This window comes from Allobosea sp. 10N428 (genome assembly GCF_056394545.1).
This window is the reverse complement of sequence record NZ_JBFTIC010000003.1, coordinates 334,418-449,760: the sequence shown is the minus strand read 5'-3', so window position 1 is coordinate 449,760 and position 115,343 is coordinate 334,418. Positions and strand designations below refer to the sequence as shown.

Annotated in this window: 97 protein-coding genes, 2 other RNA genes and 2 pseudogenes (2 of these 101 running past the window's edge); 62 read left to right on the top strand and 39 right to left on the bottom strand. The window is 66.1% G+C overall.

Features of this window, described 5'->3' with window-relative positions:
• On the bottom strand, positions 1-1,092 hold the beginning of the coding sequence (locus AC1DDA_RS12405; RefSeq protein WP_476795963.1) for a glycoside hydrolase family 3 N-terminal domain-containing protein. It extends 1,095 nt beyond the left edge of the window; only the first 1,092 of its 2,187 coding nucleotides appear in the window; its start codon is at positions 1,090-1,092; its stop codon lies off the left edge, out of view.
• Between the two features lie 705 nt (positions 1,093-1,797).
• On the opposite strand from AC1DDA_RS12405, the gene AC1DDA_RS12400 reads away from it, so the two are divergent.
• The 8 genes and pseudogenes from AC1DDA_RS12400 to AC1DDA_RS12365 all read left to right on the top strand — a co-directional run.
• Positions 1,798-2,697: a DnaJ C-terminal domain-containing protein gene (locus AC1DDA_RS12400; protein ID WP_476795962.1), complete on the top strand. Its 900-nt coding sequence runs from the start codon at positions 1,798-1,800 to the stop codon at positions 2,695-2,697.
• The gene (locus AC1DDA_RS12395) at positions 2,697-2,972 is read left to right on the top strand and encodes a chaperone modulator CbpM (RefSeq protein WP_476795961.1); all 276 of its coding nucleotides are present in this window, start codon (positions 2,697-2,699) and stop codon (positions 2,970-2,972) included. The genes AC1DDA_RS12400 and AC1DDA_RS12395 overlap by 1 nt, the downstream gene beginning before the upstream one ends.
• Before the next feature lie 41 nt (positions 2,973-3,013).
• A complete protein-coding gene (locus AC1DDA_RS12390) occupies positions 3,014-3,244 on the top strand; it encodes a hypothetical protein (RefSeq protein WP_476795960.1) in 231 nt (76 codons plus the stop codon).
• Between the two features lie 306 nt (positions 3,245-3,550).
• Entirely contained in the window at positions 3,551-3,805 is a 255-nt protein-coding gene (locus AC1DDA_RS12385; RefSeq protein WP_441512199.1) for a DUF2171 domain-containing protein, read from the top strand.
• Between the two features lie 28 nt (positions 3,806-3,833).
• Entirely contained in the window at positions 3,834-4,067 is a 234-nt protein-coding gene (locus AC1DDA_RS12380) for a hypothetical protein (RefSeq protein ID WP_476795959.1), read from the top strand.
• A 93-nt stretch (positions 4,068-4,160) separates the two neighbouring features.
• Positions 4,161-5,228 (top strand): Dyp-type peroxidase, encoded by a 1,068-nt coding sequence (locus tag AC1DDA_RS12375; protein ID WP_476795958.1) that lies wholly within the window; start codon positions 4,161-4,163, stop codon positions 5,226-5,228.
• A pseudogene (locus tag AC1DDA_RS12370) lies at positions 5,221-6,026 on the top strand (family 1 encapsulin nanocompartment shell protein). The gene AC1DDA_RS12375 and the pseudogene AC1DDA_RS12370 overlap by 8 nt, the downstream one beginning before the upstream one ends.
• A pseudogene (locus AC1DDA_RS12365) lies at positions 6,023-7,107 on the top strand (NAD(P)/FAD-dependent oxidoreductase); the annotation flags it as partial. The pseudogenes AC1DDA_RS12370 and AC1DDA_RS12365, both read left to right, overlap by 4 nt.
• A 370-nt stretch (positions 7,108-7,477) precedes the next feature.
• On the opposite strand, the gene AC1DDA_RS12360 reads toward AC1DDA_RS12365, so the two are convergent.
• From AC1DDA_RS12360 to AC1DDA_RS12325, 8 genes are all read right to left on the bottom strand, one after another.
• Positions 7,478-9,157 carry an ArnT family glycosyltransferase gene (locus tag AC1DDA_RS12360; protein WP_476795957.1) on the bottom strand — a complete coding sequence of 560 codons (1,680 nt, stop codon included), beginning with the start codon at positions 9,155-9,157 and terminating at the stop codon, positions 7,478-7,480.
• Between the two features lie 48 nt (positions 9,158-9,205).
• Positions 9,206-9,568 (bottom strand): DMT family transporter, encoded by a 363-nt coding sequence (locus AC1DDA_RS12355; protein WP_476795956.1) that lies wholly within the window; start codon positions 9,566-9,568, stop codon positions 9,206-9,208.
• Between the two features lie 15 nt (positions 9,569-9,583).
• The gene (locus tag AC1DDA_RS12350; protein ID WP_476795955.1) at positions 9,584-11,113 is read right to left on the bottom strand and encodes a UbiA family prenyltransferase; all 1,530 of its coding nucleotides are present in this window, start codon (positions 11,111-11,113) and stop codon (positions 9,584-9,586) included.
• Between the two features lie 505 nt (positions 11,114-11,618).
• Positions 11,619-11,759, bottom strand: a complete 141-nt coding sequence (locus AC1DDA_RS12345; RefSeq protein WP_476795954.1) for a hypothetical protein — start codon at positions 11,757-11,759, stop codon at positions 11,619-11,621.
• A gap of 229 nt (positions 11,760-11,988) precedes the next feature.
• A complete protein-coding gene (locus tag AC1DDA_RS12340) occupies positions 11,989-17,685 on the bottom strand; it encodes a LamG-like jellyroll fold domain-containing protein (protein WP_476795953.1) in 5,697 nt (1,898 codons plus the stop codon).
• 195 nt (positions 17,686-17,880) lie between these two features.
• Positions 17,881-19,905: a preprotein translocase subunit SecA gene (locus tag AC1DDA_RS12335; RefSeq protein ID WP_476795952.1), complete on the bottom strand. Its 2,025-nt coding sequence runs from the start codon at positions 19,903-19,905 to the stop codon at positions 17,881-17,883.
• 9 nt (positions 19,906-19,914) lie between these two features.
• Complete coding sequence (locus AC1DDA_RS12330; RefSeq protein ID WP_476795951.1) at positions 19,915-22,068, bottom strand: efflux RND transporter periplasmic adaptor subunit; 2,154 nt, start codon at positions 22,066-22,068, stop codon at positions 19,915-19,917.
• Positions 22,069-22,077: 9 nt separating this feature from the next.
• Positions 22,078-23,997, bottom strand: a complete 1,920-nt coding sequence (locus AC1DDA_RS12325) for an efflux RND transporter periplasmic adaptor subunit (protein ID WP_476795950.1) — start codon at positions 23,995-23,997, stop codon at positions 22,078-22,080.
• A 246-nt stretch (positions 23,998-24,243) separates the two neighbouring features.
• Between AC1DDA_RS12325 and AC1DDA_RS12320 the strand changes: the two genes are divergently transcribed.
• Both AC1DDA_RS12320 and AC1DDA_RS12315 read left to right on the top strand, forming a co-directional pair.
• Positions 24,244-25,197, top strand: a complete 954-nt coding sequence (locus AC1DDA_RS12320) for an efflux RND transporter periplasmic adaptor subunit (RefSeq protein ID WP_476795949.1) — start codon at positions 24,244-24,246, stop codon at positions 25,195-25,197.
• A gap of 355 nt (positions 25,198-25,552) precedes the next feature.
• Positions 25,553-25,813 (top strand): PsiF family protein, encoded by a 261-nt coding sequence (locus tag AC1DDA_RS12315; RefSeq protein WP_476795948.1) that lies wholly within the window; start codon positions 25,553-25,555, stop codon positions 25,811-25,813.
• 232 nt (positions 25,814-26,045) lie between these two features.
• On the opposite strand, the gene AC1DDA_RS12310 is transcribed toward AC1DDA_RS12315, so the two are convergent.
• Positions 26,046-26,606: a type 1 glutamine amidotransferase domain-containing protein gene (locus AC1DDA_RS12310; RefSeq protein ID WP_441514513.1), complete on the bottom strand. Its 561-nt coding sequence runs from the start codon at positions 26,604-26,606 to the stop codon at positions 26,046-26,048.
• Between the two features lie 609 nt (positions 26,607-27,215).
• Here AC1DDA_RS12310 and AC1DDA_RS12305 point away from each other — a divergent pair.
• The 10 genes from AC1DDA_RS12305 to AC1DDA_RS12260 all read left to right on the top strand — a co-directional run bounded on the left by AC1DDA_RS12305 (position 27,216) and on the right by AC1DDA_RS12260 (position 39,203).
• Entirely contained in the window at positions 27,216-28,010 is a 795-nt protein-coding gene (locus AC1DDA_RS12305; protein WP_476795947.1) for an IclR family transcriptional regulator, read from the top strand.
• A 4-nt stretch (positions 28,011-28,014) separates the two neighbouring features.
• A complete protein-coding gene (locus AC1DDA_RS12300) occupies positions 28,015-30,078 on the top strand; it encodes a hydantoinase/oxoprolinase family protein (protein WP_476795946.1) in 2,064 nt (687 codons plus the stop codon).
• A 41-nt stretch (positions 30,079-30,119) separates the two neighbouring features.
• A complete protein-coding gene (locus tag AC1DDA_RS12295) occupies positions 30,120-31,022 on the top strand; it encodes a hydantoinase B/oxoprolinase family protein (protein WP_476795945.1) in 903 nt (300 codons plus the stop codon).
• A complete protein-coding gene (locus AC1DDA_RS12290) occupies positions 31,015-31,893 on the top strand; it encodes a branched-chain amino acid ABC transporter permease (protein WP_476795944.1) in 879 nt (292 codons plus the stop codon). The genes AC1DDA_RS12295 and AC1DDA_RS12290 overlap by 8 nt, the downstream gene beginning before the upstream one ends.
• Before the next feature lie 28 nt (positions 31,894-31,921).
• A complete protein-coding gene (locus AC1DDA_RS12285; RefSeq protein WP_476779054.1) occupies positions 31,922-32,254 on the top strand; it encodes a cupin domain-containing protein in 333 nt (110 codons plus the stop codon).
• A 391-nt stretch (positions 32,255-32,645) separates the two neighbouring features.
• Positions 32,646-33,659, top strand: a complete 1,014-nt coding sequence (locus AC1DDA_RS12280; protein ID WP_476795943.1) for an ArsR/SmtB family transcription factor — start codon at positions 32,646-32,648, stop codon at positions 33,657-33,659.
• Positions 33,659-34,570 (top strand): methylenetetrahydrofolate reductase [NAD(P)H], encoded by a 912-nt coding sequence (metF, locus tag AC1DDA_RS12275; protein ID WP_476795942.1) that lies wholly within the window; start codon positions 33,659-33,661, stop codon positions 34,568-34,570. Before AC1DDA_RS12280 ends, metF begins: the two co-directional genes overlap by 1 nt.
• A 5-nt stretch (positions 34,571-34,575) precedes the next feature.
• Positions 34,576-38,328 (top strand): methionine synthase, encoded by a 3,753-nt coding sequence (gene metH, locus AC1DDA_RS12270; RefSeq protein WP_476795941.1) that lies wholly within the window; start codon positions 34,576-34,578, stop codon positions 38,326-38,328.
• 122 nt (positions 38,329-38,450) lie between these two features.
• The gene (locus AC1DDA_RS12265) at positions 38,451-38,759 is read left to right on the top strand and encodes an alkylphosphonate utilization protein (RefSeq protein WP_441513861.1); all 309 of its coding nucleotides are present in this window, start codon (positions 38,451-38,453) and stop codon (positions 38,757-38,759) included.
• A 12-nt stretch (positions 38,760-38,771) separates the two neighbouring features.
• Positions 38,772-39,203 (top strand): N-acetyltransferase family protein, encoded by a 432-nt coding sequence (locus AC1DDA_RS12260; RefSeq protein WP_476795940.1) that lies wholly within the window; start codon positions 38,772-38,774, stop codon positions 39,201-39,203.
• Between the two features lie 18 nt (positions 39,204-39,221).
• On the opposite strand, the gene AC1DDA_RS12255 is transcribed toward AC1DDA_RS12260, so the two are convergent.
• The 6 genes from AC1DDA_RS12255 to AC1DDA_RS12230 all read right to left on the bottom strand — a co-directional run bounded on the left by AC1DDA_RS12255 (position 39,222) and on the right by AC1DDA_RS12230 (position 45,595).
• Positions 39,222-40,163 carry a sensor domain-containing diguanylate cyclase gene (locus AC1DDA_RS12255; RefSeq protein WP_476795939.1) on the bottom strand — a complete coding sequence of 314 codons (942 nt, stop codon included), beginning with the start codon at positions 40,161-40,163 and terminating at the stop codon, positions 39,222-39,224.
• Between the two features lie 80 nt (positions 40,164-40,243).
• Positions 40,244-41,476 (bottom strand): ABC transporter permease, encoded by a 1,233-nt coding sequence (locus tag AC1DDA_RS12250; protein WP_441513858.1) that lies wholly within the window; start codon positions 41,474-41,476, stop codon positions 40,244-40,246.
• On the bottom strand, positions 41,473-42,237 hold the full coding sequence (locus AC1DDA_RS12245; RefSeq protein WP_476795938.1) for an ABC transporter ATP-binding protein: 765 nt from the start codon (positions 42,235-42,237) through the stop codon (positions 41,473-41,475). Before AC1DDA_RS12245 ends, AC1DDA_RS12250 begins: the two co-directional genes overlap by 4 nt.
• Before the next feature lie 10 nt (positions 42,238-42,247).
• Entirely contained in the window at positions 42,248-43,909 is a 1,662-nt protein-coding gene (locus AC1DDA_RS12240; RefSeq protein ID WP_476795937.1) for an efflux RND transporter periplasmic adaptor subunit, read from the bottom strand.
• Between the two features lie 107 nt (positions 43,910-44,016).
• Positions 44,017-44,835 carry an N-acetylmuramoyl-L-alanine amidase gene (locus tag AC1DDA_RS12235; protein ID WP_476795936.1) on the bottom strand — a complete coding sequence of 273 codons (819 nt, stop codon included), beginning with the start codon at positions 44,833-44,835 and terminating at the stop codon, positions 44,017-44,019.
• Positions 44,836-44,845: 10 nt separating this feature from the next.
• A complete protein-coding gene (locus AC1DDA_RS12230) occupies positions 44,846-45,595 on the bottom strand; it encodes a TerB family tellurite resistance protein (protein ID WP_476795935.1) in 750 nt (249 codons plus the stop codon).
• A gap of 428 nt (positions 45,596-46,023) precedes the next feature.
• Here AC1DDA_RS12230 and AC1DDA_RS12225 point away from each other — a divergent pair, with 428 nt between their 5' ends.
• Both AC1DDA_RS12225 and rnpB read left to right on the top strand, forming a co-directional pair.
• Positions 46,024-46,623: a lytic transglycosylase domain-containing protein gene (locus tag AC1DDA_RS12225; protein WP_476795934.1), complete on the top strand. Its 600-nt coding sequence runs from the start codon at positions 46,024-46,026 to the stop codon at positions 46,621-46,623.
• 56 nt (positions 46,624-46,679) lie between these two features.
• An RNA gene (gene rnpB, locus AC1DDA_RS12220) (RNase P RNA component class A) lies at positions 46,680-47,085 on the top strand.
• 62 nt (positions 47,086-47,147) lie between these two features.
• On the opposite strand, the gene AC1DDA_RS12215 is transcribed toward rnpB, so the two are convergent.
• Positions 47,148-47,570: an organic hydroperoxide resistance protein gene (locus AC1DDA_RS12215; protein ID WP_441513852.1), complete on the bottom strand. Its 423-nt coding sequence runs from the start codon at positions 47,568-47,570 to the stop codon at positions 47,148-47,150.
• A 147-nt stretch (positions 47,571-47,717) separates the two neighbouring features.
• Between AC1DDA_RS12215 and AC1DDA_RS12210 the strand changes: the two genes are divergently transcribed.
• From AC1DDA_RS12210 to murD, 9 genes are all read left to right on the top strand, one after another.
• Positions 47,718-48,182, top strand: coding sequence for a MarR family winged helix-turn-helix transcriptional regulator (locus tag AC1DDA_RS12210; protein ID WP_476795933.1), 465 nt, complete (start codon positions 47,718-47,720; stop codon positions 48,180-48,182).
• A gap of 467 nt (positions 48,183-48,649) precedes the next feature.
• Positions 48,650-49,126, top strand: a complete 477-nt coding sequence (locus tag AC1DDA_RS12205) for a division/cell wall cluster transcriptional repressor MraZ (RefSeq protein ID WP_441513850.1) — start codon at positions 48,650-48,652, stop codon at positions 49,124-49,126.
• On the top strand, positions 49,123-50,154 hold the full coding sequence (gene rsmH, locus AC1DDA_RS12200; protein WP_476795932.1) for a 16S rRNA (cytosine(1402)-N(4))-methyltransferase RsmH: 1,032 nt from the start codon (positions 49,123-49,125) through the stop codon (positions 50,152-50,154). Before AC1DDA_RS12205 ends, rsmH begins: the two co-directional genes overlap by 4 nt.
• A 2-nt stretch (positions 50,155-50,156) precedes the next feature.
• Positions 50,157-50,555: a cell division protein FtsL gene (gene ftsL, locus AC1DDA_RS12195; protein ID WP_476795931.1), complete on the top strand. Its 399-nt coding sequence runs from the start codon at positions 50,157-50,159 to the stop codon at positions 50,553-50,555.
• Between the two features lie 26 nt (positions 50,556-50,581).
• Positions 50,582-52,330: a peptidoglycan D,D-transpeptidase FtsI family protein gene (locus AC1DDA_RS12190; RefSeq protein WP_476796189.1), complete on the top strand. Its 1,749-nt coding sequence runs from the start codon at positions 50,582-50,584 to the stop codon at positions 52,328-52,330.
• A gap of 27 nt (positions 52,331-52,357) precedes the next feature.
• Positions 52,358-53,812 carry a UDP-N-acetylmuramoyl-L-alanyl-D-glutamate--2,6-diaminopimelate ligase gene (locus AC1DDA_RS12185; protein ID WP_476796188.1) on the top strand — a complete coding sequence of 485 codons (1,455 nt, stop codon included), beginning with the start codon at positions 52,358-52,360 and terminating at the stop codon, positions 53,810-53,812.
• On the top strand, positions 53,809-55,233 hold the full coding sequence (locus AC1DDA_RS12180; RefSeq protein ID WP_476795930.1) for a UDP-N-acetylmuramoylalanyl-D-glutamyl-2,6-diaminopimelate--D-alanyl-D-alanine ligase: 1,425 nt from the start codon (positions 53,809-53,811) through the stop codon (positions 55,231-55,233). The genes AC1DDA_RS12185 and AC1DDA_RS12180 overlap by 4 nt, the downstream gene beginning before the upstream one ends.
• Positions 55,234-55,254: 21 nt before the next feature.
• On the top strand, positions 55,255-56,337 hold the full coding sequence (gene mraY, locus AC1DDA_RS12175; RefSeq protein WP_441513846.1) for a phospho-N-acetylmuramoyl-pentapeptide-transferase: 1,083 nt from the start codon (positions 55,255-55,257) through the stop codon (positions 56,335-56,337).
• A 10-nt stretch (positions 56,338-56,347) separates the two neighbouring features.
• Positions 56,348-57,802, top strand: a complete 1,455-nt coding sequence (murD, locus tag AC1DDA_RS12170) for a UDP-N-acetylmuramoyl-L-alanine--D-glutamate ligase (protein WP_476795929.1) — start codon at positions 56,348-56,350, stop codon at positions 57,800-57,802.
• Between the two features lie 9 nt (positions 57,803-57,811).
• On the opposite strand, the gene AC1DDA_RS12165 is transcribed toward murD, so the two are convergent.
• The 3 genes from AC1DDA_RS12165 to AC1DDA_RS12155 are packed head-to-tail and all read right to left on the bottom strand — an operon-like array spanning position 57,812 to position 61,083.
• The gene (locus tag AC1DDA_RS12165) at positions 57,812-58,441 is read right to left on the bottom strand and encodes an Isoquinoline 1-oxidoreductase subunit (RefSeq protein WP_441513844.1); all 630 of its coding nucleotides are present in this window, start codon (positions 58,439-58,441) and stop codon (positions 57,812-57,814) included.
• On the bottom strand, positions 58,441-60,621 hold the full coding sequence (locus AC1DDA_RS12160; RefSeq protein WP_476795928.1) for a xanthine dehydrogenase family protein molybdopterin-binding subunit: 2,181 nt from the start codon (positions 60,619-60,621) through the stop codon (positions 58,441-58,443). Before AC1DDA_RS12160 ends, AC1DDA_RS12165 begins: the two co-directional genes overlap by 1 nt.
• Positions 60,622-60,624: 3 nt before the next feature.
• Positions 60,625-61,083, bottom strand: a complete 459-nt coding sequence (locus AC1DDA_RS12155; protein WP_441513842.1) for a (2Fe-2S)-binding protein — start codon at positions 61,081-61,083, stop codon at positions 60,625-60,627.
• 202 nt (positions 61,084-61,285) lie between these two features.
• Between AC1DDA_RS12155 and AC1DDA_RS12150 the strand changes: the two genes are divergently transcribed.
• Positions 61,286-61,909, top strand: coding sequence for a TetR/AcrR family transcriptional regulator (locus tag AC1DDA_RS12150; protein WP_476795927.1), 624 nt, complete (start codon positions 61,286-61,288; stop codon positions 61,907-61,909).
• Positions 61,910-61,916: 7 nt separating this feature from the next.
• On the opposite strand, the gene AC1DDA_RS12145 is transcribed toward AC1DDA_RS12150, so the two are convergent.
• Positions 61,917-63,167, bottom strand: a complete 1,251-nt coding sequence (locus AC1DDA_RS12145; protein ID WP_476795926.1) for an MFS transporter — start codon at positions 63,165-63,167, stop codon at positions 61,917-61,919.
• 95 nt (positions 63,168-63,262) lie between these two features.
• On the opposite strand from AC1DDA_RS12145, the gene AC1DDA_RS12140 reads away from it, so the two are divergent.
• From AC1DDA_RS12140 to murB, 5 genes are all read left to right on the top strand, one after another.
• Positions 63,263-64,126, top strand: coding sequence for a LysR family transcriptional regulator (locus tag AC1DDA_RS12140; RefSeq protein WP_476795925.1), 864 nt, complete (start codon positions 63,263-63,265; stop codon positions 64,124-64,126).
• Positions 64,127-64,256: 130 nt separating this feature from the next.
• Positions 64,257-65,381 carry an FtsW/RodA/SpoVE family cell cycle protein gene (locus tag AC1DDA_RS12135; RefSeq protein ID WP_476795924.1) on the top strand — a complete coding sequence of 375 codons (1,125 nt, stop codon included), beginning with the start codon at positions 64,257-64,259 and terminating at the stop codon, positions 65,379-65,381.
• An 11-nt stretch (positions 65,382-65,392) separates the two neighbouring features.
• Entirely contained in the window at positions 65,393-66,496 is a 1,104-nt protein-coding gene (gene murG, locus AC1DDA_RS12130) for an undecaprenyldiphospho-muramoylpentapeptide beta-N-acetylglucosaminyltransferase (protein WP_476795923.1), read from the top strand.
• 15 nt (positions 66,497-66,511) lie between these two features.
• Positions 66,512-67,918 (top strand): UDP-N-acetylmuramate--L-alanine ligase, encoded by a 1,407-nt coding sequence (gene murC / locus AC1DDA_RS12125; protein WP_476795922.1) that lies wholly within the window; start codon positions 66,512-66,514, stop codon positions 67,916-67,918.
• Between the two features lie 163 nt (positions 67,919-68,081).
• Positions 68,082-69,008, top strand: a complete 927-nt coding sequence (gene murB, locus AC1DDA_RS12120) for a UDP-N-acetylmuramate dehydrogenase (RefSeq protein WP_476795921.1) — start codon at positions 68,082-68,084, stop codon at positions 69,006-69,008.
• On the opposite strand, the gene AC1DDA_RS12115 is transcribed toward murB, so the two are convergent.
• Positions 68,983-69,870, bottom strand: a complete 888-nt coding sequence (locus AC1DDA_RS12115) for an EamA family transporter (protein ID WP_476795920.1) — start codon at positions 69,868-69,870, stop codon at positions 68,983-68,985. The genes murB and AC1DDA_RS12115 overlap by 26 nt on opposite strands.
• A 118-nt stretch (positions 69,871-69,988) precedes the next feature.
• Here AC1DDA_RS12115 and AC1DDA_RS12110 point away from each other — a divergent pair, with 118 nt between their 5' ends.
• From AC1DDA_RS12110 to recN, 8 genes are all read left to right on the top strand, one after another.
• The gene (locus AC1DDA_RS12110; protein WP_476795919.1) at positions 69,989-70,486 is read left to right on the top strand and encodes a MarR family winged helix-turn-helix transcriptional regulator; all 498 of its coding nucleotides are present in this window, start codon (positions 69,989-69,991) and stop codon (positions 70,484-70,486) included.
• 92 nt (positions 70,487-70,578) lie between these two features.
• Complete coding sequence (locus AC1DDA_RS12105) at positions 70,579-71,493, top strand: D-alanine--D-alanine ligase (protein ID WP_476795918.1); 915 nt, start codon at positions 70,579-70,581, stop codon at positions 71,491-71,493.
• A gap of 5 nt (positions 71,494-71,498) precedes the next feature.
• Positions 71,499-72,461, top strand: coding sequence for a cell division protein FtsQ/DivIB (locus tag AC1DDA_RS12100; RefSeq protein WP_441513831.1), 963 nt, complete (start codon positions 71,499-71,501; stop codon positions 72,459-72,461).
• A complete protein-coding gene (ftsA, locus tag AC1DDA_RS12095) occupies positions 72,458-73,789 on the top strand; it encodes a cell division protein FtsA (protein ID WP_400506650.1) in 1,332 nt (443 codons plus the stop codon). Before AC1DDA_RS12100 ends, ftsA begins: the two co-directional genes overlap by 4 nt.
• Positions 73,790-73,886: 97 nt before the next feature.
• Positions 73,887-75,590: a cell division protein FtsZ gene (gene ftsZ, locus AC1DDA_RS12090; RefSeq protein ID WP_441513830.1), complete on the top strand. Its 1,704-nt coding sequence runs from the start codon at positions 73,887-73,889 to the stop codon at positions 75,588-75,590.
• 301 nt (positions 75,591-75,891) lie between these two features.
• The gene (gene lpxC, locus AC1DDA_RS12085) at positions 75,892-76,839 is read left to right on the top strand and encodes a UDP-3-O-acyl-N-acetylglucosamine deacetylase (RefSeq protein WP_476795917.1); all 948 of its coding nucleotides are present in this window, start codon (positions 75,892-75,894) and stop codon (positions 76,837-76,839) included.
• Positions 76,840-77,006: 167 nt separating this feature from the next.
• Positions 77,007-77,930 carry an outer membrane protein assembly factor BamD gene (locus AC1DDA_RS12080; protein ID WP_441513828.1) on the top strand — a complete coding sequence of 308 codons (924 nt, stop codon included), beginning with the start codon at positions 77,007-77,009 and terminating at the stop codon, positions 77,928-77,930.
• A gap of 61 nt (positions 77,931-77,991) precedes the next feature.
• On the top strand, positions 77,992-79,671 hold the full coding sequence (gene recN, locus AC1DDA_RS12075) for a DNA repair protein RecN (RefSeq protein ID WP_476795916.1): 1,680 nt from the start codon (positions 77,992-77,994) through the stop codon (positions 79,669-79,671).
• A 6-nt stretch (positions 79,672-79,677) separates the two neighbouring features.
• Here the strand turns inward: recN and aidB are convergent, their stop codons facing one another.
• Positions 79,678-80,496 carry an AidB family quorum-quenching N-acyl homoserine lactonase gene (gene aidB / locus AC1DDA_RS12070; RefSeq protein WP_476795915.1) on the bottom strand — a complete coding sequence of 273 codons (819 nt, stop codon included), beginning with the start codon at positions 80,494-80,496 and terminating at the stop codon, positions 79,678-79,680.
• A 360-nt stretch (positions 80,497-80,856) separates the two neighbouring features.
• Between aidB and AC1DDA_RS12065 the strand changes: the two genes are divergently transcribed.
• Positions 80,857-82,881: a DEAD/DEAH box helicase gene (locus AC1DDA_RS12065; protein WP_476795914.1), complete on the top strand. Its 2,025-nt coding sequence runs from the start codon at positions 80,857-80,859 to the stop codon at positions 82,879-82,881.
• 244 nt (positions 82,882-83,125) lie between these two features.
• Here the strand turns inward: AC1DDA_RS12065 and AC1DDA_RS12060 are convergent, their stop codons facing one another.
• Entirely contained in the window at positions 83,126-83,917 is a 792-nt protein-coding gene (locus AC1DDA_RS12060; protein WP_476795913.1) for a DUF2189 domain-containing protein, read from the bottom strand.
• 282 nt (positions 83,918-84,199) lie between these two features.
• On the opposite strand from AC1DDA_RS12060, the gene ligA reads away from it, so the two are divergent.
• Positions 84,200-86,368, top strand: a complete 2,169-nt coding sequence (ligA, locus tag AC1DDA_RS12055; protein WP_476795912.1) for an NAD-dependent DNA ligase LigA — start codon at positions 84,200-84,202, stop codon at positions 86,366-86,368.
• A gap of 18 nt (positions 86,369-86,386) precedes the next feature.
• Here the strand turns inward: ligA and AC1DDA_RS12050 are convergent, their stop codons facing one another.
• Both AC1DDA_RS12050 and AC1DDA_RS12045 read right to left on the bottom strand, forming a co-directional pair.
• Entirely contained in the window at positions 86,387-86,650 is a 264-nt protein-coding gene (locus AC1DDA_RS12050; protein WP_476795911.1) for a hypothetical protein, read from the bottom strand.
• A 119-nt stretch (positions 86,651-86,769) separates the two neighbouring features.
• Positions 86,770-87,744 carry an AraC family transcriptional regulator gene (locus AC1DDA_RS12045; RefSeq protein ID WP_476795910.1) on the bottom strand — a complete coding sequence of 325 codons (975 nt, stop codon included), beginning with the start codon at positions 87,742-87,744 and terminating at the stop codon, positions 86,770-86,772.
• A gap of 95 nt (positions 87,745-87,839) precedes the next feature.
• On the opposite strand from AC1DDA_RS12045, the gene AC1DDA_RS12040 reads away from it, so the two are divergent.
• The 4 genes from AC1DDA_RS12040 to AC1DDA_RS12025 all read left to right on the top strand — a co-directional run bounded on the left by AC1DDA_RS12040 (position 87,840) and on the right by AC1DDA_RS12025 (position 91,079).
• Entirely contained in the window at positions 87,840-89,084 is a 1,245-nt protein-coding gene (locus AC1DDA_RS12040) for an MFS transporter (RefSeq protein WP_476795909.1), read from the top strand.
• Between the two features lie 95 nt (positions 89,085-89,179).
• Positions 89,180-90,043, top strand: a complete 864-nt coding sequence (locus AC1DDA_RS12035; RefSeq protein ID WP_476795908.1) for an AraC family ligand binding domain-containing protein — start codon at positions 89,180-89,182, stop codon at positions 90,041-90,043.
• A 26-nt stretch (positions 90,044-90,069) separates the two neighbouring features.
• On the top strand, positions 90,070-90,783 hold the full coding sequence (locus AC1DDA_RS12030; protein WP_476795907.1) for an AzlC family ABC transporter permease: 714 nt from the start codon (positions 90,070-90,072) through the stop codon (positions 90,781-90,783).
• Positions 90,780-91,079 carry an AzlD family protein gene (locus AC1DDA_RS12025; protein ID WP_476795906.1) on the top strand — a complete coding sequence of 100 codons (300 nt, stop codon included), beginning with the start codon at positions 90,780-90,782 and terminating at the stop codon, positions 91,077-91,079. The genes AC1DDA_RS12030 and AC1DDA_RS12025 overlap by 4 nt, the downstream gene beginning before the upstream one ends.
• A gap of 458 nt (positions 91,080-91,537) precedes the next feature.
• Here the strand turns inward: AC1DDA_RS12025 and AC1DDA_RS12020 are convergent, their stop codons facing one another.
• Positions 91,538-93,373, bottom strand: coding sequence for an aminopeptidase P family protein (locus AC1DDA_RS12020; protein WP_476795905.1), 1,836 nt, complete (start codon positions 93,371-93,373; stop codon positions 91,538-91,540).
• A 397-nt stretch (positions 93,374-93,770) separates the two neighbouring features.
• On the opposite strand from AC1DDA_RS12020, the gene AC1DDA_RS12015 reads away from it, so the two are divergent.
• Together AC1DDA_RS12015 and AC1DDA_RS12010 are read left to right on the top strand one after the other, a co-directional pair.
• Complete coding sequence (locus AC1DDA_RS12015) at positions 93,771-94,016, top strand: hypothetical protein (RefSeq protein WP_476795904.1); 246 nt, start codon at positions 93,771-93,773, stop codon at positions 94,014-94,016.
• A gap of 54 nt (positions 94,017-94,070) precedes the next feature.
• Positions 94,071-94,199 carry a hypothetical protein gene (locus AC1DDA_RS12010; protein ID WP_441513813.1) on the top strand — a complete coding sequence of 43 codons (129 nt, stop codon included), beginning with the start codon at positions 94,071-94,073 and terminating at the stop codon, positions 94,197-94,199.
• 88 nt (positions 94,200-94,287) lie between these two features.
• Here AC1DDA_RS12010 and AC1DDA_RS12005 read toward each other — a convergent pair whose 3' ends face one another.
• A complete protein-coding gene (locus tag AC1DDA_RS12005; protein ID WP_476795903.1) occupies positions 94,288-95,235 on the bottom strand; it encodes a 50S ribosomal protein L11 methyltransferase in 948 nt (315 codons plus the stop codon).
• 151 nt (positions 95,236-95,386) lie between these two features.
• Entirely contained in the window at positions 95,387-96,142 is a 756-nt protein-coding gene (locus tag AC1DDA_RS12000; protein ID WP_476795902.1) for an SDR family oxidoreductase, read from the bottom strand.
• Between the two features lie 114 nt (positions 96,143-96,256).
• Here AC1DDA_RS12000 and AC1DDA_RS11995 point away from each other — a divergent pair, with 114 nt between their 5' ends.
• Complete coding sequence (locus AC1DDA_RS11995; RefSeq protein WP_476795901.1) at positions 96,257-96,676, top strand: winged helix-turn-helix transcriptional regulator; 420 nt, start codon at positions 96,257-96,259, stop codon at positions 96,674-96,676.
• A 4-nt stretch (positions 96,677-96,680) separates the two neighbouring features.
• Here AC1DDA_RS11995 and AC1DDA_RS11990 read toward each other — a convergent pair whose 3' ends face one another.
• Positions 96,681-97,103: a GNAT family N-acetyltransferase gene (locus AC1DDA_RS11990; RefSeq protein WP_476795900.1), complete on the bottom strand. Its 423-nt coding sequence runs from the start codon at positions 97,101-97,103 to the stop codon at positions 96,681-96,683.
• Between the two features lie 38 nt (positions 97,104-97,141).
• Positions 97,142-99,526, bottom strand: a complete 2,385-nt coding sequence (locus AC1DDA_RS11985) for an ATP-dependent helicase (protein WP_476795899.1) — start codon at positions 99,524-99,526, stop codon at positions 97,142-97,144.
• A gap of 482 nt (positions 99,527-100,008) precedes the next feature.
• Here AC1DDA_RS11985 and AC1DDA_RS11980 point away from each other — a divergent pair, with 482 nt between their 5' ends.
• Positions 100,009-101,643, top strand: a complete 1,635-nt coding sequence (locus AC1DDA_RS11980; RefSeq protein ID WP_476795898.1) for an acyl-CoA dehydrogenase family protein — start codon at positions 100,009-100,011, stop codon at positions 101,641-101,643.
• An 87-nt stretch (positions 101,644-101,730) separates the two neighbouring features.
• Here the strand turns inward: AC1DDA_RS11980 and msrB are convergent, their stop codons facing one another.
• Positions 101,731-102,162, bottom strand: a complete 432-nt coding sequence (msrB, locus tag AC1DDA_RS11975) for a peptide-methionine (R)-S-oxide reductase MsrB (protein WP_476779353.1) — start codon at positions 102,160-102,162, stop codon at positions 101,731-101,733.
• A gap of 204 nt (positions 102,163-102,366) precedes the next feature.
• On the opposite strand from msrB, the gene AC1DDA_RS11970 reads away from it, so the two are divergent.
• Positions 102,367-103,632: a BtaA family protein gene (locus AC1DDA_RS11970; protein ID WP_476795897.1), complete on the top strand. Its 1,266-nt coding sequence runs from the start codon at positions 102,367-102,369 to the stop codon at positions 103,630-103,632.
• Positions 103,629-104,300 (top strand): class I SAM-dependent methyltransferase, encoded by a 672-nt coding sequence (locus tag AC1DDA_RS11965; protein WP_476795896.1) that lies wholly within the window; start codon positions 103,629-103,631, stop codon positions 104,298-104,300. The genes AC1DDA_RS11970 and AC1DDA_RS11965 overlap by 4 nt, the downstream gene beginning before the upstream one ends.
• 94 nt (positions 104,301-104,394) lie before the next feature.
• Here AC1DDA_RS11965 and AC1DDA_RS11960 read toward each other — a convergent pair whose 3' ends face one another.
• Positions 104,395-104,961: a thioesterase family protein gene (locus tag AC1DDA_RS11960; RefSeq protein WP_441513803.1), complete on the bottom strand. Its 567-nt coding sequence runs from the start codon at positions 104,959-104,961 to the stop codon at positions 104,395-104,397.
• A 204-nt stretch (positions 104,962-105,165) separates the two neighbouring features.
• On the opposite strand from AC1DDA_RS11960, the gene AC1DDA_RS11955 reads away from it, so the two are divergent.
• Together AC1DDA_RS11955 and AC1DDA_RS11950 are read left to right on the top strand one after the other, a co-directional pair.
• On the top strand, positions 105,166-106,605 hold the full coding sequence (locus AC1DDA_RS11955; RefSeq protein ID WP_441513802.1) for an FAD-binding oxidoreductase: 1,440 nt from the start codon (positions 105,166-105,168) through the stop codon (positions 106,603-106,605).
• A gap of 136 nt (positions 106,606-106,741) precedes the next feature.
• Entirely contained in the window at positions 106,742-110,323 is a 3,582-nt protein-coding gene (locus tag AC1DDA_RS11950; RefSeq protein WP_476795895.1) for an AsmA family protein, read from the top strand.
• A gap of 59 nt (positions 110,324-110,382) precedes the next feature.
• Here the strand turns inward: AC1DDA_RS11950 and AC1DDA_RS11945 are convergent, their stop codons facing one another.
• The 6 genes from AC1DDA_RS11945 to AC1DDA_RS11920 all read right to left on the bottom strand — a co-directional run bounded on the left by AC1DDA_RS11945 (position 110,383) and on the right by AC1DDA_RS11920 (position 113,620).
• On the bottom strand, positions 110,383-110,625 hold the full coding sequence (locus tag AC1DDA_RS11945) for a ribbon-helix-helix domain-containing protein (protein ID WP_476779114.1): 243 nt from the start codon (positions 110,623-110,625) through the stop codon (positions 110,383-110,385).
• A complete protein-coding gene (locus tag AC1DDA_RS11940; RefSeq protein ID WP_476795894.1) occupies positions 110,622-110,924 on the bottom strand; it encodes a DUF4169 family protein in 303 nt (100 codons plus the stop codon). The genes AC1DDA_RS11945 and AC1DDA_RS11940 overlap by 4 nt, the downstream gene beginning before the upstream one ends.
• 13 nt (positions 110,925-110,937) lie before the next feature.
• A complete protein-coding gene (fumC, locus tag AC1DDA_RS11935) occupies positions 110,938-112,332 on the bottom strand; it encodes a class II fumarate hydratase (RefSeq protein WP_476795893.1) in 1,395 nt (464 codons plus the stop codon).
• A 10-nt stretch (positions 112,333-112,342) separates the two neighbouring features.
• A complete protein-coding gene (locus AC1DDA_RS11930; RefSeq protein ID WP_476795892.1) occupies positions 112,343-112,918 on the bottom strand; it encodes an SspB family protein in 576 nt (191 codons plus the stop codon).
• Between the two features lie 56 nt (positions 112,919-112,974).
• Positions 112,975-113,330, bottom strand: a transfer-messenger RNA (tmRNA) gene (gene ssrA, locus AC1DDA_RS11925).
• A gap of 38 nt (positions 113,331-113,368) precedes the next feature.
• Positions 113,369-113,620: a hypothetical protein gene (locus tag AC1DDA_RS11920; RefSeq protein WP_476795891.1), complete on the bottom strand. Its 252-nt coding sequence runs from the start codon at positions 113,618-113,620 to the stop codon at positions 113,369-113,371.
• Positions 113,621-113,978: 358 nt separating this feature from the next.
• On the opposite strand from AC1DDA_RS11920, the gene AC1DDA_RS11915 reads away from it, so the two are divergent.
• The 3 genes in view from AC1DDA_RS11915 to AC1DDA_RS11905 are tightly spaced (at most 3 nt apart) and all read left to right on the top strand, a layout consistent with a single transcriptional unit that may run on beyond the window.
• The gene (locus tag AC1DDA_RS11915; RefSeq protein ID WP_476779118.1) at positions 113,979-114,788 is read left to right on the top strand and encodes a thymidylate synthase; all 810 of its coding nucleotides are present in this window, start codon (positions 113,979-113,981) and stop codon (positions 114,786-114,788) included.
• Positions 114,785-115,267 (top strand): N-acetyltransferase family protein, encoded by a 483-nt coding sequence (locus AC1DDA_RS11910; protein WP_476795890.1) that lies wholly within the window; start codon positions 114,785-114,787, stop codon positions 115,265-115,267. The genes AC1DDA_RS11915 and AC1DDA_RS11910 overlap by 4 nt, the downstream gene beginning before the upstream one ends.
• A gap of 3 nt (positions 115,268-115,270) precedes the next feature.
• Positions 115,271-115,343: the beginning of a dihydrofolate reductase gene (locus tag AC1DDA_RS11905; protein WP_441513793.1), read on the top strand. It continues 443 nt past the right edge of the window; the window shows 73 of its 516 coding nt (coding positions 1-73); it begins with the start codon at positions 115,271-115,273; its stop codon lies off the right edge, out of view.

The window sequence follows — 115,343 nt, the reverse complement described above, 5'->3', positions numbered from 1 at the left end:
TTCCCGCGCCAGCGCGCGTCTGGCGGTTTGGACGCGGACTGCCGCGACTGCCTCGGGCGAGCCACATCGACGATAGGGATTGTCGAACAGGCCAAGGCGCAGCTTGAGCAGCAGCACGCGCCGTACGGATTCGTCGATCGTCGTCATGGTGACGAGGCCGCGATCGAGCGCTTCGGGCAGGCCGTCGAAATACGCGCCCTTGCCCATCATGTCGATGTCGACGCCGGCGTTCAGCGCAAGCGCCGCAGCCTCGGCCAGATCTGCCGCTACACCATGCACCAGCAGCTCGGCAACCGAGCTCCAATCGCTGACCATCACCCCTTCGAAGCCCCAGCGCTCGCGAACCAGCCGCCGCAGGAGCCGCGTGTGGATCGACATCGGTGTCCCGTTGAGGTCGATGAAGGCCGGCATGATGCAGGCGACGCCGGCCTCGACCGCTGCCTTGAAAGGGGGCAGGTAGACTTCGTGCAGCAGCCGTTCCGACATATCGACGGAGGCGTATTCCCGCCCGGCGCGGACAGCTCCATAACCGGCCAGGTGCTTTGCCGTCGCGGCGATCGCCGTCGGCGCGGCAAGGTCGGTCATCTGGTAGCCGCGTACCTTCGCCTGCGCGACCCGCCGGCCGACGAGAGGATCTTCGCCCGGCCCCTCGAGGGTCCGGCCCCAGCGCGGATCGCGGGCGATGTCGATCATGGGTGCGAAAGTCAGGTCGATACCCTCTACGGTGCATTCCTGCGCGGCGACGCGCGCCGTTGCTTCCCAGAGCGCCGGATCGAAGGCGGCCGACTCGCCGAGAGGGATCGGGAAGATCGTCCTCAGCCCGAAGAGAACGTCGAGCGAAAACAAGAGCGGGATCTTGAGGCGCGAGCCTTCGACGGCTTGCCGCTGCGCGTCCCGGATGCGGTCTGGCCCGACGAGGTTCAGAAGGCTGCCGACCTCGCCGTTCTTGATGGCATCGGAGGTGACGGGAGCCGATGCGGGGCCTGTCTGAACCAATTCCCCACTGAGCATGGTGAGTTGCCCGACCTTCTCCTTCAGCGTCATGGCGCCGATGAGCTTTTCAATATCCGGACGGTCGAAAGGTGCTTTCATCGATCACCTCCGAAGCGCGATCTCACACCGGCGCTCGTCGCTCCGGTTGGCTGGCGTACTGCTGGCACAGCGCGCCTTCACCGGCAGCTCGGATACGGCAAAGTCCAGAGCCGTTCGCATCCGCCAATCCCACGCCCAGCGGGAATACGATCAGCGCAGCGCCCGAAGCCGGCCGCTTCTCCAATCCGGAACGGCCCAGAGGCACTCAACGCTGGATAAAAACCGGGGGAGCGTCAACAACAGATCGCGAGGCTGCTCTGATCCCATCTCTATCGGCGCTTCGAGAGGGGGGCGCGGCCAAGCGAGCTCTTCCCGACACCGTGACGGGTGAGTGCCCTGCGCGCGGTGCGTCAGGCTGCTGCTTCGTTGCGACGCCGAATTGCGGCTTGAGATGTTGTCAGGAGAGCCCGAGTTTGTCACCGTGCACTTAGATAATTCAATTACTTAGACGAGACGGGGCGTTTTGATCCCTCACCGTGAGCGTTGAAACTGTCACCCGCGATCGGTGCCTCGGGCAAAAAAAGGCCCCGGTGAGCGCCGGGGCCGCTGATGAGCGGAATGTCGGGAAGGTGGGAGGCTGCGGCGGTTGCGGGGCGCTCGCAAAACAAGCCCTTCTGCGACGGGACACATGCCGCTATCAAATTCCATGCGAAGTGGTGGCAGTCTGTGCAAGCTTCGCCGTCGTACAGGCTTTCGGAGTAGCCCGTGAAAAATCCCTACGAGGTTCTGGGTGTCGCCGCGACGGCCTCCGCCGCCGAGATCCAGAGCGCCTATCGCAAGCTGGCGAAGAAGCTGCACCCGGATCTCAATCCCGGTGACAAGGCGGCCGAGGAGAAGTTCAAGGAGGTTGCGGCCGCCAATGACCTGCTCAGCGACGCCGACAAGCGCAAGCGCTTCGACGGCGGCGAAATCGACGAATCCGGCGCCGAGCGGCCGCAGCACCACTACTACCGGGACTACGCGACCTCGGACCAGGGCGACCGCTATGCGGACGCCGCCGGCTTTTCCGATTTCATGGATCAGGACGACGCCTTCGCCGAGCTGCTGCGCCGCAGCCAGCAGGCGCGGGCGAACCGCCGCGGGCAGGACCTGCACTACCATTTGGCGGTCGACCTGGTGGATTCGATCACCGGCGCGACCAAGCGACTGACGCTGCCGGATGGCGGCACGATCGATGTGAAGATCCCGGCCGGCCTGGTCGACGGCCAGACGCTGCGCCTCAAGGGCAAGGGCGCTCCCGGTTCCGGCAAGGGCGGGCCGGGAGATGCCCTGATCGAGGTCGAGGTCCGGCCCGATCGCCGCTTCACCCGGGACGGCGACGACATCACGCTGGAGCTGCCGATCTCGCTGACGGAGGCGGTCCTCGGGGGACAGGTCCGGGTCCCGACGCCGACAGGCGACGTGACGATGTCGGTGCCCAAGGGCTCGAACACTGGCACGAAGCTCAGGTTGCGCGGCAGGGGCGTGCCGCGGCGCGAGGGAGGCCAGGGCGACCAGTTCGTCCAGCTCAAGGTGGTCCTGCCGAAATCGCCCGACCCGGAGCTGGAGAGCTTCGTGTCGGGCTGGAAGGATAAGGATTATGATCCGCGTGAGGGCAGGGCGTGATGAGGATGACCAAGCAGGAATTTCTCTCCTCGTCGGGAATCCAGGTCCAGGTGCTGGACCTCTGGCTGGAGCAGCGCTGGCTGATCCCGGAGGAGGCCGAAGCGGGGCTGCTCTTCAGCGAGATCGAGTTGGCGCGCGCGCATCTGATCCGGCAGCTCAAGGACGATCTCGGCGCCAATGACGAGGGCATCGACGTGATCCTGCATCTCGTCGACCAGATTCACGGGCTGCGGCGTGTGCTCGGCGAGCTGCGCGAGGAGATCAAGGGGCGGTGAGGGGCGGGACAGCGCTTGTTGGGGCGCCGGGGAGGTCTGGGATGAACGAAGCTCTGATAGCCCATCAGGAGCGCGGCAGTATCGACGCTCTCGTACTACGGGCGCTGGTTCGCAAGCTGGTCGCGAAGGGCCTGCTGAGCGAGGACGATGTCCGCGCGCTGCTTTTCGACGTGGCGAAGCGGATGAACGAAGTCGGCAGCGAGCAGACCGATCCGGAGGCCCGGAACATGGTCAACGAGGATCTGGCGCCGGCCTTCCTGGGGCCGTCTTAGGCGCCACGCTCCGCTGGGTTTGCGACGAGGCGATAGCGCTGCCTGATGGTGTGGCTCGGGCCGCTGCCCTCGGATGCGATGAAGTGGAAGGGCGGGCATGTCCGTTGATCGAAACCAGGCTGGCATGGAGCCCGCCGCCGATGCCGAATTCGGCCCATCGCTGGCTGGCGCGTCACGGTCGACGAGGACGATCTGGAACTGGCCTGAGCGCCCGGCGGTTATCGCTCCGACCCGCTGTGGCGGGCGGGCCCCGATCGCTCGGCACGGGACTCGACGATGGACAGGTTTCAACCCAGGAGGAAGGCGATGAAGGACAGGATCAAGGAAGGCATGGAGGTCATCGGGGCCGACGGTGTTCATGTCGGTTCGGTCGACCGCGTCGAGGGCGAGCGCATCAAGCTCAAGAAGAGCGATTCTTATGGGCGGCATGAAGGCCATCATCACTATATCGAGCTGGGCTTCGTCGCGGGCGTCGAAGGCAACAATGTGCGCTTGTCCGCCAATGCGGACATCGCCGTGACGCTGGAGGAAGAGCCCTCCGGCAAGCCAGTGAACCTCTGACGCTTCCGGCCGCGATCCTCGCGCGCGGGTGATCGCGGTCGTCTTGTTCGGGAAATGGATAGCTCCGATGCAGCAATGCGATCTCTACCTCAACGCCAAGAAACCTGCGATCGGGTTCTACGTTGCCAGCGGCGCGAAGCTGCCGGACTTTGCCGACCCGAAGGAATGGCTTTTCGACGGGACTGCTGCCGCCGACCTGTTGCCGCCAAGCGTGATCGAAGGCGTCGCCGGCGCCGGCCATGCTTTCCGCGACATGGATTGAGATTTGCCGCAGGCTTGGACAGTCTCTGCTTCATAACTACCCCGGCCCGGACGACCGGGACGCGCCCGCCTCCAGCCTATCGAACGGTCGTCCATGGACACAGGTCTTCCCACAGTGGTGTCGCAACCGGTATTTGCGACGCTGACGCGCTCGGCGATCTTCCTGGTCGTGACGATCAATCCGGGTAGCGAGGCGGAGGTCGCCGTGCGCGGCCTCTGCGCCGATTTGTCCGGGCTGCTGCGAGCGGTCGGTTTCCGCGATCTCCAGGGCAACCTGTCCTGCGTCATGGGGATCGGCTCGCAGGCCTGGGACCGGCTTTTCGACGGGCCGCGGCCGAGGGAGCTACATCCGTTCAAGGAGATTCGCGGCGTGCACCACGCGGTCTCGACGCCGGGCGACATCCTGTTCCATATCCGCTCGACCAGGCGGATGGACCTATGCTTCGAATTGGCCCGGCAGATCATGATCCGGCTCGACGGCGCGGTCACGGCCGTCGACGAGGTCCACGGCTTCAACTATTTCGACGATCGCGACCTGATCGGCTTCGTCGACGGCACGGAAAACCCGAGCGGGCCGGATGCTGCCGCGGCCACGCTGATCGGCGACGAGGATGCGGGCTTCACTGGCGGCAGCTATGTCATCGTCCAGAAATACCTGCATGACCTCGCCGGCTGGGAGAAGGTGCCTGTCGAGGAGCAGGAGAACATCGTCGGTCGCCACAAGCTCTCGGATATCGAGCAGCCGGAGGCGCTGAAGAAGCCCTATGCCCACAACGTCCTGACCAGCATCACCGAGGATGGCGAGCCGGTCGACATCCTCCGCGACAACATGCCTTTCGGCCAGGCCGGAACGGGCGAGGCGGGGACCTATTTCATCGGCTATGCGCGCACGCCGCTGCGGATCGAGCGCATGCTGGAGAACATGTTCGTGGGCGCGCCGCCGGGCAATTACGACCGCCTGCTGGATTTCAGCCGCGCCGTCACCGGCTCGCTCTTCTTCGTGCCGACCGCGACCTTCCTGGACGGCGTCACGCCGGAGAAGGCCGAGCCGGCACCGGCCCCCGTGTCGTCCGGGCCGTCTGCGGCCGTATCTCCACCCAAACTTCCCGGCGACGGCTCGCTTGGCATCGGTTCCCTGAAGGAAGAGGCAGGCCATGAATAATCTGCACCGGGAGCTCGCTCCCATCTCGGACGCCGCCTGGGCTGAGATCGAGGAGGAGGCGTCGCGCACCTTGAAGCGTTATCTCGCGGCGCGCCGCGTCGTCGATGTCGACGGCCCGAAGGGCACGGCCTATGCAGCCGCCGGGACGGGGCACACCCGCGCGATCGAGGCGCCGGGTGCGGGCATCCGCTCGCTTCTGCGCGAGGCTCAGCCGCTGGTCGAGTTGCGCGTGCCGTTCACGCTGACGCGGGATGCGATCGACGATGTCGAGCGCGGCTCCGACGATTCGGACTGGCAGCCGGTCAAGGATGCCGCGAAGACGATCACCTTCGCCGAAGACCGCGCCGTCTTCGAAGGCTATGCCGCAGCCGGGATCACGGGCATCCGCAAGGGCAGCAGCCACGCCGCGGTGCCCCTGCCGGCCGCTCTCGACGATTATCCCGAGGCGGTCGCCAGGGCGCTGAACGACCTCAAGCTCGCCGGCTGCAACGGCCCCTATGCGCTGGTGCTGGGCGGCGAGGCCTATCGCGCGGCGAGCGGGGGCAACGAGGAGGGGTACCCGATCTTCCACCATCTCGAGCGCATCGTCGGTGGGGGGGTGATCTGGGCGCCGGCGATCGAAGGCGGCTTTCTCGTAACCACGCGCGGCGGCGATTCGAGCTCGATCTCGGCCAGGATATCGCGATCGGCTATCTCGGCCACGATGCCAAGACGGTCGAACTCTACCTGCAGGAGAGCTTCACCTTCCGCGTGCTCACATCCGAGGCCGCCGTCGCGCTGATCCAGCCGAACCCATGACGCCCACGGACGACCATCACGTCGTCATCGTCGGCGCCGGCTTCGGTGTGGTCTCGAGGCCGCGCGCAATCTCGCCAGCGCGCTGGTCAGGATCACGATGATCGACCAGCGCAACCATCACCTGTTCCAGCCCTTGCTCTACCAGATCGCGGCGGCTTCGCTGCCGACCTCCGAGATGGCCTGGCCGATCCGCGTCCCACTACGCGGCTAAAAGAATGTGACCACGCTGCTCGGCACGGCCACCGGCGTCGACCGGGCGCACAAGCAGATGCTGCTGGGGGGCGAGCGGCCAATCTCCTTCGACACGCTGATCCCCGCGACCGGCGCCCGCAACGCCTATTTCGGCCATGACGAGCGGGAGCCCCATGCGCCGGGCGTTAAGACATTGGAGGATGCGATGCGCATCCGGCGACGCATCCTCTCGGCCTTCGAGCAGGCGAAGTGGGAGGCGGACCCGGAGCGGCGGGCGCAATGGCCGACCTTCGTGATCATCGGGGCGGAGAGCCAACCGGCGTCGAGCTCGCCGGTATCATCGCCGAGCTCGCGCGTAACACGCTGCGCGGCGATTTCCGCAATTTCGATGCGCACAGCGGCCGTGTCATCCTGGTCGAAGCCTGCCCGTGTATCCTCGCCGGTTTCACCGACGATCTCTCGGCTTATGGCGAGCGGGCGCTGAATCGTCTGGGCGTCGAGGTCAGGCTGGGGCAGCCAGTTTCCGAATGTCGCGCGGACGGCATGCTCGGAGGAGATTTCCTGCCGGCACGGACGACGCTGTGGGCGGCGGGCGTGGCGGCTTCGCCCGCGGCGGAATGGGTGGAGGCACCGTCCGATCGGGCGGGGCGCGTCTGCGTCGAACCCGATCTCACAGCCCCCGGACAGTTATTGGCGACACCGCTTGGTGGCGAGTGCGGACGGCAAGCCGGTGCCTGGCGTGGCGCCGGCCGCCAAGCAGGGGGGGCTCGACGTCGCCGCGCTCATCAAGGCGCGGCTACAGGGCAAGCCGGCCCTGCCGCCATTCGCCTACAGGAATGCCGGCAATCTCGCGACGATCGGCAAGCGGGCGGCGATTGTCGATTTCGGCTGGAGTGTTGGCTGCAGTGTCGGATAAGCATGCGCTGCAGACATATAAGGATGCCGAGGCGCTTCTAAAAACGAGATCCATCGCCTCGTCGAGATCAACAATGAGTTGACCGGTGAAATACACCGGATGATAGCGGTTCATGCCGCAAAGTCGAAGTGCTAACGTTGAAATTGCTCCTCGGTGCCTGAGGTCCCGCGCGGCGTTTATTGCTCGGGCAGATAGGGTTGATGAATAAAGGAGTAGGGCCTTCGCCTTGCCTGGCCACTTCGATGTGCGGCAGACTCCGGGTTTTGCTGTTCTCCGTTCAAGCTGGGACCGCTACAAAGTCGGATCTCAGCGGATCATTGGATTGCCCAAAGGGGGCGCCACATCAGTCAGGTCGCTGCAGCCGAAAAAGCTGAACGAGTTTCCCGTTGGAGTAGGGGACCTGCGCTACCAGTTCACCATCAGGCACGCCGTTGCGCGACCATGACCTCAGGTATGGCACCTCATCCAGTCCGTCGCTGCGCGCGATCACGTGCGTCACCCCCTTCAGCGCGAGATACCTGAGCGCGGTCGCCTCATCGCTATGGGGAAGCCAGACAAAGTCTGCCTTCGCGTGGAACGCGAATGGGGTCATCGTATCGGCAATGGTGATCGGTTCGGATTTGCTTGCCAAGCTCATGGCAAGGGCCTTGACCGGTCGGAGCCCGTGCATCGAGGTCAGTTCCTTGAGCGCGAACAGCGCCGCAGGCAGCATCATGGCCGCGAGCCCGAGGGCGATGCTGGCGGGTGCCACGCATGCCAGCCATCGCTCGGATCGCAGGTGCGGCGACAATGTCAGGCGCGCCCATTCGGCGAAGTGCCACAGGCCGGCGCTCGCCCAGATGCAGGAAACGGCGAGAAAAAACACGAAGAACCGAGGGTGAGACGTGTAGTAGATGAAGAAGAGAGCAAACGAAGTGAGCGCGAGGAGCGCGATGAGATGCACCTCATCCACGAACTGACGGGGGCCCCACGGCCGTCCAACCAGACCTAGCATCGCAAGACCGAACAGTGCCGGTGAACCGAACTCTACAGCGCCGCCGGTGAAAGCGGCCGCGCTCCTTAGTACATCGATCGTCTTCTTCGGGACGATCTTGAGATATTGCCTGAAATCGGGGCGGCCATTCTTGATGACGTCTATGTTGGGCTGGTTATAAGTGCCTTCGGCTTTCATCTCCGGATTGACCGCGAAGCTAGCCTCATATGTCGACATTCCGGACCGCATGCGGAGTTCCGTCGCCATGTTGAGTATGCTCTTGGTCTGCAGCGTCAATTCTCCGGTCTGCCGCGAAAGCCAGGTGACATACGGTAGAATGAATAATGCAAAGCAGCCGACCATCAACGCTGCGCGCGGGACATCTCGCAATACAGTCCGCACGAAGGGCAAGCGGTGGGTCATGCCGCGCTGAAGGATGAGGAATGCGAGCCCGACCAACATGAAAATCATCGCTTCGGGCCGCACGAGATACGCCAAACCATAGAGCAATCCCGCCGCAGCGGCAGGACGCAGGTCGGAGCGATCCGCCGCCAGCATCCCCGTCAAGACGGCGGCGAGAATAAGCGCCAGAAACAGGGGCTCGCAGTAGACCGTTGTCGAGAACGTGACGAGGAACGGATGCAGGGCGACGATCGCAGCCGCGCCGAGCCCGATAGCCCGGCCGAACATCCGCTTCGCGATGCCGAACACCGGCAGCACGAGTAGAGCCCCAGAGAGGATGTTGACGAGGCGCCCGGCCGCTTCCGCGGTGAATCCAAGCATCGAGATGCCGGCAATGAGGAGAGAAAAGAGGGGTGGGAAGAAGAGCTGGTCACCCGCCGTCGCAATCCCCTTGTAGCCCATGCCGTCTCGTATGTTTTCGGCGATCCGGGCGTATTCGGCGCCCTCTCCGTCGATCTCGCCGCTGAAAAATATGGCGCACAGCGCCCGCAGGATCAAAGCCGTTGCAAAGATCGCTAGCAGTGTGCGCCGGTCTTGGAGGACGGTTGAGGCAAGCCGCCGCATCGGCCGATCGTGACGGTTCAGCATCGAAAGCCCATCCCCCGAGACTCTTCGCACGATACAACCAGCGCTGCGTCAGCTTCGCGCGACCATCACGATGCCGAAGACGATCAGCACGATGCCACCCAACCGCTGATAGGTAATCTGATCTGCGAACAGCCACCAGCCGGCAAAGGTCGTCAGCGCAAACCCGACACCGACGAACGGGTAAGCCTGGGAGAGATCGATCCCCGCAAGCGCCCGAAGCCAGAGGATCGTGCCCACGCCGTAGAGCGCCAGCCCGATTGCCACGCCCGGCGTGGCGATGATCGCTAGAGGACCCAGGAGCATGCGGGCGGCGGAGGCCGGCTCCGAGGAGACGCCGAACTTGAATGCCACTTGTGCAACCGCGGACAGCGTAACGCTCACCAGCAGCAGCGCGATCGAGGTCGAGGACATAGCGATCCCTGTCCCCTATCGAGCGACGGGCTGAACCGAGGCTGCAGCCAGCACGACCGCCACGGTCGCGGCTGCGACCAGCCATGAAACCCAATCGCGCGCGGAGTAGACGATCGGATCGTCGTGCATATAGCTGCGCTCGGTCGCTAACCAGAGCCGGCACTGCCAAAACACCATTAATGGAACGAGAGCCCAAAGCAACTGGGGTGAGCGATAGCGCTCCAGGGCTGCCTCACTGCCGACAAAAAGCGCCAGGACGACGCCGGATGCGAACGTCGAGCCGACGCCAAACATCATGAGTAGCGATCGATCCGATGGATAGTAGCCGCGGCCTCCCACCTTCTGGCGGATTTGATCGGCTATGGCCTGGGTGGGAATCTCGGCGCACCGCTTGACCAGCGCGAGGCTCAGAAACGCGAACCCGGAAAATGCCAGTAACCAGAGAGTTACGTGGTGACCGGAGGCAATGCCTCCGGCGAGGACCCGCACCGTATAGAGTGCGGCGAGGATGAAGACATCGACCAACGGGTATCGCTTGAAGGAGAGCGAATAGCTCAATGAGACAACCGCATAAGCGGACAGGATCATGGCGCAGTTGGCCCATGTCGCCAGCGTAAAGCCGGTTGCCAGCAGCAGCAGGGACAGCGCGAAGCCGAAGGGGAGCGGCAGGCTGCCGCTCGCAAAGGGCCGCAGACGCTTGCGCGGGTGCTTCCTGTCCGCTCGGAGATCGAGGATGTCATTGACGATGTAGATCGCGGAGGCCGTCGCACACAGGGCCGCAAATACCAGCAGGGCACCGGATACGCTCTGCCAGTTGCCAAGATCGTGGGACGTCAGGAGTGGTACGAAAACGAGCAGGTTTTTCACCCACTGGTGGGGGCGCAAAGCACGTACTACAGCGTTTAGTCGCGAGGGAGGGGAGGGCTCGAACACGGTCGGCACGCGGCCCTCGCTGGTCAGCGTTCTGGCAACCGACCTTGGTGCATCGACCAGGATGGCTTGGTCGGCTTCACGCCAAACGGCGAGATCAGACCGGCTGTTTGCGGCGTAGTCGAAACCCTTGCGACGGTATCGCCGAACAAGCTCACGTGCCTTCTCGGCGCCCTTCAGATTGCGGACGCCGTCGGATGCGATGACCTCGTCGAATATACCGAGATGGTCGGCGACGGCCCTGGCGATGCGATCGTCCGCAGCGGTAACCAGGACGATCTTTCGCTCCGATTTCTTGGCCTCGACCAGATAGTCCAGCAGATCGGAGTTATAGGGGAGGTGCTCCGGCGCAAAATCCGCCCGCATGGCAATGTCGCGCTTGAGCCCGGCCCGGCTAGGTTTTGCGAGTTGTCCCAGCACGACCGTTGCAAGGTCTTTCACCCCCAACGAGAGGGCCGTCTCCAACAATGTGTCGGTCCTGACGAGCGTGCCGTCGAGATCGACGCACAGTGGTACGGGTTTCGCTGGACCGCCTGCACCTTCGTTCGCACTGCTTGGATCGCCGTTCGCGACAGTTAAGCGCCTCTCAGGTGACACCGGTCGGGCTGTCGACATAGTGGAGCGCTCCCGAAGCGACGATCCGGTGCAGCGATACTGTCCTAGCCGGACGAATTGATTTCGTCACGATCGCGCAACAGGCCAACGCCATGAACGATGAAAAATCGTACAAGTCTTTTTCTTCCCAATTTCAAGCATACAGTTCGCCTTCGCGTCCAACAAGTCCCCGATTAAAGTAACATTAATCGGAGAAGCGATCTTGAATGAGCGGCAGGACGCTCAGAATATCGTCGCGAACGTTCCCGCAGTTGTCGACTCTCGAATTGACGTAGAGAAACAGCACATCATCGTCTTGGCGGTCAATTCACGCATCCAAGATATAGGAACGGAGATCGGAGCGTTCGATCGAGTGCCAACCATATGACCTGATTTTTGAGAGAAAATCATCGTTTGAGATCGTTTTTGAATAGGAAAACAACGTAATCGCTGACATTATATCAATCATTAGTCGAGATTCGTCTTAATATTGCCGCGGCTCTCTGGGTCATTTAACTGCAGTGATTCAAGAGCCACGGTGCTCCCCGATCACCGCAATTGCAACCGATACCAAAGCGGCGAAGACAAGACCGACGATATAGAGCCCCGGCGTTGAGGGTTGCTCCGGCGGCGGATCAAAAACGCCGGTCGGCAGCGTGACCAGCATCCATGCCATGCCGAAGCCAATCGCACTGCTCCGATAGTGAAGACCACCAGCCCCTCGCCTGGCGGTGACGTTCGGCTCAGCGCGGAATCAGATCCGCGATCGGCCGGCCCGCGCGATGGCGCAACATCGATGCGATCGTCGACTGGTGCGGACCACGTGGTGACCCGCCGCGAGCATCCGCCGCAGCAGGTCCGGAATCTCGCCAAGCTCGCCATTCGATGCGGCCGAACTAACCCGCGGCCTTGAACGTCGCGACTTGCATGACCCAGGCTGCTGATCCTGAGAGCGATGCGGTGGCGCCATAGCTTCCGGTCGTCGTGACGAACCTGTCTTCGGCAATGTCGAGATCCGGTGACGTGATGATACGCGTGCTGAAGCCGCTGCCGGCTGCGGAGAATCCTCCCGCCGTCGTTCCTGCGCCAAAGATGAGTTCTCGTGCTGTCGTCGTGCTGACCGTGCCGCTGTTTGCCGAACTGCCGGTGCCCGATGCCGAGGCGCCGGCGTCGAACGGGTTGACGGGATCAAGGCCGCTGTATTCGAGAGCGCGGAGATCGACGAACTGCGTGGGAGCATTGAATGTCACCGTCACCGTGTTGGTCCCCGCGGCGGCGGCCTTGATGTTCTTCGCGTAATAGATGGCCTGACTGACGCCGCTTCCGCGCGCGGTCGGGACAGCGAGTTCATAGACGTTGCCCGCAGAATCGGTGACGGACGCAATGTTGGATGTCGTGTTGTTCCAGCCGATGACGAGAATATTGGTATTCCCGGCCACTTGCGCAGCGGCGTAGGTGACCGGGACCTGCGTCTGGTTGGTTTGCGGCGTGGCCGCATTGGCTTGCACGAATGCAAGTGGCGCGGATGTGGTGACCGCGTTGTAGGTCGCCGTATAGGTGGCGCCGCCGGCCGGCACGACGAGGATGTGGTCCTGCGCGCCGCCATCGGACCATGAGACGAAGTTGTAAGTGGTCGACCCGACCGTCGCGTTGCGCGCTTCGATCTCATGATGAAAGCCGATGAGCGTGTCGTATGTGAACGGGGTGGCGTGCGCGATGCCGTCGAGATAGAGCGTGACGCCGGCGGGCGCGGTCGCGAAGTTGAGATTGACCTTGTCAGGGAAGATCGTGACAGCCTGGCTCGATTGCAGCCCGCTGGAGTCCGTGACCGTGAGCATGATCCGGTAGCGCGTGAAGCCGCTGAAGTCATGCCCGGAGGTCGGGATCGTAAAGGTTCCGCCGGTCACGCCGGTGATCGGGATGCCCGGATGCACATGTCCCTCATGCAGGAAATCGATGTTCCAGGTGTAGGCGCTGGCAGGCAGTGTGCCGTCTTCGGCATCGGTCGCGGTCCCGCTGAAGGAAATGACATCGCCTGCCCTGAAGACCGCGCCATCGGTCGGCGAGGTTATGGTCGCGACAGGACGGGTGCCCACGGTGATCGCGATCGGCGTCGAGAGTGTCGCATTGGTCCCGTCGGAAACCGTGAGGCGGGCCTGATACGGGCCGGCAACCGTATAGATATGCGACGGGTTGGCCTCGGTCGATGTCGTGCCGTCGCCGAAATTCCAGGAATAGGATAAGGGCTGTCCCTCCGGATCGGAGGAGCCGGCGCTGGAGAAATTAACGGCGAGAGGCGTCGGCCCCTGCGCGGGCGATGCGGAAGCGCTCGCGACCGGCGGCAGGTTCGAATCGATGAACGAGATGCGCCGGATCTTGCTCACGCCGAATGTGCCGCTGATATCGGAATAGCCGAGATCGAGATAGTAGAGAGCCCCCTCGGGCCCCTCCGTCAGATAGACGATGTCGCCATAGGGGCCATCGACGGATCCATCCTGCGGCTCGAAGTTGATGACGCCGGTAACCTTGCCGTTGGCGTCGAATGTCAGGCGCTTGATCCAATTTTGCGTGTAGTCGGCAAAGAAGAAGCTGCCCTGGTACTCGCTGGGGAATTGCGTGCCATGATAGACGAACCCCGCAACGACAGCGGCGTCCCGTCCATTATGCGGATAGTAATAGGCCGGCGCGGTGTAGGCGGGATTGCCGTTGGGTGTTTCGACGTTGGGCCACCCGTAATTGGCCCCCCTGGCGCCGATATCGATCTCTTCGATCGCCGTGGAATAGGTGTTTCCGCCGACGTCGCCGATGATCAGGCGCCCGGTCGGCGCGTCGTAATAGGCGCGGAAGGGATTGCGCAGTCCGAGCGCCCATATCGCATCGAAGTTGGGGCCCGCACCGTCATAGAAGGGATTGTCGGTCGGGACGGTGCCATCCATGTTGAAGCGCAGGATCTTGCCGCGCGGTTTGGTGAGATCCTGCGCCTCGCCGGCGTTGAAATGCTCGCCGGTGGTGATCAGGATCTTCCCGTCATTGCTGAAGTTGATCGCGCCGCCATGGTGTTCGGCATTGGCGATCTCCGAATCCTGGTAGATGACGAATTCGCTGCCGGCGACGGTCCCCGTCAATGTCGCATTTGCGGTAAACCGCGAGAAACGATCGACGTTCGGCGAGCCCAGCGTGTAGAAGATGTAATAATAGTGGTTGGTGCTGAAGTTGGGATCGAGTGCGACGTCGTAGATGCCCTGCTGAACACCGGCCGAGCCGATATTGCTAAGCTTCAGGAACGGCGTCGGATCAGGCGTCGTATAGGGCGCCGGCAAGACCTTGATCGTGCCGGCCAGTTCCACCAGCAGCATGCGCCCGTCGGGAAGGAATTTGATCGCGGTCGGGAGATCGAATCCGGTGGCGAGAATTTCATTCTGGAAATTGCTGGCATTTGCCACATTCACAGCGATTGGTGCCGACACTGCCGTGTGGCCGTCGATATCGGTCGCAAGCGCGGTGATCGTGTGCGAGCCATTGTTCACGGTTCGCGTATCCCAGGCCAGCGCATAGGGGGCGCTGGCGTCAGGGGCGCCTGCTACGACTCCGTCGATATAGAACTGGACGTTGGCGACGCCGGTGTCGTCGGTTGCGGTGGCCGTTACATTGACGATGCCGCTGACCTGCGCGCCGTTGGCCGGGACGTCGATCGAAACCTGTGGCGATCCGGCGGCCGGACCACCGACGGCTATGGTCATATCCGACTGGATCTGTGCCTGGGTGAGCACGCGGCTGTAGATGCGCAGGTCATCCAGCAATCCCTTCTGGAATTGTTTGCCCGAGGCATCCGCTCCGATATTCATGGCGTTGCCGCGCGCCGTAATCGATGCCGAGAGCGCCTGCGTGTTGACGAGAGCGCCGTTGACATAGGTTCGCACCTGCGCGCCATCGAAGGTGATGGCCAGATGGGTCCACTGGTTGAACGGCAGCGTGGTACCCGCCGTGGCGACACGCGGCCCGCTGCTTGTCCCGATGTAGAAGTCGGTCTTGTTGCCGCCGCCGAGTTCCAGGCCATACTGATAGTAGGGCGAGGACATCGTCGTATTCCAGAATTTCCCGATAACAACCGAATCGCCGCTCGCCAGTGGCTGGGGATTGATCCACATCGACAATGTCAGTGCATTGCCGGAAATATTGGTCGAGGTTGAATTCGGGATCGTAATGTAGTCGTTCACGCCGTCGAAGCTCGCGGCCTTGCCATGCTGGCCCGCCACCCAGGCAACGCCATTGACCAGCGTCGCTGTATTTCCCTGGCCAGAGGAATCACTGGCAGTCGCGCCAACTCCCTCATCGAAAGAGTAGGCCGCGGCCAAGCCGACAATTTGCGCATTGGATACTGTCACCGTGACAGGTGCAGAATCCGCGGTGTTGTTGGAGGTGTCGCGCGCGCGCGCGGTGATCGTGTGGACACCGTTGGGAACGGTGCTTGTGTCCCAACTGACGCTATACGGAGCCGTCTTGTCCTCGCCTCCGCCGATCGCGACATTGTCGACCAGGAAGGTCACGCCGCCGACGCCGATGTTGTCGGTTGCATTGGCACTAATCGTCACCATGCCGGAGAGCGGCGCGGTTCCGGTCGGCGCGGTGATGGTCGCTGAAGGGGCAATCGTGTCGGGTGTGAGCGTGGTAGCGCTCGCAGGTGTCGATTGAGCCGAAAGATTCGCGGCCGCATCCACTGCGCGCACAGTGTAGCTATACGTGGTTCCGGACGCTAAGCTGGTGTCGTTGAACGTGGTTGTCGCCGAGGTTCCAACCTGCGTGTTGTTGCGGAAGACCTGATAGCCCGTGACCGCTACATTGTCCGTCGAAGCATTCCACGAGAGGTTGATCTGCGTCGGCGAAATGGCCGTGGCAGCGAGGCCAGTCGGGGTGGAGGGCGGCGTCGTATCTGCCGCAGCGGTGGTCTTGAATGTGCTGTTCACGCTGATCGCTTCGTTGCCGGCGGCGTCGATAGAGCGGACGCGATAATTATAAGTGGTGTTGGAGGCCAGACCGGCGAGCGCGACGCTGTGCGCAGTCACCAAGGTCGGGTCAAGCGTCGTCGTCGTGCCGTAACTCGCCGTGAGTCCGTATTCAACGCGTGACGTCGCTGCTTCGTTGGTCGTCCAGGTGATTTGCGCCGAATTGCCGGTGATGTTGGTGGCAGTTCGTGCCGAAATCGTTGGGGCAGTCGTATCGAGGGTGATCGTATCGGTGACGGCTGTCGACCAGTTGCCCGCGGCATCATTGAACTGGACATAGACGGTCTTGGTGCCGGCTCCACTGGAGAGCGTCCATCTCTTGGAGGATGCGAACGCCTCAGCGGTCGAAAATGAGGTGCCGTTGTTGGAGAACCGCATTTGCGTGACCGAGGTGACCGCATCGGTTGCGGTCAGCGCAAGCGTGATGGTCGTGGTGTTGGTCGCGGCCGCCCCTCCGTTGATGACGACGGTGCCGATCGGCGCCTGATTGTCGACGGTAACCGTAGCCGCAGTCGATGTGGTGATGTTGCCGGCAGCGTCGCGCGCCTGGGCCGCAATCGTGTGGGGGCCGTTCGATACTGTCGTCGTATTCCAGGAAACGCCATAAGGCGACGTGGTATCCTCGGATCCGATAGTAGCGTTAGCATCAAGCAAGAACTTCACGCCGACCACGCCGACATTGTCGGAGGCCGTGGCTGCAAGGTTGACCGTCTGCGAGAGGATCGATGCCGGCGGCGTGAGCGCTACGGTCGGCGGGGCCGTATCCGGTGGTGGCGGGGTGGTCCCCCCCAGCGGGGTCGTCATATCGGTCTGGATCTGCGCCTGCGTGAGCGCATGATCGGCGATGCGGACATCGTCTATCCGTCCGGGGAACTCGAAGCCGGTACTGCCGGAGCGACGGCCAATGGTCACGTTCGCTGTCGAGTTCTGCTGGGAATTGCTGACGGTGCCGTTCAACTGGCCGTTGTCGAGGTTGCCGTTGAGATAGACATCCAGCGTCTGGTTGGTGGCGTTGTAGACGCCGGCGATATGATACCAGGTGTTGGGCTGGAGCGTCGTCGCGCCGTAGCGAAACATCGCACTGCCGGAGTTGGTCGTGAGCTTGAAGCCGATGGTGCGAGGGCCGGTATCCTTGGTGAGATCGAGCTGGTATCCGGATTCGCCGGAGGTGCGCTTTGATACGACCGCCGCGTCATCGGAGGGAAACGAGCTGACATAGACCCAGGCGCTGACGCTCATGCTGCCGGTGAATTGCAGCGCAGCCGGGTTGCCGAGATTCACGAAATCATTCGCGCCATCGAGCGCCACGGCGTTTCCGTACTTGCCCGCCGTGAAAGTCGGACCGTTGGTGAGCGTACCCGTAATGCCGTGGCCCGATGCATCCGCCGCTGCGGTGCCGGAAACTTCGTCGAAGGCGTAGCCGGCGGTAATGCCGAGGGGATCTGCCGCCAGCAGCAGCCGCGGTTCGAGCGTTTCAAAGATAATCTGCGCAGGGGGAGAGGAGGGCTCGCTGTCTCTGCTCCCTCGACGGGGGCGCCGATTGACAAGTCGCCGCGTCACCCGGTTGAACAGGCTCACAGAACTCGACATCGCGCACTCCCAACGTCAAGCGACGGACTCTTGGGTTCGATGCAATGCGCTCTTCAATACCACACCGTTCTGCGCTTGTTAATCATGCCGGTATGGGCGGTTTTAGTTTAATTCCATCAGGACGTTAGTGCAGAAAGAGGGCGCGCAGAGGCAGTCGGTCTGGCCGCGATAGATGTTTGTTCGTGAATTTCTTTGTCATTCCGTCCCCGCGAAGCCGAGAATTTTGCTGACCCGCTGATCTTCAGCAACAGCGGCTCGGCGAGCGCGCCGGTGCAGACGTTCGGCCGCGCGTTGACTGCCGTTACGTAGAGCGCGTGCGATCGCGGCAGGAATTGGTCGATCGGGTGACAGGCTTCGAGTGACCAGTTGGAGCAGCCTGCGCGAGGAAAAGCGTTGAAGGAGTTCATCATCAACAGCGACGATGGCCTCGTAGCTGCCCGGGTCGCCTTGCCGGCCGGCGCGCCCGAAGAGCTGGCGGTCGATGCGCCGGGATTCATGGTACTCCGTCAGGATGACATGCAGACCGCCTGCCTCGCGCACCACCGCATGCAGTTGGATGTCGGTGCCCCGCCCGGCCATGTTGGTCGCGACCGTGACTCTGTTCGGTTGCCCCGCACGCGCAACGATATCCGCTTCCTCGCGATCCTGCCGCGCGTTGAGGACCATGGGGTCGAGCCCTGCCTCGTGCAGCAACCGCGAGATATGTTCGGATGCCTCCACCGATCGCGTTCCGACCAGGACGGCACGGCCCGCCCGCGTCGCCGCGCGAACGGAGCGGACGACCACGTCCCATTTCTGCTCTGCGGTCGGCAGCATGCGCGTGCCGGCGTTCAGACGCCGCAACGGTTTGTTCGTTGGAATGCGAACGATCGGCAGGCCGTAGGCGGCGTATAATTCGCCTGCCGGCTCGATCGCAGTTCCGGTCATGCCGCAGAGATGCATGTAGCGGCGAAAAAAGCGCTGATATGTGATCTGTGCCAGCGTCTTGCGCCGCTCCGTGATGGCGCAGCGTTCCTTCGCTTCGATCAGCTGATGAATCCCGCTTTCCCAAGAACGGTCGGGCATGACGCGCCCGGTATACTCATCGACGATCTGCACTTTGCCATCGGCAACGATGTACTGGACGTCGCGCCGGTACAGATGCTGGGCAGCAAGCGCATGCTGGACGAGCTCCTCGCGGGCGCGCCGGATCGCCCATAAGCCCGGCAGCCCGGCGGAGAGCTTGGCGATCTCGCTTTCGCCGTCCATGGTGAGGCGTATCCGTTTTTCGTTCTGCAGGATCTGAAATGCTTCGCCGGCCTTCAGACGGCGCGCGATCTCGAGCGCGGCCTCGTAGAGACCGGCCGCGTTCTCAGCGCTTTCCTGCGCACCGGACAGGATCAACGGCGTGCGGGCTTCGTCAATGAGCACGCTGTCGGCTTCGTCCACGATCGCAAAATGGAGGCCGCGGAGAAGCAGCGGTTGATGGCTGCCGATGTGTCCACCCTTGAATATGCGGCCGACAAGGAGCTGCGTGCTCGCGCGGCGCGCGCCGAGCGCCAGCCGGTCGCGGAGATAATCGAACACGAGCTCCTTGTTGGTGCAGTAGGTCACGTCGCTGGCATAGGCGCTCCGCCGTTCCTGGGGCGATTGCCCGTGCTCGGCGAGCCCGACGGTAAGGCCCAGCGCATTGTAGACCGGGCCGAGTTGCTCGGCGTCACGGCGAGCGAGATAGTCGTTGACGGTGATGATATGAACCGGACGGCCCATGAGCGCGGCGGAGATAGCCGGCAGCAACGCCGTCAAGGTTTTGCCTTCGCCGGTTTCCATTTCGGCGATAGCCCCTCCCATCATGGCGGCGCCACCCAGCAGTTGAACGTGGAAGTGGCGCATGCCGACGTGACGACGCGCCGCTTCGCGCGCAAGGGCGAACGAAAGGGCCCATTCGCGCGAGTGTAAGCGCGCTGACAGCAATCCTGCGCGCAATTCATCCGCAAGCTCGCGCAGCCGTCGATCCGGCAGGTTCATGACCTGCGGCTCCAGGGATTCGACCAGCCGCGCGAAGCGCGAGAGCCGGTGTTGCCTGATGGCAAACAGCAGATAGGGCGAGATCTGGCCCCAGCTGCCAAGCAGCGCGCCATCGAAGCGGCCCTCCCTGCGACTGGCGCGTTCAGCATAGGGCGCATCCCTCGCGAGCGAGCCCGCATCCGTGATCTGCCGCCGGCTGCGAGGATGCGACATGTCGTTTTCTCACATCTGCAGCCGGGACAGCAGCAATTGGCGCACACGACGCCACATCTGCCAGCCTATCGGCTCCCAGACATGATCGAAGCGCACATAGGCGCGGCTGCCAAATGCGGCCGGTGGCGTCGCTTCTGCGGACAATTCGACGTCAACCTGGAAAACACGTTGCAGCGTCCTGGTTCCTTGCGGGTCTGCCGGATCGACCGTGAGCGTGCCGCCGCCCGCACCCCCCAAGGCCCTGCTGGGGAGATTGTTGTGCCCCGCCGGAACTTCGCGAACGATTGTCGCCGGCAGAGTTTCATCGAGGCGCTCCGCGAGCTTGACCGTGACGCCGCGCAGTTGATGACGAAGGAGATCAATATCGTCCTGCCGGATCGTTGCGCGGATGATGCGCGCGTCATGGGGGAGCACGTAGCCGATCTGCAGACCCTCTCGCACAAAGCGCCCGGGCAGATCCTGCGATTTCATCACCGCGAAGATGCCATCGCTTTGACTGCGTACAATGAGGCGCGCCGCGCGGCTGGTTGCCGTCGCAAGTTCGGCGCGCGCTTGCCCCAGTTCCGTGGTTGTCGTCTCGGCCCGCATGCGATCGGCGAAGCGCTCGGTGGCAAGACGAATCTCGAGTTCAGCGACACGCGCCCGCAGGATTTCGAGTTCGGTCCTGGATGTGGGGTCCTCGCTTTCGATCAACGCATCGCCGACTCCCACCCTTTGGCCGGGCTCGACCAGGAAGCTGTGCACGAAACCGTCCGCTCCCGCGCGCACTATTGCGTGTTCCGGCAGCCAGACCACACCTTCAGTCGTGAAGTAGAGCGGCGCCGGGACCAGAAACAGGACGATCCCCACGGCCAGGATTGTGCCGAAGGTCGCAGTCATTGCGCGGTTGCGATTGCGATGAAGGCGCGGGCTTGTGAGCACCAGCCACAAGGCCTTGCCGATCGGCAATGCAATCCCCGTCAACAGACTCCAGATCGCAACCGCGATCCCCACAGCGAAATACTGGGAAGCGATGAACACGGCGATCGCAAGCATCACCGCTTGACGGTAGAGGAAGGCAGCGGGGCCGTAGATCAGGAACCAGATGCGCTCGCCATCCGTTGCAACGAATTCTCTCAATCCATCGGTGCGAAACACATATCGGTCGACCAGATAGCCCCAGTAGCGGGTAGCGCGCTGCGCAAGGTTCGGAATTTCCAGCAAGTCGGCAAGAATATAATAGCCGTCATAGCGCAGGAGCGGATTGCCGTTGAACACCAGGGTGGAAACACCTGCGACCACCATGGCGTTGAATGCCAGTGCGCGAGCAATTCCAGGCTCGACCGCAAGCCAGACATAGAGTGCAAGCGCGGCGATAAACACCTCGACGATCATTCCGGCCGCGCCGACAAGCGCGCGCTGCCATTTGCTGCGGAATCCCGATGCCGCCGAGGCATCGACATAGGGTAGCGGTGCAAATACCAGAAACATCACGCCGAACTCGTGCACGGCTCCCCCGAATGCCTTGACGGCAAATCCATGCCCGAATTCGTGCATGACCTTGAGCAGCAGATAGGTCAGGGCAAGCGGTACGATGTTGTCGGTGGCGAGGATACGGTCGGTGGCATCGGCACTGAGGTCTTGCCAGTGCTGCGCGGCCAGCAGCAGCGCCGGCAGCACCATGAGCAGCCACAATGCGGCTCCCGGGTGGCCAAACAGCCACCGGGCGATTGGCAGCGTGCGCTCTAAGAACTTGTCCGGGTGCCAGCACGGTATTCTCAGAGCCAGCGGATAGAGCATATTACCCAGCCACCGGGATCGTTCTGTTCGCGCGGCACGCTCCAGCAGCGCACTTGAATCGGGTGTTACCTCGGTCTGCAGCAAGTCGGATGCATTGAGTTCCGCCAATAACCGGATCACGTCGTCCTGACTCGGCGCCTCCTCGCCGAGCTTGGCTCCGATCTCATGCCAGAGCTGGTCGACAGTGCGCACTCCATCCATGGCGGCGATCATCATGCAGCTCGCCGGGGACAGGCGGTGTACGCGGCCGTTGGCATGATCGTGCACGACAAACCAGACATTGCCGCGATAGCGGTGGCGTAGGACCGAGGTGTGGTCGCGCAGCTTTGGCTTGCGGAGCGCGACGCGATACCAGGAGGAGCTCAGGAACGGGGCGACGGTCATGTCGGCGTCTCAGGGCAGGTACTTCCATGCAGTCAGGTTTAGCCAGTCGAAAACGGGGTGCATCCAGATCCAGACGAGCGAGCGTCGTCCGGTTGCGATCTTGGCGACGCCTTCCATCCCGGGGCGCAGACGCAGGCCAGGTTCCGACAGGCGCGCCTCGATCCGGAAGGAGTTGCGTCCCTCCTCGGCGACCGTCACCGGCGTGATCTTGCTCAAGATCAGCGGCAGCGGGCTGCCGGGTTGGCCGGCGAGGGCGACGGTGCCGCTCTGACCGACCGCGACATAACGCACGTCGCGCTCGTCGACCTGAACGATCAGGCGATAGGCATACAGCGGAGCGACTTCGAACAGAACCTTCCCCTTTTCCACCGGCGAGCCGAGCATCTGAGTCAGATCTCCCGACACGACGATGCCGTCGAAGGGCGCAAGGATGCGTGCTCGGATGAGCTTCTCGTCTGCGAGTGCCAACTGCGACTCGGCTTGGCGAATCTGCGGCTCAAGCAGGACAAAATTGTTGCGATCGTGCTTGGCGAGCGCTTCCCGATGCCGCTGCAGCAGCTTGTCGCGCTCAGCACGCCATTTCAGGCGCTCGAGAACGAGCTCGCGGTCCTCGAGCGCGACCAGGAGATCACCGCTCTGCACGGTATCGCCGGCGCGCACGGGAGCGGTCCGAATGTATCCGTCGAACGGAGCTATGGCCGCGCGTTGCAGCTCAGCTTCGAGCACCGATTTTGCGGTGATGCGATGCTCGCCATGCGCGAAAGCTGCGGTCAGCGTCAGCGCAGCCAGAGCGATGGCGCCGAGCTTGAAACCGGGTCGCCGTGGGCCGAACAGCGCATCGGCCCCGTCGCCAAGGCGATCGATCATGCGCCCCGTGACCCATCTGTTCGCTCGCAACTGCAGCCCGATTTGCGGCCCCAACAGAGCTGCGATGGTTTCCGCCAGCTGCAATGTATCCGTGGTGAAAGGCTCGGCGCGGTGGCGTTCGAAGGTGAGCGCGCCGATCGGCTCCCCGTGGTGGCCGTTCAGCACAACCGACATGGTCGTCGCGCCGACGGTTTTTGAGCCCTCCGCCAGCGCCTGATGAGCAATGTGCACGGCGTAGTCCATCACGGGCAGCAGCGGATAGGCGACGCAACGGCGTTGCTCGACCGCTTCATCCATCGCGTTCTCGATTGCATCCGCCACGCGGCTCTCATGTTTGAAGCTGGCGGAATGCGACATCGCCTGGAGGCGGACTGTGCCATCCCGCTTGACCACCCCCATCGATACGCGATCGCATCGCAGGCGCGTTGCAAGCTCATTGGCGATGCTAATCGCCGCCTCGGGCAGTCGCGGTCGTGCCCCGACGGTCGCGAGGAGATCGAGGCACGATGCGGCGCGCGCAACATCAAGCGAAAGATCCTTGGCGCGCCGCGCCCAAGGCAAGGTCTCGAGCCAGCCCGCGCCCCAGCGCAATTGTTCGGCAACCGTTTCCGGGGCGACGTCGGATGTGCCGGCGGTTGTCGTCAAGGCTAGGGCCGCGGCGGCGATTGGCGTGGTGGCGCCGAGCGGCAGGGCGACGACAAGGGCAACATGTTGCGCAGGGCTGGCTTCCGGGCCAACGCGACCGTGGGCTACGATGACACGGCGCTCCGCAAGAGCCTGTTCGGCGAGCCGAGAAAGATCGCCGACCTGAATGTCACGCGCTGGCCATGTCAGGGACAGGCATTGCGCGTCGGAAGCGACTGGTCGGATGAGCAGGAGACCGGCGGCAACGCCCGCGATGCGGCTGCATTGTAGAGCAAGCCAGGCTGAGCCAAACGCCGCTTCATTGCTCGCATCCAGCAGTCCGCGCCAGTGCGGCGCTGTGGACGGCTCTGCCGGTACCACATGCAACTGGGGCGCCGGTTCCGCATTCACCGCTCGGGCTCTGTCTGGCTCAGACATGCGTGGCGTCCAAAGCGCGTCGACAATGATACTGCCTGCACTACGGAGCGGCCGTTTTGCCGGGTCGCCCGACGAAGATGGGTAACGATGCTGACCTTGAGCCCGATTTCAGTTCGAAAACTGTGACCTGCCTGCAATCCCCGATGCAGTGTCTCGCAAATTCGGCTGCTGATCTTAGGCCTGCTTCTTTCAATGAGTCAAAGAGAGGTGTCGCGTGTTATAAGTGCAAAGCCAGTCGGAAGCTGCATGGCGGGATTACGTATGGCGGCATCAAATGGCACGGTATTCCATAGAATTCAGTGGCTTCGTTGCATCGCATGGTGTGCGTTGTGGCCGCTGGGGTCCTTCTTCCTGACCGCTTCTCCAGCGAGGCCGCAGACACCGGCAGTGCCGCCCGCCGCTGGACAAGAGTTCGAGTGTGTGATCGAGCCGCAGCAGGTCGTCAAACTCGCGAGCCCGGTGGTCGGCTTGATCGCACGCCTTGATGTCGACCGGGGCGATATCGTCCGGCAAGACCAAGTCGTCGGCAAGATCGAGGATGGCATTGAGGTGGCGAATCTGGCGCTCGCACGCGCGCGTGCGACCAATGATGCGGCAGTTAAATCAGCGGAAGCGCGGGTGCAATTTCTGCGCAGCAAGTACGATCGATTGGATAAGCTCCACAGTAGGGCGGTTAGTTCGCTTGCTTCTCTTCAGGAAACGGAGGCAGAAGTCGATGTTGCTGAGCAGCAACTTAAGGAGGCGCGGCTCAACTTAAATATCGCTCAGCTCGAAGTGGCCCACGCGGAAGAAGTATTGAATCAACGAACGCTGCGAAGCCCGATTGACGGCGTGGTGGTCGAGCGCCTCCTTGTTCCAGGCGAGTACCGTAACGACCAGAGTCCGGTTCTCACGCTCGCGCAGATCGATCCGTTGAGGGTTGAAGTCTTCGTGCCCTCCGCGTACTTCGGGCAAATTCGTATCGGCAGCAAGGCCGAGGTGCGTCCGGAGCAGCCGATCGGCGGTGTCCATACCGCGCTTGTTTCCGTGGTCGACCATGTGCTCGACGCCGCGAGCGGTACGTTCGGGATACGCTTGGCTTTGCCGAACCCGCATTTGACGCTGCCTGCAGGTATTCGCTGTAGAGTCACGTTCTCAATGCAGATTCCCAGCGCTCTCCCAGCCGTCGAAGCCAACGACATGCCGCCGAAGAAGAAGTAATTGTAGAGCGACAATATCGACATCTTCATCCTGCAAGGCGTGCCGAGGCATGTTCGCTCCGACAACGTCCAGAATTCATCACGAAGGCCGTACGGACACCTCGAAATGCGGCTTCCCTGAAGGGGCTTCTTGTGATTCCAGGGTGGTATCCGCACCTTCGTGAGGCCCATTTCGGAAACCGCCCTGACGGCTTCCGATGCCTATATGGCTGCTGCTACAGCAGTGCTGCCGAAGCCGAGCAAGTAAGCGGGAGCTGTTCAGTAGCCGTTCAACTCAATCGGCGCGATCATTAACGATCCGACAGCCGACCCGGCGACTGCCTGGACCCGATCCTCCGGGTTTGACGGACAACGCCATGAACCTCTCACGCAATCTGCTGCCGCTTGCCGCGCTCGCGATGATGACAGGCTTCGGCTTCGCGCAAACACCGGTGCAAATGAGCCCGGATACCAAGCCGGCCGTGACCTCGCCTGCGCCCGCGGCGCCTGCCAAGAAGGCCACAACAACCTCAAGTGAAAAAACCGCAAAGTCGAAGGCTTGCTCGGCGCAGGCTGATCAAAAGGGACTTCACGGCAAGGCCCGAAAGAGGTTCCGCGACGACTGCAAGCGGAGCTGACCAAATCGCCGCTGCCCGATTTGATGAAGTGCTTCGGCTTCTGCCCGATTTGATCGACGAAGCCTGGCGGCCAGCCTTCCCGCGAGGCGGATCCTCGCGGTGGGGATGCGTCAAGCTCGCGCCTCGTCGAGCTCTTAAAACCGGCCCCAGACCACGCAGCGCTCCCACCTGCATCGGTACGGCGGGACGGGCGAGCGCTCGTCCGTCAGCCTGGGGTCGGTGAGCCGGGATGCTATGCGGCCTTGCGGTCATGCCGCCCTTCGCGGACTTCCTCGATGATCTTGGCCACGAAGGCCGGCAGATCATCCGGCTTGCGGGAGGTTACGATGCCCTCATCCGTAATGACCTCGGCGTCCTGCCAATTGGCTCCCGCGTTGAGGAGATCCTGTTTGAGCGTCGGCCAGGAGGTTACCTTCCGGCCCTTGGCTATGCCGGTGTCGATGAGGAGCCACGGCCCGTGGCAGACTGCGGCGACGACCTTACCCTGATCGAAGAAAGTCTTGATCAGCGATAGCGCCTTGTCGTTGCCGCGCAAGGTATCGGGGTTCATCTGGCCGCCGGGGAGCACGATCGCATCATAGGCAGTGGCGTCGATCGCATCGAGCGCCTTGTCGACCTTGACCGCGCGCCCCCAGTCCTTCTTGTCCCAGCCCTTGATTTCGCCGCTCTCCGGTGAGGCGACCTGCACCGTTGCGCCAGCCTCCTTCAACTTCGCGAGCGGCACTTCGAGCTCGGACTGCTCGAAGCCGTTGGTGGCGAGAATGAGGATATTTTTGCCTGTTAGGGCACCCATGTGAAATCTCCTGTCCTGGGGCACTTCCAGATCAACAGAACAGGCTGCGATGCGTTCCAATGTTCACGCGCGGTGTCGTGGAGCTCATCCTGAATCGTTGAGGTTTCACGCTCTGACCGACCGCCGGTGACGTTCCATCGTTTTAGGACGGAAGTCTGCGAGCTGTACCCGCCGAAAAAGTGCTTTGGCGAGCTTTGTCATTAACTGTCGACCAGGTGGCGCTGCCGGCCTGAAGCAGGGCGCTATGCTTCGGATCCTCTTCATCCAGCGCCAATGGTGCACATCGGGCAACAAGGTATCCGGGATTCATTCGCTCACGTTCCTGATCGCGCCCGGCAAGGGAGTCCTTCACCTCGCTCCAGACGGCCTCGACGGCAGCAAAGGCCCGGGCGAGATCGGCAGGGTCGCTCAGCGATGAGAAGGGTATTTCTCCTCTCCCAAAGAAGTGGGCTGCGAGGAGATCGACCGATCATCGCGCCAACCCTAATGTTTGGCCGCCCCCGACATCGCGGTCTCGGCCGACACCTTGACAGGCAACTCGGTTCACCCATAGCATATCATATAATAAAATGGCATTTCATTATTCAAAACGAAATGCGAGGAACGCCTTTGTCGACAGAGCCGCCAAAAGCCAAGGGGAAGCCCGCGCCTGCCGGCACCAGCACGCTCGATCTCGCGCTTCACGCGGTCGACTACCTGGTGCAGCAGAGCCGCCCGGCTTCGCTCGCCCAGATCGCGGATGCCCTCTCGGCGTCGAAGGCGACGATCTATCGGCATCTGGTGACGCTGCAGCGTCATGGCTTCGTCCGCCAGGAGGCCGAGACGGGCCGTTACGAGGCGGGGATCAAGCTGATGATGCTGGGCGAAGCCCTGCGTCAGCGCTTCGATATCGTCAGCGCCGCGCGCGAGGAGCTGATGACCTTGCGCGACCACACCGGCCAGGCGGTCACCGTCTGCGCCGCGATCGACGACGAGCTGATCGTCCTCGAACTGATCCAGGGCCGCACGCTCATCGAATTCTCCACGCGGCCCGGCACACGGCTCGCCTTCCACGCCAGCGCCCACGGCAAGATCTGGCTCGCCTTCGGCTCGCAAGAGCGCACCGCCGCGATCGCCAGCGGCCCGCTCGAAGCCTGGACGCCGGCGACCATCGTTTCAACGCAAGCGCTGCTCGCCGAGGTCGACGCCGTTCGCGAGCGCGGCTGGGCCACCGCGCCGAACGAGGTCATCACCGGCGTCAACACGCTCGCCGCCCCCGTCTTCGACCACCGCAAGGTTCTCGTCGGCTCGATCGCCATCGTCGGCGCGACGCAGTTCATTCCGCCCGTTCCCGATCCCGAACAGATCCGTGAGGTCGTCGGCAGCGCCGCACGCATCTCGCGTGGCTTGACCTGGAAAGACTGAGAGCATGACCTATTCGCTGGCCGTCGATATCGGCGGCACCTTCACCGATATCGTCCTGCGGGACTCCCGCGGCGGACTCAGCGTCGACAAGACACTGACCACGCATCACGACCTGCTGGAAGGTTTCTTCCGCGGCGTCGACTCCGTTCTTGGCAAGGCCGGCATCGCCGCGGGCGCGGTCGATGGCGTGGTGGTCCATGCCACCACGGTCGTCACCAACGCGCTGATCGAACGCAAGGGCCTGCCGACGGCGCTCGTCGTCACTGAGGGCTTCAGCGACGTGCTCTCGATCCGCAACGAGCACCGCTACGACATGTACGACCCGCAGATCGAATTTCCCGAGCCGTTGGTCACGCGCGAACTGACCTTCGGCCTGAAGGAGCGTGTCCTCGCGGACGGCACGGTGACGCTTGCGCCGAACCCCCAGGAAATTGCGAGACTCGCGGCCGATATCCGGGCCAGCGGCGCGCGTGCCGTTGCGATCTGCTTCCTCAACAGCTTCGCCAACCCCGACAACGAGGCACTGGTCGCGGCCGCCCTGTCGCGCGAACTCAACGATGTCTTCATCTGCACCTCCTCGGAGGTCGCCCCGCAGATCCGCGAGTACCAGCGGGCATCGACGGCGACCGTGAACGCCTATGCGATGCCGATCTCGCAGCCCTATCTTAAGCGGCTGAGCGACCGGCTGCGCGTCGAGGGCTTCGCCAACACCCCGCTGATCATGCTGTCCTCGGGCGGCGTCGTCGGCGCCGAGACGGCGGGCCGCAACCCCGTCCGCATGATCGAGAGCGGACCTGCCGCGGGCGCGCTCGCGGCCTGTCACTATGCCGAACTCCTCGGCATCGACCGGCTGATGTCCTTCGACATGGGCGGCACCACCGCCAAGGCCTGCCTCATCGAAAACCGGACGCCGCTGATCACCGGGCTGTTCGAGGTCGACCGGCGCTACCGCTTCCGCGAGGGCAGCGGCCTGCCCGTCACCGTGCCCTCGATCGACCTGATCGAGATCGGTGCCGGCGGCGGCAGCATCGCCCATGTCGACGATCTCGGCCTGCTCAAGGTCGGCCCCGAAAGCGCCGGCTCCAACCCCGGCCCGGCCTGCTACGGCCGCAGCGGCCGCAACGCGACCGTCACCGATGCCGACCTCGTGCTCGGCCTGATTGATGCCGAGAACTTCCTCGGCGGCGACATGTCGCTCGACAAACCGGCCTGCGACGCCGCCATGACGCGGCTCGGCGAGGCGCTCGGCCTCAGCGCCGTCCAGGCCGCGCGCGGCATCTACCGCATCGTCACGGAAGCCATGGCCTCGGCAGCGCGGACCCATGCGACCGATCGCGGCGTCGATTATCGCGGCCTGCCGCTCTTCGCCTTCGGCGGTGCGGGACCACTCCATGCCTGCGGCGTCGCCGAATTGCTGCAGAGCACCAGCGTGATCGTACCGCCGCAATCGAGCGTGCTCTCGGCCTTCGGCACGCTCGTTACCCCCGTCCGGCTGGATCTCGTGCGCAGCGACCTGACGCGGATCGACCATCTCGACTGGGAGCGCGTCGACCGCGTTATCGGCGACCTGGAGAAGGAAGGGCTGACGGCGCTGGGCGAATCCGGCTGCGCGGCTGCCGACGTCACGATCCTGGTCGGCGCCGACATGCGCTATGTCGGCCAGCAGCACGAGGTCACGATCATCTTCGAGACCGATCCGCGTCAGAGCCGCGACGCCGCGGCGCTGACGGCCCAGTTCGAGGCGGCCTATCGCACGCTCTACGGCGTCAACCCCTCGCATGTCCCGATCGAGCTCGTGACCTGGCGTGTCGTCGCGCGGGGCCCCCTGCCGCATTTCGACGGCCAGGCCCGCGCGCGGATCGCGGCCGGCGCGCCGAAGCGCCACCGCCCCGTCCATGCCTGGGAGGATGGCCAGTCCGTGCCCGTCTATGAGCGTTCGACGCTCGCCACCGGCCAGTCCATCGCCGGCCCCGCCATCATCGAGGAGCGCGAAACCACGACCGCGCTGCCCCCCGGCTGGAGCGCGACGATCGACGCGCTCGGCTGCATCGTCGCCACGAAAGGTTAAGTCCGATGGCAAAATCACCTGGGATGGCGAAGTCACCTGAAATGGACGGAGTCGAACTCGAAATCCTCTGGTCGAACCTGATCGGCATCGTCACCGAGCGGGCCAAGGCGCTGCAGCGCATCGCCTTCAGTCCGATCGTGCGCGAGGCCGGCGACCTTGCCTGCGCGCTGTTCGATCAGCGCGGACGCATGGTGGTGCAGGCCAATACAGGCACGCCCGGCCATATCAACTCGCTCGCCTTCGCGGGCGCGCATCTGGTGCGGTTGTTCGAAGGCCGCTGCGAGCCGGGCGACGTGCTGATCACCAACGACCCCTGGCTCTCGGCCGGGCATTTCTTCGACATCACCATCCTGACGCCGATCTTCGACGGGAAGAAGCTGCTCGCCTATATCGGCTCGACCATCCACCACACCGATATCGGTGGCTATGGCATCGGCGCCGGCGCCCGCGACGTGCATGAGGAAGGCCTCTGGATTCCGCCGCTCAAGCTCTATGAGCGCGGCAAGCCCAGCGAAATGCTGCACGACATCATCCGCCGCAATGTCCGCACGCCCGATGCCGTCTTCGGCGATCTCTCGGCGCAGGTTTCGTCCGGCGAGGCAGCAGCCGATCACCTGATCACGCTGTGCGAGCGCTATGGTATCGACGACATCGAGGCCTTGTCGGATGAAATCATCGACCGTTCCGAGGAGGCGACCCGCAACGCCATCCGCAAACTGAAGCCGGGCACCTATCACGGCGAGGCGGTCTTCGACGTGCCCGGCGGCGAGGTCATCACCCTCAAGACTGCCGTCACGGTCGATGCCGAGACCGGGTCGATCATCGTCGATTTCGAGGGATCCTCGCCGCAGACCACGACCGGCATCAACGTGGTGCTGAATTACACCCACGCCTATTCGACCTTCGCGATCCGCTCGGCCACGCAGGAGGCGGCCCATGGCTGACTGGTCCTATATCCCGCAGGTGCTCGTCAGCGGGCTCGGCATCGGCTGCGTCTATGGGCTGATCGGCATCGGCTTCTGCGTCATCTACAACGCCAGCGGCATCGTGAACTTCGCCCAGGGCGCGTTCGTGATGCTCGGCGGCATGATCACCCAGGTGCTGTTCGCCCGGAACGGCATGCCGCTGCCGGTCGCCGCGCTGATCGCGATAGCGGCGGTCGCCATGCTCGGCGTCGCGATCGAGCGCGTCGTCGTCAGGCCCTTGTGGAACCGCAAGGCGACAATGTTCGTCATGATACTGGCGACGCTTGCCGCCCAGATCGTGATCGAACGCCTGACGTTGATCGCGGTCGGCGACCAGCCCAAGACCCTGCCCGTCTTCACCGACCGGCCGCCGCTGATGATCGGCTCCGTCGCGCTTGGCTACCAGCTCATCTGGATCGTCGGCGGGTCGCTCGCGATCGTCGGTCTGCTGGCCGCCTTCTTCGGTCTGACCCGCACCGGCAAGGCGATGCGCGCCTGCTCGATCAACCGGGAGGCAGCTGCCCTGCAAGGCATCCCAGTCTCGCGCATGCTGGCGCTCGCCTTTGCGCTGAGCGCAGCACTGGGGGCGATCGCCGGCATCCTGATCACGCCGACGCAGTACACCGCCTTCAATGTCGGCGTGCCCTTCGCGATCAGCGGCTTCATCGCCGCGATCGTCGGCGGCTTCGGGCGTCCCTTCGGCGCCTTCCTCGGGGGCTTGCTGCTCGGGCTACTGCAGGCGCTGGCCATCGTCGGCTTCGGTGCCGGGCTGAAGAACGTGGCGGCACTTTCGGTGCTGCTGCTGTTTCTGTTCATCCGGCCCTCGGGAATTCTCGGCGCGGCCAAGTAGAGATCCAAGCGACCATCGGAGAACCGGCATGGACATTCACAAGATCGACTGGAGCGGGATTCCCTGGACACCGGTCCGCCCGGGTGTGGACCGAAAGGCGTTTTCGGGCAGTGCCGCCACGCTGGCACTGCACCGGCTGATGCCTGGCCACGAGCCGAAGCCGCACACCCATCCCCATGAGCAGATCGCCTATATCGTCAGCGGCACGATCCGCTTCGTCATCGGCGGCGAGGAGCATCTGATCGGCCCTGGCGGGCTGGTCGTGATCCCGTCGAATGTCGAGCATTGGGGCGAGGTCGTCGGCGACGAGCCGGTGATCAATCTCGACGTGTTCACACCGCGCCGGCCCGAATACGCTTGAGCTGGATACTCATATGATTTTTCGTCAGTAACGGGCCGCCATTAGCGGAACTTGGCTCGCCGCCCGGAGGCGGACATTCCGGGGTCGGGCCAACTCATGCCAACCGCAGCATTCCTCGAAATGCGAGCGTCCAGCAGCTTCAGAGCATTAGCCTCGCTAGCAAGCGGCCTTAGGCTACTCATTCTCAAGGGAGATGCGGGGGATCCATGGCGCTTCGGCTCTCCAAGAGCAATCCATATAATTTTGATCATTTCGATGAGCGCTAAGCGATCCGACAATCGAGCGTTTCGATCACCGTCCTGTTTTCCGCACGACAATCCGCTTGCACGAACGCTGCTTCTGACATAAAGATATCTTTATATCTTTTTTCGGCGCTTCGGGAGGCGTTTGCGTGCGACAGCCGACGGCATTGTCTTCCGACGTGCTTCTCGCGGGCCTCAGGGCGGCGGGCGAGGAGACGCGCCTGCGCATCCTGGCGCTGCTGTCCGAGGGCGAGCTTTCGGTTTCCGACCTGACCGATATCCTCGGCCAATCGCAGCCGCGCATCTCGCGCCATCTCAAGCTGCTGGCCGAGGCCGGGCTGGTCCGGCGCTCGCGTGAGGGTGCCTGGGCCTTCTTCCGGCTCGATGAGACCGGGCCGGGCGGGGCCTTCGCGGCTTCGCTTGCCGCCTGGCTCGACCGCACTGATCCGGTCCTCGCGGCCGACCGCGAGAGGCTGGCCGCCGTGCGGGCTAACCGCGCCGAGGCGGCACAAAGCTATTTCGCCAGCGTCGCGCGCGACTGGGACCGTTTGCGCGGCCTGCATGTGCCCGACCATGTCGTCGAGGCGGCGGTCGAAGAGGCCGTCGGCGAGGGGACACCCGGCGCGATGCTTGATCTCGGCACCGGCACGGGCCGGATGCTGGAGCGGATCGCGCCGAAATACGGCCGCGCCGTCGGCGTTGACGCAAATCATGCGATGCTGGCGGTGGCGCGCGCCAATCTGGAGCGGGCGGGGCTGTCGCGCGTCGAGCTCCGGCAGGGCGATATCTATGCGCTGCCCTTCGCGCGCAATTCCTTCGACCTCGTCGTCGTCCATCAGGTGCTGCATTTCCTCGACGATCCCGGCCGGGCCGTGCGCGAGGCCGYGGCGATGCTGGCGCCGGGCGGGCGGCTGATCGTCGTCGACTTCGCCCCCCACGACATGGAATTCCTGCGGACCGAGCACGCCCATCGCCGGCTCGGCTTCTCTCGCCAGCAGATCGCCGGCTGGTTCACGGAGGCGGGTCTCGCCTGCGATCTTTCCCGCGAAGTCACCCTGGCCGATGGCGGCTCCGGGCAGTTGCCGGTCATGCTCTGGCGCGGGCGCGACCGGCGCGTCCAATCCGATCCACTGGTCCGTGCAATCAATCTCGAGGTTGCCTAATGAATGCCTTTCGCCCCAGCCGGCACGGTTCGCGCCGTCCCCGCGTCTCCTTCGAATTCTTCCCACCCAAGACGGCGGAGATGGAGGTCGCGCTGTGGGAGAGCGTGCGCCGGCTCGAGCCGCTCTCGCCAGCCTTCGTCTCGGTGACCTATGGCGCCGGCGGCTCGACCCGCGAGCGCACCCACGCCACGGTCAAGCGCATGGTCGAGGAGACCGCGCTGAAGCCGGCGGCGCATCTCACCTGCGTCTCGGCCTCGAAGGCCGAGGTCGACGAGGTCATCCGCTCCTATTGGGATGCCGGCGTGCGCCATGTCGTGGCGCTGCGCGGGGATCCGGCCGGCGGCCTCGGCACCACCTATGAGCCGCACCCGGACGGCTATCACCAGACCTCGGACCTCGTCGCGGGCCTGAAGCGCATCGGCGATTTCGAGATCACGGTCTCGGCCTATCCCGAGAAGCACCCGGAAGCGGCCTCGCTCGATGCCGATATCGATGCGCTCTGGAAGAAGGTCGATGCCGGCGCGACGCGGGCGATCACCCAGTTCTTCTTCGATAACGACGTCTATTTCCGCTATCTCGACAAGGTCCGTGCGCGCGGCATCGAGATCCCGATCCTGCCCGGCATCGTGCCGGTGCAAAACTTCAAGCAGACTGCGAATTTCGCGCGCAAGACCGGCGCCAGCGTGCCGCAATGGCTGGCCGACCGCTTCGAAGGTCTGGAGGACGACGTGGCGACGCGCCGTCTGGTCGCCGCGGCTGTCTGCGCCGAGCAGGTGCTCGACCTGATCGACCGCGGCGCCACCGATCTGCATTTCTACACGATGAACAAGGCTGACCTCGTCTACGCCATCTGCCATCTCGTCGGCCTCAAGCCCGAGAAGCCGGCGGCGCAGGCCGTGGCGGCGGAGTAAGCCTGATGTCCGACTACAAGCCAGCCCCCGTCGACGGCGCCGAGATCGAGCGTTCGCTGCGCCAAGCCGCGCGTGAGCGCATTCTCGTGCTCGACGGCGCGATGGGCACGCAGATCCAGGATCTGAAACTCTCCGAGGCGGATTTCCGTGGCGAGCGCTTCAAGGGCTTCAACCACGACCTCAAGGGCAACAACGACATCATCGCGCTGACCCAGCCCGAGGCGCTGCGCGACATCCATCTCGCCTATTTCCGGGCTGGCGCCGATATCGTCGAGACCAACACCTTCTCCGGCACCTCGATCGCCCAGGCCGATTACGGCATGGAGGCGTATGTCTACGAGCTGAACGTCGAATGCTCGCGCATCGCCCGCGATGCTGCCGCGATCGCGCAGAAAGAGGACGGGCGCCGCCGCTATGTCGCGGGTGCCATCGGCCCGACCAACCGCACGCTCTCGATCTCGCCCGACGTCAACAATCCCGGCTTCCGCGCCGTGACCTTCGATCAGGTGCGCGATTCCTATGCCGAGCAGGTGAGGGGGCTGATCGACGGCGGCTCGGAACTGCTGCTGATCGAGACGATCTTCGATACGCTCAACGCCAAGGCGGCGATCGTCGCGATCGAGCAGGTCTATCGCGAGAAGGGCATCCGCCTGCCGGTGATGATCTCCGGCACGATCACCGATCTCTCTGGCCGCACGCTCTCCGGCCAGACGGTCGAGGCGTTCTGGAACGCGGTGCGCCACGCGGCGCCGCTGACCGTCGGCCTCAACTGCGCGCTCGGGGCACGCGAGATGCGGGCGCATATCAAGGACATGTCGCGCGTGGCGGACACGCTGATCTGCGCCTATCCGAATGCCGGCCTGCCCAACGAATTCGGCCTCTATGACGAACGGCCGGAGGCGACCGCCAAGATGCTGGCCGAGTTCGCCGATGCCGGCTTCGTCAATGTCGTCGGTGGCTGCTGCGGCACCACGCCCGGACATATTCAGGCGATCGCTGAGGCCGTTGCCGGCAAGACGCCGCGCCAGATTCCCGAGACGAAGCCCTATCTGCGCCTCGCCGGGCTGGAGCCGTTTACGCTCGACGAGACCATTCCCTTCGTCAATGTCGGCGAGCGCACCAACGTCACCGGCTCGGCCAAGTTCCGGAAGCTCATCACCAATGGCGACTATGCCGCCGCGCTCGACGTGGCGCGCGACCAGGTCGCCAATGGGGCGCAGGTCATCGACATCAACATGGATGAGGGCCTGCTCGATTCCGAGAAGGCGATGACCGAGTTCTGCAACCTGATCGCCTCGGAGCCGGATATCAGCCGCGTTCCAATCATGGTCGATTCCTCGAAATTCCATGTCATTGAGGCCGGGCTGAAGACGATCCAGGGCAAGCCGATCGTCAACTCGATCTCGATGAAGGAGGGCGAGGCCGCCTTCCTGGACCATGCCCGCATCTGCCGCAATTATGGCGCGGCTGTCGTCGTCATGGCCTTTGACGAGACCGGCCAAGCCGACACCTATGCCCGCAAGATCGAGATCTGCACGCGGGCCTACAAGCTCCTGACCGAGGAGATCGGCTTTCCGCCGGAGGACATCATCTTCGATCCGAACATCTTCGCGGTGGCGACGGGCATCGAGGAGCACGACAACTACGGCAACGACTTCATCGACGCGACGCGCGCGATCCGCGAGACGCTGCCGCATGCCCACATCTCGGGCGGCGTCTCGAACCTGTCCTTCTCCTTCCGGGGGAATGAGAAGGTGCGTGAAGCCATGCACTCCGTGTTCCTGTACCACGCCATCAGGGCGGGCATGGATATGGGCATCGTCAATGCGGGCCAGCTCGGCTCCTATGACGATCTCGATCCGGAGCTGCGCGAGCTCTGCGAGGATGTCGTCCTCAATCGCCGCAAGGACTCGACCGAGCGGCTGCTGGAGGCGGCGCCGCGCTTCAAGGGCGACGGCTCCGTCGCGGCTTCAGGCAAGGATCTCGCCTGGCGCGAGCTGCCGGTCGAGAAGCGGCTGGAACATGCGCTCGTCGCTGGCATCACCGAGTTCATCGATATCGATACCGAAGAGGCCCGGCTCAAGGCCGACAAGCCGCTGCACGTCATCGAAGGGCCGCTGATGGCCGGCATGAACGTGGTCGGAGACCTGTTCGGCGCCGGCAAGATGTTCCTGCCGCAGGTGGTGAAGTCTGCCCGCGTGATGAAGCAGGCCGTGGCCTATCTCATGCCCTATATGGAGGAGGAGAAGCGCCTCAATGGCGGCTCCGAGCGCTCGGCCGCCGGCAAGGTGCTGATGGCGACGGTGAAGGGCGATGTCCACGACATCGGCAAGAACATCGTCGGCGTCGTGCTCCAGTGCAATAATTACGAGGTCATCGACCTCGGCGTGATGGTGCCGACGCAGAAGATCCTCGAGACGGCGCGCAAGGAGAATGTCGACATCATCGGCCTCTCCGGGCTGATCACGCCCTCGCTCGACGAGATGGTCACCGTCGCCTCCGAGATGGAGCGCGAGGGCTTTGACATCCCGCTGTTGATCGGCGGGGCGACCACCAGCCGCGTCCACACCGCAGTGAAGATCCACCCGGCGTACGAGAAGGGGCAGACGGTCTATGTCACCGACGCCTCGCGCGCGGTTGGCGTGGTCTCAAGCCTGCTCTCGCAGGACCAGAAGCCGGCCTATGTCGACGGGCTCAAGGCCGAGTACGCCAAGGTTGCCGACGCGCATCGCCGCTCGGAGGCCGACAAGCAGCGCCTGCCGCTGGCCAAAGCCCGCGCCAACGCCTTCAAGCCGGATTGGGCGAGTTACGTGCCGCCGAAGCCGAGCTTCTTCGGCACGCGCGTCTTCCGCACCTACGACATCGCCGATCTCGTGCCGGTGATCGACTGGACGCCCTTCTTCCAGACCTGGGAGCTGAAGGGCCGCTTCCCCGCGATCCTGCAGGATGAGAAGCAGGGCGAGGCAGCGCGCGCACTCTGGGACGATGCGCAGACGATGCTGAAGCGCGTCGTCGAGGAGCGCTGGTTCAACCCGAAGGCGGTGATCGGCTTCTGGCCGGCGAACGCCGTCGGCGATGACATCCGCCTCTATACCGGCGAGAGCCGGCAGGAGACGCTCGCGACCTTCCACGGCCTGCGCCAGCAGCTCTCGAAGCGCGACGGCAAGCCGAACATGTGCATCTCCGACTTCGTCGCGCCGGAGGGTGGAGCTCCCGATTACATCGGAGCCTTCGTCGTCACGGCGGGCGCGGAGGAGGAGCGCATTTCCGAGAAATTCGCGCGCGACAATGACGACTACCGCTCGATCATGGTCAAAGCGCTGGCCGACCGTTTCGCGGAAGCCTTCGCCGAGCGCATGCACCAGCTCGTGCGCAAGGAATTCTGGGGCTATGCGCCGGACGAAGCCTTCACCAACGAGGATCTGATCCGCGAGGAATATCGCGGCATCCGCCCGGCGCCGGGCTATCCGGCCCAGCCCGACCACACCGAGAAGGCGACGCTCTTCCGGCTGCTGGAGGCGGAGCGGCGCGTCGGCGTCAAGCTGACCGAGAGCTATGCGATGTGGCCGGGCTCCTCGGTCTCCGGGCTCTATCTCGCCCATCCCGACGCCTATTATTTTGGCGTCGCCAAGGTCGAGCGCGATCAGGCCGAGGACTATGCCGCGCGCAAGGGCATGAGCGTGGAGGAGGTCGAGCGCTGGCTCGCGCCGATCCTCAACTACGATACCGCGGCCTATCGGCTGCAGGCTGCGGAGTAGGGAGGGGCGGCCAGGCCGGCGGTCGTCGATTTCTACAGATGGCGTTTGTTGAATTTCCGGCCCTACTCGTATAACCGAGCTGGGCCGGGCTGTCCGGCACCCCTATGGCGGACTGAGCGGTCATGACCGACGACAACGACAATTACGTCTATGACGAGGCGGCGGGCGAGTGGCGCCCTGCTTCCGAGGTGGCGGCCGCCTCTGCCGCCGCGGCGCGCGTCGAAGTGCGTGATTCCGCCGGCAATGTTCTGGCGGATGGCGATTCCGTCGTGCTGATCAAGGATCTGAAGGTCAAGGGTGCCGGCCAGACCCTGAAACAGGGCACGGTGATCCGTTCGATCCGGCTGACCGACAATCCTGAAGAGATCGACTGCCGTCACGACGCGATCAAGGGCCTCGTGCTGCGCACCGAATTCGTTCGCAAGCGCTGAAGCCGGGGCTCGGTGATCCGGAAAGCGACCCTTGCCGACCATGCGCGCATCCATGCGATCCGCATGGGCGTGCGCGAGAACGTCCTCAGCGATCCGTCGCTGGTGACGGCCGAGGAGGTCGACTGGTATCGCGAGCACGCCATCTTCCTCGTCGCGGAGGAGGCAGGCGAGGTCGTGGCCTTCACCTGCGCCAATCATCAGAGCGGGCTGATCTGGGCTCTGTTCGTCGATCCCGCGCATGAGAGGCGCGGCCATGGCCGGGCACTGCTCGACGCGGCGCTCGCCGAATTGACGGCGGCGGGGCATGCACAGGCATGGCTGACGACGGGATCGGGCACGCGGGCCGAGCGCTTCTATCGCCGCCATGGCTGGCGCGAGATGGGCCGGTCGATCGACGGGCAGATCGTGTTCATCCGGGCATTGGCGGAGACGGACGCCAACTGAGCGGCGACGAAGCTCCGATCAGGCCAAGGCGGCCCTGGCGCGTATCGCGGTGACCGGCCCGTCGAAGACGCGGACGCAGTCGCCGCCTGCCATGTTGGCAACATGGAGCGCGGCTTCCGCCTCGGCGAGAATTTCCTGCTGCTGGCGATAGCCGTCCGTCGTCACCAGCGCCGCCCCGATCGATAGCCTGAAATCGAGCACCAGCGCGCCGTGCGAGACCGGGCGGCAGAGCAACCGGCGCGTGCCGTCGAGCACGGTGCCCAGATAGCGCCGGTCACCCGGCATCTGCAGCAGAAGGGCGAAGGCGCCAGGCCCAGCCGGATCGATCGCCAGCGCATCGGGGAAGTGCCGCTTCAGCCGCTCGGCGATGCAGCGTGTGAGCGTGTCGGTTGCCGCCTTGCCGAAATCTTCAGTCAGGTTCTGGAAACGGTCGATCTGGAAGATCGCGAGGGCCAGGCGGTCGGGACCGGAACGGGGATCGTGCCTGATCTGCCGCAGCGTGTCGGAGAAACTGTGGGGCACGGAGTGGCCGGCGAGCGGCTCGCTGCGCGCCATGCCGGCAAGCTCGGTCCAGAGCCCCTTTTCGGCGGTGACGTCCTGCTTGGAGCCGAAGATGCGGAGCGGTCGGCCATGCTGATGGCCGACGCCGACGACGAGGCGCATCCAGCGCCTTTCGCCGGTCGCTGCCCTGATCCGGCAGTCGAGCGCGAAGCCCTGGCCGGTGCGGATGGCGGTGCTGCGCAGCTGGTTCATCTCGCGGCGCGACTGGTCCTCGTAGAGATCCAGGGTCGCGCTCCGGTAGATGGCCGAGCCGTGCTTCAGGCCGAAGAGGTCGTAGACACCGTCGGTCCAGCTCAGCGTTTCATTGGCGAGGTTGCATTCCCAGGCGCCGATGGCCGCCGTCGCCACGGCGCGATCATAGAGGGGACGGGTCGCCGCGACGAGCTGCTGGCTGTTCAAGGCGCCCTCCTGTACCGATGGGGCAACCCTAGGCCCGGTCCGTTAAGGGACCTTTGCGCTGCCGCGCGGATGCCGGATTTTCATTCGCGCCGCAACGCCTCGATCGGATCGAGCCTCGCGGCGCGCTGCGCCGGATAGAAACCGAAGAAGACGCCGATCAGCCCGGAGACGCCGACCGCGATCAGGATCGTCTCGATCGAGATCACCGAGGGCCAGCCGGCGATATTGGCGATGGTGAGCGCCGCCGCGATGCCGAGCGCGACGCCGGCCGCGCCGCCGATGGTCGCGAGAGTCGTCGCTTCGATCAGGAACTGGATCAGCACCGCGCTCTGGCGGGCGCCGACAGCAAGCCTGAGACCGATCTCGCGGGTGCGCTCGGTGACCGAGACCAGCATGATGTTCATGATGCCGATGCCGCCGACCAGCAGCGATACGGCGGCCACCGCCGCAAGCAGCCAGGAAAGGGTCGTTGCGGCCGCCGTCGCGGTGTTGGCGATCTCGGTGAGGTTGCGGACGATGAAATCGTCGTCCTGATCCTCCATCAGCCGGTGGCGCTGGCGCAGCAGCGCCGTGACGTCGGCGATGCCCGGATTGATCGCCTCTTCGCTTGCGAATTTCACCATGATGCTCTGCACCGAGCGGTCGCGGGCATAGTTGCGGCCGACGATGCGGCGCCGGCCGGTGTCGAGCGGCACGAAGATGACGTCGTCCTGGTCCTGTCCGAGCGCCGACTGGCCCTTGGGCGCCATCACGCCGATGACCTTGAAGGGCACGTTGCGGATGCGGAACTGCTGGTCGAGCGGGTTCTCCTCGCCGAAGAGATTGCGTGCCACGGTCTGACCGATCACGGCGACGATTTCGCCCTTGCGCAGCTCCTCGGGCTCGAACAGCCGGCCGTCGGCGAGCTCCCATTCGCGCGCGGCGAAGAAGTCGAGATTGGTCGCGGTGATCTGCGTCGACCAGTTCGTACCGGCATAGACCGCCTGGGCGCGGGTGACGATGATCGGCGCGGCGGCGGTGGTGCCCTCGACCTCCTTCAGGATCGCGGCGGCGTCCTCGTCGGTCAGGGTCGAGGAGGCACCGGCGCCGAGCCTGACGCCGCCCTGGGTGACGTTGCCGGACTGGATGATGGCGAGATTGGCGCCGAGCGACTTGATCTGGCTGGTGACGCGCTCGCGCGCGCCCGAGCCGATCGCGACCATGGCGATGACGGCGGCGACGCCGATGATGATGCCGAGCATGGTCAGCGCCGAGCGCAACGCATTGGCGCCGATGGCGGAGAGGGCTGAGCGGAGGGCTTCGACGAGACTCATGCGGCGGCTTCCGGCACATCCACCTCGGGCAAGACGATGCCAGCATCGAGCGCTTCCAGCGCAGCGCGAGCGTCGGCCGGCTCCTGCCTGAGATCGCTGAGCAGATGCCCGTCGCGGAAGCGGATCAGCCGGCGGGCATGGCGGGCGACTTCGGCGTCATGCGTCACGAGGACGACGGTGACGCCCTCGCGGTTCAGATCCTGGAAGAGCGCGAGGATTTCGAGCGCAGTGCGGCTGTCCAGCGCGCCGGTCGGCTCGTCGGCGAGCAGGAGGCGCGGCTGGTTGACCAGCGCGCGCGCAATGGCGACGCGCTGCTGCTGGCCGCCGGAGAGCTGCATCGGGCGATGATGGGCGCGCTCGGCGAGGCCGACGCGCCCGAGCGCCGCGAGCGCGCGCCGGCGCCGCTCGGCCCGCGCCACGCCGGCATAGACCATCGGCAGCTCGACATTGGCGCAGGCATCGATGCGCGGCAGCAGGTTGAACTGCTGGAAGACGAAGCCGAGCTTGCGGTTGCGCAGCTCGGCGAGGCCGTCGCTCGACAGCGTCTCGACGGCGACGCCGTCCAGCACGTAATGGCCCGCGCTCGGCCGGTCGAGGCAGCCGATCAGGTTCATGAAGGTCGATTTACCCGAGCCGGACGGCCCCATCACGGCGACGAGGTCGCCGGCCTCGATCGCGAGAGAGACCCGATCCAGCGCCGTGACGCGGCCGGAATCGAGATCGTAGACACGGGAGAGGTCGCGGGTTTCGATCAGGGGCATGGCGGCGCCCTCAGAACAGCCGCGGCCCGCGCGGGCGGGAGGCGGGCGGTTCGGGCGCCGCCGTGGCGCGCGGGCCGCCGCCGGTCACGACCTGCGTGCCTTCCTTGACCTCGCCGCCGAGCAGCTCGGTGAAGGCGCCGTCGGTCGGGCCGAGCATGACCGGCACCGGCTTGGGCTGCCCGGCATCGTCGAGCACATAGACCCGACCCGGGACGCCCTGGCGCGGGGCGGCGCGGCCTTCCTGCATGATTGCCTCGAACTTGGCGCGGCGCTCGGGATCGAGAACCGCGCCGATCTTCGCGGCGAGCTCGTTGCGCGCCGTGCGGACGGCGGCGCGGCGCTCCTCCGGGGAGAGGCCAGCCATCGCCTCGCGGTTGCCGCGGCGCTCCTTCAGAATTTCGGCGATGGCCTGCTTCTGCTCTATTGTCGGCTGCAGCTCGGTCTCGATCCGCTCGCGCAAGGCCGCTCCGGCGCGCGGGCCGCGCTCGCTTGCCGCGCCATCGGAAGCGGGCTCGGCGCTGGAGGGGGTGGATGGCGTGAGCACAGCGCCGGCGGGGCGGAAACGCAGAGCCGCATTGGGCACGCGCAGCGCTTCGGACCGGTCCTCGGTCACGACCTGGAGATTGGCGGTCATGCCCGGCAGCAGCGCCATGTCGCGGTTCTCGACGCGCACGACGCCGGTATAGGTGACGACGTTCTGGATCGTCTGGGCGCCGAGGCGGACCATCTCGACCCGTCCCTGGAAGGTGCGGTTCGGATAGGCGTTGACGGTGAAGGAGACCGGCTGACCTGGCCTGAGCCGGCCGACATCGGCTTCGTCGATATTGGAGTAGATGTCGATGGTGCGCAGGTCCTGCGCGATCTGGAACAGCGTCGGCGTCGAGAGCGAGGCGGCGACCGTCTGGCCGAGATCGACCTGGCGCTGCACCACGACGCCATCAACCGGCGAGCGGATGTCCGTGCGCTCGAGATCGATCAGGACGTCCTTGAGCTTGGCCTCCCGGCTGCCGATCAGGGCGGTGCCGGACTGGACCTGACCTTCGGCGAGCTGGATGTCGGCGTCCAGCCCCTTGAGCTCGGCGCGAGCCGAGGTGAGCTGGGCCTCGTTCGAGGCGAGCGTCGCGGTCTGGATCTCGACCTGGGTACGGGCGGTGTCGAGGTTCTGCTGCGCGCCGGTATTGCGGTTGAAGAGCTGCTCCTGGCGCTCGAAGGTACGCTTGGCATCGGCGAGCTGAGCGGTGGTGCGGTCGCGCTGCGCTTCGAGATCGCGGACGATCGAATCGGCCTTGGTGCGGGCGGTGCGCGCGCGGTCCAGCTGAGCGCGCTTGACGATGAGATCGGCCCTGGCCTGCTCGAGGTCCGACTGCGCTGCGTCGCGTCGCGTCTTGATCTGGTCGCTGTTGAGGCGGGCGACGATCTGCCCGGCCTTCACCTGCGAATTGTAGTCGACAAGGATCTCGACGATCTGGCCGGAAAGCTGGGAGCCGACGAGGACAGTGGTGACTGGTGTCAGCGTGCCGGTGGCGCGCACGGCGGCCGTGATGCGGCCACGATCGAGCGCGGCGGTGCGATAGGGTGGTTCATTGGCGGCCCCGCCGGCCGGGCGCAACGCCCAGTACCCGCCGGCTGCAGCGAGCACGACGAGCCCCGTTCCAATCAGCCATTTGCGCAAGGTCGCTTCCCCATCCCACCTGCGCGCGAGCGCAGTTGGCGCCGACTTTGCCAGAAAGCGGGACGGTGGGCGAGTTAACTTCCTGCAATCTTTGGGCTGGCGACCGCTCAGGCGGTGCGGGCGCCCTGCGTTGCCGCGAGCAGGTCCCGCAAGGTCGTGATCGTCGAGGAATCGGCGACGCCATCGACCTTCTCCGGCCGCCAGTGGCGCTGGAAGGCGGCGACGACCGCTTCGAGCTTCTCGTCGAAGAGGCCGTCGACCGCGACGCCATAGCCGAGCATGGCGAACATCGCCTGCAGAGCCTCGACCGGCTGGCCGCTCTCTCCGCGGGCGAAGAACCGCCCGCCGCGGATCGGGGCAGGTTCGCTCCAAAGGCCGACGCCGGCCTCGGAAAAGCGCCGCCAGGGGAATTTCTCGCCGGGGTCGATCTTGCGGCCGGGCGCGATATCGGAATGGGCGAGCACGCGCTCGGGCGGTATCGACCAGCGCTCGCAGATGTCGCGGCAGAGGTTCAGAGTCGCGGCGATCTGCTCTTCCGGGAAATCGGGCAGGCCGCCGGGATGGCCGGGATTGGCGATCTCGATCCCGATCGAGCTGGAGTTGATGTCGGTCTCGCCGGCCCAGTGCGAGGCGCCCGCATGCCAGGCGCGGCGACCCTCCGGCACGAGCTGGAGCGTATGGCCGTTCTCGAAGACGAAGTAATGCGACGAGACCTGCGAGACCGGGTTGCACAGCCATTGCAGCGCTTCGCCCGCGACGGGCATGCCGGTGTAGTGCAGGATCAGCATGTCCGGCCGGCGGCCGGGAAGGGCGTCGGAATTCTCGCCGTCCCGCTGCTTGCGCTCGCCGTGATTGGGCGAAGGGAACACCTTGGCGGCGAAACGGCTGTCCGGAGTCGCCGCGTCCGGCTTCACGATATCGTTCATGCGGGCAGGCTCATGCGGGTTCAGGCGTGAGGTTGCGGCTCATGCCGCGTTCTTTCCGGATCGTGTCCCAGGCGGCGTTGATGGCCGAGAGGCGCTTCGTCGCAATGGCGATCGCCTCCTCGGGGAGGCCGCGCGCGATCTCGCGGTCGGGATGGGTCTCGGCGACAAGGCGGCGGTAATGGCGCTTGAGCTCGGCGTCGTCCATATCGCGGCTGGCACCGAGGACGAGATAGGGATCGTCGGCGCGGCGGACATGGCGCGCCTCGATGCGGGCGAAATCGCGCTCCTCGATGCCGAAGATGCCTGCGACCGAGCAGAGATAGGCATGCTCAGCCTCATGGATCGCTCCGTCGGCGGCCGCGATCAGGAAAAGGCCGTCGAGGACGTCCTCCAGCAGGGCGGGTTCGTCCTTGAAGGCGCCAGCGATCTGCGAGGCATAGGCCTCGAAGCCGGCGCTGGTCTGCTTCGCAAGATCGAACAGGTGCTCGATGCGCTGCTGCTGGTCAGGAGGAACCTCGACGATGCGGCGGAAGGCCGTGACCTCGTCGCAGGTCACGACGCCGTCCGAGCGCGCCATCTTGGCGGCAAGTGCGACGAGGCCGGTGGTGAAGACGAGTTCGCGCGGTGCCGGGCCGAAAGGTGCCCCTTCACGGTCGACCAGCACATGGCCCGCAACCGCGCCGAGCAAGGCGCCGAGGGGGCCGCCGAGAACGAGCCCGAGCCCGCCGCCGCCGAGTGCACCCCAAAAGGAGGAAGCCATGAACACGATGACCCTGGTGAATCCGAAGGGCGGATGATGTGGGGAGCGCCGCTGCCAATGCAAGAGGAGCCGCTGCGGCCCGCTGCCGCGCCGAAAAAGTTCCGCGGGCGGGAAATTGGGCGGGAATGGGGCGGCGCGGGGGCCTGCTTGATTCGTTCTTGTGGGTGCGGGTCGGCTAAGTTTTTGGAGCGTCTCAATACATATCAATACTGAATAGATAAATATAGAATAAATTCCTGTTTACGTATTTAATTGTGCGTTTTTCTTCATTTGGAGACAGATTATCGACACATTCGACCATCAATTGAACGCCCCCATTAGCCAGTCGTGGCGTAAGGTGGGTTCAGTTCAACATGCGATATATCTCTGGTGGTCTCGCGGCTGTGTGCCTGATTAGCCTCTCCGGCTTGGCTTCGGCGGAGGAACTCGTGAACGCGGAAACGGATGCCAGAGCCTTCATCGTACGCGAGGCGGAGATCGCCCGCGAGAAGGCCGGGGAGACGCAGACCGAAACGGCCACCACGAAGCCGGGCAGCAGGGCCGAGCGCAAGGCGGCGCGGATGGCCAAGGCCGAAGCGGCGCGAGCCGCCCATCCCGAAGTCGCGGCTGCCGAGGCGGAGCCGCGTGCGATCCGAGCATTGGCTGCGCCGGCCGGGTCCGAGGGCATCAAGGCCATCGTCGCGCGCCATGCCGCGGCCAATGGCGTGCCGTTCTCGCTCGCCGATGCTGTCATCCGGGTCGAGAGCCGCTACAATCCGCGGGCAGCGCATGCCGGCAATTTCGGCTTGATGCAGATCCGCCACCAGACGGCGCGCGGCATGGGCTATTCGGGCAGTGCGAGCGGCCTGCTCGATGCCGAGACCAATGCGCGCTACGGCATGAAGTATCTCGCGATGGCCTACAGGCTTGCCGGCGGCGACACCTGCCGCACCATCATGAAATATCAGAGCGGCCATATGACCACGCATATGAGCGGCGCCAACCGCACCTATTGCGCGAAGGTGCGCACGATCTCGGCGCGCAACTGACAGCTTTGTTGCGGCTGCGCTTGACGCCGGCCGCGCCAGCGCGCATCTCCCCCTCGCCAGTCGGCCGGACGGCCGCTCCCGCTCGCGGGGGAGGAAAGTCCGGGCTCCACGGAAACACGGTGCCGGATAACGTCCGGCGGGGGCGACCCCAGGGAAAGCGCCACAGAGATCGAACCGCCTCGCGCTGAGAGCTTCGGCTTTCTTGGCGAGGTAAGGGTGAAAAGGTGCGGTAAGAGCGCACCGCGGACCCGGCAACGGGGACGGCATGGCAAGCCCCACCGGGAGCAAAACCGAATAGGGACGATGCTTTCCGCGCAAGCGGGGAGGGGCAGGTTTCTGTGCCCCGTCGTCCGGGTTGGTTGCTCGAGGCGCGCAGCGATGCGCGTCCCAGAGGAATGGCCGTCACGTCGGGGGAGCGATCCTCCGGCCATCCAGAACCCGGCTTACAGGCCGACTGGCACCTCCAAATACGAAAAGGGCCGGGAGCGATCCCGGCCCTTTCGCATTTCGACACATGCGGCCGCTCAGGCCACCTGCAGCTCGACGTCGATGTTGCCGCGGGTGGCGTGGGAATACGGGCAGACGATATGGGCCTTCTGGACGAGGCTCTCGACCACCGCCTTGTCGACGCCCGGGACCGAGATCGTCAGCTTGGCCGCAATGCCGAAGCCGGTGCCGTCATCGCGCGGGCCGATTCCGACATCGGCGCTGACGCGGGCGTCCTCGGGGATCTTCACGCCTTCCTTGCCGGCGACGAACTTGAGCGCGCCGAGGAAGCAGGCCGAATAGCCCATCGAGAAGAGCTGCTCGGGGTTGGTGCCGTCGCCGCCGCCGCCGCCAAGCTCTTTCGGGGTGTTCAGGACGAGCTTGACGTTGCCGGTATCGGTTGCGGCCTGGCCTTCGCGGCCGCCAGTGGCGGAACCATGGGCGGTGTAGAGGATTTTCATCGGAACGCTCCTTCTCTGCGGTGAACTGACGCTTGCTATTTAGATTGTGCGCAATTAGATTGTCAACAATTAATTTGCGCGAACCTCGCGACGGTTGATCGCACGAGCAAATTCGGGTTTGCCTCAATGTGAAAGGGCGAGGGCGAGATGGCTGAGCGGGATGAGGCTGAACAAAAGATGCCGCGGCTGGAGCAGCAGCTCTGCTTCGCCGTCTATCAGGTCGGCCATGCCTTCAACCGGGCCTACCGGCCGATCCTGGCCGAGCTCGGGCTGACCTATCCGCAGTATCTGGTGATGCTCGCGCTGTGGGAGCGGGATGGGCTCACCGTCAAGGAACTCGGCGAGAAGCTGATGCTGGATTCCGGCACGCTGACGCCGCTGCTCAAACGGCTCGACGCCGCCGGCATCATCCGGCGCGAGCGTGACGAGCGCGACGAGCGCCAGGTTCGCGTCCGGCTCGCCGAGAAAGGCGAGAAGATGCGGGAGAGGGGGCGCTGCGTGCAGGGTCTGATCGGGCAGGCTCTGGGTGCGACGGCGCACGGCGCCGAGCAACTGCGCGACCAGCTCGACCTCGTCCGTGACGCGCTGCTGGCGGCGTCCCGCGACGTTTGAGCATTCCGCCTTTCACTGGCAGCGCTCGGTCATTCCGGGCTTGACCCGGAATCCATCGCAGGGCGGCGGAGCCTTGTGATGGATTCCGGATCGGTGCTGCTTCGCGGCTCGCCCGGAATGACCGCGTTTTTCCGCAAACATTTTCGGTGCGGCGATGTCGCGCGTCGCCGGGCCGCTCGGCTCGGCGAAGCCAATTTCTGCGCGCTTACGGATACTTAACCTTAACGAGCTGTGATGGCGGAGAGTCCTCGCAGGGGTGCTTCCGCGCCTGTGATTCCATTGACGCCCATTATTGCCCATGCTATCCCAAATTATCCCGTCGAAGCCGGCAGGCAATCCAAGGGTCAAGGTCCGTGTGCCGCGCGGATTTTGGTTGTCGGAGGTGCCTTGCCCGCTTCGGCGGGGGGTCTTTTCGCCGCCCGGCACGCCGCGCTGCGGCGCCATGAGGTGCAAGCCGGGAGGCGGCGTTGACGGACCGCTTCGTCTCGAACTTCACCAATCGACTCGACGCCAAGGGGCGCGTTTCCATTCCATCGAGTTTCCGGGCGGTCCTTGCGAAGGACGGCTACGAGGGGCTCTATGTCCATCAGGCGCTCGACCTGCCGGCGCTCGACGCCGGCGGCAACGCGCTGCGGGCCACGATCGACGACATTCTGGCGCGTTTCTCACCGTTCTCGGACGAGTGGGAGCTGCTTTCGACGGCGCTCAACGGCACCTCCGAGGTGCTGAAGGTCGATACGGAGGGGCGGATGGTGCTGAGCGAGGCGCTGAAGGCGCATGCCGGGATCGGCGACACCGTGACCTTCGTCGGCCACGGCCACAAATTCCAGATCTGGGAGCCGGAGCGTTTCCGCGCCCATCTCGAGGCAGCGCGGACGCGCCTGCGCGACGTCAAGCGCACGCTGGGCGGCCTCGCCGGGCCGGCCGGAGGAACAAGTCCATGACCGGTCATTCGGACGCGGCCGCGGGCGGAGCGGCCCGTCACGTGCCGGTCTTGCTCGCCGAGGTGCTGGAGGCGCTCGCGCCGCGGCCGGGCGGGCGCTATCTCGATGGCACCTTCGGCGCCGGCGGCTACACCAAGGCGATCCTCGATGCGGCGCCGGATGCGATCCTGCTTGGGCTCGACCGCGACCCGACGGCAATCGCCGGTGGGGCCGACCTCGTCGCGGCGATGGCTGGGCGGCTGACGCTGTCGCAGGCCTGCTTCGGCGAGCTCGCGGAGGAGGCGCAGCGCTTCAAAATGGTGCCGCTCGACGGCGTCGTGCTCGATATCGGCGTCTCGTCGATGCAGATCGACCAGGCGGAGCGCGGCTTCTCGTTCCGTTTCGACGGACCGCTCGACATGCGGATGAGCGGGCAGGGGCAGAGCGCTGCCGACATCATCAATCAGTCTGAGGAAGGGCTCCTCGCCAACATCTTCTACCATTATGGCGAGGAGCGTCGCTCGCGCGCCGTCGCCCGCGCCGTCGTCGAAGCTCGCCGCAAGGTTCCGCTCACCACCACCAAGCAATTCGCAGACCTTGTCGCCGGCATCGTGCGCGGGGAGCCGGGTGGGGCGCATCCGGCGACGCGCGTCTTCCAGGCGCTGCGCATCGCCGTCAACGACGAACTCGGCGAGCTCGTCAGGGCGCTGCACGCGGCGGAGACGGTGTTGAAGCCCGGCGGCCGGCTGGTCGTCGTGACCTTCCATTCGCTGGAAGACCGGATCGTCAAGCAGTTCTTCGCCGAGCGCTCTGGCCGCGTGCCGTCCGGCTCCCGCCATGCTCCGGCCGTGGCGGCGGCGCAGCCGACCTTCCGGCTGATCGCCAAGGGCGCGGTTGCGCCGTCCGAGGCGGAGATGCGGACGAATCCGCGGGCGCGCTCGGCCAAGCTGCGCGCCGCCGAGCGCAACGAGGCGCCTGCACGCGGCGCCGATGCCGGGCTCGTCGCGCTTTCGACCGTTCCCGATCCGCAGCCGCGCCGGAGATCCTGAGCGTGATCAAGCTCCTGCATGTCATCGCCATCGGTGCGCTGGTCTCCTCGGCGGTCTATGCCTATTCGATCAAATACGAGACGACGCTGGCGGCCGAACACCTCCAGAAGCTCAAGAGCAAGACCCAGCGCGAGCGCGACGCCATCCAGGTGCTCAAGGCGGAATGGCAGTTCCTGAACAGGCCCGACCGAGTCCAGGCGCTGGCCGAGCGGCATCTCGACCTGCAGCCCTTCGTCGTGACGCAGGTCGTCAAGCCTTCCGACATCCCCAATCGCGGGCCGAAGGTCGATACCATCGGCCGCAAGCTCGAGGATCTCGGCCTGGGCCTCCCCACCGAAACGCCGAGGAGCGCCAGGACGGGCGGCACGACGAGCGCCACGACGCCGGGACCGATGCAATGACCGAGCCGAAGCAGAACGAGGCGCCGATGGAGCAACAGCACGAGGCCGCCGAGGGCGCGGTCAAGCGCGGGCGCCTGGCCTGGCTGCGCGACGTTTTCCGCATGAGCGGGGAGAAGAGCCAGCCGCGCGTCGGCCTCGTCATCCTCGGTTTCTCCGCGCTGTTCATCGCCATCACCGGCCGGCTCGTCATGCTGGCGACGCTGCCGAACGAGCAGGTGGGCCTGCGCCGCGCCACCTCGAACGCCATCTCCGCCGCGAGGCCGGACATCACCGACCGCAACGGCGAGGTGATGGCCACCGACATCCGCACGGTCTCGGTCTTCGCCGAACCGCGCAAGATCCTCGACAAGGACGAGGCGACCGAGCTGCTGACGGCCGTGCTGCCGGATCTCGACGCCAAGGATCTGCGCGACAAGCTCGGCACCAAGAAGGGCTTCGTCTGGGTCAAGCGCGAGATCACGCCGCGCCAGCAGGCCGAGGTGCACCGGCTCGGCATCCCCGGCGTCGGCTTCGTGCCGGAGAACAAGCGCGTCTATCCCAACGGTACGGCGGCGGCGCATGTGCTGGGCTTCGCGAGTGTCGACAATGTCGGCATCGCCGGTATCGAGAAATACATCGACTCGCAGGGGCTGCAGGACCTCAACGGTGCCGGCCTCGCGACCGAGGCGAATGATCTCAAGCCGGTTCAACTCTCGATCGACCTGCGCGTCCAGCACCTGCTGCGCGACGAGCTTTTCAAAGGCATGGAGCGCTTCAAGGCCATCGCGGCGGCCGGCGCGATCATGGACGTGAACACCGGCGAGGTGATCGCGCTGGCGTCGCTGCCGGATTTCGACCCGAACAACCCGGTCGATGCGCTGGAGAAGGACCGGATCAACCGGATGAATGTCGGCGTCTACGAGATGGGCTCGACCTTCAAGGCGCTGACCATCGCGATGGCGCTCGACTCCGGCAAGGTCAACATCAATTCGAGCTTTTCGACCGCCGGCGGCATGATGCGGTTCGGCCGTCAGGTCATCAAGGAATACCATGGCACCGGCCGCAATCTGACGGTGCCCGAGGTCTTCCTGCACTCGTCCAACATGGGCTCGATCAAGATGGCGCTGGCCGTCGGCGTCGAGGGCCACAAGGCCTTTCTCAAGAAGATGATGCAGCTCGACCGGATGACGACGGAGCTGCCGGAAAGCGCCGCCCCGATCGTTCCGCAGCGCTGGGGCGAGATCAATACCGCGACCATCGCCTTCGGCCACGGCCTCGCGGTGGCGCCGCTGCAGGCGCTCGCCGCCGTCGCCGCGCTGGTCAATGGCGGCTATCTGATGAAGCCGACCTTCCTGAAGCGCTCCGAGGAGGATGCGCGCAAGGTGGCGACGCGCGTGATCAAGCCGGAGACCTCGGAGGCGATGCGCTTCATCATGAGGCTCAACGGCGAGAAGGGCTCGGCACGCAAGGCCGATATCCCCGGCTATTTCGTTGGCGGCAAGACCGGCACGGCCGAAAAGGTCGTCAACGGCCGCTATGCCAAGAACAAGAACTTCACGACCTTCACGGCGATCGCCCCCTCCGACAAGCCGAAATATCTCTTCCTCGCGATCTATGACGAGCCGAAGGGCTATGCCGAGAGCGGCGGCTATTCGACCGCCGCGTGGAACGCGGGCGTCACGACCGGCAAGGTGATCGAGCGTGCGGCGCCGATCCTCGGCCTATCCCCGCGCTTCGACCCCCCACCATCGCCCTTCCCGCTGATGGCCAAGCTCGGGGCCTGGGGTTCGCGCTGAACTCAGCCTATAACGGTGACCATGACGATGACCGGATACAGCCTCGGAGACCTCTTCCCCGAGACTTTCGACGCTGACGCCGCCAGCCAGCAGGTGCATGGCGTCGCCTTCGACAGCCGCAAGGTTACGGGGGATGACGTCTTCGTCGCGCTCGCCGGCGCGAAGGCGGATGGCGCACGGTTCATCATGGACGCGGTGGGGCACGGCGCGGTCGCCGTGATTTCCGGCGGCCCGCGCCCGGCCGACCTGCCGGCGGGCGTCGCCTTCGCTGAGGTCGACGATCCGCGGCTCGCACTGGCGCTGGCCGCTGCCAAGATCCATCCGCGCCAGCCTGAGACCATCGTCGCCGTGACAGGGACGAGCGGCAAATCCTCCGTCGCGGATTTCACCCGGCAGATCTTCCAGGCGCTTGGCCATGAGGCCGCGAGCGTCGGCACGATTGGTGTCGTGACGGCCAAAGGGGCCGATTACGGTTCGCTGACCACGCCCGATCCGCTCTCGCTGCATGCCTCGCTCGATAGGCTGGCTGGCGAGGGCATCACGCATCTCGCGATGGAAGCCTCCTCGCACGGGCTCGACCAGCGTCGTCTCGACGGCGTGCGGCTAAAGGCCGGCGCCTTCCTCAATCTCGGGCGCGACCATCTCGATTATCATCCCAGCCTCGAGGACTACCTCGCCGCGAAGCTCCGGCTCTGGACGCTGTTGCCGGAGGGGGCGCCCGTTGTGATCAATCGCGACGAGCCCTTTGCGGAGGAGGCGGCGCAGGCTGCAGCCACCGCCGGGCATCCGATCATCGGCATCGGCCGCAAGGGCGAGACGCTCACGCTGCTGGCCAATGAGCGCGACGGCTTCTCGCAGCGCCTGACGGTCGGCTTCGACGGGCAGGAACTCTCCGTCGCCCTGCCGCTGGTCGGCGATTTCATGGCGGGCAACGCACTGGTCGCCGCAGGGCTTGCCATCGCGACCGGTGAGGACAAGGCCGCATCGCTCAAGGCGATTTCCGGGCTCACGGGCGTAGCCGGGCGGTTGGAGCGCGTCGGCGAGGCCAATGGCGGCCTCGTCGTGGTCGACTATGCCCACAAGCCGGATGCGCTGGCTGCCGTGCTGACCACGCTGCGCCCCTATGCGAGCTGGCGGTTGATCTGCGTCTTCGGGTGCGGCGGCGACCGCGACAAGGGCAAGCGCCCGCTGATGGGGGCGATTGCGGCCGAGAAGGCCGACATCGCCATCGTCACCGACGACAATCCGCGCAGCGAGGACCCGACGACGATCCGGGCCGAGATCATGGCCGCCTCGCCGAAGCTCCTGGAGATCGGCGACCGCGAGGAGGCGATCAGAAGCGCGGTGTGCATGCTGATGCCTGGGGATTTGCTGGTCGTCGCCGGAAAAGGCCATGAAACCGGCCAGATCATAGGCGACCGCACATTGCCCTTCTCGGATCACGACGTCGTCCGGAAAGCGCTATCGGAGATTGCAGGATGAGCGCCCCGCTCTGGACCGGAGATAAGCTGATCGCGGCGCTGGGCGCGCGTGCCGAGGGAGCGGTTCCGCCGGCCGTGACGGGCGCTTCGATCGACACCCGCACGCTCGAGCCAGGCGATGTCTTCTTCGCCATCAAGGGCGAGGCGCGGGACGGGCATGACTTCGTGAAGGCCGCGTTGCAGAAGGGCGCCGCGCTCGCCGTGATCGACGAAGCGCACGTGGCGGAATTCGCGGGCGCCGGCGCGCTCGCCGTGGTGCCCGACGTGCTCAAGGCGATGGAGCAGGCCGGTACGGCGCGGCGCGCCGAGCTGAAGGCGAAGGTCATCGCCGTCACCGGCTCGGTCGGCAAGACCGGCACCAAGGAGGCGCTGCGCCTCGTGCTGTCGCGGCAAGGCAGGACGCATGCGCCGATCGCCTCCTACAACAACCATTGGGGCGTGCCGCTCACATTGTGTCGCACTCCCAGCGACGTGGCATATGCGGTCTACGAGATCGGGATGAACAGCCCCGGCGAGATCGTGCCGCTGGCGCGGATGGTGCGCCCGCAGGTTGCGATCATCACCACGATCCAGCCGGTGCATCTCGCCGCTTTCGCCTCGGTGGAAGGGATCGCGGAAGAGAAAGCCGGTGTCTTCTGGGAGCTGGAGAAGGGCGGCACGGCGATCGTCAACGCCGACATCCCGCAGTCCGAATTGCTGCGCGACATCGCCAGGTCCGGCCCGGCCGGGCGGATCATCACTTTCGGCGAAAGCCCCGATGCCGATGTGAAGCTTGTCTCCTGCGCGCTGAAGCCGGACATGTCGACGGTCGAGGCCCGTGTCTTCGGCGAGCCTGTGACCTACCGTCTCGGTAGCCCCGGCAAGCATATCGTGCTGAACTCGCTCGGGGTGCTCGCGGTCGTCCATGCGCTGGGTGCCGATCTTGCTCTTGCGGCGCTGGCGCTCGGCGACCTGAAGCCCCCGGCCGGGCGAGGGGCGCGGCAGATCCTGCATGCGCCGGGCGGCGCGCTCACGCTGCTCGACGAGAGCTACAACGGCAACCCCGCCTCGATGCGCGCTGCGATCGAAAATCTCGGCCGCCTGCCGGTCGAGGGCAGGGGGCGCCGCATTGCCGTGCTCGGCGACATGCTGGAGCTCGGATCGACCGGCGCGGAGCTGCACAAGGGCCTGTCCGAACCGCTCGTCGCCAACAGGATCGACAAGGTCTTTGCCTGCGGGCCGCTGATGAAGGGGCTCTATGAAAGCTTGCCTTCGCCCATGCGGGGGGCTTATGCCCCCGGGGCGGGCGAACTGGGGCCGCTCGTGCTCGATGCGATCCGTGCCGGCGATGTCATCACGGTCAAGGGGTCGCTCGGCTCGCGCATGGGGCCGATCGTCAAGGCGATCCTCGCGCGCTTTCCTGCCGTGCCTGCCGAAGACTGACCCTTAAGAGAACGCCCAAGCATGCTCGTCTGGCTCGCCGAACTCTCCGGCACCTTCCCGATCCTGAACGTCTTTCGCTACATCACCTTCCGAGCAGGCGGGGCGACGGCGACGGCCCTGCTCTTCGTCTTCTTCTTCGGCCCGGCGGCGATCTCCTGGCTCAGGATCAAGCAAGGCAAGGGCCAGCCGATCCGCACCGACGGGCCGGAGACGCATCTCGCCAAGCGCGGCACGCCGACCATGGGCGGGCTGATGATCATGTCCGGCCTGTTCGCTGCCGTGCTGCTCTGGGGCAATCTGCGCAACCCCTATGTCTGGATCGTGCTCGGTGTGACCGCCGCCTATGGCGCCATCGGCTTCTATGACGACTATCTCAAGGTCACCAAGCAGTCGCATAAGGGCTTTTCGGGCAAGGCGCGCATCTCGATCGAGGTCGTGGTCGCGCTGATCGCCTGTTATGCCATCATGCAGACGCAGCCCGCGGCGATCGGCTCGGGTTTCGCGATGCCCTTCCTCAAGGAAGCGATCATCCCGCTCGGCATCCTGTTCCCGCTGGTCACGGCCTTCGTCGTGGTCGGCGCCGGCAATTCGGTGAACCTGACCGACGGGCTCGACGGCCTCGCCATCGTGCCGGTGATGATCGCAGCCGGCACCTTCGGCTTCATCTCCTATCTGGTCGGCAACGCGATCTTCGCCAACTACCTGCAGATCCATCACATCCCCGGCGCAGGCGAGCTCGCCGTCGTCTGCGGCGCGGTGATCGGCGCCGGTCTCGGCTTCCTCTGGTTCAACGCGCCGCCGGCCCAGATATTCATGGGCGACACCGGTTCGCTCGGCCTGGGCGGCCTGCTCGGCACCATCGCGGTCGCGACCAAGCATGAGATCGTGCTCGCCATCGTCGGCGGTCTCTTCGTCGTCGAGGCGCTCTCGGTGATCATTCAGGTCGCCGTGTTCAAGCGCACTGGCAAGCGCGTCTTCCTGATGGCGCCGATCCACCACCATTTCGAGAAGCTGGGCTGGACCGAGCCGCAGGTGGTGATCCGCTTCTGGATCATCTCCGTGGTGCTGGCGCTGGTCGGCCTGTCCACGCTCAAGCTGCGCTGAGAGCGTGAGCATGACGCCCGTCACGGTCTTCGCCGGGCGCAAGGTCGCCCTCTTCGGCCTCGGCGGCTCCGGCCTCGCCACGGCGCGCGCGTTGAAGGCGGGCGGTGCCGCTGTCGCCGCCTGGGACGACAATCAGGGCGGCCGCGACAAGGCGGCGGCGGAAGGCATCCCCGTCATCGATCTGGCAAGTGTCGACTGGTCGGGCTTCGCCGCCTTCGTGCTCTCGCCGGGTGTGCCGCTGACGCATCCCGAGCCGCATTGGACGGTAGAGAAGGCCAAGGCTGCGGGCGTCGCGATCATCGGCGATGTCGAGCTGTTCTTCCGCGAGCGGGCGAAGATCGCGCCGGGCTCCCCAGTCGTCTGCATTACCGGCACCAATGGCAAGTCGACCACGACCGCGCTGATCGCCCATGTACTGAAGGAAGCCGGCCGCGACGTGCAGATGGGCGGCAATATCGGCACTGCCGTGCTGGCGCTGGAGCCGCCGGCCGCGAACCGCATCCATGTCATCGAGTGCTCGAGCTACCAGATCGACCTCGCGCCGACGCTGGCGCCGACCGTCGGCATCCAGATGAACCTGACGCCTGATCATCTCGACCGGCACGGCTCGCTGGAGAACTATGCGGCGATCAAGGAACGGCTGGTCGCCGCCGCCGATATCGCCGTGGTCGGCGTCGATGACGAGGCCTCGAAGCAGATGGCGCGCCGGCGCGCCGCCGGGGGCCGACCGCTGGTGAAGATCAGTGGCGAGCAACCGCTCGACGAGGGCGTCTTCGCCGGCGTCACCGCCAATCAGGGCCGGCTCGATACTCGGATCGTCGAGGTCAAGGATGGCAAGCCGCGAGTCGTCGCCAATCTCGCCGGCATCGGCTCGTTGCGCGGCTCGCACAACGCGCAGAACGCGGCTGCGGCCTTCGCCGCCTGCTCCGCGCTGGGCCTTTCTGCAGAAGAAATCGCCGCTGGCTTCAAGACCTATCCCGGGCTGGCGCATCGCATGGAAGAACTCGGCCGCATCGGCCGCGTCGTCTTCATCAACGATTCCAAGGCAACCAATGCCGACTCGACAGAGAAGGCGCTGACCTCCTTCCACGATATCTTCTGGATACTCGGCGGCAAGGCCAAGGAGGGCGGCATCGAATCCCTGCGCCGCTACTTCCCCAACATCGCCAAGGCCTATCTGATCGGCGCGGCGAGCGACCTCTTTGCCGCGACCTTCGACGATGACGGGCGCGTCGCCTATGAGCGCAGCGTCACGCTCGACCAAGCCGTGGCGGATGCCACCCGCGACGCGTTGGCGAAGCCGGGCGAGGGCGAGATCGCGGTGCTGCTCTCGCCGGCCTGCGCCTCCTTCGACCAGTTCCCGAATTTCGAGGTGCGCGGCGACGCGTTCCGCAAGCTGGTCGCGGAGCTGCCGGGCTTCGTGCCATTCGGGACTGCAGGAAATCCGGCCAGCCCGAAGAGCTGATCCAACAATTCACGACGCCGGGCAGGCGGCGCCGCTATCGGCCCAGGCCTGCATCAGCGCGCCGAACTCGGCCGCCGTGCCGGGCGCGGGCGTGCGCCCTTTTCCGGGATTCCAGCCCCAGAGCACGAGGCTGTCGGTGGTGACATGTTTGATCAGCGCTGCGGTGTCGCGGCTGCCGTTGCGGTTCTGGTCCTTCAACTGCTCGCAGATCTGACCGAGCGTCTTGCCTTCCCAGGCCATCGAGGCCGGGGCGAGGGCCCAATGTCCGTCGCCCGGAACCCCGGCCGGGTCGAAGTTCTCCTTGCCATGGCAGGTCGCGCAATGGAGGCCGGTCGCGCCGTGGCCATCCTTGCCGCGTACGACCACCGGCTCGTGCAGCTTGCGTGCATCGCCTTGTCGGGGCCGCTCCGTCGCCGGATGGCAGTTCATGCAGCGCGGATGCGTGAGCACCTTGCCCATCTCGTTGAAGAGCGCGACCGAGCGGTCGCGCTGGTTGGCGATGGCGGAGAAGCTCGAAGCAGGTCGCAAGCTGGCGCCGCCCGGCTGGGCCTGCCCGGCGTTCTGCGCCCGCGTCATGGCGCTGCCAGTGAGGCAGACGGCAACGGCCGCCGCCGCGGCGAGGATCAAGTTCCTGCTCATCAGACGGAACCTCCCTGCATTGGCAGCTGGCGGGGCCGGCCGTGGCCGAGCGCCGCGAGCGCATTCGCGACGGCGGGGCCGATCGGCGGCACGCCGGGCTCGCCGACACCGGTCGGCTTCTCGGTGGAGGCGATGATCCTGACCTCGACCTCCGGCATCTCGTTGATGCGCAACGAACGATATTCGTGGAAATTGGTCTGGACCGGCCGGCCGCCGTCGAGGGTGATCTGGCCATAGAGGGCGTGGCCGAGGCCGAAGCCGATGCCGCCCTCCATCTGGGCGCGGATGATGTCGGGATTGACGGCGACGCCGCAATCGACGGCGCACCAGACCTTGTGGACCTTCGGCTCGCCCTCCGGCCCCATCGAGACTTCGGCGATCTGGGCGACGTAGGAGCTGAAGCTCTCGACTACCGCGACGCCGCGGGCGCGGCCATCGACCGGCGCGGAGCCCTTCCAGCCCGCCATCTCGCCGACGGCCTTCAGCACGGCTGCGGCGCGGGGGTGCCTGTCGCCCATCATGGCGAGCCGGCCCTGCAGCGGGTCCTGCCCTGCGGCCTGCAACAGCTCGTCGACGAAGCACTCGACGGCATAGCCGGTATGGGTGTGGCCGACGGAGCGCCACCATAGGGTGGGCACGCCGACCTTGGGGTTGTGCACCTCGCAGCGGAAATCGGGCACCTCGTAGAAGATCTCGTTGGCGCCCTCGACCGAGGTCGCGTCGATTCCGTTCTTGACCACGAAGGACTCGAAGGGCGTTCCGAGGAAGAAGGATTGGCCGACCAGCGTGTTCGACCAGGCGGTGATCTTGCCGTCCTTCACCGCGCCTCTGAGGCGATGCACGAAGAGCGGCCGGTAATAGCCGCCGGTGAGGTCGTCCTCGCGGGTCCAGACCACCTTGACCGGACGGTTCGGGCCGATCGCCTTGGCGGCCATGGCGAGCTCGGCGGCGAGGTGCTGGCTGACCTGCGCGCGCCGGCCGAAGCTGCCGCCGGCGAGCATGGTCTCGAGGTTCACCTTCTCCGGCGGCAGGCCGAGGATTGTGGCGATGGTCTGGTGCTCGGTGGTCTGGAACTGACTGCCGAAGCGGGCATGCGCCTTCTCGCCATCCCATTCCAGATAGCCGTCGAGCGGCTCCATCGGCGCGTGGGCCAGATAGGGGAAGACGAACTCGGCCTCGACGACGCGATCGGCCTTGGCGAGCGCGGCCTCGGCGTCGCCATGGCTGCCGGCGACAGTGCCGGGCTGCCGGGCGAGGCGGCGGTATTCGGCGATCAATTCGGCGCTGCCGCGCTTCTCCGCCTCGCTGTCGTCCCAGGTGACTTTGAGGGCTTCGCGTCCCTTCAATGCCGGCCATGTCCCGTTGGCATAGACCGCGACGCCGGAGCCGATCTGCTTGACGTCGACGACGCCCTTGACCTTGAGCGCCTGCGAGGCGTCGAAGCTCGCGACCTTGCCGCCGAAGCGCGGCGAGCGAGCGACCACCACCGTCAGCATGTTCGGCGTGTGGATGTCGATGGTGAACTGCGCCTTGCCGCGCGTCTTATCGGCGGTGTCGAGCCGCTTCACCGCGCCCTCCTTGCCGATCAGCCGGTAGGCCGAGGCGGCCTTCAGCGGCGGGTTCTCGGGCAGGGGCAACTTGGCGGCGGCCTCGGCGAATTCGCCGAAGCGGCCCTGCTTGCCCGAGGCGTGGCTGATCACGCCGCCCTCGACCTTGATCTCGGAGACCGGAACCTTCCAGGCGGTGGCGGCGGCCTGCACGAGCATAGCACGCGCCGCGGCGCCGGCCTTGCGCATCTGCTCCCAGCTATTGGCGATCGCCGTCGAGCCGCCGGTGCCTTGAACGCCCAGCGCGAGATTGGCGTAGAGCTTGACGTCAGCCGGCGCGTGCTCGGCGCGCATCTGGCTCCAGGCGGCGTCCATCTCCTCGGCGGCGAGGGTGGCGAGGCCAGTAAACGGCCCCTGGCCGAACTCGATATGCTTGACGATGACCGTGACGGTGTCGTCCGGCGCGACGCGGATGAAGGCGTTGGGGGCAAAGGCTGCGTTGCCGCCGGGCCTGAAGCCGGCGGCGGCGCCGGACTGGGCGCGGGCATTGCGCGGCAGGTTGAAGCCGATGACGAGGGCGCCGGCGCCTGCCAGCAAGGCGCGGCGGGATAGCTTGGGATCGTGCGCGGTCATGGCTCAGATCTCCAGCGCGCGGGCCGCGTCATGGATCGCGGCGCGGATGCGGACATAGGTGGCGCAGCGGCAGATATTGCCGTTCATCGCGAGGTCGATGTCGCGGTCCGTCGGCTTGCGGTTTTCCTTGAGCAGGGCGATGGCGCTCATCACCTGGCCGGACTGGCAATAGCCGCATTGCGGCACGTCGCGGGCGATCCAGGCGGCCTGGACGGCATCCGCTTCCTTGCCGGCGAGGCCCTCGATGGTGGTGATCTCGCTGGTGCCGACGGCTGACACCGGCGTCACGCAGGAACGCAGCGGCTGGCCGTCGATATAGACCGTGCAGGCGCCGCATTGGGCGACGCCGCAGCCGAATTTGGTGCCGGTGAGGCCGATATTGTCGCGGATCGCCCAGAGCAGGGGCGTGTCGTCGTCGACGTCGACGCTATGCGTCGTCCCGTTGACCTTGAGAGAGACCATGGCTGCCTCCGAATGCTGGCATGACGCAGCGCGGCACCATGGTGCGGATCGAGGGCTCGCCCTCGAAGGCCCGATCTGACATATCAGATGGCGGGCGATGCATCCGTAGCCCTGGGTCGCGCGACTGGACTAATTAGACGATTTGAGTCTAATTAGGATGGTCGCGCGCAGTTTGGATTTTGTCAAGACTACTGACGCTGCAATGCCGGACAGAAGCGAAAGTTCCAGCTCCATCCCTGTCGATGACGCGAATGCGCGCGTCGACCAGATTGCCGATGCGGCACTGCGGCTGTTCGCCCGCTACGGCTACAAGCGCAGCTCGATGGACGACATCGCCAAGGAGGCCGGACTCGCCAAGGCGACGCTCTACCTGCATTTCAAGGGCAAGGACGATGTCTTCAGGGCGATGCTGGACCTGCTCGGACGCCGCGTCGAGGCACGTTGCCGTGAGGTCGTCGCGACGAAGGGTGCGTTTGCGCAACGGCTTGCGGCCCTGCTTCAGGCTCATCACGGGCAGGCTTATGCCAGCTTCGGCACGGGCGAACATCTCGTCGAGCTGAAGGCGGTGATGAACACCATCGCCACGCGCGAGCTGCAGGCCTTCGAGCAGATCTTCGCCCGATATGCGCGCCTGCTGCTCCAGGAAGCGGAAGCCCAAGGCGAGATCGTGATGTCCAGCGCCCCCGTCTCCGTCGATGATTGGATTGCCGGGATCATGTTCGCCGCAGCCGGTGCGAAGACAGGGACGCCGCCCAGCTGCGAGATCTATGCGCAACGGCTTGCCGGTATCGCCCGCATCTTCGCGGCGGCGGTGAGCAAGGGGTGAGGGCGGTCTATTTGTCCGCCCGGTTGCCATGCGCCGCGAGCGGAATGGCGGTGACGACGACGGGGGCGATCAGCAGCGCCCAGGCCCAGGAGTAGCCGAACTGGTCGACGACCAGGCCGAAGAGCCAGGGGCCGGCAGCCATCACGATGAGGCAGAGCGTCGAGGCGAAGCTGACGGTCGAGGCGATGGAATTCGGCGGGGCCATCTCCGCGATCTGGAGCAGGTAGAGCGGGAACCAGCCGATGCCGAACAGGCCGAAGCCGACGAGTATCGTCGCCGCCAGCCATGCCGGCGTGCCCAGTGGCAGGAGGGCGAAGACGGCGGCGGTCCCGGCCCCGATCAGGGCGATGGCTGCGAAGGACCGCGGGCGGTGTCCGGGCCAGAGCCGGTCGCTCAGCCAGGGCAGTCCGACGCGGCCGGGAATGCCGGCCAACTGCGCGAGCGCGAACAAGCCGGCGGCGCCGACCATGCCGAAGCCGAGCGAGCCCGCCATGTAACCGATGGCGTGGGCGGTGAAGGTGAACTGGAAGGCTGACATCGCGATGCCCAGCCCGAGCACCGGCCAGAACTGCGGGTTCTTTCCGACGGTGCGGACCAGGGCGGCGAGCGGCAGCGGCTCCTCGCGCTTGGCTCCGGGCGCGGCCTGCCCACCCTCACGATAGAACAGCAGGAACAGCAGACTGCCGAGGACGGAAACACCTGCGCTGAACCATGCGGCGGCAGACAGGCCGGCTTGCGCGGCGATAAGAGGCAGGAGTGCTGCCGCGATCATCGTGCCGAACGGGACGGCGGCCTGCCGGAAGCCGGTCGCCAGGGCGCGATGGCGCGGCGGGAACCAGCGCATGATGGCGCGGGTGCCGCCCGGCTGCACGGCCGCATAGGTGCCGCCGAGAAAGACCATGCTGATCAGAAGACCAGTCAGCTCCGTCGCGAAGGAAGCAGCGGCCATCGCGGCCGCCATGCCCAACATGGCGAGGCTCACGACGATGCGCTCGCCATAGCGGTCGATGGCGCGGCCGATCGCGTAGATCGTCGCGATCTGCGTGCCGTTCATCAGCGTGACCGCCAAGGAGGCCGAGGCGAGCGAGACGCCGAAGGCATCGCGCCAGAAGGGGACGAGGATGTAGACACCCTGCGAGACCACGGAGCCGGCGGTCTGCGTCCCCACGGCGACCGTGAGGACGGTCCAGATGGAGATGCTGGTCTGTGCCGGCTCTCCGCTTGGCGCGGGCGGGGCGGTGAGGGCGGTTCTGGTCATCGACTCTTGATCCCGGGAGGTGATCCCACGACCAGACGCCAATTTTCATCTTATCGGAATTGTTGTGATCTGGATATCAATGATATCGTTCTGTTATGGATATCCGCCGCCCACTCGACCCCGAGGCCATCGAGACCTTCGTGCTCGCCGCCGATCTGCGCTCCTTCACCAAGGCCGCCGCTGCGCTGAACACGACGCAGGCTGCGGTCTCGCTGCGGCTGAAGCGGCTGGAGGCGCAGATCGGCCAGCGCCTGCTCGAACGCACGCCGCGCCGCATCGGCCTGACTCCTGCGGGCGAACGTTTCCTCGGACCGGCGCGGGATGTCCTTGCCGCCCATCGGCGCGCCACAGAGGCGTTGATGCAGGAGAGCGTCTCGTTGAGCCTCGGCGTCACGCATCATCTCGTCGGTCCCGAGCTGACACGGGCAATTCAAGTTGCCGGCCAGCAGGGCGGCGGCGTAACGCTGTCGCTGCGGACGGGACTCTCGCGGGGGCTGCTCGAGATGTTCGATGCCGGCGAGCTCGATGCGGTCATCGTCCTGCGCCATGACGCCAGCCGGCGCGACGGGGAAACCCTGGCCGAGTCGCGGTTCGGCTGGTTCGCTGCGCCGACATTCTCGCCGTTCCAAGGCGAGCCGTTGCCGCTCGCGGTGCAGCGGCAGCCGTGCAATCTCCGGGCGATGGCGGTCGAGGCGCTTGCCGTCGCGGGCCTGCCCTGGCGGGAGGCATTCGTCGGGGAGGGGGCGGCTTCGGTGGCCGCGGCTGCGAGCGCCGGCCTCGGTCTCGCGCCGCTCGCGCATTGCGCCGTTCCCGCAGGGCTGGTCGATGTCGGCGCGCGCTTCAAGCTGCCGCCGTTGCCGACACGGCCGATCATCCTGCACTCGGCTGTGAGCCGGCCGCGGGCCGCAGCGCTGCTCAACGGCATGGCGGCGGCGTTCCGTTCCGCAGTTGTGCGATGATGTGGATGGCGGCGCCCCGAAACTGCTGATCCGACGCATCGGAATCAAACGGTTAACCATTCATTGACAGAGTGATTCGTCACGCAGGCGCGGCCAGAGTCGCGCAGAATTTGTCGATGGGATGCCCGTCATGGTCTCGCGCGCGGAACCTTCTCTCAGCGGCCGCTGGTGGTGGTCGATCGACCGCCTGATCCTCACCGCGCTCGTCGCCCTGATGGTGTCGGGTGTCGTGCTGCTGATGGCCGGCGGACCGCCGGTGGCCGAGAGGCTGGGGCTCTCGACCTTTCATTTCGTCAACCGTCAGGCCGCCTATCTCGCGGTAGCGATGGTGATTTTCCTCGGCGTCTCGCTGATGACGCCCCGGCAGGTGCGGCGCGCGGCGCTGATCATCTACGTGGTCTCGCTCGCCATGGTCGTGGCGACGCTCTATTTCGGCGTCGAGGTGAAGGGCGCCAAGCGCTGGCTGACGCTCGGGCCGTTGGGCTCTGTGCAGCCGTCCGAGTTCCTGAAGCCCGCCTTCGTCGTGATGGCTGCCTGGGCCTTCGCCGAAGGCACGCGCCGGCCGGACCTGCCGGGCACGATCCTGGCGCTGCTGCTGCTGCCGGTCACGATCGTGCCGCTGGTGCTGCAGCCCGACTTCGGCCAGACCATGCTGGTCAGCCTGGTCTGGGCGGGGCTGTTCTTCGTCGCCGGATTGCATTGGTTCTGGGTGATCGGGCTCGGCGGCGTCGGCGCCGTCGGTATCCTCGTCGCCTATGAACTGGTGCCGCACGTGCGCGCCCGCATCGAGCGCTTCATGGACAAGGGTTCGGGCGATACTTTCCAGGTCGACACGGCGCTGGAGAGCTTCGCGCAGGGCGGCTGGCTCGGGAAGGGGCCGGGCGAGGGCACGGTGAAGCGCATCCTGCCCGACGCGCATACCGACTTCATCTTCGCGGTCACCGCCGAAGAGTTCGGCGTGGTCGTCTGCATGCTACTGGTCATGCTCTTCGCGGTCATCGTACTGCGCTCGCTCTTCGTGGCGCAGAAAGCGGAGGATCCGTTCATCCGCCTGGCCGTGACCGGGCTCGCGCTGCTCTTCGGCATCCAGGCTGCGATCAACATGATGGTCAATCTGCACATGATGCCGGCCAAGGGCATGACGCTGCCCTTCATCTCATATGGCGGCTCGTCGCTGCTTTCGCTGGCAGTCGGTACCGGCTTCCTGCTGGCGCTGACGCGGCGGCGACCGCGCTCGGTCGATTTCGGCTCCTAGGGGCGCTGAGCATGGCCACGGGCAAGCTCATCATGCTGGCGGCCGGCGGGACCGGCGGCCATCTCTTTCCGGCCGAGGCGCTGAGCCACGCGCTACACGCCAAGGGCCTGCGCGTCGTGCTGATGACCGATACGCGCGCCGCCGAATATGCCGGCAATTTTCCGGCCGAAGCGGTCCATGCCGTGCCGGCGGCGACGCCCTCCGGCCGCTCGCCCCTGCAGAAGGCAATGGCGCTGTTCCACATCGCCAAGGGCACCTTTGCGGCACGGCGGATCATCAAGCAGGTCCGGCCCGATGTCGTCGTCGGTTTCGGCGGCTATCCGACCGTCCCTCCGGTGCTCGGTGCCTCCCTTGCAGGCGTGCGCACGCTGATCCACGAGCAGAACGCTGTGATCGGCCGCGCCAACCGCTTCCTCGCCGGACGCGCCGACGTCATCGCCACGGGCTTCGCCAAGGTCGGCGGATTGACCCCGGTGCAGCAGGCGAAATGCCGCCATGTCGGCAACCCCGTCCGCCCCGCCGTGATCGAGGTCGCCGGCCGCGAGTATGACTGGCCGGGCGAGGGCAAGATCAGGCTCCTCGTCTTCGGCGGCAGCCAGGGCGCCCGCATCATGGCCGACATCGTGCCGACTGCGATCCAGCTCCTCAGCGACGCCGAGCGGGCGCGGCTGACCATCGTCCAGCAGGCGCGTGCCGAGGACGAGGAACGGGTGCGCGGCATCTATGACAAGCTTGGCGTAAAGGCGACGATCGCGCCCTTCTTCAAGGACTTGCCCGCGCAGATGGCCGCGTCGCAGCTGGTCATCGCCCGTTCCGGCGCTTCCACCGTCGCCGAGCTGTCGGTGATCGGCCGGCCCGCCATTCTGGTGCCGCTGCCGGGCTCGCTCGATCAGGACCAGGCTGCCAACGCCGCCTTCCTCGAAGAGGCAGGTGGAGCGATCCGTATCCTCCAGCCGGAACTCACGCCGCGGCGCCTCGCCAGCGAATTGTCGCAGCTCATTGCGCAGCCCGCGCACTTGACGAGCATGGCCGCAAACGCGAAGAGCGCGGGTATCCCCGACGCTGCCGACCGCCTGGCCGATCTCGTGATCGCCACGGCCCATTCTTCGAACTGACAGGATTCGCCCACCATGAAGCTGCCGCCGAAGCTCGGCTCCATCCATTTCGTCGGCATTGGCGGCATCGGCATGTCCGGCATCGCCGAAGTCCTGCACAATCTCGGCTACAAGGTGCAGGGCTCGGATGCGTCTGATGGTGCCAACGTCAAGCGCCTTGCCGAGAAGGGCATCACCACCTTCGTCGGCCACAAGGCCGAAAATCTCGGTGAGGCCGAGGTCGTCGTGATCTCGACCGCGATCAAGGGCGACAATCCCGAGTTGCTGGCGGCCCGCGAGAAGCGCCTGCCGGTGGTGCGCCGCGCCGAGATGCTGGCCGAGCTGATGCGGCTCAAGACCTGCGTCGCCATCGCCGGCACCCATGGCAAGACGACGACGACCTCGCTGGTCGCGACGCTGCTGGAGAAGGGCGAGCTCGACCCGACCGTCATCAATGGCGGCATCATCAACGCCTACGGCACCAATGCCCGCATGGGCGAGAGCGACTGGATGGTGGTCGAGGCCGACGAGTCGGACGGCACCTTCCTGAAGCTGCCGGCGGACGTCGCGGTCGTCACCAATATCGATCCCGAGCATCTCGACCATTTCGGCACCTTCGACGCGATCAAGGCGGCGTTCCGCTCCTTCGTCGAGAACCTGCCCTTCTACGGCTTCGCGGTGATGTGCATCGACCATCCGACGGTGCAGGGCCTCGTCGGCCAGATCACCGACCGGCGCGTCATCACCTATGGCGAAAACCCGCAGGCCGATTTCCGCCTGCTCGACATCGACCTCTCGGGCGGGCAGGCGCGCTTCACCCTTCTGGTCCGCGACCGCAAGAACGGACGCGACGAGGTGATCCGCGATCTCGTCATGCCGATGCCGGGCCACCACAATGCGTTGAATGCCACTGCCGCCATCGCCGTCGCCTATGACCTCGGCATTCCCGTCGAGCGCATCCGCGAGGCGCTCGCCGGCTTCGGCGGCGTGAAGCGCCGCTTCACCAAGACCGGCGAGTGGAACGGCGCGCTGATCTTCGACGATTACGGCCATCACCCGGTCGAGATCGCCGCCGTGCTCAAGGCTGCCCGCGCCTCGACCAAGGGCAAGGTCGTCGCCGTGGTGCAGCCGCATCGCTACACCCGGCTTGCCAGCCTCTTCGACGATTTCGCCGCCTGCTTCAACGACGCGGACACGGTGATCGTCGCCGATACCTATGCGGCCGGCGAGGCACCCATCCCCGGCGCGGACCGCGATTCGCTCGTCGCCGGCATCAAGGCGCGCGGCCATCGCCATGCGATGGCGCTGGAGGGGCCGGAGAAGCTTGCCGGCATGGTGGCGGAGCTGGCGGGCCCGGGCGATTACGTCGTCTGCCTCGGCGCCGGTAACATCACGCAATGGGCCTATGCGCTGCCGGGAGAGCTTGAGGCGCTTCGCGGGTAACTTCGCCCCGCATTCTCCGCCGTCATTCTCGGGCGAAGCGAAGCGCGGACCCGAGAATCTCGAATAGAAGAGTGAGGGAGCCTCCTTCCGCGAGAGATGCTCGGGTCAAGCCCGAGCATGACGACCTGTTCCGTCCCGGAACATCATGCTCTAAAGCGACGCCATGCCCTTCGAAGATCTCTCCTCCGACATCCGCGCCTCGGCCCCCGGTCTGCGCGGCCGGCTTCTCGCCAATCAGGACCTCGCGGGGCTGACATGGTTCCGCGTCGGCGGCGCCGCGCAGATCCTGTTCACGCCGGCCGATGACGAGGATCTCGCCTATCTGCTCTCGAAGCTGCCGGACGACGTTCCAGTCACCGTGGTCGGCCTGGGCTCGAACCTGATCGTGCGCGATGGCGGCATTCCCGGCGTCGTGGTCAGGCTCGGCGGCAAGGGTTTCGGCGAGATCAAGCTGGAGAGCGGTGACCGGCTGCGGGCGGGAACGGCGGTGCCGGACGTCAAGGTGGCGCGTGCGGCGGCCGATGCCTCGCTCGACGGGCTCGCCTTCTATCGCGGTATTCCCGGCTCGATCGGCGGGGCGCTGCGCATGAATGCCGGTGCTCATGGCGGCGAGACCACCGATGTGCTGGTCGAGGCGCGCGGCGTCACCCGCAAGGGCGAGATCGTCACCTTGTCCCACGCCGAGATGGGCTTCACCTATCGCAACAGCGCGGCATCGACCCGCGACATCATCTTCACTTCCGCCCTGTTCCAGGGCCGGCCGGGCGATCAGGCGGTGATCCAGGCCGAGATGGACCGGGTGACAAAGGCGCGCGAGGCGGCGCAGCCGATCAAGGAGCGCACGGGCGGCTCGACCTTCAAGAATCCGGATGGCGGCAAGGCCTGGAAGCTGATCGATGCCGCGGGCTGCCGCGGGCTGCGCGTCGGCGGCGCCCAGGTCTCGGAGATGCACTGCAACTTCCTGATCAACACCGGCGGCGCCACGGCCGCCGATGTCGAGGGGCTCGGCGAGGAGGTTCGCCGCCGGGTCAAGGAGAATTCCGGCTTCGAGCTCCAGTGGGAGATCAAGCGGCTCGGGGTTGCGGCGTAGCAGCCGCTGCCGAGGCGCGGCGGCGGGAGAGGATCATCCCGACGATCGTCGAGCTGAGAACGATGGCGATGCCCAGGAACTGAAGCGGGCTCAACCATTCACCCAGCAGCACGGCTCCCAGAATCGTCGCCATAGTCGGGCTGAGCAATCCGAGGAAGGCAACGCCCGCGCCCAGTGTGGTGATGCCCCTGATCCAGAGCCAATAGGTCAGCGCGGTGCCGACCAGTACGAGATAGGTCATTCCGAGCCCGTTCAAGGCGCTCGGGACCGGCGGCGGACCTTCGACGATGAGGGCGACCGGCAGCAGGATCAGCCCGCCGAGCGTGAGCTGCCAGGCCGCGATCGTCAGCGGCGAACCCATCTTGCCCCAGCGCTCGATCAGAACGGTTCCGGTCGCCATCGAGGCGGCGCTGGCGAGGCCCGCAATGATGCCGAGCGAATCGGGTTTCGCATGCGGGTCCAGCACCAGCAACGCGACGCCGACGAGGCCGGCGAGCGCGGCGATGATCTGCCCGCGGCCCGGGCGCCGGCCGAGCAGCGGCCAAGCCAGCAGGCCGACGATCAGAGGCTGGGTCGAGCCGACAGTGGCGGCGAGGCCACCGGGCAGGCGTGCGGCGCTGACAAAGAGCAGAGCGAAGAACACGCCGATATTGGCGAGGCCGAGGGCTGCGAGCGGCAAGAGCTTGTCCCGCGGCGGCAGGCCCGGGCCGAGCGCCATCAGCAGGAGGCCGGCGGGCAGCGCCCTCAACGCGCCGACGAGCAGCGGGTGATCCACCGGCAGCGTCTGGGTGAAAATGATGTAGGTGGTGCCCCAGATGCAGGGCACGAGAATCGTGGTCAGAAGGACCTTGTTCAGCGGCATGGCGGCCTCCTACTGCGCCTCGTCCTTGGCTCGCCAAGGCGCGGATGTTAGTTTGATTCGACGCAAGATAATTTGATATCGAATTATCTTGCGTCGAATTACTTGGCAAGGAGCAGGAATGAGTCAGGAGCGAGCCGGCGTTCAGGGCGGGCCGATGGATTCGATCTTGGCGCAGTGGCGGCGGGAGCGACCCGACCTCGACACGAGCGTCATGGCGGTATGTGGCGATCTCTGGCGGGCGGCCGACCGGGTCCGCGAGGGCGTCGCCGCCAATGTCGCAGCGGATGATCTCGATCTCGCCGGCTTCGACGTGCTGCTGACCCTGCGGCGGCAAGGCAAGGGGCAGGCGCTTTCGCCATCCGAACTCGCGCAGGACATGATGATCTCGACTTCGGCGATGACGAACCGGCTCGACCGGCTGCAGAAGCGCGGGTTGATCGAGCGGCAGGCCGATCCGGAGGATCGCAGGGCGTTGCGCATCGTGCTGACCGCGACGGGCTTCGCGCTGGCGGACCGAATCGTCGTTTCACATGTCGCGGCCGAGGAGCGGCTGGTGAGTGCACTCTCTTCGGGCGAGCGTGCACAGTTGCGACAGTTGCTCGCCAAAATCGGTTGATTTCGAACCCGTTAACGACCCCGAGCTGATGGTTAACGCGCTGTTAACCATCTCCGGCTGAGGTATGGCCATCGCGTCGAACGAGGGCCGGCATGAGCAAACACGTTGCAGTGCTGATGGGGGGATGGTCCGTTGAACGGGAGGTCAGCCTCAACAGCGGTGCGGCCTGCGCGCGGGCTCTGGAAGGACAAGGCTTCCACGTCACCCGCATCGACGTGCAGCGCGACATCGCCGAAGCCCTGGCGAAGCTGAAGCCGGACGTCGCCTTCAACGCCCTGCATGGGCGCTTCGGCGAGGACGGCACGATTCAGGGCGTGCTGGAGATCCTGCGCATTCCCTATACCCATTCGGGCGTGCTCGCTTCCGCGCTCGCGATCCGCAAGGACCGGGCGAAGACGGTGGTGAAGGCGGCGGGCGTGCCGGTCGCTGCCGGCGTCAACGTCTCGCGCTTTGCGGCGGCGAAAGCCCACGTCCTGCCGCCGCCCTATGTGCTCAAGCCGATCGACGAAGGCTCTTCGGTCGGCGTCGTGATCGTGAAGAAGGGCAGGGAACATCCGCCGCAGGAAATCGCCCGGCCGGACTGGCCCTGCGGCGAGATGATGCTGGCTGAAACCTTCATCGCCGGACGGGAGCTGACCTGCGCCGTGATGGGCGAGCGGGCGCTCGGCGTGACCGAGATCAAGGCAGCGACCGGCGACTTCTACGACTACGATGCGAAGTACGCGAAAGGCGGCTCGATCCACATCTGTCCGGCTCAAATTTTACCGAAAATTTACCAGCAGATCGAAGAGTGTGCGTTAACGGCGCATCAAGCAATCGGATGCCGGGGCGTCAGCCGATCTGACTTCCGCTACGACGACGAGACCGACACGCTCGTCTGGCTGGAGGTCAACACGCAGCCCGGGATGACCGAAACCAGCCTGGTGCCCGAACTGGCTGCCCATGCGGGTCTGAATTTCGGTGAGCTCGTCAAATGGATGGTGGCAGACGCCTCCCTCGATCGGTGAAAGCGATGACGGCGAAACCCGTTTCCGCAACGCGACGTAGCCCGGCAACGGTGCCGGCTGCGCGCCTGCCGGTCCGGCATGCCGGGCCGCAGCTGCTCGTCGGCGAGCGGCAGGGCCGCTGGATGCGTCGCTCGCGCCGCAGCGCCATCGCAGTGCCGCTGTCGCAGCGCCTGCCGAGCAGCCTCGGCACCTGGCTCGCGCTGGGCTTCCTGACGCTCAGCCTCGGTGCCGGCTTCGTCATGGGCGGCCACTGGCAGAACCTCCAGGACAATTACGGCGAGCCGCGCCACATGCTGGCCCGTGTGCTCGGCTTCGGCATCGACCGCGTGACCATCTCCGGCCTGTCGGGTCTCTCGGAGCAGGAGGTGCTGGTCGCCGCGGGCATCGATTCGAAGACCTCGCTGGTGTTCTTCGACGCCGACGAAGCCCGCAAGCAGCTCGAGGCGACGCCGCTGATTCGCGAGGCGGCGGTGCGCAAGCTCTATCCGGGCGAAGTCTCGATCGCGCTGACCGAGCGCGATCCCTATGCGCTGTGGCAGGTCAAGGGGGAGCTTTTCGTGATCGCGGCCGACGGCACGGTGATCGACAAGATGGATGACGGCCGCTTCGCCTATCTGCCGCTGGTCGTCGGCAAGGACGCCAACAACCGCGCCGGCGAATATCTGGCGCTGCGCAACCAGGCGGGTCCCTTCGCCCAGCATATCCGCGCCGCGACCCTGATCTCCGGGCGCCGCTGGAACCTCAAGCTCGACAACGGGATGGATGTGCGCCTGCCGGAAACCAAGCCGGAAGCGGCTCTGCAGCGCCTCGTCTCGCTGGAAAGCGACTTCCGTGTTCTCGAGAAGGACGTGCTCGCCATCGATCTGCGCCAGCCGGACCGGGTGGTGATGCGCCTCTCCGAGGAAGCCGCTGCGGCCCGCGCCGACCAGCTGAAGAGCAAGACCAAGAAGAAGGGAGGCGAAGCATGAACCACGTCACCTCCCAGGGTCTGACCCCCCGCATGCGTCCGTTGTCGTCGCGCAAGAGCGCGACCTTGTCGATTCTCGACATCGGCACGAGCAAGGTCGTCTGCCTGATCGCCGAATTGAACCCGGCCGAGGCCAATGAACGGTTGCGCGGGCGCACCCATGTCGCCCGCATCATCGGCATCGGCCATCAGCGCTCGCTCGGCCTCAAGGGCGGCGCGATCATCGATCTCGAAAGCGCCGAGCGCGCGATCCGCGCCGCGGTCGACGCGGCCGAGCGCATGGCCAAAGTCGAGGTGCAGTCGGTCATCGTCAACCTGACCGGCGGGCGCATCGGCTCGCAGCATTATGCCGCGAGCGTCGATCTGCGCTCCGGCTCGGTCGGCGACAGCGACGTCAAGCGCGTGCTCGCCACCGCCGCGACCCATGCGATCCGCCCCGGCAAGGCCGTTCTCCATGCGCTGCCGACGGGCTATGCGCTCGACGGCGTGCCGGGCGTGCTCGATCCGCGCGGTCTGATCGGCGGCAAGCTCTCGGTCGATATGCATGTCGTCGCCAGCGAGGCGGCGGCGGCGCGCAACGTCATGCTCGCGGTCGAGCGCTGCCATCTCGAGGTCGAGGCCGTGGTGGCGACGCCCTACGCCTCCGGCCTCTCGGTTCTGGTCGACGACGAGGCCGAGATGGGCGTGGTCGTGGTCGATCTCGGCGGCGGCACCACCAGCCTCGGCGTCTTCTCCGGCGGACATCTCGTCCATGCCGACGCGATCGCGGTCGGCGGCAACCACATCACCATGGACGTGGCGCGCGGCCTCTCCACCCGTGTCTCGGCGGCCGAGCGGCTGAAGACGCTGCACGGCTCCTGCATCTCCAGCGCTTCCGACGAGCGCGACATGATCGCGGTGCCGCAGGTCGACGACGACGAGCGCGACATGCCGAACCACCTCGCCAAATCGCATCTCGTGCGGATCATCAAGCCGCGCGTCGAAGAGATCCTCGAACTGGTGCGCGACCGGCTGACCAATGCCGGCTTCTCGGCCCAGGCCGGGCGGCGCGTCGTGCTGACCGGCGGCGCCTGCCAGCTCACCGGCTTGCCGGAAGTGGCCCGCCGCATTCTCGGCGGCCAGGTTCGGACGGGCCGCCCCCTCGGGATCAAAGGGTTGCCGGAAGCGGGCAAGGGCCCGGCCTTCTCGGCGGCGGTCGGCCTGCTGGTCTACCCGCAGGTCGCCCATGTCGAGCATTTCGAGCCGCGTACTGCCGGTGCGCGCTATTTCGCGACCGGGACGGATGGCTACTTCTCGCGTGTCGGGCGGTGGCTGAAGGACAGTTTCTAGTGAGTTCGGCTCGTTCGAAGGGGCGGGCCACGGCGTCAAACGTAGCAATCGGGACGGCTCCCGCCAGGCGCCGGACACAGGATCAAAAGAGGCAACCATGGCGATGAATCTGCAAGCCCCGGACATCCGGGAACTGAAGCCCCGGATCACGGTCTTCGGCGTCGGCGGAGCCGGCGGCAACGCCGTGAACAACATGATCGAGGCCGGCCTCGACGGGGTCGATTTCGTCTGCGCCAACACCGATGCCCAGGCTCTGGCGCTCTCGCGCGCCCCGCGCATCATCCAGATGGGCCTGCAGGTCACGGAAGGCCTCGGCGCCGGCTCGCAGCCGGAAGTCGGCCGCGCGGCGGCCGAGGAGGTCATCGACGAGATCCGTGATCACCTGGCGGGCGCACACATGGTCTTCATCACCGCCGGCATGGGCGGCGGCACCGGCACCGGCGCCGCTCCGGCCATCGCCCGCGTCGCCCGCGACATGGGCATCCTGACCGTCGGCGTCGTCACCAAGCCGTTCCAGTTCGAAGGCCAGCGCCGCATGCGCATGGCCGAGGCGGGCATCGGCGAGCTGAACGAGGCGGTCGATACCCTGATCGTCATCCCGAACCAGAACCTGTTCCGCGTCGCCAACGAGACCACCGGCTTCGCCGACGCCTTCGGCATGGCCGACCAGGTGCTCTATTCCGGCGTCGCCTGCATCACCGACCTGATGGTCCGCCCCGGCCTGATCAACCTCGACTTCGCCGACGTTCGCGCCGTGATGCGCGGCATGGGCAAGGCGATGATGGGCACCGGCGAATCGCAGGGCGAGAAGCGCGCGCTGACCGCCGCCCAGGCCGCGATCAACAACCCGCTGCTCGACGACGTCTCGATGAAGGGCGCGCGCGGCCTGCTGATCTCGATCACCGGCGGCCGCGACATGAAGCTCTACGAGGTCGACGAGGCCGCCACCCGCATCCGCGAGGAGGTCGATTCCGAGGCAAACATCATCGTCGGCGCCACCTTCGACGAATCGCTCGAGGGCACGGTCCGCGTCTCGGTGGTCGCGACCGGCATCGACAAGCCGATCTCGCAGCATGGCGAGGTCGACGAGACCGAAGCCCGCATCGCCCAGGTCGCCGAACGCCTGAAGCAGGAAGCGCGCCTGCGCAGCAACCCCACCGCTGCTCCGCGCCCCGTCGCCCAGATGGCTCCGGCATCGATCCCGGCGATCGACACAACCCGCATCGCCCCGGCCATGGAGCAGGCGCCGCCCGCCCCGATCGCGCAGGGCGTTCATATCGAGCCCGTCCAGCCCCGTCCGGTGATGGTCGCCCCGGCTCCGGAGCCGGTCCGGCATGCCGAGCCGAGCCTGCATCTCGACGACAGCTTCATTCCGCCGATGCCGGAGCGCGCCGTCCGCCCGACCCGCATGCCTCGCGTCGAGGACCTGCCGGTTCCCGGGCAGGCTCAGCTCAACGCCCAGCGCGGCGCCCAGCCGGCCCCGCTGCCGCCGAATGCCATCGAACAGAAGCGGATGTCGCTGATGCAGCGGCTGGCCTCGGTCGGCTTCGGCCGTAAAGACGAGGAATATGCCGAGCCGGCGCCGGCACCGGCCCCGGTGCGTCAGGCGCCGCAGGCCCCGATGCCGCAGGCGGCCGCGCCGAGCGCTGCCCATGCCGAGTATATGCGCCGCCCGGCTCCGCAGCCGGCCTCGCGGCCGGCCCAGGGCCAGCTCGACCCGCATGGCCGAGTCGCGCCGACTCGCAACAGCGAGGAAGACCACCTGGAGATTCCCGCATTCCTGCGTCGCCAGGCGAACTGAGCTCCAGCCGTTCTTGACGGTTCTGCAACAAATCCCGCCGCGGCCTTCCGCGGCGGGATTTTCCTTGTTAGAAAATCGTTATCTTTCAGCGTGTTATATACGCCTGTCCGCGGGCTTTCGGTTGTAACACAGCGAAAGAAAGCGTGATTTTGAGAGGTTGCTCGAAAAGCTTATGTTGCAGCTGCATCAAGAGGATAGCGCGTTAGGTCTGACCTGACGTCAACCTCGGAAGACATCGTCGGCGGCGGCCCCTGCCTTAAGCAGGTTCGGTGCAGTTCGATGATCAGGATTGGATAGCGGAATGAGCTTCGATCGGCAGACCACTTTGCGGGCAGCAGTGACCCTGACCGGAATCGGCGTGCATTCCGGAGCCCCCGCGAGCATCTGCCTGAAGCCTTCCAGCGCGAATTCTGGCGTCGTCTTCCTGCGGACCGGCATCGAGGGCATGCCGCCCCAGCTCATCCACGCCAAGCACACCAAGGTCAGCGCCACCGAGCTGTGCACCGTGATCGGCGATCGCGGCCCGGCCTCGGTCTCGACGATCGAGCATCTGATGTCGGCCTGCGCCGGCCTCGGCCTCGACAACGTCCTGATCGAGATCGACGGTCCGGAAATGCCGATCATGGACGGCAGCGCCACCGCCTTCGTCACCGCGATCCAGACGACCGGGACGGTCGCTCTCACCGCGCCGCGCCGCTACCTCAAGGTTCTCCAGCCGGTGCGGATCGAGAACGGCCGCGCCTTCGCCGAGCTGATGCCGGCCGAGCAGGGCTTCCGCCTCGATGTCGAAATCGATTTCGACAGCGCCGTGATCGGCCGCCAGCGCAAGATCTTCGATCTCGACGCCGAGACCTATGCCCGCGAGATTTCGAGGGCCCGCACCTTCGGCTTCATGCGTGATGTCGAGCAGCTCTGGAAGGCCGGCTTCGCGCAGGGCGCCTCGCTCGAGAACACCGTGGCGATCGGCGAGGACAAGGTCATCAACCCCGAGGGGCTGCGCTACAGCGACGAATTCGTGCGCCACAAGGTGCTCGACGCGATCGGCGATCTCGCGCTTGCCGGCTATCCGATCATCGGCGAGTTCCGCTCCTATTGCGGCGGCCATCGCATGAATGTCCGCATTCTCGAGGCGCTCTTCGCCGACCGCGCCAATTTCGCGATCATCGAGGCCCAGCCGGTTTTCGCCACACCGCGCGCCGTGCAGATGGCCGCAGCCGCACCGGCTGCCTACGCGCCAGATCTGCACTGAAAAGTCGCAGGCCGGCGCTTTTCGCCTTTCCTTCGCCGGGTTTTTGTCCCAGATGCCGCAGGGTGGCGGAATCGTGCCCTGACCGGTTTTCGGCAGTGGCGCGGTGGAAGCGTCTGAGGTAAGGCATGCTTCCCGCCAGCAGGGACGATCGAAAGAGGACGGACGACGTGAGCGTGACGCGGCATAGCCTTCCGGCAATCCATCGCGGCCAGTATCCGCGCAAGGGCATCGCCCTGGCGCTGGGGGCCGCCATGCTGCTCGGCGGCTGCGATACGCTGTCGTCACTCAATCCCTTCGACAAGCCCGAGGTCTACAAGCCGGACCTCACGCCGCCCGAGCCCGCCGACAAGCTCTACAACGAAGGCCTCGCACGCCTGCAGAACGGCGACAGCGAAGGCGCGACCAAGAAGTTCGAGGGTATCGACAAGGCGGCGCCGTTCTCGCCCTACGCCCGCAAGGGCCTGCTGATGACGGCCTACACCAATTTCCAGGCCTCGAAGTGGGAGGAGGCGATCACCGCCTCCAAGCGCTTCATCGCCCAGAACCCGGCCAGCCCCGATGCTGCCTATGCGCAGTACATCATGGCGATGTCGTATTATAACCAAATCCCTGACACGACCCGCGACCAGGAGCGGACGGTTCAGGCGATCCAGGCTTTCGAACAGCTCATCGCCAATTATCCGAAGTCGGAATACGTGCTGGACGCCAAGGAGAAGCTCCTGGTGGCACGCGACCAGCTCGCCGGCAAGGAGATGAATGCGGGGCGCTACTATCTCGAGAAGCGCAACTACACCGGCGCGGTGAACCGCTTCCGCGAGGTGATCATCAAGTATCAGACGACGCGCCATGTCGAGGAGGCGCTGATGCGCCTGACCGAGGCCTATATGGCGATGGGCATCACCAACGAGGCCCAGACCGCCGCCGCCGTGCTGGGTCACAACTTCCCGGACAGCCCCTGGTACAAGGACGCCTACAAGCTGCTGCAGAGCGGCGGCCTGGAACCGCGGGAGGATCGCGGCTCCTATATCAGCCGCGCCTTCGACGGCTTCCAGCGCACGGTCGGCGGCCTCCTCGGGTTCGGCGGTCGCTGACGAGGCCGGCATGACGGGCCTCGGGCGACCCTGCCGGCACCGCAGACCGAGCTGAGCATCGATGCTGGCGCAGCTCTCCATTCGTGACATCGTTCTGATCGACCGGCTCGATCTCGGCTTCCGCGAGGGCTTGAGCGTCCTCACGGGCGAAACCGGCGCCGGCAAATCCATTCTGCTCGACGGCTTCGCGCTGGCGCTCGGTGGGCGGGGCGACGGTTCGCTGGTCCGCCATGGCGAGGCGCAGGGGCAGGTCAGTGCCGTTTTCGATCTGCCGCTCGACCACGCCGCGCGCAAGCTGGCCCATGCCCAGGAAATCGACACCGACGGCGATCTGATCCTCCGCCGGGTGCAATATGCCGACGGGCGCACGCGCGCCTTCATCAACGACCAGCCGGTTTCGGTGCAGATCCTGCGCATGGTTGGCGCAGCGATCGTCGAGATCCACGGCCAGCATGATGACCGCGCGCTGACCGATCCGGCTCAGCACCGCGCTATTCTCGACGGCTTCGGTGGATTGGAGAGGCAGGCGGAAGCCGTCGCCGAAGCCAGCGAGACGCTGAAGCGGGCGCGGCAGGCGCTGCAGTCCCAGCGCATGCGCGTCGAAGCCGCACGCAAGGAAGCGGATTTCCTGCGCCATGCCGTCGAGGAGCTCGGCAAGCTCGCGCCGCAACCGGGCGAGGAAGATGCGCTCGCCGCCACGCGCCAGTCGATGATGCAGGCCGAGAAGGTCGCGCGCGACCTGATCGATGCGCATGAGGCCGTCGGCGGACAGGCATCGCCGGTCGCGACGCTCGCAGCGGTGCTGCGCCGGCTGGAGCGCCGGGCCGGGCAGGCGCCTGAGCTGGTCGATCCCTCGATCGCCGCGCTCAACACGGCCATCGTTGCGCTGGAGGAGGCGGGGGAGACGCTTTCTGCCGCGATGCGGGCTGCCGAATACGATCCGCGCGAGCAGGAGCGCATCGAGGAACGGCTCTTCGCGTTGCGCGCGGCCGGACGCAAATACGACGTGCCGGTCGATGGCCTGCCAGTCCTGGCCGCCACGATGGCGAGCGATCTCGCGGCGCTCGACGAGAGCGAATCGTCACTGGCGCGGCTGGAGGCCGATCTGAACGAGGCGGAAGGTGCTTTCGTCGCGCGGGCGCAGGCCTTGTCGGAGGCGCGCAAGGCCGCTGCGGCACGGCTCGATGCCGCCGTGAAGGCCGAATTGCCGCCGCTCAAGCTCGAGCGGGCGCGCTTCATCACCCGGGTCGAGAGCGACGAGGCCGCGCGCGGGCCGGAGGGCTTCGACCGGGTCGAGTTCTGGGTCGAGACCAATCCGGGCACACGGCCTGGGCCGATGATGAAGGTTGCCTCGGGCGGCGAGCTCTCGCGCTTCATGCTGGCGCTGAAGGTGGTGCTGGCGGAGCGCGGCTCGGCCCCGACGCTGGTCTTCGATGAGATCGACACGGGCGTTGGCGGGGCTGTCGCCGATGCGATCGGCGAGCGGCTGGCGCGGCTCGCGGGCCAAGTGCAGGTGATCTCGGTCACGCATGCGCCGCAGGTTGCGGCCAAGGCCGGGCAGCATTTCCTGATCGCCAAATCGGCTGAGGGCGAAGCCGCGCGCACCGTGACGCGCGTCACGGCGCTTGCCGAGCAGTCCCGGCGCGAGGAGATCGCACGGATGCTGGCCGGCGCCTCGATCACCGAGGAGGCGCGAGCCGCGGCCGGACGCCTGCTGCAGGCGGCCGGACTGCGCGGCTGACGGCGATCAGGCCGGGATCAGCTCGTAGCCCGCGCCCTTTTTGACGACGCGCCGGAAGCCCTCGACATGGCCGCCCGAGACGAGCCAGCCTTCGCGCTCGGCGCGCTCCAAGATGGCGCGGCGGGAGGCGAGCGCGGTCGCAGCGTCGAAGTCATAGACAAAGCCGATCTCGGGGTCCGAAGCCTGCAGGTCGGAAAGGTGGAGCGCGTCTCCCCAGAGCAGCAGGCTCTCACCCTGGCCCTCGATCAGATAGCCGCTGTGGCCGAAGGTATGGCCGGGAAGGGCGATGAGCGCGATGCCGGGATGCGCCGCGCCGGTCACGCCGCGGATGCGGCCCGAGTAATGTCTCTTCAGCGCCGCGGCGATCGCGAAGCCGCCCTGCTTCTTCTCCGGGGTGCGACCGCGATTGGCCTCGTCGCCGAAGAAGCCGAAATCCGCCTCGGGCAGGATGATCTCTGCGTTTAGGAAACGGGCGCGATCGCCATCGAAAAGGCCGAGAGCATGGTCGCCGTGCAGGTGGGTGATCAGGACGCGCGCGACCTGTTCGGGTGCGATCCCGCGAGCGACCATGGCGGCAGGCGCGTGGCCCATCGCCTCGCCCCAGGAGGGGCCGGTGCCGGCATCGACCAGGGTGATGCCGTCGGCGCCCTTCAAGGCGAAGCAATTGACGACGATGCTGACTTTCGGCTTGCCCCAGCGCGCGACCGCCGCGTCGCGGGCAGCCGCGCCGCCGGCATGGATGAGGACGTCGAGCGGGGCCTCGAAGACGCCGTCATGCAGGATCGAAACCTCATAGGCGCCGATGCGGCGGGACTGCTGGACCATGGCTGTTCTCCGCTGCGGCATCTTGCACGTTCGCTGAAGCCCGGAAGCTAGTGGGCCCGCTGCCATGCCGGCAAGGCGAATCCGGCCCGGCTCAGTCCTGCGCGGGGCGCGGGAATGCCGCATTTCCTTTTGTGTCGCTTTGCTTTATGAGCTGCTGTCATCCGATGGTGCAGCTGCCCGTTAGATCGCCATGCGTCCTGCCGGACGCCCCTGGGGGCGACCTAATTATTTGTTTTGGCATCGGATTTTCTGAGAAGTGAGACCCACTTTTCGGTCCGATTACCGAATGCCGCCTGAACCCATCGCCACGCTTCGCGCCGTTAATTCATTTTACGCCGCAAACCTCTAGGCCCTTGTCGCATGTCCTTTTCCCTCACGAGCCCGCCGCTCGCGCGCGCGCTTGCCGAACGCAACTATTCCGAACCGACGCCGGTGCAGAGCGCTGTGCTCGAAGACGCCGCCGCTGGGCGCGACCTGCTGGTCTCGTCGCAGACCGGCTCCGGCAAGACCATCGCCTATGGGCTCGCGATCGGCGAGACGCTGCTGGGCGGGGCGGAGCGCCTCGGCCCTGCCGCCGAGCCGCTGGCGCTGATCATCGCCCCGACGCGTGAGCTTGCCTTGCAGGTGCAGCGCGAACTCGCTTGGCTCTATGCCCAGACGGGAGCGCGGGTGATTTCCTGCGTCGGCGGCATGGACCCGCGCCGCGAGGCGATGCTGCTCGACGAGGGCGCCCATATCGTCGTCGGCACGCCTGGCCGCCTGCGTGACCATATCGAGCGCCGCCGCCTCGACGTCTCCGCGCTCAAGGCGGTCGTGCTAGACGAGGCGGACGAGATGCTCGACCTCGGCTTCCGCGACGATCTCGAATACATCCTGAAGACGACCCCCGAGGGGCGGCGCAGCCTGCTGTTCTCGGCCACTTTCCCGAAGGCCATCGTCCAGCTTGCGCAGAGCTACCAGCGTGACGCGCTGCGCATCGAGGTGGAAGCGACGCGTCGCGGCCATGCCGATATCGCCTACAAGGCCGTGCGCGTTTTCCCGAAGGAAGCCGAGCTTGCGGTCGTCAACCTGCTGCGCTTCCATAATGCGCCGGTGGCGCTGGTCTTCTGCAACACTCGCAATGCGGTGCGCCATCTCGAGGCGATCCTGCTGGAGCGCGGCTTCACCTCGGTCGCGCTCTCGGGCGAGCTTGGCCAGAACGAGCGCAACGCCGCGCTGCAGGCGCTGCGCGACGGCCGGGCGCGGGTCTGCGTCGCGACCGATGTCGCAGCACGGGGCATCGATCTGCCCGGGCTCGACCTCGTCATCCACGCCGAATTGCCCAATGATTCCGAGGTGATGCAGCACCGTTCGGGCCGCACGGGCCGCGCCGGCAACAAGGGCACGAGCGTCCTGCTCGTGCCGCAGTCACGCCGGCGCAAGGCCGAGCGCCTGCTGATGGAAGGCAAGATCGAGGCCGAATGGATCGCCCCGCCGACGCCGGAGGAGATCCGCACGCTTGATCAGGAGCGCCTGCTGGCCGATCCGATGCTCAGCGGCGAGACCGGCGAAGACGATGCCGGGATGATCGAGGCGCTGATGGCGGGCCGCGAGGCGCGCGACATCGCTGCGGCACTGGTCAGGCTCTATCGGGCAAGGCTGCCGGCGGCGGAAGAGGTAGGCGATCCCGGCTTTGGCCGCGACGAGCGCCGGCCGGTTCGCTCGAACGAGGATTATGCCGCCAAGCGCCGGCCCTTCGGAGCCGGGCGCGATGAAGGCGAGGATGGCGAACGGCCGCGCAAGCCGGCAGGTCCGCGCGGGGATACCGTCTGGTTCCGGCTCGACATCGGCCGCAAGCAGGGCGCCGATCCGCGCCAGCTGCTGCCGATGCTGTGCCGCCGCGGCCGGATCACGCGCGACGAGGTCGGCGCAATCCGCATCTTCGACCGCGAGACCAAGGTCGAGATCGATGCCGAGGTGGCCGAGCGCTTCTACGAATCCGTGCGCATCCCGGATCGCGACAAGATCGTGATCGAGATGGCGGAAGCGGACGAGCGGCGTCCGGCGAAATCCTTCGCCGACAAGGCCGAGCGCCCGGCCGCGCCGCGTGCGTTCCGCGACCGGGCCGAGACGGGCGCCGACAGGCCGCAGCGCAAGCCGTTCCCCTCCAGGGACGGCGAGCATCGCGCACCTCATGGGGATGATCGCAAGCCCTATCGCGCCGAAGGCGCGCCGCAGCGGAGCGATGATCGTCCCCGCCGCGAGGATGGCAAGCCGGGCGGTGGCTTCAAGAAGCCGTTCGCCGCGAAGGGGAAGCCTTTCGCCGGCAAGCCTGGGCAGGATGGCGGACGCCCCGCCGGCGGCGGCAAGCCGTTCGGAAAAGGTAAGCCGCCGCGCCGCGGCTAAGCATCGTTGCCCGGCTGCTGTCGGTCACTCGCGTGCTCTCCCGCCTCAACGCAGGCCGAGGAAGGAGAGAATGGCGAGGACAACGACCACGAGGCCGACGAGATAAATGATGCTGTTCATGAAAAACCCCCTGACTGAATGGAGCCGTCAGGCTCGATCTGGCAGGGGGTGAACCCCATTTGGGGGCGAAAAGTTCCCGTATCGGCAGGAGCGTGCGGCCGTGGCGCGCTCGATCCCAGTCCGGTCAGCCCACCACCTTGCGGTAGAGGTGCCAAGTGGCATGGCCTAGAACCGGCATGACCACGACCAGGCCGACCAGCACCGGCAGGCAACCGAGCACAAGAAGCCCGGTCACGATCAGGCCCCAATACATCATCACGCGCGGATTGGCCTCGACGGCGGCGATCGAGGTGCGGATCGCGGTCGGGGCATCGACGTGCCGGTCGATGATCAGCGGGAACGACACGACGGATATCGCGAAGGCGGCGATCGCGAAGAGCAGCCCGAGCGAGTTGCCGATAATGATCATGATCCAGCCATCGGCCGTGGTGAAGACGGCGCGCAGGAAATCGGCGGTCGAGACGTCGGCCGGCAGGCCAAGGATGCCGCGATAGAGGAACCAGGCGCTAAAGAGCCAGGCGAGGAAGAGCCCGGTCAGCATGGCGCCCAGCAGAACGGTCTGTCCGATCGAGGGCGAGCGCAGCAGCTCGAACACATGGCTCCAGGACGAGTCGAGGCCCTTCTCGCGGCGGCGGCTCACCTCATAGAGGCCGATTGCGGCGAAGGGGCCGATCAGCGCGAAGCCGCTGAGCAGCGGGAAAAGCAGGGGGAAGATGTTGTAGCTGACGGTGAGCTGCGCCAGCACGATGCCGGCGATGGGATAGATCACGGCGATGAAGACGAGATGGCTCGGCTGCGCCATGAAATCTTCCCAGCCGCGTCGCAGCGCTTCGCGCAGGTCCATCGTGGTGATGGTCTTGATGCGTGGCTGCGAGAGCGTGACGATGTCATGAACGGTGCCGTCGACATTGGCCATGGCGTGCCTCCCGGTTCCGGCCCGGTTCACCACGGCTGTCGACTTGTCCTTGGCGTCAACGGCCGATGGCGTCGAGCTTCCAAATTCCAGCCCTCAAACTATACGCGCGAAAGCCGGATTTGTCGCAAGCCCTCTCGCTGATGTGAGGAATGGACACCTGAGCCCCATCCAGAGGAGCCGCCGATAGCCCTCTCCTACAGGATGGGGGCGAGGAGCTTCATCGGGTTGAGCGATCCGGCTGCTGCCCTTCCTCGTCACGGCCTTCTCGCCTAATGCTGTGCCATGAGCGACGCCAAAGACACCGCCTTTTCCGAAACGCCCGTTGCCGAGCTGACGCCGCGCAAGGCGAAGGCCGAGCACAAGCAGCTCGCCGCGCAGGTGCAGGCCGCCAACGACGCCTATTTCCAGGACGATCAGCCGATCATGGACGACGCGGCCTATGACGCGAAGCGTCGGCGGCTGGTCGCGCTCGAAGAGGCCTTTCCCGAGCTGAAGGACGCCGCAGGCGTCAGCGGCAAGGTCGGAGCCAAGCCGTCGGGCAAATTCGCCAAGATCCGGCATCGCGTGCCGATGCTCTCGCTCGACAACGCTTTCTCCGACGAGGCCGTCGCCGAGTTTGCGGGCCGGGTCTATCGCTTCCTCGGTCGCAAGGAAGAGGAAGGCGGCATCGCCTTCACCGCCGAGCCCAAGATCGACGGGCTGTCGCTCTCGCTGCGCTACGAGAAGGGCGTGCTCGTCTCAGCCGCGACGCGCGGCGACGGCGAGGAAGGCGAGGACGTTACCGTCAACGCCCGCACCATCTCCGAAATCCCAGGGACGCTCGCCGGGCCGGACGTGCCGGAGATCGCCGAGGTGCGCGGCGAGGTCTATCTCGGCCATGCCGATTTCGCTGCTATCAACGACCGCCAGCGTGAGAAGGGACTGACCGAATTCGCCAATCCACGCAACGCTGCGGCCGGCTCGCTGCGCCAGCTCGACGCGATGATCACAGCATCCCGTCCGTTGCGCTTCTTCGCCTATGCCTGGGGCGATATGCCGGTGCTGCCGGCACCGACGCAGATGGGCGTGGTCGAGGCGTTCAAGCGCTGGGGCTTCCGCACCAACCCGCTGATGAAGCGCTGCGAGAGCGTCGAGGAGCTGATCGCGCAGTACCGGCTGATCGAGAGCCAGCGCGCCACGCTCGGCTACGACATCGACGGCGTGGTCTACAAGGTCGACGATCTCGCGCTGCAGGCGCGGCTCGGCTTCGTCTCGCGGGCGCCGCGCTGGGCGATCGCGCATAAATTCCCGGCCGAGCTGGCGACGACCGTTCTCGAAGCGATCGACATTCAGGTGGGGCGCACAGGCGCGCTCTCGCCGGTGGCGCGGCTGAAGCCGGTGACGGTCGGCGGCGTCGTGGTGACCAATGCGACGCTGCACAACGAGGATTACATCCGCGGCTTCGATTCCAAGGGGCTGCCGATCCGCGACGGCACCGATATCCGCATCGGAGACACGGTGACGGTGAAGCGGGCGGGCGACGTCATCCCGCGTGTCGAGGCGGTCGATCTGTCGAAGCGGCCAGCCGACGCGAAGCCCTATGAATTCCCGACGCTTTGCCCGGCCTGTGGAAGCCATGCGACGCGGGAGCTCAATCCGCGCACCGGCAAGGAGGATGCGGTGCGTCGCTGCACCGGCGGCCTGATCTGTCCGGCGCAGTCGGTCGAGCGTCTCAAGCACTTCGTCTCGCGCGATGCGATGGATATCGACGGGCTCGGCGACAAGCAGATCGAGTTCTTCCACAGCGATCCCGAGCTGCCGGTGAAGGAGCCGGCCGACATCTTCACACTGGCTGAGCGCGATGCGGCCAACCTCAAGAAGCTCAAGGACAAGGAGGGCTTCGGCGCCGTCAGCGCCAAGAAGCTGTTCGACGCGATTGAAGACCGGCGCCGGCCGCCGCTCAACCGCTTCATCTTCGGGCTCGGCATCCGCCATATCGGCGAGACGACGGCGCGGCTGCTGGCGCGGCATTACGGCTCGTTCGAGGCGCTGCGCGCGGCGGGCATCGCCGCTGCCGACGAGGCCTCGCCCGAGCGGCAGGAACTTGACGCCATCGACAGCGTCGGGCCCACCGTGGTCGAGGCGCTGATCGAGTTCTTCGGCGAGCCGCATAACGAGCAGTTGCTCGACCGGCTGCTCGCCCAGGTCACGCCGCAGCCGCTGGAAGCGGTGGCCTCGGCGAGCCCTGTCGCCGGCAAGATCGTGGTCTTCACCGGCGCGCTGGAACGGATGACCCGCGACGAGGCCAAGGCGATGGCCGAGCGGCTCGGCGCGAAGGTTGCGGGCTCGGTCTCGTCGAAGACGGATTTGCTGGTCGCCGGGCCGGGGGCGGGCTCCAAGCTGAAGGATGCCGCCAAGCACGGCGTGCAGGTGATCGACGAGGCCGGCTGGTTCGATCTGGTTGGCGGATGAGCTGCCGCTACGCCGCGATCAGTGGCGATGAGCGTGCGTTCTGGCACGCGGCACCGCGGTCCGCTGGGGAATGCCGACGACACCCTTGACGCCGCCGACCACGCCGCCGGTGACGCCGCCGACGACGGCTCCGGCCGCGCCGCCGATCGGTCCGGCTGCCTCATTGCCGACCCTGGCGCCTTGAGCGGCGCCGCGCGGTATTCCCTGAGCGTTCGCAACCGTTGCAAGGCTGAAGATCGTTAGCGCCGCAGCGCAGCTAAGAGCGAGAGATTGGATGGTCATGATCGTGATCCCGTTCGCATCGACCGCAGCGCCGGCCTTCCAGCGCCCGGCTGTTCGACATGCAACCGGCGCTCCGGGGCTTTGTTCCGGCATGCCTTCCCCCCGCGGAAATGCTCTCGCTACTCCGCAGCCCCTGCTGATGGCGTGAACATCGCCGCAGGCGGTGCCTCACCTGCCGCGCGAACCTGACCCGGCGCCATGCCGGTGATGCGCTTGAAGGCGCGGCTGAACGAGGCCTCCGACTCGTAGCCGAGGCGCTGCGCCACCACCGCGATCCGCAGCTTGTCGCGGGCGAGCCATTGCCGGGCCTGATGCATCCGGACCTGCGCGACATAGCGGGCCGGGGTCTCGCCGACGACCTCGGCGAAGCGCTCGGCGAAACCGGAACGGGAAGCGCCCATCAGCTCCGCCAGGCTTTCGACGGTCCAGTCGGTCTCGGGATGGGCGTGGACGGCCGCGAGCACCTTGCCGATCTGCGGGCAGCGCGCTGCCGCGACCCAGCCCTTGGCGGCACCGCAGCCGCGCTCGACCCAGGAACGGATGATCGCGGCGGCCAGCACGTCGGCGAGACGCGCGAGGATGCCGCCGGCGCCGACCCGGTCCATCGCGACCTCCTGGCCCATTGCCGCCAGCAGATGCGGAATGCCAGGTTCGTTGGCGATGAAATCGCTCATCCGCATTATATCCGGCATCAGCCGCAGCAGCGGGTGGTCGAGATCGACATTGAAGGTCATGCGCCCGGTGAAGACGAGCATATGCTCGCCAGTGCCACCGCCCTCGACGTCGAAGACATTGCCATAGGCTTCGCGCACCCGGCAATCGCAGGGAGGCGATGCGATGACGTCCGGCGCGCTCGCCAGCACATGGCCGCCGCCGCGGGGCAGGAGCACGGCGTCGCCGTCGCGGAGCTCCAGCCACTCGCCGGCGGGCGTCTTCAGCCAGCAGCCGCCGCGCGAGATGAAATGGAAACACGCCTCGCGGCTCTGCGGGAAGGCGATGCCCCAGGGGGCAGCCATCTGGCAGCGGCTGTAATCGACGCCGTCGAGCCTCAGGCCCCGGAGCATCTCGGTCAGGTGATCTGCCGAAGCTGTCATCGCAATCCTGGACGAACAGTCATGAGATGCGGATTATATAGCATGGAAACTCCATGAGGCCACGCCCATCTTCCGGCCTCCTCATGGAGATACCCATGTCAGATTCTCTTTCTGCCACAGCACTCGACCTCGATGATTCCGCCGAAGACGCGCGCGCAAGACCAGCCTGGGCGGCGGTGGTCTCGTTGACTTTCGGCGTCTTCGGCCTCGTCACGGCCGAATTCCTGCCCGCCAGCCTGTTGACCCCGATGGCCGCCGATATCGGCGTTTCCGTAGGCGCCGCCGGACAGGCCGTGACCGCCACGGCGGTCGTCGGCGCCGTTGCCGGCCTCGCCGCCGCCATCGTGACGCGCGGCATCGATCGGCGCATCGTCATCTGGTCGCTGACCAGCCTGCTGATCGTCTCGAGCGCGCTCGCAGCCGTCGCGACCAATCTGCCGACGCTGCTCTTCGCCCGCGTCCTGCTCGGCATCGGGCTCGGAGCCTTCTGGTCGATGGTGGCGGCGACCGCGATGCGGCTCGTGCCGCCGAGCGCCTTGCCCAAGGCGATGTCGCTGATCTTCACCGGGGTCTCAATCGCCACGGTCAGCGCGGCGCCGATCGGCGCTTATGTCGGCAACCTGATGGGCTGGCGCGTCGTGTTCTGGCTCTCGGCTCTCATCGGCGTCGCGACGCTGGTGATCCAGATGGCGGTGCTGCCGCGCCTGCCGGCGCGCGGCGCGCCCGATATCCGCACGCTGCTGCGCCTGCTCGGCCAACCGAGCATCGCACTGGTGCTGGCGGGGATCGCCGTCGTGATCTCCGGGCATTTTGCCGGCTTTACCTATGTCCGCCCGTTCCTGGAGCAGATTCCGAAGCTGTCGGTCGAGGCGATCTCGCTCGTCCTGCTGGCCTACGGCGTGGGCGGCTTCTTCGGAAACTTCGTCGGCGGGGCGATCACGGCGCGCAGCGCCAAGGCGTCGGTGATCTTCGGCGCGCTGACGATCGCGCTGATGGGGGTGAGTCTGCTGCTGGTCGGTGGATCGCCGATCGCCTCGGCCATCGCCGTCGGGCTCTGGGGCTTCGCCTTCGGCGCGCTGCCGGTCGGCTTCCAGACCTGGATGGTGCGCGTGGCGCCGGAAGACGAGCAGGAGTCGGCCGGGGGCCTGATCGTCGCCGCCTTCCAGGTCGCGATCGCGAGCGGGGCCATCTTCGGCGGCCTGCTCGTCGACGGCTTCGGGACGCTGGGCGTGATCGCCTACGCCACCGTCGCGACGCTGGTCGGCGGGCTCGGCGTATTTCTGCTCGGTTCGAAGAGCCCGGAACGGGCCGGCGCGGCCGGTGCGGCTCACGCCATCTGACGCCATTCCGAAATGACCGAGCATATCGGGCGCGTGATGCGCCCGATCACTTTTCTTCAAGACAGTCGCGCCACGAGAGAGTTTATGCTCGCGCCATGGAAGCAGTCACACAGAGCGAGACATTGGGCCTGGAACCGCTCGTCGCCGGCGAGCGGGCGAAGCTGTTTCCGGCCGAGCGCTTCGACGGGCTGGATTGCCTCGCCGCCACCTTCCGCCGCCATGCCTACGCGCCGCACCAGCATGAGAGCTACGTGATCGGCATCATCGAGGCCGGCTGCGAGACCTTCCGCATCCGGGGCGAGCGGCACTACGCCCGTCCGGGCCATGTCGCCTTCGTCAACCCGCTCGAGACCCATGACGGCGAGCCCTACGGGCCGGGCTACAGCTACCGCATGACTTATCCCGAGGTCGGGCTAATCCGCGAGGTCGCGGCTTCGCTGAGCGGCCGGGACGTGATCGGGACGCCGTTCTTTCCGCAGCCGCTGGTCGAGGACGCCAAGGGGGCTGCGCTCTTCGCTGCCGCGCATCGCGCCATCGAGGATGGCGAGGATCTGCTGGCCGGCGAGGAGATGCTCCTGCGCTTCTATGCGCTCTGCCTGGCGCGCCATGCCGATCTCTCGGTCCGCTCCGTCGGGGCCGAGGGCGGGCCCGTTGCCAAGGCGCGGGAGCTGTTCGAGGCGCGCTACGAAGAGGACCTGTCGCTTGCCGATCTCGCTCGGCTCACCGGCCTGCCGCGCCATCACCTGATCCGTGCCTTTCGGCAGGAGACGGGGCTGACGCCCCATGCCTATCTGGTCGATGTCCGCGTCCGGCGCGCCCGCGAGCGGCTGCGGCGCGGCGAGATGCCCGGCGATGTCGCGGCGGCAACCGGCTTCTGCGACCAGCCGCATCTGACGCGCGCCTTCAAGGCTCGCTTCGGCGTGACGCCCGGCGCCTTCCGCGCCGCGCATACCGGCTGAACCGCCGTTTCGAAAGTATCAGACACATGTCCACGATGCGTGACGACATCAGGCGCGGCCTGAGCGATATCTGGCCGGCTGCGGTGGCGGCGGCGCCGATCGGCCTGCTCTTCGGCGCGGTGGCTGCCAGCAAGGGGCTTTCTCCCTTGGAAATCCTTCTGATGAGCGCCACGGTGTTCGCCGGCGGCGCTCAGTTTGCCGCCGTGGAGTTGTGGGCGACGCCAGCACCGGTCGCTGCGATCGTCTTCTCGACGCTCTTGATCAATGCGCGCCATGTGCTGATGGGGGCGTCGCTGGCGCCGAAGCTGCAAGGCTTCAGCCGGTGGCAGAAATTCCTCGGCCTCTACTACATGGCCGACGAGAACTGGGCGCTGGCCGAGAAACGAGCCCGTACGCATCGCCTCACTCCGGCCTATTGGTTCGCGATGGTCATTCCCTTCGTCGCCGGCTGGCTGGTCAACTCGACGTTGGGCGCGACCATCGGGGCCGTGCTGGGCGACCCGAAGCGGCTCGGCGCAGATTTCGCTTTCACCGCGCTGTTCATCGCGCTCGTCGCCGCCTTCTGGAAGGGGCGGGTGACGTTCTGGACGGTGGTGGCAGCGGGACTCGCATCTGCCGTGACCTATCGCCTTGCCGGTCCGCCCTGGCATGTCGCGGCCGGCGCGCTCTGCGGTTTGCTCGCGGCATGGCTCGCGGCCGCCACAGAGATGCGGCCCGCGGCGCAGGAGGTCGAGGCGTGAGCGTCGATCCGATCAACCTCCTCGCCTTTCTCGGCATGGCGATCGTGACCTATGCGACGCGGGTGGCGGGACTTGCGCTCGCCGGGCGTCTCAACCTTTCGCCGCGCGCGCAGACCGCCTTCGATGCGATCCCGCCCGCCGTGCTGGTCGCCGTCATCGCGCCGAGCGCGCTCGCTACCGGCTGGGCCGAGACGGCTGCCGCCGCGCTTGCGGCACTGGCTGCGACGCGGCTGCCGCTGTTGGGCGTCGTCGCCGTGGGCGTCCTCGCGGTGGTGGCGTTCCGGATGGTGATGTGAGCGAGGTCGTGCTCGCGCGGCCGCGCAGATATTGCGAAGCGCCATACGTTTTCGGCGCATTCGGAAACGCTGGCAAAGGGAGCAGTGTACGCGACCTCAATTGGCCCTCAGCCTTTTGCGGCATTCGCGAGCGTACTCGTCGCGCATATCCCGCATGTGCTCTCGGTCCACCCTGCCAATCCTGCTCGCGGTGATCGCACGGCGGGATTCTTCTCGGCAGATCTCGCGCACACCGTCGCCCCTGCCGCCTCGCTCCCGCGCCGCCGCCGGCAATGACAAGATGGCCAGTACCGCCAGGAGGAATGCGAACTGCAGGTGCATGGCAGATTTCTTTCCATGCCGCTTCGATGCGGCGCAGGGCCAAGATCCAACCATACAATATTGAGTTGCGCACCCCCGTCCAGTGCCACCCTATCCGCGTGCCGGGGCCCTTTCCCTTGAGAGGCGGAAGGTACTCATCACAGCGGCCGGCAGGCCGCCTCCAGCCAGGCTTTCGCCTCGCCCTCGACCAGCGGAGACAATTTCTCCCAGACCGTCGCATGGTAGGCGTCGATCCAGGCGATCTCGCCGGCGTCGAGCATCTCCTTGTCGATCAGTGCTCGCTCATAGGGGCACCAGGTGATGGTCTCGAAGCCGTAGATGGTGCGTTCGGCGCCGGGGATCAGGCGTTCCTCGACGACGATCAGGTTCTCGATGCGGATGCCGTACTCGCCCTGCTTGTAGTAGCCGGGCTCGTTGGAGAGGATCATGCCCGGCTCCAGCGGCGTGACGCCGAGCTTGGAAAGGCGCTGCGGCCCCTCATGCACCGACAGATAGCTGCCGACGCCGTGGCCGGTGCCGTGGTCGAAATCGAAGCCGCCCTGCCAGAGCGGCAGCCGGGCGAAGGCGTCGAGCTGCGCGCCGGAGGTTCCCTTGACGAAGACCAGCCGCGAGATCGCGACATGGCCCTTGAGCACCCGGGTGTAGCGGTCGCGCATCTCGGCCGTGGGCGCGCCGATGACGATGGTGCGGGTGATGTCGGTGGTGCCGTCCTCGTACTGACCACCTGAATCGACCAGGAAGATCCCGGGTTCCAGCTGGCGGTTCGTCGCTTCGCTGACGCGGTAATGCGGCAGGGCGGCGTTGGGGCCGGCGCCGGCGATGGTCGTGAAGGAGACGTCCTTGAGCAGCCCGGTCCTGAGCCGTTCGGCTTCGAGCGCAGCGACCGCGTCGATCTCGGTGAGGTTGCCCTTCGGTGCCTCGCGCGCGAGCCAGGAGAGGTAGTTCGTCATCGCCGCGCCGTCGCGCAGATGGGCGGCGCGGGTGCCGTTCAGTTCGGCCGCGTTCTTGCGCGCCTTCATCAGCGCGATCGGGTCAGCGCCGGCATCCGGCGTGCCGCCTGCCTGGGTGATCAGCGTCGCCAGCGCCGAGGCGGCCGTGGTGGCATCGAGGCGAACCTTGGCCTTCGCGGCGCCGAGCCTTTTCAACTGGCCTTCGAGCGCAGCCGGCGCCGCGATCTCGCCGACCGCGCCGATGGCGTCGCCGGCTTCATTGGTGATCTTCTCGGGCGCGAGAAACACGGTCGGGCGCCCTTCGCGCGGGACGATGGCGTAGCCGAGCGGCAGGGGCGTGTGCTCGACATCGCCGCCGCGGATGTTGAAGACCCAGGCCAGCGCATGCGGATCGGAGACGACGAGGGCATCGACCTTCGCTTCAGCCAGCGCCTTGCGGATGCGGTCGAGCTTCGAGGCGGAATCCTCGCCCGCATACACGGCCGGGTGAGCCTTGACCGGCGCGGCAGGGGCGGCAGGACGGTCCGACCAGAGCGTGTCGATCGGGTTGGCGGCGACGGCGACAAGGCTACCACCGGCTGCGGCGACCGCTTTCTCCAGCTTTGCGACGCCGTCGACCGTGTGCAGCCAGGGATCATAGCCGAGCTTGCCGCCGGCCGGCAGGTTCTGCTCGATCCAGCGCTCCAGCGGCGTCTCCTCCATGCGGACGGGGGTGACGACCGTCGTGTCGGTCTGCGCGGCCGCCTGGATAGTATAGCGGCCGTCGACGATCAACGCGGCCTTGTCGGCCAGCACCACCGCGTTGCCGGCCGAGCCGGTGAAGCCTGTCAGCCAGGCGAGGCGGGCCATATGGGCCGGCACATATTCGCCCTGATGCTCGTCGGCACGCGGGATGACGAAACCGTCGAGACCTTGCGCCGCGAGCGCCATACGCAGCGCGGCGACGCGGCCGGCGACCAGCATGGGGTCGCTGGGCTCGGAGAAGGACTGGAAGCGGCAAGTGGGTARGGTCGATTCGGTCATGACATGGTCCGGCTTTGGTCGCCGCGCGCCCTGTCGGGCACGATAACGGCGATCCATGTAATCGTTATCGCACCGGATTCCTGCGAAAAATGGATTTCACGATCGGTCCGATGCGAGATCGTACGCATCGTCGCGCTGCATCGGCTAAAGCGCCAGCGCAAATACGCCGACAGGCAATGCCCGTTTCCTGACGCCGTGCTGCCTTGACGGTTCGCATTGTGCCGATTGGTTATGCAATGAACGCAAATATTAACGGATATGGGCGCGTTTCATGCGTTTTGTGCATATCTCGCATATGCGAGCATGGCTTCTCGCAACTGCGAAATAGTCCCACTTTAGTGGCATAAGAGAACGAGGAAGCGACCGGGACTGTCCTTCGTTTTTCGGAGATAGACCCATGACCTATGTGCTAGACAATGCCGATGTGCTGCCCGTGGCAGTGGTGGCCGAAACCAAGGCCCGCAAGGCGGACCAGCCGGGTGTGATGCAGCGCCTCTATGCCGCGCTGATCGAGAGCCGCAAGCGCTCCGCCGCTCGCGAGCTGCGCGCCCGCAACATCCTCGTCAACGAGGCAGAGATCGTGCTGGGCGGCTATCCGTCCGCGACACTGTCGAGCGACGCTTCGCTGCCTTTCAACCGCTGAATTTCCGGCCGCTGCGGCCAGACCGCGCGCCGATAAACATCGAGGATCAGAAACATGATCGCCATCATCAAGCATGTCGCCGAACAGATCGCCGACGCCGCGAAGTTCGCCGCGGCCGTCTGGCACGACGCCCGCAGCCTGCAGGCCGAGGCCGAGCGCAAGTATGGACATATCGGCTTCTGAAGCCGGACGCGTAACGACCTCGCGCTTCTAGCGGCATCGGATCGGAAGCGGCTTCCGCTTTTCCGGTTCGTTGCCCTGGCGCCGGAGGTCAGGCAGGGCGGCGGAGCCTCGGGGCTGCGCCGCCTTTTTTCATGACCAGCGTAGCCCAGCCTTCGCGCAGCGACTGGCTGACGAGATAGATGCCGTGGTGCCGGTAGGCCGAAGCCACCCCGGCGACATCCATGCCGAGCAGACCGGAGAGGATCAGTGTCCCGTCTCGCGAGAGTACGCGCGCGATCGAGGGCGCCAGCTGCCTCAGCGGCCCGGCCAGGATATTGGCGAAGATGAGGTCGAAGCGGCCGGGGCGGTTGGCCTTGGCATGGCGCAGGCCCGGCGCGACATAGAGGTCGAGCGCGTTGGGCGCGTGATTCAGCCGGGCGTTGTGGGCGGAAACCTCGACCGCGATGGCGTCGATGTCCCCGGCGACGACCTTGCGCTTAATCTGCTTTGCCAGCGCCAGCGCGAGGATGCCCGTGCCGGTGCCGACATCGAGCCCGTGGCGCGGGCGGCGCTTCTTCAGCTCGGCGTCCAGAGCCAGCAGGCAGCCCGAGGTGGTACCGTGATGGCCGGTGCCGAAGGCCAGCGCCGCCTCGATCTCGATCGCGACGTCGTTGACGCGCACGACATCCCGGTCATGCGCGCCATGGACGATGACACGGCCGGCGCGCACGGGCTTCAGCCCGTCGAGGCTCGTCGCGACCCAATCCCGCGTGTTCACGGTGGTGAAGGGCGTCGCGTCGACGAGTTCGCCGACGATCGGCCTGAGCAGGTCGCGCACCGCCTCCTCGTTCGGGTGCTGAGCGAAGTAGATCTCGACCTTCCAGGGCGCGTTCAGCGAAAGCGTAGTGACGCCGTCCTCGATCTCGAAGGCCGAAATCGCGGTCTCGGTCGGGTCGAAGATCTCGCCGAGCAATTCGGTCAGGGCCCGGGCCTTCTCGCCCGAGGTGGAGAGTTCGAAGACGGTCGCAACCGTCGCTGGCAGGAGGCCTTCGCGCATGCGGTGGCATTAGCAGCGTGGGGCGAGGTTGTCATGCGGTGCGATGTGGGGTCGTCATGGTCGGGCTTGACCCGACCATCTCGGAATGCAGCACCTACTCGTCAGAGATTCCCGGGTCGCCGCTGCGGGGCGCCCGAGAATGATGGCCGAGTCAACCGTGCTGTGCATTCAACGCCGCGAAGACCTGGTCGAAAGTGCCGGTGGCTTCGGCATAGCGCAGCGGCTTGCAACGCTCAACGATCACTTCTGCGGCATCAGGCCGGGTTTCGAGGATCGTCATCACCTCTGCGATGAAATCGGCGAGCGGCATCGCGGCGGGATCGACGGCCTGCTGCGCACCCATCAGTTCGGTCTGCACATAGGGCGGGGCGATCTCGATGACCCCGACCGAGGTATTCTCGAGCTGCTCGCGCAGGCTGATCGACCAGGAATGGATCGCCGCCTTGGTGGCGCTGTAGGTCGGCGTAACCGCAAGCGGCACGAAGCCGAGGCCGGAGGAGACGGTGAGGATCGTGGCGCTGAGCTGCTTCATGAGATGCGGCAGGAGCGCGGTCGTGAGGCGGATCGGCCCGAGCAGATTGGTCGTAATCGTTTCCTCGGCGATGGCGATGTTGTCGGCGGCCGGGACATTCTCGGGCTTCATGATGCCGGCATTGTTGAGGATGGCATTGAGCTTGGGAAAGCGCTCGACGACCTGTCGGGCGAAGGCTTCGATATCGGCCTTGTCCTGGATGTCGAGCAGCATCGAGGCCATGCCGGGATTGGCGGTGGTGACCTCGTCGAGGACGCGCTCGCGCCGGCCGGCGATGATGACCTGATTGCCCCTGGCGTGCAGCGCCTCGGCGAGCGCCCGGCCAATGCCCGAGCCGCCGCCGGTGATCAGGATGGTGTTGCCTGAGATGTTCATGGGAAGCCCTCTTGGCAAAGCCCGGTTGTGGTTGCTCGCATGAGGTGGCGTCATTACTCTTCAAGGGAAAGAAGGCGCCAAAAAGTGGTATACGCACCAAAAGGAGAGTGTCGGATGCAGGCGATCCGAACCGCGATGGCGGCGATGCATGCGCGCAGCGAAGCCATTCCTCCGATCAGCCCTGCCGTGGAGTCGCTGGTGCGGCAGGTCATCGCGCAGGTGGCGGACAAATGGACGATGCTGGTGCTGGAGGCGTTGGAAGAGCACGGCACGCTGCGCTTCACCGAGGTCGGGCGCATGGTCGGCGGCATCAGCCAGAAGATGCTGACCAAGACGCTGCGGGAAATGGAGCGCGACGGGCTGGTCATCCGAACCGTCCATCCGGTGATCCCGCCTCATGTCGATTATACGCTGACCGAACTCGGCCGCGAGCTCAGCGCAGCGTTCTGCGGAGTCTGGGTCTGGGCCGAGACCTATTATGGGCAGGTCTCGGCGGCACGGAAGGCGTTTCGCGAGCGGGAAGGCGGCGCCTGAGCGCTCACAGATCCTTGGTCAGGTAGACGCGGGTCGCGCCGGGCGGCTTCGGCGCGATCTCGCCGAAGACCTGCCATCCCAGCTTCTTGTAGAACTCCGGCGCCTGGAAGCTGATGGTGAAGAGCACCGCCTTGCTGCAGCCGCGCCGCCGGCCTTCCTCCTCCGCCAGGGCAAGAATGCGGCTGCCGGTGCCGGTGCCGCGCAGGCTTTTCGGCAGGTAGACGAGATCGATGAAGAGCATGCCGAGCGAGGTGCGCCCGACAAGCCCGCCGATCGGCTCGCCGGTTTCGGGATCGGTGACGCGGATCGTCAGATCCTGCCGGTCGTGCAGGCCGATCTTCTCGTCGTTGTAGCCCTTCAGGCCGTTGGAGAGCACTTCGCGAAGAGCCTTGTCTTCGGCGTCGGTCAGATCGATCTGGGGAATCATGTCGGCAGCAGTCTTCTGGAGTTTGGTATCGGCTGTGCTCAGCCAGCCTTCTGGACGAAGCTGTCGAGCACCATCTTCCGCCCGGCCTTGTCGAAGTCGACGGTGAGCTTGTTGCCATCGACGCTGGCAACGGAGCCGGGGCCGAATTTGACGTGGAAGACGCGGGCGCCGGTGCCGTAGGCAGACTCGCCGGTCGATTTGGCGGTGAGCTCACCTTCGATCAGCAGCGGGCCGCGCTGGCGTGATGAGCTGCCTCCGAAACCGCCCGAGCCGAAGCCACGGCCGCTTTCGGAGAAGCCGCTGCCACCGCCGCTGTTCTTCGCGCGGTTTTCCTGCGCGCGCTGCCAGCCCGGCGTGTTGTAGCTGGAGCCGAAGCTCTCCATCCGGTCGAAGCGCGAGGCGCCGTAGCCGCCCTGCGAATAGCTCGTCGGGGCCTGCTCGACCTCGACATGTTCTTCCGGCAATTCGTCGATGAAGCGGGAGGGCAGGCTGGTTTGCCAGAGGCCGTGGATGCGCCGGTTCGAGGCGAAATAGAGCTTCAGTTTCTTGCGGGCGCGGGTAAGGCCGACATGGGCAAGGCGGCGCTCCTCCTCAAGGCCGGCGCGGCCGCTCTCGTCGAGAGCGCGCTGGTTCGGGAACAGCCCTTCCTCCCAGCCCGGCAGGAAGACGGTGTCGAATTCCAGCCCCTTGGCGGCGTGCAGCGTCATGATCGAGACGCGGGCCTCGGCCTCGCCATCCCCGACATCCATCACCAGCGAGACGTGTTCGAGGAAGGCCGGCAGATCGGGGAATTCATCGAGGGAGCGGACGAGCTCCTTGAGGTTTTCGAGGCGCCCGGCGGCATCGGCCGAGCGGTCCTTCTTCCACATCTCGGTGTAGCCGGATTCCTCCAGCACCAGTTCGGCGAGTTCGCCCTGCGGCATGTTCTCGGCGCGGGCCGACCAGCGGCCGAAGGCTTCGACCAGTTCGCGCAGCGCGGTACGGGCCTTGGGCTTCAACTCGTCGCTCTCGACCGCGGCGCGGGCCGACTGCATCAGCGAGAAGCCGGTGGCGCGGGCGTGATTGTGCAGGAGCTGGACCGTCGCATCGCCGAGGCCGCGCTTGGGCACATTGACGATGCGCTCGAACGCGAGGTCGTCGGTCGGCGAGACGACGCAGCGCAGATAGGCCAGCGCATCGCGGATTTCTGCCCGCTCATAGAAGCGCGGGCCGCCGATGACGCGATAGGGCACGCCGGCCTGGACGAAGCGCTCCTCAATCTCGCGCATCTGGGCGGAGATGCGGACGAGCACCGCGACCTCCGCGAGGTTGTGCTTCTTGGCCTGCATCGCCTCGATCTCGTCGGAGATCAGGCGGGCTTCCTCCTGGCTGTCCCAGGCGCCGGTGATCGTGACCTTCTCGCCGAGCGCATCCTCGGTGCGCAGCGTCTTGCCGAGGCGCCCCTCGTTGCGTGCGATCAGCTTCGAGGCGGTGGCGAGGATATGGCCGGTCGAGCGGTAGTTGCGCTCGAGCCGGATCACGGTCGCGCCCGGAAAATCGTGCTCGAAGCGCAGGATGTTATCGACCTCGGCACCGCGCCAGCCATAGATCGACTGGTCGTCGTCGCCGACGCAGCAGATGTTGCGGCGTCCTTGGGCGAGAAGCCTCAGCCAGAGATACTGCGCCGTGTTGGTGTCCTGATACTCGTCGACGAGGATGTAGCGGAAGCGATCGTGATAGGTCTGGAGCACGTCAGGATAGTCACGGAACAGCGTCAGGCAATGCAGCAGGAGATCGCCGAAATCGACAGCGTTCAGCGCCTTCAGCCGATCCTGATAGGCAGCGTAGAGCTTGCCGCCCTTGCCGTTGGCGAAGACCGCGGCCTCACCGGGCGGCACGTCCTTGGGGCTAAGGCCGCGATTCTTCCAGCTATCGATGAAGCCCGCCAGCATGCGGCCGGGCCAGCGCTTCTCGTCGATGCCCTCGGCCTGAATCACTTGCTTCATCAGGCGGATCTGGTCGTCGGTGTCGAGGATGGTGAAGTCGCTGCGCAGATCGAGTAGTTCGGCGTGGCGGCGCAGCAGCTTGGCCGAGATCGAATGGAAGGTGCCGAGCCAGGGCATGCCTTCGGCGACCGGGCCGACGAGATGGGCGACGCGCTCCTTCATCTCGCGCGCCGCCTTGTTGGTGAAGGTGACGGCGAGGATCTGGGAAGGGTAGGCGCGGCTGGTCGAAATCAGGTGGCCGATGCGGGTGGTAAGCACGCGGGTTTTGCCGGTGCCGGCGCCGGCCAGCACCAACACGGGGCCTTCCGTCGCCTCGACCGCCTGGCGCTGCTCCGGGTTCAGCCCCGTAAGATAGCCGGCCGCCGGCTGCGCTGCAGCACGCGCGGCGATGCCTCCAGGGCGGGGCAGGGGAGCGGAAAAGGGGTCAGTCTCGGACAAGGGACCAGTGTGCTCGTGCGTGATTCGTTCTCCGGCGAATATAGGGCGCTCGTGTCAGGATTGCGCCCTGCCGGAGGGATCATTTTATATCCCGTTCCACAGGGAGGTGGCAGCAATGGCGGAGCAGAGCGGGGAAGGGCGCCGGGAGGTCACCAATCAGGTGCTGGCGATGCTCTACTTTCCGCGGTTCGAGATTCGAATGACGGCTCCGAGGGCGAGCAGCCCAGCCCCTGTCCAAAAACGTATCTCAGCCCCGAGAGAGCCTGAGCCGCGCATACGAACCGGCTTAGCCAAGTCCATCACGCCATCCGAGAAGCCCGCTATCCATGCTGTTGCTATGAATGCCAATCCGATTGCGAAACAGGCGTAGCCCAAGATCGCCCTTATGCGCACAATCGACTCTTGTCTGAGGCGAAACGGACTGTGCGGGTCTGGCCGCAGGTGGGTCAAGGTTAGTCACGTTTGGCGAACGAGGATCGGGGATGACGAGCGTGGACTGGACCATCACCAACCAGGTGCGGGTGTTGGCCGAATACGACGCCTTCGCCGCCGATCCGGTGCTGCTCGGCATCGTCTCTGCCTTCGGGGCCGACTGGGCACGCGAGCGGCTCCACGAGGCCGGGCGGACTGTCGGGTCGGCGCGGGTGCAGGAGCTGGCCTATCTCGCCAACCGTTACACGCCCGAACTCAAGGCCTTCGACCGGTTCGGCAACCGCATCGACGAGATCGCCTTCCATCCCGCCTGGCACGAGCTGATGGGGCTCGCCATCGGGCAGGAGACGCATGCGCTCGCCTGGAACCGGCCGGAGCCCGGTGCGCAGGTGGCGCGGGCGGCGCTGCAATATCTTTGGTACGGGGCGGAGAGCGGCATCTGCTGCCCGATCAGCATGACCTATGCCGCCGTGCCGGTGCTGAAGCAGGACGCGGCACTCTGGGAGCAGTGGGGTGGGCTTGTCACCTCCAATCGCTACGATCCGCGGCAGGGGCCGGCGCCTCTCAAGACGGGCGCGACCGTCGGCACGGCGATGACCGAGACGCAAGGCGGCTCGGATCTGCGTCAGACGCAGACATATGCCGAAGACAATCGCGACGGCACCTATTCGCTCCATGGCCGGAAATGGTTCTTCTCGGTGCCGCATTCCGACGTCTTCCTCACGTTGGCGCGCATGGGCGAGGGCATCTCCTGCTTCGTCGTGCCGGGCTGGCTGCCGGATGGCGCGCGCAACGGCGTCGCGATCCAGCGGCTCAAGGACAAGGTCGGCAACCGCTCGAATGCCTCTTCCGAGGTGGAGTTCAGTGGCGCGATCGGCCATCTGATCGGCGAGAAGGGGCGGGGCATCCGCACCGGGCTGTCGATGAATCACAATTCACGGCTGGACATTGCCGCCGCCTCCTCCGGGCTGATGCGGATGGCGGTCTCGCTGGCGGCGCATCACGCGCAGCACCGGAGGGCATTCCAGAAGGCGCTGATCGACCAGCCGATCATGCAGAACGTGCTGGCCGATATCGCGATCGAGGCCGAGGCCGCGGCCTGGCTCGCCTTCCGGCATTTCGCGGCGCTGGATCGACAGGAGGCATCGGAGAGTGAGCGGCTGCTGGCGCGGGTGGGCGCGCCGATCGCGAAATACTGGATCACGCGGCGGACGCCTGCCGTCGTCACCGAGGCGCTGGAATGCCATGGCGGCAACGGCTTCATCGAGGACAACCCGATGGCGCGGCTCTATCGCGAGGCGCCGCTGAACGCGATCTGGGAAGGCTCGGGCAATGTCATCTGCCTTGACGTGTTGCGCTCGCTGGCGCGCGAGGAGGGGGCGATCGACGTGTTGCGGGCGGAGTTGGTCGCGGCTGCGGGCTCGGACAAGCGCTACGATGCGGCGCTGAGGCGTTTGGAAGGCGAATTGCCCGGGATGATCCGCAATGAAGGGCAGGCGCGGCGGCTCACCGAGCGGCTGGCGCTCATGTTGCAGGGCTCGTTGCTGTTGCAGTTTGCGCCTGCTGCGGTGGCGGATGCGTTCATTGCCACACGGCTTGGGGATGGCTGGTCGGGACAGTTCGGCGATCTGCCGCCGGCGGTGGATGCCGGAGTGCTGGCGCGACGGGCGGTGCCCGTTACGTGAGGCGTCATGCCCGGGCTTGACCCGGGCATCTCTTTATCGCCTTTCCGTCGTGAGATGCTCGGGTCAAGCCCGAGCATGACGGCGGGATCAAGCCGCTTCCGGCTCGAAATTCATCGCCACGCCGTTAATGCAGTAGCGCAGGCCGGTGGGCGGCGGGCCGTCGGGGAAGACGTGGCCGAGATGGCCGCCGCAATTGGCGCAATGCGCCTCGACACGGTGCATGCCGTAGCTGAAATCCTCCGAGGCGCCGACGGCGCCCTCCAGCGGCTGGTCGAAGCTCGGCCAGCCCGTGCCGCTCTCGAATTTCTTGCCCGATTTGAACAGCTTCTGGCCGCAGCCGGCGCAAGAGAAGGTGCCGGCGCGCTTCTCGTAGTTGAGTGCGCAAGAACCCGCACGCTCCGTGCCGTGGCCACGCAGGACCTGATACTGCTCCGGCGTCAGCCGCTCGCGCCACTGCGCGTCGGTCAGCTGGAAGGGGAAAGTCTCGTCCTGCTTCTTCGGCTCGCCGAACATGCTCATCAGACCCATTGCGATCTCCTTGTCAGCGGGGTGGCGGGGCGCCTCATCGGCTTTCGTGCCGCCAATATGGCGTCTCAGGCGCCGGATTTCAGCCCCACAGATTACCGGCGGTTTCACGACGCAGCGGCAAGGGCCGAGGCTCCGTCACCGGACCGTCACGCGACTCCTCTAGCAGGCCCGCCACCCGCAAAGGGAGGAAAACCGGTGACGCAACAGGCGACGCAAACGGCGCGCGCGGCCCGCCGCATGACGAGCTCGGGCCTGGGACTGGCCGTCCGGCGCAGCAAGACGCTGTCCAAAGCGGGCATGCTGGAATGGCTGTTCGCCCGCGCCTTCTCCGGACTGGTCTATCCGCAGATCTGGGAAGACCCGGTGGTCGACATGGCGGCGCTGCAGCTCAAGGCCGAGGACCATGTCGTGGCGATCGCGTCGGGCTCCTGCAACATCCTTTCCTATCTCACGGCCGCGCCGATCCGTGTCAGCGCTGTCGATCTCAACGCCGCGCATATCGCGCTCGGCCGGCTGAAGCTCGCGGCTCTGGCGCGGTTGGAGCGGCAGGAGGACTTCCTGCGCTTCTTCGGCCAGGCAAATGCGCGCGAGAATGTCGGCGTCTACGATCGCGAGATCGCTGATCATCTCGACGCCGTCTCGCGCGGCTACTGGGAGGGGCGGGGCCTCAATGGACGGCGCCGGATCAACCTCTTCGCCAAGGGCTTCTATCGCTACGGCCTGCTCGGCCGCTTCATCGGCACGGGCCATGTGCTGGCGCGGGCGCTGGGCGGCAATCCGCTGATGATGCTGGCGGCGCGTGACCTCGCCGAACAGAGGGCGCTCTACGAGCAACACCTCGCGCCGGTGTTCGAGCGCAAGCTGGTGCGGTGGCTGGTGCGCCAGCCGGCCTCGCTCTATGGGCTCGGCATCCCGCCGGCGCAGTACAAGGCGCTGGCCGCCGATGCCGAGGAGGGCATTCTCGGCGCGCTGAAGCTGCGGCTGGAGCGTCTGGCCTGCGATTTCGATCTGAAGGACAACTACTTCGCCCAGCAGGCTTTCGGCCGACGCTATGGCGAGGGGGCCGGCGCGGCGTTTCCGCCCTATCTGCAGCCGCAATATTTCGCGGCGGTGAAGGAGCGCGCGGCGAACGTCTCCTATCACCAGAGCGCGGTCACGGCTTTGCTGGAGCAGCAGCCGGCCGAGAGTTGCGATGCCTATGTGCTGCTCGATGCGCAGGATTGGATGAACGACGCCGATCTGACGGCGCTGTGGTCGCAGATCACGCGCACCGCCCGGCCGGGCGCGCGGGTGATCTTCCGCACGGCGGCCGACGAGCGGCTGCTGCCCGGCCGGATACCCGCTGCGATCCTCGACCAGTGGCATTACGAGGAGGAGCGCAGCCGCGATCTCTGCCGGCAGGACCGCTCGGCGATCTATGGCGGCTTCCACCTCTATGTGCTGAGGGGGCAGGTCCGGTGAGCGCCGCCGAGGTGCCGGGCGGCTCGCCCGCCGGGTTGATGGACCGGATCTATCGGCATCAGCGGCACATCTACGACGCCAGCCGGAAGTTCTATCTGCTCGGCCGTGACCAGCTGATCGATGGGTTGCAGCCGCCTCCCGGCGCCACCGTCCTGGAGATCGGCTGCGGCACCGGGCGCAACCTCATCCAGATCGCGCGGCGCTACCCGTCCAGCGCCTGCTACGGGCTCGACGTCTCCAGCGAGATGCTGGCGACGGCGCGCACTGCGGTGGCGCGGGCGGAGCTGGACGATCGGATCCAGCTAGCCGAGGCTGATGCCACCGGCTTCGACCCGCAGGCACTGTTCGGCCTTCAGGGCTTCGACCGGATCGTGATCTCCTATGCGCTGTCGATGATCCCGCCCTGGCAGGGTGTCGTCGCGGAGGCGCTGCGCCGCCTCAACATGGGCGGCTCTTTGCATATCGTCGATTTCGGCGATCAGAGCGGGCTGCCGGCGAGCTTCAAGGCCGTGCTGCTGCGCTGGCTCGCCCTGTTCCATGTCACGCCGCGCGAAGATCTGCCGGGGACGGTGCGAGCGCTTGCGGAAGCGGCGGGGGCCGACTGCCGGATCGGCGCGCCGTATCGTGGCTATGCGATGCATGCGGTGGTGGGAAGGCGCGGAGCTTAGCGTCATGCTCGGGCTTGACCCGAGCACCTCCTGACAGGAAGGCGCCGGATTCCGAGATGGTCGGGCCAAGCCCGACCATGACGGCAAAATAGTCTCAGTGCCGCGTCTCGACCTCGGGCTCGCGCACTTCCTTCGCCTCATCGACGCGGATCGCCGACTTCTTCGGCATGCCGATGATGCGACCGATCGTAGCCGGCAGCGGCATCATGCTGTGGGCTGCCTTCATCAAGGCAAGATTCGCGAGGATGTCGGCAGGGAAGGGCGTGACCCTGCGATGGACCATGTCGACGTGCAGCGACAGGTTCTCGCTGGTCGCGGCGAGCCAGCCCTCATGGGCGTGACGCATCTCGAGATAGTAGTGCAGGCGCTTGTCGTCGAAGCCGATGAGCTGGGCGGTGACGCGGACGAGGTCGCCATCGGTCAGCTCACGCTTGTAGAGGATGTGGCATTCCGCGGTGAAGGTCGAGGCGTGGCGTGTCTCGACATAGTCCCGCGTCAGGCCGACGAGCGAGAAGACTTCGTCCACCGCACGGTCGAACAGGACATGATAGTAGGCCATGTTGAGGTGGCCGTTGTAGTCGATCCATTGCGGCTCGACCCGCATCGCCGAAGAGACGAAGGGCGAGAAGAAGAGCGCCGGAGCGCGTGTATCGTTTGCCATGATCGCCCTCCCTGTCAGGCGCCTCGTTCAAGGGGCCGTCGCATTATTGCGGCTGCCCATTTCGTCGTCCCATGATCTAGTATGCATCGTTCGCAATCAGCGTCAGCACCTCGCCCCGGCCGCGATGGTCAGGATGATGTCGGACCGTAACCAATTGCGAAACCGATCTGTTCCAAGTCTAAGCGCCAAAATCGGATCTTGACAATGAGCCTGCCCGCTGCCGCCCCTCATGACAGCCCTGCCTCCGCCGCAGTGCTGCCGCCATCGCCCGATGCCATCGCAGCCGTGACCCAGGCGCTGGCCGCGCGCTTCGGAAACCGGCTCGTCACCAGCCTCGCGGTGCGCCAGCAGCACGGCCATACCCTCACCTGGATACCCAATCAGCCGCCGGATGCGGTGATCTTCCCGCAAAACACGGAAGAGGTTTCCGAGATCGTGAAGCTCTGCGCGGCGCATGGCGTGCCGGTCATTGCCTTCGGTACCGGCACCTCGCTGGAGGGGCATGTCAACGCGCCCTTCGGCGGCGTCTGCATCGACATGTCGCAGATGAAGCGGATCATCGCCGTGCATGCCGAGGATCTCGACGTGGTGGTCGAGGCCGGCGTCACCCGCAAGGAGCTCAACGAGCATCTGCGCGACCAGGGCCTGATGTTCCCGATCGATCCGGGTGCCGATGCCTCGATCGGCGGCATGGCCGCGACGCGCGCTTCCGGCACCAATGCTGTCCGCTACGGCACGATGAAGGACAATGTGCTGGCGCTGAAGGCGGTGATGGCCGATGGCTCGATCGTCAAGACCTCGACGCGCGCGCGCAAGACCTCAGCCGGCTACGATCTCACGCGCCTGCTCGTTGGCTCGGAAGGCACGCTCGGCATCATCACCGAGGTCACGCTGAAGCTGCATGGCATCCCCGAGGCGATCGCCGCCGGCGTCTGCCCCTTCCCCTCGGTGAAGGCCGCCTGCGACGCGACGATCCTGACGATCCAGACCGGCCTGCCGGTGGCGCGCATCGAGTTGCTCGACGACGTGATGATCCGCGGCGTCAATCTGCATGCCAAGCTCGGCCTGCCGGAGACGACGATGCTCTTCGTCGAGTTCCACGGAACGGAAGCCGGCGTTGCCGAGCAGTCCCAGCGCTTCGGCGAGATCGCGGCGGAATATGGCGGCGGGCCCTTCGAATGGGCGACCAAGGCGGAGGACCGCTCCAAGCTCTGGCAGGCGCGCCATGACGCCTATTGGGCGGCGAAGGCGCTGCGGCCCGGCTTCGACTCGGTCGCGACCGATGTCTGCGTGCCGATCTCTCAACTGGCCGAATGCGTCGAGGAGACCAAGCGCGACATCGAGGCCTCCGGGCTGATCGCGCCGATCGCGGGCCATGTCGGCGACGGCAATTTCCACACGCAACCGCTGGTCGATCTTAACGACAAGGCCGAGGTCGAGCGGGCCCAGGCCTTCATCGACCGGCTGGTGAAGCGTGCGCTGGCCATGGGCGGAACCTGCACGGGTGAACACGGTGTCGGCCAGAAGAAGATGAAGTATCTCGAGCAGGAGCACGGGGCGGAGGCACTCGCGGTAATGCGGACGCTGAAGCGTGGGCTCGATCCGCAGAACATCCTCAATCCCGGAAAAATCGTCGTCCTGTGACATCGGCGCGGCTTGCGCTGCGGGCGCCCTTCGCGAAATGTCGCGATCCTGCCGCGACTTGCCGGCATGATCGCGGGCGGACGCCGGTTTTGGATCGGTGCCGCTACACCATGGCGACAGGGACAGAAAGCGGACGTTGCGTGAAAGCCTGACAGTTCTGGCCGGCCTGCTGGTATTGGCGCTGCTGGCGGCCCTGATTGGCCCCGGCTTCGTCGATTGGCGCGCCTATCGTCCGCAGATCGAGGCCAGGCTGAGCGAAGCGCTCGGCGTGGAGACGCAGATCGGTGGCGCGATCGGCCTGCGCCTGCTGCCCTCGCCGCGCATATCCCTCGAAAATGTGCGGATCGGCAGCGGCGACGGCACCGCCAGCGCGGCGACGGTCGAACATGCGACGGTCGAGCTGGCGCTCGCCGCCATGGCGCGCGGGGAGTTCCGGTTCTCGGAAGCCGAGATCGACGGGGCCACGGTCACGCTTTCCCTCGACGAGACCGGCGCGATCCGCCTGCCGGAGCGCACTGGCAAGGGCCTGCCGGCCGAAGCGAGCCTCGACAGGCTGCGGATCAGCCGCTCGGCCCTGATCTGGCGAGAGCCGGGCAAGCCGGCGGTCATGTTGACGCCAATCGCCGCGGAGGTTTCTGCCGTCAGCTTCGCCGGGCCCTGGCGTTTCGAAGGCGAGGTGGCGGGCACGTCCCTGCGCGTGACGACCGGCGAGCTCGAGGAGGGCGGCCGGCTGCGCGCCAAGGCCTTCCTCACCGGAGAGGATCTGCAGCTCAATTTCGACGGCTCCCTGATCCTGCCGGCGGCGCCAGGGCGGATCGCCGTCGAGCTCGACGGCGCCTTCGGCCTGTCGCCGGGCGGGGCGGTCTCGCTGTCGGGCAAGGTGAAGGGCGGTGGGCGCCAACTCGACCTTGCGGGTCTGACGCTCGACCTCGCCGGCGGTGCGGCGAGGCTGGAGGGGGAGGGGCAATATCTGCCGGGAACCGGAGCCGGCTCTCTGGCGCTGCGGGCGCGCCGGCTCGATGCCGATGCACTGGTCGCGTCGCTGGCGGAGCGCCAGGGCTTCGAGCGGGCGCTGAATGGCTTGCCGGGCACTCTCGACATTGGTCTCGACCTCGATCAGGTGATCTGGCGGGGCGAGGATTTTTCGACATTCGCGCTCCGCGGGCGGCTGCATGATGGCGGGCTGACCGATGCTTCGGCTTCCGTCCGCGTGGCCGGTGCGCTCATCGGGGCGAGCGGCGGTCTGGGCCCGGAGGGAGCGACGGGCCGCATCAATCTCAAGGCGAATGATGCGCGGCGCGTTGCGCTGGTTCTGGCCCGCGCCGGACTCGACCCGACCATGGCCGATTTTATCGCGGGGCTCGGACGCATCGATGCCGATGCGGTCGGCTCCTGGGCGCCAGCGCGGATCGTGTTCCAGCGGCTGCTGGTTGCGGGATCGTCCGGCGTGCGGCTCGACGCGTCGGGCGAGGCCGGATCGAACAGGCTCGCGGCCAAGGCCACGGTGAGCGGGCTAGCACTCGATACCCTGCCGCCGGGAACGAGCCTCGGCGGCCTGTTCCGGCAGCCTGACATCGCGCTGGATCTGACACTCGCCAATGCGCGCTACCGCAATGCTCCCCCAGGCTCGGCCAGCCTCGATATCCGCCGCGAGGGCGATGTCTGGCGGCTGAGCCGCCTCTCGGTCAACGGTTTCGGCGGCGTCAACGTTACCGGAGCCGGGTCGCTGCTGGCCGAGGGCGGGGAGATTTCGGGGCGGGTCCGCGCGCCGCGCATCGAGACCCTGACGGCTTTGGCCGGGCCGCTGCTGCCGGAGGCGGCCATGCAGGCGTTGACGCGGGCAAGCGACGGGCTGGCGAGGCTCGACAGCGGCTTCCGCCTGACGCGGGCGGCTTCGGGCGAGACCGCGCTCTCGGCCGAGGGCAATGCAGCGGCCGGGAAACTGACGATCAAGGGCCTGCTCGACCGCGCCGGAATCTGGAACAGCGCCAGTTTGGGTTTCGATCTTGCCGACCGGCGCCAAGCCTTCACGGCGCTTGGCCTGCCCGCGCCGATGCAGGGCGGCGCCGGCCGGCTCACGCTCGATATCGACAAGGGGCGCATGACCGGCTCGCTGGCCGGGCCGGGTCTGTCCATCGTCGTCGAGGATGGCGCCGGGGCGGCGCAAGTCTCGCTGCAGGCCGAAGGACCAGCCCAGATTCTGGCGGAGGGGCCGGCGCGGCTGCTGCCCGACGGCGTTCTCGATGCCCATGCGCGACTGCGGCTGACGGGAGATGGGGTCCAGCTCGACGGCATCGCAGCCAATCTCGGCGGCATCGCAGCCGGCGGCTCGCTCATCTTGCCACGCGAGGGACGCTACAGCGGACGTTTCGCGATCCCTGTGGCGGATTTGCGCCAACTGATCGCGACGGCGCTGGGCCCGGCGCCAGCGGCGCCCGGATCGATCTGGTCGACGGCACGGTTCGGGCGCGTCGGCGAGCTGCCGGAGTTCGACATTGCGGTCGAGGCCGGTTCGCTCGCGGTTCTCGACGGTGCGACGATCCGCAATGCGAGCTTCGCTTTGCGGTCCGATCAGGACGGGTTGCGGGTCGAGGATATCAAGGGAGCGTTCGGCGGGGGGCAGGTCGCCGGTCGGCTTGGCCTGCGTCGCGACGGGGGGCTCGCTCAGCTCAACGGACGGTTGGCCCTGACGGCGATCGACGTCGTCGAACTGACCAAGAGCGCTATTGGCGGCAAGGCTTCGGGGCAGGTCGAGTTCGGCGGATCGGGCGAGACGCCGGCGCGCCTGATCGCTGGCCTCAGCGGGGCCGGGAACCTGTCGCTTACCGGCGTTCGCCTCGCCCGTTTCGATCCCGGCGCCTACGCCCGCATCATCGCCAATACCGGCGAGGATGCCTCCGAAAGCGATGCCTCGCGCTTGCAGGACCGGCTTGCGGAAGCGCTGGATCGCGATGCCTGGGCCCTTGGTGACATCACCTTGCCCTTCACGCTCGCAGGCGGCCTCATCCGGCTGCAGCCCTTGAGCTTCGAGCGCAACGGCTTGCGGGCGGAGGCAAGCGGGGTCGTCGATCTGCGTGCGCTCAATGCCGATCTCAGGCTCGGTCTCAAGCCAGTCGGGGCGCTGCCGAAGGGCTGGCCCGGAGATGCCCCGCAGATCGGGATCGCCTGGCGCGGACCGCTCTCCAATCTGCGGCGGGAGAGCGATGTCAGCGCCCTTTCGAACACGGTGGCGGCGCGGGCTCTGGCGCGCGAGATCGAGCGCGTCGAAGCCTTCGAGGCGGATGCGCGCGAGCGGGCGATGCATGCGCGGCGGCTGAGGGCGGAGCGCGAGATGCGCGAGAACGAGCGCAAGCTGAACGAGTTCCTGAAGGCGCAGGAAGAGGCCCGCCTCGCCGAGGAAAAGCGGCAGGAGGAGGTGCGACGTGCCGAGGAGCAGCGCAGGCTGGCCGAGGAGAAGCGCGCCGAGGAACTGCGCCGCGCGGAGCAGGCGCGGACGGAGCAGGAGGCGCGCCGACGGGCGGAGCTGGAGGAGCGCGCCCGAGCCGCGGCGGAGCGGGCAGCCATGCAATCGGCTCCGCCGCCGACACAGCCACAGTCACTGTCACAACCGGGACCGCTCGTCCTCCCGGGGGCGCCCCGTTCCAGCTCTCCTGAAGGCGCGGTTCAGCAGCCGGCGCCGCCTCTCCAGATTCTGCCGGGCGCACAACCGCGCAATTGAAGCCGTGCTTCAAACCCCGCCCGGGTTATTCCGGGGTTCGTTTCCGGCGGCTGAAATGATTACGGTTCTGCATCGGTTCGCTGCCCGGCGGCGAGCTGCCGGTAATGAGCGAGCGCGTGAAGCCGCAGGGCCGATGACAGGTTGAGGTCCCCCCGGCTCGAATCGACTTCGACGACGAGGGCGGAAACCGGCTGGCCTTGTAGCGCAGCGATCTCCTTCAGCGCTTCCCAGAATTCGTCTTCCAGCGAGATGCTGGTGCGGTGGCCGGCGATGCTGAGAGAGCGCTTGCGCTCCGCGCTCATGCCGGCTCCGGGTCCTTGTCGTCGCGGGAGGACTTCCGCGTTTCTCCGAAGCGCTGAAGTTCCCTAGCCCTTTGCTTTATCGCATTTTCTTCACGCGAACCGGCCTCCGCTTCGCTGGAAAATGCTCTCGTGAGCCTGTGCCCGTCGATGTGGCGGGCGGCCTTGTCGCGCTCGGCGTTGGTGAGGCTGCGCTCGGCCTTGGTCCGGCCGAAGCTGATGCGGTTCTGCTCGGCCGTCTTGTCCGCCTCCGCGCGCTCCTTCTGCTTGCGGGCGCGGCGGAGATTGATGATCTCGGCCATCGTTGCGGCTCCGTCAGCGCGGGCCGAGCATCTGCTCGGGCTTGACCGTCCTATCGAAGAGATCGGCGTCGACACCGGCCTTGAGCGCTTCCTCGCGCAGCGTCGTGCCGTTGTGATGCGCGGACTTGGCGATGTTCGCGGCCTTGTCGTAGCCGATCGCCGGGGCGAGCGCCGTCACCAGCATGAGCGAGCGCGACAGCAGCTCCTTCAGCTGTGCCTCATTGGCCTCGATGCCCTCGACGCAATTGACGCGGAAGCTCTCCGCCGCATCGGCTAGCAGACGGACCGACTGCAGGAAGGCGGCAGCGATCACCGGCTTGAAGACATTGAGCTCGAAATGGCCCTGGCTCGCGGCGAAGCCGATCGTCGCCTGGTTGCCGTGGACCTGGATGGCGACCATGGTCAGCGCCTCGGCCTGGGTCGGGTTGACTTTGCCGGGCATGATCGAGGATCCCGGCTCGTTCTCCGGCAGGCTGATTTCGCCGAGGCCCGAACGCGGGCCCGAGCCCATCAGGCGGATGTCGTTGGCGATCTTGAACAGGTCGGAAGCGAGTGCCGCCAGCGCGCCATGGGCGGCGGCGAGCGCGCCGTGGCTCGCCAGAGCCTCGAATTTGTTCTCGGCCGTGCGGAAGGGCAGGCCGGTCAGCGTCGCGACCTCCTTGGCGAAGAGCACGGCGAAATCGGGATGGGTGTTGATGCCGGTTCCGACGGCCGTGCCGCCCTGTGCCAGCGCATAGAGCCCGCCGAGGGCAGCCTCGATCCGGCCGATGCCGAGATGGATTTGCATCGCATAGCCGGAGAATTCCTGGCCGAGCGTGACGGGCGTGGCGTCCTGCAGATGGGTACGGCCGATCTTGACGAGATGCTTGAAGGCATCGGCCTTGGCGTTGAGCGCCTTTTCGAGATTGCGCAGGGCCGGGAGCAGCTTGCGGGTGATCTCGAGGACGGCCGCAATATGCATCGCGGTCGGGAAAGAATCGTTCGAGGACTGGCCGCGATTGACGTGGTCGTTGGGGTGGACCGGGCTCTTGGCGCCGAGACCGGCACCGAGCAGTTCGTTCGCGCGGTTCGCCAGCACCTCATTGGCATTCATGTTGGACTGGGTGCCCGAGCCGGTTTGCCAGATCACCAGCGGAAAATGCCCGTCGAACTTGCCGGAGAGCGCTTCATCCGCCGCCTGGCCGATGGCGCCGGCAACGCGCTGGTCGAGCAGGCCGAGCCGGGCGTTGACGTGAGCGGCCGCCTTCTTGACCAGCACGAGGGCATGAACCAGCGGCAGCGGCATGCGCTCGCGCTCGCCGCCGATCCGGAAATTCTCCAGAGAGCGCTGCGTCTGTGCGCCCCAATACCGGTCCGCGGGCACAGCGATGGGGCCGAAGGAATCGGTTTCGGTGCGCGTCTCGGTCATGGAAGGTCCGTCAGGTCTTCTTGCGGAAGGAATCGAGGCTGACGACTTCGGCACCGCTCTTGCCGTCGTCTTCGGTTTCGTTGGCCGGCGCATCGCTGCTCTTGTCCGTGTCCTCTGCCGCCGACGCTCGCGCCTTCAGCGCTGGTACACCGGCGGGCATGGACTTGGTGGGAACGGGCGCGGGGGCCACAACCGACTCGGACTGCGGTGCGCCACTTTCCTCCGGATCCCCCTGCGTCTCGAATTTCAGGCCGAACTGCACGGAGGGGTCGAAGAAGGTCGTTATCGCATCGAATGGGATGAGAAGCCGCTCCGGCACGCCGGAGAATGACAGGCCGACCTCGAAGGCGTGGTCGCTGACGCTGAGGTCCCAGAACTGATGCTGAAGCACGATCGTCATCTCGTCGGGGTGCTTCTCGCGCAGGCGCTGCGACAAACGCACACCGGGCGCTCCCGTCCGAAAGGTGACGTAGAAATGATGCTCGCCCGGCAGCCCGTCCCGCGCAGCCTCCGTCAGGATCTTGCGGACGACGCCCTTCAGCGCTTCCTGCACCATCAGATCGTAACGAAGAACATCTTTGGACATAGGGTATGTTTTTCCGCTTGCTGCTCCGGCGGGAACAGCCGGCAGGCCAGAATGAAAGTGGAGGCTTCTGTTGCCAGGCGCCTCCGGGCCCCGCCTTACGCGGCTAAACGCAAGGGCTTTGGTTTGGGAACCAGCACCGCTTACGCGGCGACGGCAACCCGAGCATTGTTGTCGTTGGCAACTATGCTTTGGCCCGATAACGGCGGAACCATGCCGAGCAAAAGGACAACTTTTACACCCTCGTCGATCCTATTTCGCCCCCGCCAAAACCCTGAAAGATCAGGGCTTTGGTGGAGGCGCCGGGTACCGCCCCCGGGTCCGAAAGGCTTATTCCGAAATCCGTTTATCGCCATAGCCGCTCTTGCGAGTGGCACTCACGAATATAGGCGCTGCAACGGCGCGGGGAAAGAGTGCTGAGCCGATTTCGACAGGTAATGCGGCATTCGCGCCTCAATCGAGAATGCGACCATTTCTAATGTCGATGTCGAGGATCATCTCGTCGTCGTTGGCGTCGCGGCCGGCAATCTCCCAGCGGTCGTCAGCCCGGGTGATTTCCTCGACATGGACGAGGCCGGCGTTCCAGGCGATGTTCCGGGCCTCGCTCTCCGAAACGGTGATTTCCGCTTCACAGGCATGGGCGGCCGGCAGTGCAAAACCATTGAGCGCGAGCGCGATCAGCAAGCCGGCTCCGGTGGTCTTCATCCACATCAACGTATCCGCACGAATCAGGCTGCGATGAGCGTCCCGGATTGAGGCGGGTTTGCGGATGCGGGTGTTCACAGGTGGTCGCAATGGCGTGAGTCCTCGCCCGCCTCGGCCTCCCGCCATTGCAGGAGGCCGAGGCGGGGGCCGCGCGGAGGAGCGGTCTGCGCGAAAGCATGGCGATGCCGTACGTGGAAATGCCTGCCTCCTGAGGCGTGGAACGGGCGACGACTGGTTTGCGCCATAGTTCCGGCCGTCGGCTGGCAGGAATGCGTGCAAAGACTGGGGATGTCTGCAGCGGCGAGGGAGGCCAAGGCGCGCCAGAGCCGCTATGTTCCTGCGCCTTCAGAGAGTCGCCATGCGCCAGTACCATGACCTGCTTCAACGTGTTCTGACCGAGGGCGTCCGCAAGGACGACCGCACCGGCACCGGCACGCTCGCCGTCTTCGGCCATCAGATGCGTTTCGACCTGTCGGAGGGGTTTCCGCTGGTCACCACCAAGAAGCTGCATCTGAAATCGATCATCCATGAGCTGATCTGGTTCCTGCGCGGCGACACCAATGTGCGCTACCTGCAGGAGAACGGCGTTACGATCTGGGACGAGTGGGCCGATGCGAATGGCGATCTCGGGCCGGTATACGGCAGGCAATGGCGTTCCTGGGCGGCCCCGGACGGGCAGGTGATCGACCAGATGGCCTGGGTGGTGAACGAGATCCGCCGCAATCCGGATTCGCGGCGCCTCATCGTCTCAGCCTGGAACCCCGCCGACATTCCGAAGATGGCGCTGGCGCCCTGCCATTGCCTGTTCCAGTTCTTCGTCCAGCCTTCCGAAGACGGGCGCGGCAAGCTGTCCTGCCAGCTCTACCAGCGCTCGGCCGACGTCTTCCTGGGCGTGCCCTTCAACGTCGCGAGCTATGCGCTGCTGACCCATATGGTAGCGCAGGTGACCGGGCTGGGCGTCGGCGAGTTCGTCCATTCCTTTGGCGATACTCACCTCTACGTGAATCATCTCGATCAGGCCCGGCTGCAGCTTTCGCGCGAGCCGCGCGCGCTGCCGAAGCTCTCGCTCAATCCGGCCGTGACTCGGCTCGAGGATTTCCAGTTCGGGGACGTCGCGATCTCGGACTACGACCCCCACCCCTCCATCAAGGCGCCGATCGCAGTATGACTCTCAACATTCGCTCTGTCCGCCCCGGCGAGGCCGGGCTCGTGCTCGCCTTCATCAAGGAACTGGCCGAATACGAGAAATTGATCCACGAGGTGGTCGCGACCGAGGCGGAGATCGCTGAGGCGCTGTTCGGCGCGAATCCGAAGGTCTTCTGCGACATCGCCGAATGGAATGGCGAGCCGGTCGGCTTCGCCGTCTGGTTCTATACCTATTCGACCTTCGCCGGCCGCCACGGCATCTGGCTGGAGGACCTCTACGTTCGGCCGGACCAGCGCGGGCGCGGCATCGGTAAGGGATTGATCGCGGGCTTGGCGCGTCGCTGCGTCGCGGAAGATCTGCCTCGCCTCGCCTGGTGGGTGCTGAACTGGAACGAGCCGTCGCGCGTATTCTACCGTTCGATCGGCGCCAAGGCGCAGGACGAATGGACGGTGAAGCGGCTGGAGGGCGAGGCGCTCAGGAGATTGGGCGCGGAGGATTGAAGCATGGAGAAGCGCCCGATCGTGCTGATCGCGGCCGTCGCCGACAATGGCGTGATCGGCGACGACAATCGCCTGA

Coding starts and splice junctions, on each gene's coding strand:
- AC1DDA_RS12395 (WP_476795961.1), top strand. CDS start 2,697: ATGAGGATGACCAAGCAGGAATTTCTCTCCTCGTCGGGAATCCAGGTC.
- AC1DDA_RS12390 (WP_476795960.1), top strand. CDS start 3,014: ATGAACGAAGCTCTGATAGCCCATCAGGAGCGCGGCAGTATCGACGCT.
- AC1DDA_RS12385 (WP_441512199.1), top strand. CDS start 3,551: ATGAAGGACAGGATCAAGGAAGGCATGGAGGTCATCGGGGCCGACGGT.
- AC1DDA_RS12375 (WP_476795958.1), top strand. CDS start 4,161: ATGGACACAGGTCTTCCCACAGTGGTGTCGCAACCGGTATTTGCGACG.
- AC1DDA_RS12360 (WP_476795957.1), bottom strand. CDS start 9,157: ATGCTGAACCGTCACGATCGGCCGATGCGGCGGCTTGCCTCAACCGTC.
- AC1DDA_RS12355 (WP_476795956.1), bottom strand. CDS start 9,568: ATGTCCTCGACCTCGATCGCGCTGCTGCTGGTGAGCGTTACGCTGTCC.
- AC1DDA_RS12350 (WP_476795955.1), bottom strand. CDS start 11,113: ATGTCGACAGCCCGACCGGTGTCACCTGAGAGGCGCTTAACTGTCGCG.
- AC1DDA_RS12345 (WP_476795954.1), bottom strand. CDS start 11,759: ATGCTGGTCACGCTGCCGACCGGCGTTTTTGATCCGCCGCCGGAGCAA.
- AC1DDA_RS12340 (WP_476795953.1), bottom strand. CDS start 17,685: ATGTCGAGTTCTGTGAGCCTGTTCAACCGGGTGACGCGGCGACTTGTC.
- AC1DDA_RS12335 (WP_476795952.1), bottom strand. CDS start 19,905: ATGTCGCATCCTCGCAGCCGGCGGCAGATCACGGATGCGGGCTCGCTC.
- AC1DDA_RS12330 (WP_476795951.1), bottom strand. CDS start 22,068: ATGACCGTCGCCCCGTTCCTGAGCTCCTCCTGGTATCGCGTCGCGCTC.
- AC1DDA_RS12325 (WP_476795950.1), bottom strand. CDS start 23,997: ATGTCTGAGCCAGACAGAGCCCGAGCGGTGAATGCGGAACCGGCGCCC.
- AC1DDA_RS12320 (WP_476795949.1), top strand. CDS start 24,244: ATGGCGGGATTACGTATGGCGGCATCAAATGGCACGGTATTCCATAGA.
- AC1DDA_RS12315 (WP_476795948.1), top strand. CDS start 25,553: ATGAACCTCTCACGCAATCTGCTGCCGCTTGCCGCGCTCGCGATGATG.
- AC1DDA_RS12310 (WP_441514513.1), bottom strand. CDS start 26,606: ATGGGTGCCCTAACAGGCAAAAATATCCTCATTCTCGCCACCAACGGC.
- AC1DDA_RS12300 (WP_476795946.1), top strand. CDS start 28,015: ATGACCTATTCGCTGGCCGTCGATATCGGCGGCACCTTCACCGATATC.
- AC1DDA_RS12295 (WP_476795945.1), top strand. CDS start 30,120: ATGGACGGAGTCGAACTCGAAATCCTCTGGTCGAACCTGATCGGCATC.
- AC1DDA_RS12290 (WP_476795944.1), top strand. CDS start 31,015: ATGGCTGACTGGTCCTATATCCCGCAGGTGCTCGTCAGCGGGCTCGGC.
- AC1DDA_RS12285 (WP_476779054.1), top strand. CDS start 31,922: ATGGACATTCACAAGATCGACTGGAGCGGGATTCCCTGGACACCGGTC.
- metF (WP_476795942.1), top strand. CDS start 33,659: ATGAATGCCTTTCGCCCCAGCCGGCACGGTTCGCGCCGTCCCCGCGTC.
- metH (WP_476795941.1), top strand. CDS start 34,576: ATGTCCGACTACAAGCCAGCCCCCGTCGACGGCGCCGAGATCGAGCGT.
- AC1DDA_RS12265 (WP_441513861.1), top strand. CDS start 38,451: ATGACCGACGACAACGACAATTACGTCTATGACGAGGCGGCGGGCGAG.
- AC1DDA_RS12250 (WP_441513858.1), bottom strand. CDS start 41,476: ATGAGTCTCGTCGAAGCCCTCCGCTCAGCCCTCTCCGCCATCGGCGCC.
- AC1DDA_RS12245 (WP_476795938.1), bottom strand. CDS start 42,237: ATGCCCCTGATCGAAACCCGCGACCTCTCCCGTGTCTACGATCTCGAT.
- AC1DDA_RS12235 (WP_476795936.1), bottom strand. CDS start 44,835: ATGAACGATATCGTGAAGCCGGACGCGGCGACTCCGGACAGCCGTTTC.
- AC1DDA_RS12230 (WP_476795935.1), bottom strand. CDS start 45,595: ATGGCTTCCTCCTTTTGGGGTGCACTCGGCGGCGGCGGGCTCGGGCTC.
- AC1DDA_RS12215 (WP_441513852.1), bottom strand. CDS start 47,570: ATGAAAATCCTCTACACCGCCCATGGTTCCGCCACTGGCGGCCGCGAA.
- AC1DDA_RS12210 (WP_476795933.1), top strand. CDS start 47,718: ATGGCTGAGCGGGATGAGGCTGAACAAAAGATGCCGCGGCTGGAGCAG.
- rsmH (WP_476795932.1), top strand. CDS start 49,123: ATGACCGGTCATTCGGACGCGGCCGCGGGCGGAGCGGCCCGTCACGTG.
- AC1DDA_RS12190 (WP_476796189.1), top strand. CDS start 50,582: ATGGAGCAACAGCACGAGGCCGCCGAGGGCGCGGTCAAGCGCGGGCGC.
- AC1DDA_RS12185 (WP_476796188.1), top strand. CDS start 52,358: ATGACCGGATACAGCCTCGGAGACCTCTTCCCCGAGACTTTCGACGCT.
- AC1DDA_RS12180 (WP_476795930.1), top strand. CDS start 53,809: ATGAGCGCCCCGCTCTGGACCGGAGATAAGCTGATCGCGGCGCTGGGC.
- mraY (WP_441513846.1), top strand. CDS start 55,255: ATGCTCGTCTGGCTCGCCGAACTCTCCGGCACCTTCCCGATCCTGAAC.
- murD (WP_476795929.1), top strand. CDS start 56,348: ATGACGCCCGTCACGGTCTTCGCCGGGCGCAAGGTCGCCCTCTTCGGC.
- AC1DDA_RS12165 (WP_441513844.1), bottom strand. CDS start 58,441: ATGAGCAGGAACTTGATCCTCGCCGCGGCGGCGGCCGTTGCCGTCTGC.
- AC1DDA_RS12160 (WP_476795928.1), bottom strand. CDS start 60,621: ATGACCGCGCACGATCCCAAGCTATCCCGCCGCGCCTTGCTGGCAGGC.
- AC1DDA_RS12155 (WP_441513842.1), bottom strand. CDS start 61,083: ATGGTCTCTCTCAAGGTCAACGGGACGACGCATAGCGTCGACGTCGAC.
- AC1DDA_RS12150 (WP_476795927.1), top strand. CDS start 61,286: ATGCCGGACAGAAGCGAAAGTTCCAGCTCCATCCCTGTCGATGACGCG.
- AC1DDA_RS12145 (WP_476795926.1), bottom strand. CDS start 63,167: ATGACCAGAACCGCCCTCACCGCCCCGCCCGCGCCAAGCGGAGAGCCG.
- AC1DDA_RS12140 (WP_476795925.1), top strand. CDS start 63,263: ATGGATATCCGCCGCCCACTCGACCCCGAGGCCATCGAGACCTTCGTG.
- AC1DDA_RS12135 (WP_476795924.1), top strand. CDS start 64,257: ATGGTCTCGCGCGCGGAACCTTCTCTCAGCGGCCGCTGGTGGTGGTCG.
- murG (WP_476795923.1), top strand. CDS start 65,393: ATGGCCACGGGCAAGCTCATCATGCTGGCGGCCGGCGGGACCGGCGGC.
- murC (WP_476795922.1), top strand. CDS start 66,512: ATGAAGCTGCCGCCGAAGCTCGGCTCCATCCATTTCGTCGGCATTGGC.
- murB (WP_476795921.1), top strand. CDS start 68,082: ATGCCCTTCGAAGATCTCTCCTCCGACATCCGCGCCTCGGCCCCCGGT.
- AC1DDA_RS12115 (WP_476795920.1), bottom strand. CDS start 69,870: ATGCCGCTGAACAAGGTCCTTCTGACCACGATTCTCGTGCCCTGCATC.
- AC1DDA_RS12110 (WP_476795919.1), top strand. CDS start 69,989: ATGAGTCAGGAGCGAGCCGGCGTTCAGGGCGGGCCGATGGATTCGATC.
- AC1DDA_RS12105 (WP_476795918.1), top strand. CDS start 70,579: ATGAGCAAACACGTTGCAGTGCTGATGGGGGGATGGTCCGTTGAACGG.
- AC1DDA_RS12100 (WP_441513831.1), top strand. CDS start 71,499: ATGACGGCGAAACCCGTTTCCGCAACGCGACGTAGCCCGGCAACGGTG.
- ftsA (WP_400506650.1), top strand. CDS start 72,458: ATGAACCACGTCACCTCCCAGGGTCTGACCCCCCGCATGCGTCCGTTG.
- ftsZ (WP_441513830.1), top strand. CDS start 73,887: ATGGCGATGAATCTGCAAGCCCCGGACATCCGGGAACTGAAGCCCCGG.
- lpxC (WP_476795917.1), top strand. CDS start 75,892: ATGAGCTTCGATCGGCAGACCACTTTGCGGGCAGCAGTGACCCTGACC.
- recN (WP_476795916.1), top strand. CDS start 77,992: ATGCTGGCGCAGCTCTCCATTCGTGACATCGTTCTGATCGACCGGCTC.
- aidB (WP_476795915.1), bottom strand. CDS start 80,496: ATGGTCCAGCAGTCCCGCCGCATCGGCGCCTATGAGGTTTCGATCCTG.
- AC1DDA_RS12065 (WP_476795914.1), top strand. CDS start 80,857: ATGTCCTTTTCCCTCACGAGCCCGCCGCTCGCGCGCGCGCTTGCCGAA.
- AC1DDA_RS12060 (WP_476795913.1), bottom strand. CDS start 83,917: ATGGCCAATGTCGACGGCACCGTTCATGACATCGTCACGCTCTCGCAG.
- ligA (WP_476795912.1), top strand. CDS start 84,200: ATGAGCGACGCCAAAGACACCGCCTTTTCCGAAACGCCCGTTGCCGAG.
- AC1DDA_RS12050 (WP_476795911.1), bottom strand. CDS start 86,650: ATGACCATCCAATCTCTCGCTCTTAGCTGCGCTGCGGCGCTAACGATC.
- AC1DDA_RS12045 (WP_476795910.1), bottom strand. CDS start 87,744: ATGACAGCTTCGGCAGATCACCTGACCGAGATGCTCCGGGGCCTGAGG.
- AC1DDA_RS12040 (WP_476795909.1), top strand. CDS start 87,840: ATGTCAGATTCTCTTTCTGCCACAGCACTCGACCTCGATGATTCCGCC.
- AC1DDA_RS12035 (WP_476795908.1), top strand. CDS start 89,180: ATGGAAGCAGTCACACAGAGCGAGACATTGGGCCTGGAACCGCTCGTC.
- AC1DDA_RS12030 (WP_476795907.1), top strand. CDS start 90,070: ATGTCCACGATGCGTGACGACATCAGGCGCGGCCTGAGCGATATCTGG.
- AC1DDA_RS12015 (WP_476795904.1), top strand. CDS start 93,771: ATGACCTATGTGCTAGACAATGCCGATGTGCTGCCCGTGGCAGTGGTG.
- AC1DDA_RS12010 (WP_441513813.1), top strand. CDS start 94,071: ATGATCGCCATCATCAAGCATGTCGCCGAACAGATCGCCGACGCCGCG.
- AC1DDA_RS12005 (WP_476795903.1), bottom strand. CDS start 95,235: ATGCGCGAAGGCCTCCTGCCAGCGACGGTTGCGACCGTCTTCGAACTC.
- AC1DDA_RS12000 (WP_476795902.1), bottom strand. CDS start 96,142: ATGAACATCTCAGGCAACACCATCCTGATCACCGGCGGCGGCTCGGGC.
- AC1DDA_RS11995 (WP_476795901.1), top strand. CDS start 96,257: ATGCAGGCGATCCGAACCGCGATGGCGGCGATGCATGCGCGCAGCGAA.
- AC1DDA_RS11990 (WP_476795900.1), bottom strand. CDS start 97,103: ATGATTCCCCAGATCGATCTGACCGACGCCGAAGACAAGGCTCTTCGC.
- AC1DDA_RS11980 (WP_476795898.1), top strand. CDS start 100,009: ATGACGAGCGTGGACTGGACCATCACCAACCAGGTGCGGGTGTTGGCC.
- msrB (WP_476779353.1), bottom strand. CDS start 102,162: ATGAGCATGTTCGGCGAGCCGAAGAAGCAGGACGAGACTTTCCCCTTC.
- AC1DDA_RS11960 (WP_441513803.1), bottom strand. CDS start 104,961: ATGGCAAACGATACACGCGCTCCGGCGCTCTTCTTCTCGCCCTTCGTC.
- AC1DDA_RS11955 (WP_441513802.1), top strand. CDS start 105,166: ATGAGCCTGCCCGCTGCCGCCCCTCATGACAGCCCTGCCTCCGCCGCA.
- AC1DDA_RS11945 (WP_476779114.1), bottom strand. CDS start 110,625: ATGAGCGCGGAGCGCAAGCGCTCTCTCAGCATCGCCGGCCACCGCACC.
- AC1DDA_RS11940 (WP_476795894.1), bottom strand. CDS start 110,924: ATGGCCGAGATCATCAATCTCCGCCGCGCCCGCAAGCAGAAGGAGCGC.
- fumC (WP_476795893.1), bottom strand. CDS start 112,332: ATGACCGAGACGCGCACCGAAACCGATTCCTTCGGCCCCATCGCTGTG.
- AC1DDA_RS11930 (WP_476795892.1), bottom strand. CDS start 112,918: ATGTCCAAAGATGTTCTTCGTTACGATCTGATGGTGCAGGAAGCGCTG.
- AC1DDA_RS11920 (WP_476795891.1), bottom strand. CDS start 113,620: ATGAAGACCACCGGAGCCGGCTTGCTGATCGCGCTCGCGCTCAATGGT.
- AC1DDA_RS11915 (WP_476779118.1), top strand. CDS start 113,979: ATGCGCCAGTACCATGACCTGCTTCAACGTGTTCTGACCGAGGGCGTC.
- AC1DDA_RS11910 (WP_476795890.1), top strand. CDS start 114,785: ATGACTCTCAACATTCGCTCTGTCCGCCCCGGCGAGGCCGGGCTCGTG.